The organism is Ruegeria sp. BH8, from assembly GCF_056538065.1.
In genome coordinates, this window is the sequence record NZ_JBQFSP010000001.1 from 112,056 (window position 1) to 227,398 (window position 115,343).

Annotated in this window: 105 protein-coding genes, 3 tRNA genes and 1 pseudogene (2 of these 109 cut by a window edge); 64 read left to right on the forward strand and 45 right to left on the reverse strand. The window is 59.6% G+C overall.

Going from position 1 to position 115,343, the window contains the following annotated elements; all coding sequences use genetic code 11:
• Positions 1-574: the 5' portion of an FAD-dependent oxidoreductase gene (locus ACR0AD_RS00555; protein ID WP_480486350.1), read on the reverse strand. 791 nt of this gene lie to the left of the window's left edge; only the first 574 of its 1,365 coding nucleotides appear in the window; the start codon lies at positions 572-574; the stop codon falls past the left edge of the window.
• A gap of 169 nt (positions 575-743) precedes the next feature.
• On the opposite strand from ACR0AD_RS00555, the gene proS reads away from it, so the two are divergent.
• Positions 744-2,084, forward strand: coding sequence for a proline--tRNA ligase (gene proS, locus ACR0AD_RS00560; protein ID WP_480481934.1), 1,341 nt, complete (start codon positions 744-746; stop codon positions 2,082-2,084).
• 126 nt (positions 2,085-2,210) lie between these two features.
• Here proS and ACR0AD_RS00565 read toward each other — a convergent pair whose 3' ends face one another.
• Positions 2,211-2,570 (reverse strand): hypothetical protein, encoded by a 360-nt coding sequence (locus ACR0AD_RS00565; protein ID WP_267366022.1) that lies wholly within the window; start codon positions 2,568-2,570, stop codon positions 2,211-2,213.
• A 355-nt stretch (positions 2,571-2,925) separates the two neighbouring features.
• Between ACR0AD_RS00565 and ACR0AD_RS00570 the strand changes: the two genes are divergently transcribed.
• The gene (locus tag ACR0AD_RS00570; protein WP_480486348.1) at positions 2,926-4,221 is read left to right on the forward strand and encodes a lipoprotein-releasing ABC transporter permease subunit; all 1,296 of its coding nucleotides are present in this window, start codon (positions 2,926-2,928) and stop codon (positions 4,219-4,221) included.
• Entirely contained in the window at positions 4,214-4,900 is a 687-nt protein-coding gene (locus ACR0AD_RS00575; RefSeq protein ID WP_480486346.1) for an ABC transporter ATP-binding protein, read from the forward strand. Before ACR0AD_RS00570 ends, ACR0AD_RS00575 begins: the two co-directional genes overlap by 8 nt.
• On the opposite strand, the gene ACR0AD_RS00580 is transcribed toward ACR0AD_RS00575, so the two are convergent.
• Complete coding sequence (locus ACR0AD_RS00580) at positions 4,884-5,321, reverse strand: DMT family transporter (protein WP_480486344.1); 438 nt, start codon at positions 5,319-5,321, stop codon at positions 4,884-4,886. The genes ACR0AD_RS00575 and ACR0AD_RS00580 overlap by 17 nt on opposite strands.
• Before the next feature lie 97 nt (positions 5,322-5,418).
• Between ACR0AD_RS00580 and ACR0AD_RS00585 the strand changes: the two genes are divergently transcribed.
• Positions 5,419-5,832, forward strand: a complete 414-nt coding sequence (locus ACR0AD_RS00585) for a c-type cytochrome (RefSeq protein ID WP_480486343.1) — start codon at positions 5,419-5,421, stop codon at positions 5,830-5,832.
• Here the strand turns inward: ACR0AD_RS00585 and ACR0AD_RS00590 are convergent.
• The gene (locus ACR0AD_RS00590; protein WP_480486341.1) at positions 5,829-6,515 is read right to left on the reverse strand and encodes a hypothetical protein; all 687 of its coding nucleotides are present in this window, start codon (positions 6,513-6,515) and stop codon (positions 5,829-5,831) included. The two genes, ACR0AD_RS00585 and ACR0AD_RS00590, sit on opposite strands and share 4 nt — an antisense overlap.
• 42 nt (positions 6,516-6,557) lie before the next feature.
• The gene (locus tag ACR0AD_RS00595) at positions 6,558-7,220 is read right to left on the reverse strand and encodes a DNA-3-methyladenine glycosylase I (protein ID WP_209597830.1); all 663 of its coding nucleotides are present in this window, start codon (positions 7,218-7,220) and stop codon (positions 6,558-6,560) included.
• Positions 7,221-7,638: 418 nt separating this feature from the next.
• On the opposite strand from ACR0AD_RS00595, the gene ACR0AD_RS00600 reads away from it, so the two are divergent.
• The 5 genes from ACR0AD_RS00600 (at position 7,639) to ACR0AD_RS00620 (ending at position 13,075) form a co-directional block, all read left to right on the forward strand.
• The gene (locus tag ACR0AD_RS00600) at positions 7,639-8,589 is read left to right on the forward strand and encodes an ABC transporter substrate-binding protein (protein WP_209504562.1); all 951 of its coding nucleotides are present in this window, start codon (positions 7,639-7,641) and stop codon (positions 8,587-8,589) included.
• 10 nt (positions 8,590-8,599) lie between these two features.
• Positions 8,600-9,649, forward strand: a complete 1,050-nt coding sequence (locus ACR0AD_RS00605) for a quaternary amine ABC transporter ATP-binding protein (RefSeq protein ID WP_480486339.1) — start codon at positions 8,600-8,602, stop codon at positions 9,647-9,649.
• Complete coding sequence (locus ACR0AD_RS00610) at positions 9,646-11,712, forward strand: ABC transporter permease (protein WP_480486337.1); 2,067 nt, start codon at positions 9,646-9,648, stop codon at positions 11,710-11,712. The genes ACR0AD_RS00605 and ACR0AD_RS00610 overlap by 4 nt, the downstream gene beginning before the upstream one ends.
• 105 nt (positions 11,713-11,817) lie before the next feature.
• Complete coding sequence (locus ACR0AD_RS00615; protein ID WP_480486335.1) at positions 11,818-12,483, forward strand: NnrU family protein; 666 nt, start codon at positions 11,818-11,820, stop codon at positions 12,481-12,483.
• A 70-nt stretch (positions 12,484-12,553) separates the two neighbouring features.
• A complete protein-coding gene (locus ACR0AD_RS00620) occupies positions 12,554-13,075 on the forward strand; it encodes a DUF2478 domain-containing protein (protein ID WP_480486333.1) in 522 nt (173 codons plus the stop codon).
• A gap of 80 nt (positions 13,076-13,155) precedes the next feature.
• On the opposite strand, the gene ACR0AD_RS00625 is transcribed toward ACR0AD_RS00620, so the two are convergent.
• Both ACR0AD_RS00625 and ACR0AD_RS00630 read right to left on the reverse strand, forming a co-directional pair.
• Positions 13,156-13,830 (reverse strand): hypothetical protein, encoded by a 675-nt coding sequence (locus ACR0AD_RS00625; protein ID WP_480486331.1) that lies wholly within the window; start codon positions 13,828-13,830, stop codon positions 13,156-13,158.
• Positions 13,831-13,981: 151 nt separating this feature from the next.
• Positions 13,982-14,065, reverse strand: a tRNA-Tyr gene (locus tag ACR0AD_RS00630).
• Positions 14,066-14,181: 116 nt separating this feature from the next.
• Here ACR0AD_RS00630 and rlmB point away from each other — a divergent pair.
• The 4 genes from rlmB (at position 14,182) to ACR0AD_RS00650 (ending at position 16,473) form a co-directional block, all read left to right on the forward strand.
• Complete coding sequence (rlmB, locus tag ACR0AD_RS00635; protein WP_480486329.1) at positions 14,182-14,952, forward strand: 23S rRNA (guanosine(2251)-2'-O)-methyltransferase RlmB; 771 nt, start codon at positions 14,182-14,184, stop codon at positions 14,950-14,952.
• A gap of 15 nt (positions 14,953-14,967) precedes the next feature.
• Positions 14,968-15,249 carry a hypothetical protein gene (locus ACR0AD_RS00640; protein ID WP_267363344.1) on the forward strand — a complete coding sequence of 94 codons (282 nt, stop codon included), beginning with the start codon at positions 14,968-14,970 and terminating at the stop codon, positions 15,247-15,249.
• A gap of 98 nt (positions 15,250-15,347) precedes the next feature.
• Positions 15,348-15,806 (forward strand): YHS domain-containing (seleno)protein, encoded by a 459-nt coding sequence (locus ACR0AD_RS00645; RefSeq protein WP_480486327.1) that lies wholly within the window; start codon positions 15,348-15,350, stop codon positions 15,804-15,806.
• A gap of 196 nt (positions 15,807-16,002) precedes the next feature.
• Entirely contained in the window at positions 16,003-16,473 is a 471-nt protein-coding gene (locus ACR0AD_RS00650) for a CoA-binding protein (protein WP_480486326.1), read from the forward strand.
• Here ACR0AD_RS00650 and ACR0AD_RS00655 read toward each other — a convergent pair.
• The 3 genes from ACR0AD_RS00655 to hisF all read right to left on the reverse strand — a co-directional run bounded on the left by ACR0AD_RS00655 (position 16,470) and on the right by hisF (position 18,187).
• Positions 16,470-17,042 (reverse strand): hypothetical protein, encoded by a 573-nt coding sequence (locus ACR0AD_RS00655; protein WP_480481908.1) that lies wholly within the window; start codon positions 17,040-17,042, stop codon positions 16,470-16,472. The genes ACR0AD_RS00650 and ACR0AD_RS00655 overlap by 4 nt on opposite strands.
• Before the next feature lie 69 nt (positions 17,043-17,111).
• A complete protein-coding gene (locus ACR0AD_RS00660; protein ID WP_480481906.1) occupies positions 17,112-17,429 on the reverse strand; it encodes a phosphoribosyl-ATP diphosphatase in 318 nt (105 codons plus the stop codon).
• Positions 17,426-18,187 (reverse strand): imidazole glycerol phosphate synthase subunit HisF, encoded by a 762-nt coding sequence (hisF, locus tag ACR0AD_RS00665; protein ID WP_480486324.1) that lies wholly within the window; start codon positions 18,185-18,187, stop codon positions 17,426-17,428. Before hisF ends, ACR0AD_RS00660 begins: the two co-directional genes overlap by 4 nt.
• Before the next feature lie 117 nt (positions 18,188-18,304).
• Between hisF and ACR0AD_RS00670 the strand changes: the two genes are divergently transcribed.
• Entirely contained in the window at positions 18,305-18,751 is a 447-nt protein-coding gene (locus tag ACR0AD_RS00670) for a DUF302 domain-containing protein (RefSeq protein ID WP_480486322.1), read from the forward strand.
• A gap of 4 nt (positions 18,752-18,755) precedes the next feature.
• Here the strand turns inward: ACR0AD_RS00670 and hisA are convergent, their stop codons facing one another.
• Complete coding sequence (hisA, locus tag ACR0AD_RS00675) at positions 18,756-19,475, reverse strand: 1-(5-phosphoribosyl)-5-[(5-phosphoribosylamino)methylideneamino]imidazole-4-carboxamide isomerase (RefSeq protein WP_480486320.1); 720 nt, start codon at positions 19,473-19,475, stop codon at positions 18,756-18,758.
• Between the two features lie 134 nt (positions 19,476-19,609).
• On the opposite strand from hisA, the gene ACR0AD_RS00680 reads away from it, so the two are divergent.
• Positions 19,610-20,011, forward strand: a complete 402-nt coding sequence (locus ACR0AD_RS00680; protein ID WP_480486318.1) for a DUF2147 domain-containing protein — start codon at positions 19,610-19,612, stop codon at positions 20,009-20,011.
• A gap of 3 nt (positions 20,012-20,014) precedes the next feature.
• On the opposite strand, the gene hisH is transcribed toward ACR0AD_RS00680, so the two are convergent.
• Both hisH and hisB read right to left on the reverse strand, forming a co-directional pair.
• Positions 20,015-20,653, reverse strand: coding sequence for an imidazole glycerol phosphate synthase subunit HisH (gene hisH / locus ACR0AD_RS00685; RefSeq protein WP_480486316.1), 639 nt, complete (start codon positions 20,651-20,653; stop codon positions 20,015-20,017).
• Positions 20,654-21,241 carry an imidazoleglycerol-phosphate dehydratase HisB gene (hisB, locus tag ACR0AD_RS00690; protein ID WP_480486314.1) on the reverse strand — a complete coding sequence of 196 codons (588 nt, stop codon included), beginning with the start codon at positions 21,239-21,241 and terminating at the stop codon, positions 20,654-20,656.
• 154 nt (positions 21,242-21,395) lie between these two features.
• Between hisB and ACR0AD_RS00695 the strand changes: the two genes are divergently transcribed.
• Positions 21,396-21,635, forward strand: a complete 240-nt coding sequence (locus ACR0AD_RS00695) for an Lrp/AsnC family transcriptional regulator (RefSeq protein ID WP_209504547.1) — start codon at positions 21,396-21,398, stop codon at positions 21,633-21,635.
• Here the strand turns inward: ACR0AD_RS00695 and ACR0AD_RS00700 are convergent.
• The 3 genes from ACR0AD_RS00700 to ACR0AD_RS00710 form a co-directional block, all read right to left on the reverse strand.
• Positions 21,632-22,498, reverse strand: coding sequence for a GNAT family N-acetyltransferase (locus ACR0AD_RS00700; RefSeq protein WP_480486312.1), 867 nt, complete (start codon positions 22,496-22,498; stop codon positions 21,632-21,634). The two genes, ACR0AD_RS00695 and ACR0AD_RS00700, sit on opposite strands and share 4 nt — an antisense overlap.
• An 85-nt stretch (positions 22,499-22,583) precedes the next feature.
• Positions 22,584-22,658, reverse strand: a tRNA-Gly gene (locus ACR0AD_RS00705).
• Between the two features lie 33 nt (positions 22,659-22,691).
• Positions 22,692-22,766: transfer RNA gene (locus ACR0AD_RS00710), tRNA-Gly, on the reverse strand.
• A gap of 150 nt (positions 22,767-22,916) precedes the next feature.
• Between ACR0AD_RS00710 and ACR0AD_RS00715 the strand changes: the two genes are divergently transcribed.
• Positions 22,917-23,069, forward strand: a complete 153-nt coding sequence (locus ACR0AD_RS00715) for a hypothetical protein (RefSeq protein WP_267363306.1) — start codon at positions 22,917-22,919, stop codon at positions 23,067-23,069.
• Between the two features lie 15 nt (positions 23,070-23,084).
• On the opposite strand, the gene ACR0AD_RS00720 is transcribed toward ACR0AD_RS00715, so the two are convergent.
• The 4 genes from ACR0AD_RS00720 to ACR0AD_RS00735 form a co-directional block, all read right to left on the reverse strand.
• Positions 23,085-23,468, reverse strand: a complete 384-nt coding sequence (locus tag ACR0AD_RS00720; protein WP_480481893.1) for an MAPEG family protein — start codon at positions 23,466-23,468, stop codon at positions 23,085-23,087.
• 77 nt (positions 23,469-23,545) lie between these two features.
• On the reverse strand, positions 23,546-26,983 hold the full coding sequence (locus tag ACR0AD_RS00725; RefSeq protein WP_480486311.1) for a pyruvate carboxylase: 3,438 nt from the start codon (positions 26,981-26,983) through the stop codon (positions 23,546-23,548).
• 154 nt (positions 26,984-27,137) lie between these two features.
• Entirely contained in the window at positions 27,138-28,265 is a 1,128-nt protein-coding gene (locus tag ACR0AD_RS00730) for an alpha-hydroxy acid oxidase (protein WP_480486309.1), read from the reverse strand.
• 39 nt (positions 28,266-28,304) lie between these two features.
• Positions 28,305-30,080, reverse strand: coding sequence for a sensor domain-containing diguanylate cyclase (locus ACR0AD_RS00735; protein ID WP_480486307.1), 1,776 nt, complete (start codon positions 30,078-30,080; stop codon positions 28,305-28,307).
• Between the two features lie 180 nt (positions 30,081-30,260).
• On the opposite strand from ACR0AD_RS00735, the gene ACR0AD_RS00740 reads away from it, so the two are divergent.
• A complete protein-coding gene (locus ACR0AD_RS00740; protein WP_480486305.1) occupies positions 30,261-32,906 on the forward strand; it encodes an ATP-dependent helicase in 2,646 nt (881 codons plus the stop codon).
• Between the two features lie 4 nt (positions 32,907-32,910).
• Here ACR0AD_RS00740 and ACR0AD_RS00745 read toward each other — a convergent pair whose 3' ends face one another.
• Together ACR0AD_RS00745 and ACR0AD_RS00750 are read right to left on the reverse strand one after the other, a co-directional pair.
• The gene (locus tag ACR0AD_RS00745; protein ID WP_480486304.1) at positions 32,911-33,201 is read right to left on the reverse strand and encodes a DUF1330 domain-containing protein; all 291 of its coding nucleotides are present in this window, start codon (positions 33,199-33,201) and stop codon (positions 32,911-32,913) included.
• Between the two features lie 370 nt (positions 33,202-33,571).
• The gene (locus ACR0AD_RS00750) at positions 33,572-33,796 is read right to left on the reverse strand and encodes a DUF1127 domain-containing protein (protein WP_480486302.1); all 225 of its coding nucleotides are present in this window, start codon (positions 33,794-33,796) and stop codon (positions 33,572-33,574) included.
• An 889-nt stretch (positions 33,797-34,685) separates the two neighbouring features.
• Here ACR0AD_RS00750 and mraZ point away from each other — a divergent pair.
• The 10 genes from mraZ to ACR0AD_RS00800 all read left to right on the forward strand — a co-directional run bounded on the left by mraZ (position 34,686) and on the right by ACR0AD_RS00800 (position 44,787).
• The gene (gene mraZ / locus ACR0AD_RS00755) at positions 34,686-35,189 is read left to right on the forward strand and encodes a division/cell wall cluster transcriptional repressor MraZ (RefSeq protein ID WP_209504537.1); all 504 of its coding nucleotides are present in this window, start codon (positions 34,686-34,688) and stop codon (positions 35,187-35,189) included.
• A 4-nt stretch (positions 35,190-35,193) separates the two neighbouring features.
• Positions 35,194-36,186: a 16S rRNA (cytosine(1402)-N(4))-methyltransferase RsmH gene (rsmH, locus tag ACR0AD_RS00760; protein ID WP_480486300.1), complete on the forward strand. Its 993-nt coding sequence runs from the start codon at positions 35,194-35,196 to the stop codon at positions 36,184-36,186.
• Positions 36,183-36,551: a cell division protein FtsL gene (gene ftsL / locus ACR0AD_RS00765; RefSeq protein WP_209504535.1), complete on the forward strand. Its 369-nt coding sequence runs from the start codon at positions 36,183-36,185 to the stop codon at positions 36,549-36,551. The genes rsmH and ftsL overlap by 4 nt, the downstream gene beginning before the upstream one ends.
• Positions 36,548-38,335, forward strand: coding sequence for a peptidoglycan D,D-transpeptidase FtsI family protein (locus ACR0AD_RS00770; RefSeq protein WP_480486299.1), 1,788 nt, complete (start codon positions 36,548-36,550; stop codon positions 38,333-38,335). The genes ftsL and ACR0AD_RS00770 overlap by 4 nt, the downstream gene beginning before the upstream one ends.
• A 22-nt stretch (positions 38,336-38,357) precedes the next feature.
• The gene (locus tag ACR0AD_RS00775; RefSeq protein WP_480481877.1) at positions 38,358-39,857 is read left to right on the forward strand and encodes a UDP-N-acetylmuramoyl-L-alanyl-D-glutamate--2,6-diaminopimelate ligase; all 1,500 of its coding nucleotides are present in this window, start codon (positions 38,358-38,360) and stop codon (positions 39,855-39,857) included.
• Positions 39,854-41,248, forward strand: coding sequence for a UDP-N-acetylmuramoyl-tripeptide--D-alanyl-D-alanine ligase (locus ACR0AD_RS00780; protein ID WP_480486297.1), 1,395 nt, complete (start codon positions 39,854-39,856; stop codon positions 41,246-41,248). The genes ACR0AD_RS00775 and ACR0AD_RS00780 overlap by 4 nt, the downstream gene beginning before the upstream one ends.
• 36 nt (positions 41,249-41,284) lie before the next feature.
• Positions 41,285-42,367, forward strand: coding sequence for a phospho-N-acetylmuramoyl-pentapeptide-transferase (gene mraY, locus ACR0AD_RS00785; protein WP_267363338.1), 1,083 nt, complete (start codon positions 41,285-41,287; stop codon positions 42,365-42,367).
• Complete coding sequence (locus tag ACR0AD_RS00790) at positions 42,364-42,909, forward strand: AAA family ATPase (protein ID WP_480481873.1); 546 nt, start codon at positions 42,364-42,366, stop codon at positions 42,907-42,909. The genes mraY and ACR0AD_RS00790 overlap by 4 nt, the downstream gene beginning before the upstream one ends.
• Positions 42,906-44,303, forward strand: coding sequence for a UDP-N-acetylmuramoyl-L-alanine--D-glutamate ligase (gene murD, locus ACR0AD_RS00795; RefSeq protein WP_480481871.1), 1,398 nt, complete (start codon positions 42,906-42,908; stop codon positions 44,301-44,303). The genes ACR0AD_RS00790 and murD overlap by 4 nt, the downstream gene beginning before the upstream one ends.
• Before the next feature lie 109 nt (positions 44,304-44,412).
• A complete protein-coding gene (locus tag ACR0AD_RS00800) occupies positions 44,413-44,787 on the forward strand; it encodes a glycine zipper family protein (protein ID WP_480475937.1) in 375 nt (124 codons plus the stop codon).
• Positions 44,788-44,811: 24 nt separating this feature from the next.
• Here the strand turns inward: ACR0AD_RS00800 and ACR0AD_RS00805 are convergent, their stop codons facing one another.
• A complete protein-coding gene (locus ACR0AD_RS00805; RefSeq protein ID WP_480486295.1) occupies positions 44,812-45,993 on the reverse strand; it encodes a BaiN/RdsA family NAD(P)/FAD-dependent oxidoreductase in 1,182 nt (393 codons plus the stop codon).
• Between the two features lie 839 nt (positions 45,994-46,832).
• On the opposite strand from ACR0AD_RS00805, the gene ACR0AD_RS00810 reads away from it, so the two are divergent.
• The 19 genes from ACR0AD_RS00810 to ACR0AD_RS00900 all read left to right on the forward strand — a co-directional run bounded on the left by ACR0AD_RS00810 (position 46,833) and on the right by ACR0AD_RS00900 (position 68,478).
• Positions 46,833-48,656 (forward strand): adenylate/guanylate cyclase domain-containing protein, encoded by a 1,824-nt coding sequence (locus ACR0AD_RS00810; RefSeq protein ID WP_480486293.1) that lies wholly within the window; start codon positions 46,833-46,835, stop codon positions 48,654-48,656.
• Positions 48,657-48,684: 28 nt separating this feature from the next.
• The gene (locus ACR0AD_RS00815) at positions 48,685-49,842 is read left to right on the forward strand and encodes a phosphatase PAP2 family protein (protein WP_480486291.1); all 1,158 of its coding nucleotides are present in this window, start codon (positions 48,685-48,687) and stop codon (positions 49,840-49,842) included.
• 21 nt (positions 49,843-49,863) lie between these two features.
• Positions 49,864-51,465: a S8 family serine peptidase gene (locus tag ACR0AD_RS00820; protein WP_480486289.1), complete on the forward strand. Its 1,602-nt coding sequence runs from the start codon at positions 49,864-49,866 to the stop codon at positions 51,463-51,465.
• A gap of 188 nt (positions 51,466-51,653) precedes the next feature.
• Positions 51,654-52,817 (forward strand): putative lipid II flippase FtsW, encoded by a 1,164-nt coding sequence (gene ftsW / locus ACR0AD_RS00825; protein WP_209504524.1) that lies wholly within the window; start codon positions 51,654-51,656, stop codon positions 52,815-52,817.
• Positions 52,817-53,914: a UDP-N-acetylglucosamine--N-acetylmuramyl-(pentapeptide) pyrophosphoryl-undecaprenol N-acetylglucosamine transferase gene (locus ACR0AD_RS00830; protein WP_480486288.1), complete on the forward strand. Its 1,098-nt coding sequence runs from the start codon at positions 52,817-52,819 to the stop codon at positions 53,912-53,914. Before ftsW ends, ACR0AD_RS00830 begins: the two co-directional genes overlap by 1 nt.
• Positions 53,911-55,320: a UDP-N-acetylmuramate--L-alanine ligase gene (gene murC, locus ACR0AD_RS00835; protein ID WP_209504522.1), complete on the forward strand. Its 1,410-nt coding sequence runs from the start codon at positions 53,911-53,913 to the stop codon at positions 55,318-55,320. The genes ACR0AD_RS00830 and murC overlap by 4 nt, the downstream gene beginning before the upstream one ends.
• Before the next feature lie 75 nt (positions 55,321-55,395).
• A complete protein-coding gene (locus tag ACR0AD_RS00840; protein WP_480475953.1) occupies positions 55,396-55,644 on the forward strand; it encodes a DUF2484 family protein in 249 nt (82 codons plus the stop codon).
• Positions 55,641-55,907, forward strand: coding sequence for a DUF2484 family protein (locus ACR0AD_RS00845; protein ID WP_480486286.1), 267 nt, complete (start codon positions 55,641-55,643; stop codon positions 55,905-55,907). Before ACR0AD_RS00840 ends, ACR0AD_RS00845 begins: the two co-directional genes overlap by 4 nt.
• A 24-nt stretch (positions 55,908-55,931) precedes the next feature.
• A complete protein-coding gene (locus tag ACR0AD_RS00850) occupies positions 55,932-56,225 on the forward strand; it encodes a hypothetical protein (RefSeq protein ID WP_209504519.1) in 294 nt (97 codons plus the stop codon).
• On the forward strand, positions 56,222-57,160 hold the full coding sequence (gene murB, locus ACR0AD_RS00855; RefSeq protein ID WP_480486284.1) for a UDP-N-acetylmuramate dehydrogenase: 939 nt from the start codon (positions 56,222-56,224) through the stop codon (positions 57,158-57,160). Before ACR0AD_RS00850 ends, murB begins: the two co-directional genes overlap by 4 nt.
• A 102-nt stretch (positions 57,161-57,262) precedes the next feature.
• Entirely contained in the window at positions 57,263-58,186 is a 924-nt protein-coding gene (locus ACR0AD_RS00860) for a D-alanine--D-alanine ligase (RefSeq protein ID WP_480486483.1), read from the forward strand.
• Positions 58,174-59,181 carry a cell division protein FtsQ/DivIB gene (locus ACR0AD_RS00865; protein ID WP_267363880.1) on the forward strand — a complete coding sequence of 336 codons (1,008 nt, stop codon included), beginning with the start codon at positions 58,174-58,176 and terminating at the stop codon, positions 59,179-59,181. The genes ACR0AD_RS00860 and ACR0AD_RS00865 overlap by 13 nt, the downstream gene beginning before the upstream one ends.
• An 8-nt stretch (positions 59,182-59,189) precedes the next feature.
• Positions 59,190-60,524 (forward strand): cell division protein FtsA, encoded by a 1,335-nt coding sequence (gene ftsA / locus ACR0AD_RS00870; RefSeq protein ID WP_209504922.1) that lies wholly within the window; start codon positions 59,190-59,192, stop codon positions 60,522-60,524.
• Entirely contained in the window at positions 60,511-60,930 is a 420-nt protein-coding gene (locus ACR0AD_RS00875) for a hypothetical protein (RefSeq protein ID WP_480486282.1), read from the forward strand. Before ftsA ends, ACR0AD_RS00875 begins: the two co-directional genes overlap by 14 nt.
• A 348-nt stretch (positions 60,931-61,278) precedes the next feature.
• Positions 61,279-62,883: a cell division protein FtsZ gene (gene ftsZ, locus ACR0AD_RS00880; RefSeq protein WP_480486280.1), complete on the forward strand. Its 1,605-nt coding sequence runs from the start codon at positions 61,279-61,281 to the stop codon at positions 62,881-62,883.
• A 213-nt stretch (positions 62,884-63,096) separates the two neighbouring features.
• Positions 63,097-64,017 (forward strand): UDP-3-O-acyl-N-acetylglucosamine deacetylase, encoded by a 921-nt coding sequence (gene lpxC / locus ACR0AD_RS00885; protein WP_267363883.1) that lies wholly within the window; start codon positions 63,097-63,099, stop codon positions 64,015-64,017.
• Between the two features lie 126 nt (positions 64,018-64,143).
• Complete coding sequence (locus ACR0AD_RS00890; RefSeq protein WP_267363885.1) at positions 64,144-65,007, forward strand: outer membrane protein assembly factor BamD; 864 nt, start codon at positions 64,144-64,146, stop codon at positions 65,005-65,007.
• 36 nt (positions 65,008-65,043) lie between these two features.
• Positions 65,044-66,693, forward strand: a complete 1,650-nt coding sequence (recN, locus tag ACR0AD_RS00895; RefSeq protein WP_480486279.1) for a DNA repair protein RecN — start codon at positions 65,044-65,046, stop codon at positions 66,691-66,693.
• Positions 66,694-66,792: 99 nt separating this feature from the next.
• Positions 66,793-68,478: a chloride channel protein gene (locus tag ACR0AD_RS00900; RefSeq protein WP_480486278.1), complete on the forward strand. Its 1,686-nt coding sequence runs from the start codon at positions 66,793-66,795 to the stop codon at positions 68,476-68,478.
• Positions 68,479-68,537: 59 nt separating this feature from the next.
• Here ACR0AD_RS00900 and ACR0AD_RS00905 read toward each other — a convergent pair whose 3' ends face one another.
• From ACR0AD_RS00905 to cobS, 4 genes are all read right to left on the reverse strand, one after another.
• Entirely contained in the window at positions 68,538-68,879 is a 342-nt protein-coding gene (locus ACR0AD_RS00905) for a DUF427 domain-containing protein (protein ID WP_480486277.1), read from the reverse strand.
• 63 nt (positions 68,880-68,942) lie between these two features.
• On the reverse strand, positions 68,943-70,733 hold the full coding sequence (locus ACR0AD_RS00910) for an aminopeptidase P family protein (RefSeq protein WP_480486274.1): 1,791 nt from the start codon (positions 70,731-70,733) through the stop codon (positions 68,943-68,945).
• 81 nt (positions 70,734-70,814) lie between these two features.
• Entirely contained in the window at positions 70,815-72,692 is a 1,878-nt protein-coding gene (gene cobT / locus ACR0AD_RS00915) for a cobaltochelatase subunit CobT (RefSeq protein ID WP_480481834.1), read from the reverse strand.
• Positions 72,693-73,125: 433 nt separating this feature from the next.
• Positions 73,126-74,112 carry a cobaltochelatase subunit CobS gene (cobS, locus tag ACR0AD_RS00920; RefSeq protein ID WP_209504507.1) on the reverse strand — a complete coding sequence of 329 codons (987 nt, stop codon included), beginning with the start codon at positions 74,110-74,112 and terminating at the stop codon, positions 73,126-73,128.
• A 447-nt stretch (positions 74,113-74,559) separates the two neighbouring features.
• Between cobS and ACR0AD_RS00925 the strand changes: the two genes are divergently transcribed.
• On the forward strand, positions 74,560-75,450 hold the full coding sequence (locus tag ACR0AD_RS00925) for a Hint domain-containing protein (protein WP_480486272.1): 891 nt from the start codon (positions 74,560-74,562) through the stop codon (positions 75,448-75,450).
• A gap of 166 nt (positions 75,451-75,616) precedes the next feature.
• Here the strand turns inward: ACR0AD_RS00925 and ACR0AD_RS00930 are convergent, their stop codons facing one another.
• The 3 genes from ACR0AD_RS00930 to ACR0AD_RS00940 form a co-directional block, all read right to left on the reverse strand.
• The gene (locus ACR0AD_RS00930; protein WP_480486271.1) at positions 75,617-76,402 is read right to left on the reverse strand and encodes a hypothetical protein; all 786 of its coding nucleotides are present in this window, start codon (positions 76,400-76,402) and stop codon (positions 75,617-75,619) included.
• A gap of 101 nt (positions 76,403-76,503) precedes the next feature.
• Positions 76,504-77,052, reverse strand: coding sequence for an NYN domain-containing protein (locus tag ACR0AD_RS00935; RefSeq protein ID WP_480486270.1), 549 nt, complete (start codon positions 77,050-77,052; stop codon positions 76,504-76,506).
• Positions 77,053-77,183: 131 nt separating this feature from the next.
• Entirely contained in the window at positions 77,184-77,810 is a 627-nt protein-coding gene (locus tag ACR0AD_RS00940; protein ID WP_480475989.1) for a J domain-containing protein, read from the reverse strand.
• A 106-nt stretch (positions 77,811-77,916) separates the two neighbouring features.
• On the opposite strand from ACR0AD_RS00940, the gene ACR0AD_RS00945 reads away from it, so the two are divergent.
• Positions 77,917-78,171 carry a BolA family protein gene (locus ACR0AD_RS00945; protein WP_267365906.1) on the forward strand — a complete coding sequence of 85 codons (255 nt, stop codon included), beginning with the start codon at positions 77,917-77,919 and terminating at the stop codon, positions 78,169-78,171.
• Between the two features lie 9 nt (positions 78,172-78,180).
• On the opposite strand, the gene ACR0AD_RS00950 is transcribed toward ACR0AD_RS00945, so the two are convergent.
• The 7 genes from ACR0AD_RS00950 to pepN form a co-directional block, all read right to left on the reverse strand.
• Entirely contained in the window at positions 78,181-79,257 is a 1,077-nt protein-coding gene (locus ACR0AD_RS00950; RefSeq protein WP_480486268.1) for a PLP-dependent cysteine synthase family protein, read from the reverse strand.
• A 161-nt stretch (positions 79,258-79,418) separates the two neighbouring features.
• On the reverse strand, positions 79,419-79,850 hold the full coding sequence (locus tag ACR0AD_RS00955; protein ID WP_480486266.1) for a DUF4177 domain-containing protein: 432 nt from the start codon (positions 79,848-79,850) through the stop codon (positions 79,419-79,421).
• A gap of 80 nt (positions 79,851-79,930) precedes the next feature.
• Positions 79,931-81,187: a peptidase T gene (gene pepT, locus ACR0AD_RS00960; RefSeq protein WP_480486264.1), complete on the reverse strand. Its 1,257-nt coding sequence runs from the start codon at positions 81,185-81,187 to the stop codon at positions 79,931-79,933.
• 147 nt (positions 81,188-81,334) lie between these two features.
• Positions 81,335-82,846, reverse strand: a complete 1,512-nt coding sequence (gene gatB, locus ACR0AD_RS00965; protein WP_480486263.1) for an Asp-tRNA(Asn)/Glu-tRNA(Gln) amidotransferase subunit GatB — start codon at positions 82,844-82,846, stop codon at positions 81,335-81,337.
• An 81-nt stretch (positions 82,847-82,927) separates the two neighbouring features.
• Positions 82,928-84,187, reverse strand: coding sequence for a hypothetical protein (locus ACR0AD_RS00970; RefSeq protein ID WP_480486261.1), 1,260 nt, complete (start codon positions 84,185-84,187; stop codon positions 82,928-82,930).
• Positions 84,188-84,316: 129 nt separating this feature from the next.
• On the reverse strand, positions 84,317-84,745 hold the full coding sequence (locus tag ACR0AD_RS00975) for a hypothetical protein (RefSeq protein WP_480486259.1): 429 nt from the start codon (positions 84,743-84,745) through the stop codon (positions 84,317-84,319).
• On the reverse strand, positions 84,742-87,294 hold the full coding sequence (gene pepN, locus ACR0AD_RS00980) for an aminopeptidase N (protein ID WP_480486257.1): 2,553 nt from the start codon (positions 87,292-87,294) through the stop codon (positions 84,742-84,744). The genes ACR0AD_RS00975 and pepN overlap by 4 nt, the downstream gene beginning before the upstream one ends.
• 207 nt (positions 87,295-87,501) lie before the next feature.
• On the opposite strand from pepN, the gene ACR0AD_RS00985 reads away from it, so the two are divergent.
• From ACR0AD_RS00985 to ACR0AD_RS00995, 3 genes and pseudogenes are all read left to right on the forward strand, one after another.
• Positions 87,502-89,637 (forward strand): malate synthase G, encoded by a 2,136-nt coding sequence (locus tag ACR0AD_RS00985; RefSeq protein ID WP_480486255.1) that lies wholly within the window; start codon positions 87,502-87,504, stop codon positions 89,635-89,637.
• Positions 89,638-89,694: 57 nt separating this feature from the next.
• Positions 89,695-90,121, forward strand: a pseudogene (locus tag ACR0AD_RS00990) (GlcG/HbpS family heme-binding protein).
• A gap of 221 nt (positions 90,122-90,342) precedes the next feature.
• Complete coding sequence (locus ACR0AD_RS00995) at positions 90,343-91,122, forward strand: gamma-glutamyl-gamma-aminobutyrate hydrolase family protein (RefSeq protein ID WP_480486253.1); 780 nt, start codon at positions 90,343-90,345, stop codon at positions 91,120-91,122.
• Positions 91,123-91,181: 59 nt separating this feature from the next.
• Here ACR0AD_RS00995 and ACR0AD_RS01000 read toward each other — a convergent pair whose 3' ends face one another.
• Positions 91,182-93,422: a xanthine dehydrogenase family protein molybdopterin-binding subunit gene (locus tag ACR0AD_RS01000; protein WP_480486252.1), complete on the reverse strand. Its 2,241-nt coding sequence runs from the start codon at positions 93,420-93,422 to the stop codon at positions 91,182-91,184.
• Positions 93,423-93,425: 3 nt separating this feature from the next.
• Positions 93,426-93,890 (reverse strand): (2Fe-2S)-binding protein, encoded by a 465-nt coding sequence (locus ACR0AD_RS01005; protein WP_480486250.1) that lies wholly within the window; start codon positions 93,888-93,890, stop codon positions 93,426-93,428.
• A 99-nt stretch (positions 93,891-93,989) separates the two neighbouring features.
• On the opposite strand from ACR0AD_RS01005, the gene ACR0AD_RS01010 reads away from it, so the two are divergent.
• Complete coding sequence (locus ACR0AD_RS01010) at positions 93,990-94,568, forward strand: TetR/AcrR family transcriptional regulator (protein ID WP_480486248.1); 579 nt, start codon at positions 93,990-93,992, stop codon at positions 94,566-94,568.
• On the opposite strand, the gene kynU is transcribed toward ACR0AD_RS01010, so the two are convergent.
• Positions 94,561-95,754, reverse strand: a complete 1,194-nt coding sequence (kynU, locus tag ACR0AD_RS01015; RefSeq protein ID WP_480481811.1) for a kynureninase — start codon at positions 95,752-95,754, stop codon at positions 94,561-94,563. The genes ACR0AD_RS01010 and kynU overlap by 8 nt on opposite strands.
• A 172-nt stretch (positions 95,755-95,926) precedes the next feature.
• Between kynU and ACR0AD_RS01020 the strand changes: the two genes are divergently transcribed.
• From ACR0AD_RS01020 to ACR0AD_RS01045, 6 genes are all read left to right on the forward strand, one after another.
• Positions 95,927-96,376 (forward strand): methyltransferase family protein, encoded by a 450-nt coding sequence (locus tag ACR0AD_RS01020; protein ID WP_267364290.1) that lies wholly within the window; start codon positions 95,927-95,929, stop codon positions 96,374-96,376.
• Between the two features lie 129 nt (positions 96,377-96,505).
• On the forward strand, positions 96,506-98,077 hold the full coding sequence (locus tag ACR0AD_RS01025) for a Re/Si-specific NAD(P)(+) transhydrogenase subunit alpha (protein ID WP_480486246.1): 1,572 nt from the start codon (positions 96,506-96,508) through the stop codon (positions 98,075-98,077).
• 13 nt (positions 98,078-98,090) lie between these two features.
• On the forward strand, positions 98,091-99,545 hold the full coding sequence (locus ACR0AD_RS01030) for an NAD(P)(+) transhydrogenase (Re/Si-specific) subunit beta (RefSeq protein WP_209504484.1): 1,455 nt from the start codon (positions 98,091-98,093) through the stop codon (positions 99,543-99,545).
• A gap of 155 nt (positions 99,546-99,700) precedes the next feature.
• Positions 99,701-100,057: a VOC family protein gene (locus tag ACR0AD_RS01035; RefSeq protein WP_209504483.1), complete on the forward strand. Its 357-nt coding sequence runs from the start codon at positions 99,701-99,703 to the stop codon at positions 100,055-100,057.
• Positions 100,058-100,166: 109 nt separating this feature from the next.
• Positions 100,167-101,444 carry a DUF3422 family protein gene (locus ACR0AD_RS01040; protein WP_209504482.1) on the forward strand — a complete coding sequence of 426 codons (1,278 nt, stop codon included), beginning with the start codon at positions 100,167-100,169 and terminating at the stop codon, positions 101,442-101,444.
• Between the two features lie 68 nt (positions 101,445-101,512).
• Entirely contained in the window at positions 101,513-102,649 is a 1,137-nt protein-coding gene (locus ACR0AD_RS01045; protein WP_480481808.1) for an MFS transporter, read from the forward strand.
• Positions 102,650-102,655: 6 nt separating this feature from the next.
• Here ACR0AD_RS01045 and ACR0AD_RS01050 read toward each other — a convergent pair whose 3' ends face one another.
• From ACR0AD_RS01050 to ACR0AD_RS01060, 3 genes are all read right to left on the reverse strand, one after another.
• Positions 102,656-103,636, reverse strand: coding sequence for an ABC transporter permease (locus tag ACR0AD_RS01050; protein WP_267366742.1), 981 nt, complete (start codon positions 103,634-103,636; stop codon positions 102,656-102,658).
• On the reverse strand, positions 103,629-104,636 hold the full coding sequence (locus tag ACR0AD_RS01055) for an ABC transporter permease (protein WP_209504480.1): 1,008 nt from the start codon (positions 104,634-104,636) through the stop codon (positions 103,629-103,631). Before ACR0AD_RS01055 ends, ACR0AD_RS01050 begins: the two co-directional genes overlap by 8 nt.
• Positions 104,637-104,729: 93 nt before the next feature.
• Entirely contained in the window at positions 104,730-106,436 is a 1,707-nt protein-coding gene (locus ACR0AD_RS01060; protein ID WP_480486243.1) for a peptide ABC transporter substrate-binding protein, read from the reverse strand.
• Positions 106,437-106,721: 285 nt separating this feature from the next.
• On the opposite strand from ACR0AD_RS01060, the gene ACR0AD_RS01065 reads away from it, so the two are divergent.
• The 5 genes from ACR0AD_RS01065 to ACR0AD_RS01085 are packed head-to-tail and all read left to right on the forward strand — an operon-like array spanning position 106,722 to position 113,290.
• Positions 106,722-108,542 carry an ABC transporter ATP-binding protein gene (locus tag ACR0AD_RS01065; protein ID WP_480486241.1) on the forward strand — a complete coding sequence of 607 codons (1,821 nt, stop codon included), beginning with the start codon at positions 106,722-106,724 and terminating at the stop codon, positions 108,540-108,542.
• 4 nt (positions 108,543-108,546) lie between these two features.
• The gene (gene argE, locus ACR0AD_RS01070) at positions 108,547-109,713 is read left to right on the forward strand and encodes an acetylornithine deacetylase (RefSeq protein ID WP_480486239.1); all 1,167 of its coding nucleotides are present in this window, start codon (positions 108,547-108,549) and stop codon (positions 109,711-109,713) included.
• Positions 109,714-109,756: 43 nt separating this feature from the next.
• Complete coding sequence (locus ACR0AD_RS01075; RefSeq protein WP_267362903.1) at positions 109,757-110,923, forward strand: M20 aminoacylase family protein; 1,167 nt, start codon at positions 109,757-109,759, stop codon at positions 110,921-110,923.
• Between the two features lie 15 nt (positions 110,924-110,938).
• Positions 110,939-112,102, forward strand: a complete 1,164-nt coding sequence (locus ACR0AD_RS01080; protein ID WP_480481803.1) for a M20 aminoacylase family protein — start codon at positions 110,939-110,941, stop codon at positions 112,100-112,102.
• Between the two features lie 24 nt (positions 112,103-112,126).
• Entirely contained in the window at positions 112,127-113,290 is a 1,164-nt protein-coding gene (locus ACR0AD_RS01085) for a M20 aminoacylase family protein (RefSeq protein ID WP_267362899.1), read from the forward strand.
• 42 nt (positions 113,291-113,332) lie between these two features.
• Here ACR0AD_RS01085 and ACR0AD_RS01090 read toward each other — a convergent pair whose 3' ends face one another.
• Together ACR0AD_RS01090 and moaA are read right to left on the reverse strand one after the other, a co-directional pair.
• Positions 113,333-114,655 (reverse strand): 3-deoxy-D-manno-octulosonic acid transferase, encoded by a 1,323-nt coding sequence (locus tag ACR0AD_RS01090; RefSeq protein ID WP_480486238.1) that lies wholly within the window; start codon positions 114,653-114,655, stop codon positions 113,333-113,335.
• A 3-nt stretch (positions 114,656-114,658) separates the two neighbouring features.
• A protein-coding gene (moaA, locus tag ACR0AD_RS01095) for a GTP 3',8-cyclase MoaA (protein WP_480486236.1) crosses the window boundary here: on the reverse strand, positions 114,659-115,343 show its 3' portion. It continues 323 nt past the right edge of the window; only the last 685 of its 1,008 coding nucleotides appear in the window; its start codon lies beyond the right edge, outside the window; its stop codon occupies positions 114,659-114,661.

The window sequence follows — 115,343 nt, forward strand, 5'->3', positions numbered from 1 at the left end:
CCAGATGGAACATGACCGAAGCCGCCATCATGTCCTCGCGCGGAGTTTTGTGGGTCGGCGCGCCCGAACGATGGGCCACATCCGCGTCGCCGGTGGCATCGATGACGACCTTGGCCAAAATCGCTTCGCGCCCGGCTTTGGATTCTGTGATGACGCCGGTGATCCGGTCGCCTTCCAGGATCGGGGCCACGAAATGCCGATGCAACATCGGATGCACACCCGCTTCTTCGACCAGCTTGTCGGCGACCAGTTTGAAGCCTTCGCTGTCCAGCTCATAGCTCAGCGACTGGCTTTCCGGAACGGCGGCCCCCATCTCCTTGGCGCGGGTCTCGAATTCCATCCCGATGCCACCTGCCTCGACGGTTTGCTCGTGCCGGTACCAGGCAAATCCTTCGACGCCGACGGCAGTGATGTTGCCACCCATGCAGCCAAACCGATCAATCAAAGATACCTCGGCCCCCGCACGTGCCGCTGCAAGCGCCGCTGCCAACCCGGCAGGGCCAGAGCCCACGACCAGGACATCGGTTTGATGAATGACGGGGATTTGGCGTGCGGGTTCCTGAATGGTTTGCATCAGCGCCTCATGGAATTTGCGTTTCCGCTACCATTGGGTTTCCCGATTGGCGGGTCAATCAAAAAACCGACTGCCGCAAGGTCGGAAAAACACCAATGCGCGATTGCCCCCGGCGGGGCTTTGGCATAATCACCTGTCCAGTCGAATTCTTACCTTTGAAGGTCCGTCCATGCGCCTGAGCCGTTACTTTCTGCCCGTTCTCAAGGAAACCCCGTCCGAGGCTCAGATCGTCAGCCACCGGCTGATGCTGCGTGCAGGGATGATCAAGCAGGCCTCTGCCGGGATTTATTCCTGGTTGCCGCTGGGCTTCAAAGTGCTGCGCAAGCTGGAAAACATCGTCCACGAGGAACAGGCGCGGGCCGGTCACATCGCGATCCAGATGCCCATCATCCAGTCGGCGGATCTGTGGCGTGAATCCGGGCGCTATGACGATTACGGTCAGGAGATGCTGCGGATGAAGGACCGGCATGACCGGGACATGCTGTTCACGCCGACGGCCGAGGAATTGGTTACAGATATCTTCCGCGGCCACGTCAGCAGCTACAAGGATCTGCCGCTGACGCTCTACCAGATCCAGTGGAAGTTTCGCGATGAAATCCGCCCGCGTTTCGGCGTGATGCGGGGCCGTGAATTCTACATGAAGGACGGATACAATTTCGACCTGACCAAGGAAGATGCGCTGCACGCCTATAACCGCCATCTGGTCAGCTATCTGCGCACTTATGAACGGATGGGACTTCAGGCGATTCCGATGCGCGCCGATTCCGGCCCCATCGGTGGCGATGACACGCATGAGTTCCTGGTTCTGGCCGATACCGGCGAATCCGAAGTTTTCTATGACAGTGCTGTCACTGACCTGACCTTTGGCGACCGTGACATCGATTATGACAACCGCGAACAGTGTCAGGCCATTCTGGAAGAGTTCACTTCGAAATACGCCCGCACTGATGAAACCCATGACGAGGCGCTGTTCAATCAGATCCCCGAAGAACGTCGCCGCGTGGCGCGTGGCATCGAGGTGGGTCAAATCTTTTACTTTGGCACCAAATACTCCGATCCCTTGGGCGCGACTGTCCAAGGCCCGGATGGCAAACCGGTTCCGGTTCACATGGGCAGCCATGGTATCGGTGTCAGCCGCCTTGTAGGAGCAATCATCGAGGCCAGCCATGACGACAAGGGCATCATCTGGCCCGAGGGCGTGACCCCATTCCATTGCGGTATCGTCAACCTCAAGCAGGGCGATGAAGAAGCCGATGCAGCCTGTGACAAGATCTACACGGCGCTGACGGCTTTGGGTCTGGAGCCGCTCTATGACGACCGCAACGAACGCGCGGGCGGCAAATTCGCCACGATGGACCTGATCGGTCTGCCCTGGCGCATCACGGTTGGCCCGCGCGGTCTGAAGAATGGTGTAGTTGAACTGACCTGCCGCCGCACTGGCGAAAGCGAGGAACTAAGCCCCGAAGCGGCCGTCACCAAAGTTGCTGAGATTTACCAGCAGATCGCCTGAGCGACCATCAGTTGCTGCATTAAGCGGGCGTTGAAACACGCCCCGTGATCCGGAAGGGGTGCCGAAGGCTCAGACCTGGCGGCCCTTCCCAAGCTACCTGAATTGACCGCGTCAGTCGGCAGGTTCTCAGTTTTGATCCGACGTCGGACGCTCGGCCAGGACGTCTCCGTTGGCTCCATCACCAGTTGCCACGACAATCGGACGGCCAAGGCGGCTGATCAGTTCGCGAAACTCGATATCCAGAAAGCGCAATCCGCAAATCCGCGCATCGGTTGCCCGATCCGTGATACACAAACGGCCTTGCCGGAAAACCAGACGATATCCTTTGTCTTTCAGGATGTCTGCCAGATTGCCCCAGCTTGCCGCGGTGACAAAGATCGGCCGGATGGCCGCGCGCAGCAAGGCTGCGGTCTCACAATCCAATTCTGTTGAAGCCTGACGGGTCGAAATTGCACCCGCGCCATTGGTTGAAATTCGTAAATTCATTGAGCGACCCCCGCTCTTTTAATGTGTTCCCCCATGGTTAGGGTGGCAAAGTTTCTGAAAATAATCAAAAAGAGTAATAAAATTTCACACTTATTGTTGCCTTTACGATTCAGTGGCTCACGATGTGCGATGATTAACGTCATACCTGAAACAATCACCTTCTGTCTGTGATGCGCTTCACAACTCATGGTGTAGCGCCCGAATTAGAAGACACCTGTTTTGCACGTGTATTTTGGTCATGTCCTGCAACGATTCGGCTCATTCAGGCTGAGGAGCCAGTTCAGAGTGACAACCGGCTTGACCATTGGGCGAAATGCCGAAAGGGTCGCCGCAAACAAGAAAACCCGGAGCAGGCATGGCCAAGACACCCCCGCCCTTTGCCCCTTTTGAATGGAAAATCGCCTGGCGATATCTGCGCGCGCGCAGGGCCGAAGGCGGTGTCAGCGTGATGACATGGATCTCTTTGATCGGGATCACGCTTGCCGTGTTTGCGCTGATTGCAACGCTGGCTGTCCGTTCAGGTTTTCGCTCTGAATTCGTCGGCACCATTCTGGGTGCCAATGCGCATGTGACGGTCTATTCCTCGGGTGAATTTGACGCGCAGGGCCGGGTGGATCGAACAATTGCCGACTACAAGGAACGCACCGACCGCATAGCGCAGGTGCCCGGAGTTGAGCGTGCCGCACCGCTGGTGAAGGGGCAGGTGCTGATCACCAACCGCGACAGCAGCAGCGGGGTCGAGGTGTTTGGCATCCGACCCGACGATCTGCTCGACTTGCCGGGTATCGCGCAGGCGGAACAGGCGGCGGGGGACCTGTCGGACTTCCAGACGGGTGAGGATGTCATCGCCATTGGATCGGGTGTGGCCCGCAGCATCGGGGTCACTGTCGGGGATTTGGTCAAACTGACCTCGCCCAACGGGGTCAAAACCGCCTTTGGCACGTCGCCGCGCGTGAATGCCTATCGCGTTGTCTATGTGTTTTCGGCCGGTCGCTATGACATCGACCGCACCCGCGTCTACATGCCGTTTTCGCAGGCGCAGGGCTTTTTCAACCGTGAAGGTGTGGCGGATGAGATAGAAGTGATGGTGGACAAGCCCGAAGATCTTGGCCCGATCCTGATTCCCATTCTTGAGGCGTCGGGCGAGCGCAGCCAGATCTGGACATGGCAGGACGCATCCGGCGGCTTTCTGCGCGCGCTCGAGGTTGAGGATAATGTGATGTTCATCATCCTGTCGATCCTCGTTCTGATTGCTGCGATGAACATCGTTTCGGGCCTGATCATGCTGGTCAAGAACAAAGGGCGCGATATCGGTATCCTGCGCACGATTGGCCTGAGCGAAGGATCGGTTCTGCGTGTCTTTTTCATCTGCGGTGCGTTCACCGGCCTGATCGGCACTGCAATGGGGGTTATCCTGGGATGCCTCTTTGCAATCTACATTGATCCGATTTTCTCATTCGTAAACTACGTGATGGGCGGTGGCGTGTGGGATCCGTCGATCCGTGGCATCTACGCCCTGCCGGCCGAACTGCATCTGAGCGATGTGCTCAAGGCGACGGGCCTGTCGCTTGGCCTGTCTTTCATCGTCACCTATTTCCCCGCCCGCCGCGCGGCGCGGCTGAACCCGGTCGAGGCGCTGCGCTATGAATGATGTCACCTTGCGACTGAACGGTCTGACCAAGACCTACCTCAAAGGCACACCGGGCGAGGTGCAGGTTCTGCGCGGGGTCGACCTCGAACTGCGCGCGGGTGAGGCTGTGGCCATGGTTGCGCCGTCAGGGGCGGGTAAATCGACGCTTCTGCACATCGCCGGTCTGCTGGATAGGCCTGACAACGGAACCGTGGAAATCGGGGGGCAGAATGTGAACGGCAAGGGCGACCGAACCAGAACGGCGTTGCGTCGGCAGGATATCGGGTTCGTATATCAGTTCCATCACCTGCTGCCCGAGTTTACGGCGCTGGAAAACATCACATTGCCGCAACTGGCCAATGGCGCGTCCGAAAAAGCTGCTCAGGCACGGGCATTGGACTTGCTGGACCGTGTGGGCGTCGCCCCGCGCGCCAGCCACCGCCCTGCGGCGCTGTCGGGCGGTGAACAACAACGCGTGGCTTTTTGCCGGGCGCTTGCCAACGCGCCGCGTGTTTTGCTGGCTGACGAACCGACAGGCAATCTGGACCCTGAAACTTCGGATCAGGTGTTCGATGCGCTGATGACACTGGTGCGGGACGAGGGATTGTCGGCGTTGATCGCGACCCACAACCTCGAACTGGCGGCGCGCATGGACCGAATGGTCCGGCTTGAGGGCGGCGTGCTCAGGCCAGTTGAGTGATTGCAACACCGATGGCCATGACCGCGATACCACTCGCCCGCATCAGGGTGAGTGGCGCCACCTGTGCGCCGAACAGGCCGAAGTGATCGATTGCCGCGGCACTGATCAATTGCCCCAACAGGACAAAGAACACGGCGTTTCCCACACCGAAATGCGGGGCGACATGGGTGATCGACAACACATAGAATGCAATCAGGATGCCAGCGAACAACAGGTGTTTCGGGGCCTGCGCAACCTTGGACAAGGCTGCAAAACCGGGAAACAACAGCATGGTCAGCACCGAGGCGGCCAGGGCAATTGCAAACAGCACCACAGCTGCCGTTGTCGGTGATCCGATGACCTTGCCAAGGGCCGCGTTAAGAGCGGCCAGTATCGGAATTCCAAATCCGGCGGCCAGCATGATGGCTGCGTATTGTGTCATTGCCCGAACCCTCTGCACCTGTTTCGTTGATCTGGATCATTGCGCCCATATGCCTGTCGGGCAACCCTGCAAATGTCAATTGTGACAGGAGGATACGATGTTCAAGGCAACGATCGGTATGCTGGTTCTCGGGGTTTCGGCTGCTGCCGCACAGGCTGCTTGGGCGCAGGATGCCGTGACCGGAGAGGAACTCTATTTGCATTACTGCGCGACCTGTCACGGGATTGACGCAACCGGGCAGGGGCCGATGGCCAGCGTGCTGGTTGTTCAGCCGTCCGATCTGACCGCATTGTCCGGCGAAAGCGGGGTGTTCCCGACCGCCCGCGTTGTCGCCCGCATCGACGGCAGGGATCCGCTGGTCAGCCATGGCAGCCCGATGCCGGTCTATGGCCCTTATTTTGACGGGCAGGACACATCCATGAAAACACCGGAAGGTCAGCCGATCCTGACCAGCCAGCCGATCGTTGATCTGGTGGCGTATCTGGAAACCCTGCAGCGCGCCCGGAACTAACTGCAAATCCCTTCGATCCTGGCTTCGCTCCACGGGATCAGGACCGGGCGCTCGCGCCCCTGTTCCGGCAGGGGCGACAGATCAAAATGGGCACCCAGCATGTCGTGTAGTCTTTTGGTGCGCTTGGCCTGAGGGGCCAGCGCGCGACAGCACACGTATTCCTCGACGATCGCGCCCTGCTGTTCGAACCCGTAGGTCAGAAAATCCGGAGAAGTTTCGAGGTCGAACAGATACGGATCCCTTCGGCCCCCATGTTCCGCCGCAGCGCGCAGGGGGTGGTAACCCGTGGTCCGGCGATTCTGCCATTGCCAGACATGCGTCAACTCATGGGCCAAAAGCATCGCGGCCAGCAGGTTCATCTGATCCGGAAAGTCGGACATATAGTCCTCCAGATACCAGTCGCGGGCAAAGTAGACTTTGTTGAACAGGGCGACTGCGGCGGGTTTGCCCGTCACCGGCCCGGGGTCCACCGGGGGCAGAATGCGCTCGCGGCAGGCCAGTCGCGGGCGTTCTTCGCGGAAATACGTCACGTTGGTAACCGGGGCACCTTCGACCAGACGGATGTGATCCAGATTCAGGGTTCCCCCCTGAATGGTCTCCGCAAAATCGCGCTCCTGCTCGGTCAACTCACGACCGCAGGCGGCCAGCAACAAAAGAGAAGCAAAGAATACACGCAGAACCATAAGTTGAATCTTATTCCGCTGCGGGTATTCCGCAAACCGTTTTCACAGACTCATGGCCAGAACCCGGCTGATTTCCGTAAGTGATCGCCCGGACTGACCCATCCATGTATTAAAGGCGTTCTGAACCGCCTCCATCGCTTTCTTCGAGGTGGCAGGCTTGTCGATCACACCTTCGGCAATCAGGCGGGCGGTGACATCCTGGGACAGAATGAAGCTGTCCCTCCCGGCAAACCGCATCGCGTACTGTGCCGAAGCGCCGCCCAGTCGGGCCCCGCGTTTGGCCAACATGGCCAGAAGATTGACGTAGTCATCAGATGGCCAGCCGCCCAGCACTTTACCCACGCCGCCTTCCTCGCGCAGCTCAAGCAGGAACGCAGCGTTATCCCGTACAGCCGCGATCTTGGTTCCATTCCTGACGATGCGCGTATCCTGCAACAGGGTGTCAAACTTCTCATCATCCATGAACGCGCATCGCCCCACGTCGAACCTGTCAAAGGCTGTTTCGAACCCGTCCCATTTGTTTTCGATGACTTTCCAGTTGAAACCGGCCTGAAAGATGCATTTCGTGATGACCGACAGCCAGCGGTCCTCAGGCATCGCTGCCAGTTCCGCGGGGGTTTTCGGTTTGCTCAGTTTTGCGTCCAGTGCTTCTGGACCGCCGTGGCGCACGGCTGCGATTTCAAAGATTTCGTCAAACGTTCGCATCTGTCTAACCTTGATGTTGCCCGACTATAAATGTTTATCTTTTGTTCTTGTTTGGCAATGAAAAATCTGACCGTGTCCAGATTTGAGGCAGCCCAACGAATAACTGGATTCGCAGAAAAATGCGGATTTTCGAAAGAAGTTCTCGACAAAAGGTGGCAAAATGTTTTCTGATTGACTCGTCAGTCAATGTCCCGTCTTAGCGAAATGAAACAAGGGCTAGCCGGGTTGGATGCGTAAAGGGAGCCGGGAGGGGGGAACAATCTGGCAGAAAGATCTTTTCCACAATTTGGAAACGGATCACTGTTCTTTTCCAGCCAAATTTGTGCATGCTGCGGCATGGCATTGTCATCAGACAGAAAGACCGGCGGGAAAATCCTTGCCGGGATGGGCAAAACAAATATGACAGGGAGTTAAGTCCATGAAAAAACTAAGTGTAAGCCTAATGGCTCTGAGCGTTGCAGGCGCAGCGCAGGCGGCGGATATGGGTGCCGTGGATGAACCGATCAAATTGGCGATCAACGAATGGACCGGCCAGCATGTCACCACGCATGTGGCGGGTGAGATGCTCAAGGCTGCCGGGTACAACGTCGAATATGTGACCGCGGGCATGATGAACCAGTTCCAGGCGCTGGCCGATGGCGACATCGACGCGACACTGGAAATCTGGTCTTCCAACGTTTCCGATGAATACGCCAAGAAAATCGGTGAAGGCACTGTGGTTGAAATCGGTGATCTGGGTCTGGATGCCAAGGAAGGCATCGCGTACCCGGCGCATGTGGCCGATCTGTGCCCGGGCCTGCCCGCATGGGAAGCGCTGAAAGATTGCGCTCAGGTCTTTGCGACGGCGGAAACTCTGCCCGGTGGTCGTCTTGTCGATTACCCGGCCGACTGGGGAACTCCGGGCGCGGATCGCATGACCGGTTTGGAATTGCCGTTCAAAGCCGTACCAGCAGGGTCCGAAGGGGCGCTGATCGCGGAATTGCGCGCTTCGACCGAACGCAAATCGCCACTGCTGATCACCTTCTGGCAGCCGCATTGGGCGATGTCGGCCTATGACGTTCAGTTCGTCGAACTGCCCGCCGGTGAAGAGGCGTGCTTCAGTGATCCGGCCTGGGGCCCGAACCCGAATGCTGTCAATGACTGCGACTTCTCGCCCTCGCGCATCTTCAAGGCCGGCTGGAGCGGTATGGAGGAGAAATGGCCAGCAGCCTTTGAAATCCTGACCAACTATCAGCTGGCGGTTGAAGACCAGCAGCCGATGATGGGCGCGATCGACGTTGACGGTGGAAAGGTCGAAGAAGTTGTCGCCGCATGGATGGCCGAAAACGAAGGCAAGTGGCGTCCGGTTGTTGACGCGGCAACCCAGTGAGCCCGCGTAAGTGACGGACACGACCATGCCAGCCATCGCCTGCCGGAGTCTCTGGCAGGTGTTTGGCCCCGGCGCTGACAAAGCCCTGACCGACGCGCTGTCTCGGTCAGGGAATGACGCAGACACGGCTGCCGCCGCCCTTCGGGAACAGGGGCTGATTCCCGCAGTTCAGGATGCCAATTTCGAAGTTCAGGAGGGCGAGCTTTTCGTCATCATGGGCCTGTCGGGCTCGGGCAAATCCACGCTGATCCGCTGCATCTCGCAGCTGCTGCCCGGCACGGGCGGCGAGATTCGGGTGGACGGCGAAAATGTCATCGGAGCCTCGAAGAAGGCGCTGACAGAGTTGCGCCGCAAAAAACTGGGCATGGTGTTCCAGCATTTCGGCCTGTTCCCGCATATGACCGTTTCCGAAAACGTGGCCTATCCGCTGCGCGTGCAGGGTGTGGGCAAGAAGGAACGGCTGGCGCGCGCACAGGAGGTGATCTCACTGGTCGGTCTGGAAGGGCGCGAAGACAGCTTTCCGCGCCAGCTTTCAGGTGGCCAGCGGCAGCGGGTGGGTATCGCCCGCAGTCTTGCCGTAAACCCTGACATCTGGTTTCTGGATGAACCGTTCTCGGCCCTCGACCCATTGATCCGCCGCCAGTTGCAGGATGAATTCCTGCGCATTCAGGCGACACTGAAGAAATCCATCGTCTTTATCACTCATGACATTCAAGAGGCGCTGAAGCTGGCCGACCGCATCGCCATCATGCGCGACGGCAAGATTGTTCAGATCGGAACGCCCACAGATATCGTGTTGCGTCCGGTGGATGATTACGTGCGCGAATTCTCGAAAGATGTCGCCAAAGGTCAGCACGCCAAGGTCGCCTCGGTGATGCGGAGCGAGGCAGAATGTGGCCCGGATGATCCCGGCCTCACCACCTCGATGACGCTGGACGCAGCCCTTGCGCATTGCATGGAGCTGTATGAACCCGTGCCCGTACGGGATGAGGCAGGTAATGTCGTCGGCACGGTGCATCCGTCCGATCTGGCCGCAGCTCTTCAGGTAGACGAGACATGACCGCCATAACCGACCTTCCGGCACGGCGTGGTGCGCAGTTGACGGCAGGTGCGAAGGCCGCCCTAATAACGGTTGTCGTCGGTGCAGTTTGCCTTGCGCTCGAGGGTGTCGCCCCGTGGCTGGTCAAGTGGCCCGTCGCGTGGGAATTGCCTGCAACCCAATGGGTTGGCGCGTTTCTGGACTGGTTTCTGAACCTGATCAAACCGGCAATGCGGCTGTTTTCGGACCTGATGACCCACCCAATGAACTGGGCGAATTTCGTGCTGGGCAAAACGCCATGGCCCATCCTGATCGGGATCGTGACCGCACTGGGCTGGTATCTGGGCGGCTTGTCCATGGCCGCACTTGGCTTTCTGGGCCTCAGCTTTGTTTTGGCCTCGGGCTATTGGGCCGAAAGCATGAATACGCTGGCGCTTGTTGCCGTCTCTGTCCCTGTGGCGTTGGTCATTGGGGGCGGCATCGGCATCCTCGCCAACGAAGTGCCAAAGGTGAAAACCTTTGTACAGGCCGTGCTGGACATCATGCAGACGGTGCCGACCTTTGCCTATCTGACACCGCTGCTGCTGCTGTTTGGATTTGGTCCTGTTGTTGGTCTGATTGCTTCGGCCATCTATGCCGCACCGCCCATGGCGCGCAATGTGATGCTGGGATTGGAACGGGTGGAGCCCGAGATCAAAGAGGCGGCCATCATGTCCGGCGGCACTCGGTTCCAGCAACTGTTCCAGGTCGAAATCCCTGCCGCCACCACTCAGATCATGGTCGGTGTGAACCAATGCCTGATGGCTGCTCTGTCGATGGTTATCATCGCCGCCGTCATCGGCGGGTTCAACGATATCGGCTGGGAGGTTCTGCTGACCATGCGCAAGGCGCAGTTCGGCGAATCGCTGATGGCGGGTCTGGTTATCGTGGTCTTTGCGGTGGTGATCGACCGGATGAGCGGTACTTTGGCGACCGAGCGTAAACGCTATGACAGCCGCGTTGTCTGGGCGATGCTGGGCTTTGCTGTTGTCTTCACTGCGGCCTTCCGGGCGTGGTTGCCAAACCCTGCGGAATTGACCCTGCTGGACCCGATGGCCGAGATCGTGGACAGCGGCCTGACCGCGTTCACGCAGGCCAACGGCCAGTGGCTGGACGCCCTCAAGAACAACTCATTGTTCTATGTACTGCTACCGCTTCGGATCGGGCTGGATCAGGCGGTGCTGCCCTTCACATGGGGTTTCCAGTGGACGTCGAGCATGAGCTATGGCCTGTTCGCGGCCGGTGCCGGGATTGCACTTTTGATGGCGTGGCGCGGACGGCTGACTGGTGGGCTGGTCGTTCTGATTCTGATTGGAATGCTGGAAACCGGTATCGCGAACCTGCCGTGGCCCTTTGTCCTGACTGGCGCTGCCGCGCTGGGCTGGGTTGCCGGGGGCTGGCGTCTGGCCGCGCTCTGCGTGGGGCTGCTCTGCACCATCCTCGTCTCGGGCCTGTGGGAAAGGGCGCTGCTGTCGCTTTATCTCAGCGGTGCAGCGGTGTTTACCTGCGCTTTGGCGGGTGGGCTGATCGGCCTTGCCAGCGCGGTATGGCAGCCTGTGTGGAACGTGGTTCGCCCGATCTGTGACATGTTGCAGACGATCCCCCTTTTCGTGTTCCTGATCCCGGTGCTGATGGTGTTCCAGATTGGCGAGTTCTCGGCCTTTCTGGCCATCTGTGCCTATGCGATTGTCCCGATGATCCGCTACACGCGGCACGGGCTGGTCAATACACCGGATGAGATGATGGAGGCCGCAATTTCAAGCGGCGCGACTGAGTGGCAGATCATGCGCGATGTGAGGGCGCCTTATGCGGCCCCGACCATCCTGCTTGGGCTGAACCAGACCATCCTTTATGCCTTTGCCATGCTGGTCATCGCGGCACTGATCGGGACCACCGGTCTGGGCCAGTCGATATATCTGGCGCTGGGTCAGGCGGATGTAGGATTGGGCATATCTGCCGGTGCCGCGATGGCGATTCTGGCACTGATCGCCGACCGCATCGTGCAGGGCTTTGCCGAAGAACGCCGCGCGGCGCTTGGGCTGTAATACAGGGCAGGGGCGGTGTATTCGCCCCTGTGACCCAACTTGATTTCGGGCAAGGAAGTCGCTGCCCTCTCACTCTAGACCGACCCCAACACGTTGGAGAATATCATGACCGGTTGGGGCCTATTTCTTGCAGCACTCATCGCTTTCCTACTCAGCCATGCAATTCCTATTCGGCCCACCGTGCGGGGCTGGCTGATCGGCGCGCTCGGGCGCCGGGGGTATTTCGCTGCCTATTCACTTCTGTCTTTGGTCGTGCTGGCCTGGCTGATTGTCGCCGCGGCAAACGCCCCCTATGTCGAGGTCATTCCACCGTTCGCAGTCTTGCGCTGGGTGCCGATACTGATCATGCCAGTGGTGTGCTGGCTGGCTGTGGCCGGGCTTGCGATCCAGAATCCGTTTTCTTTCGGAGGGATGGGCAAAAGGCCCTTTGACCCCGAACACCCCGGTATTCTGCGCACCACCCGCCACCCGATCCTTGCCGCGCTGCTGTTGTGGTCTTTGGCGCATCTTCTGGCCAATGGAAGCCTGTCACATGTGATCCTGTTCGGCCTGTTTGCCGGATTTTCCGTTATGGGCATGGCCCTGATCGACAGGCGTAAATCGCGTGAGATTGGCTTTGAATGGGTCCGGTTGTCGCGAAATACGGCGCGGTTCTCACTGCGTTTACCGCGTCCATGGCCACGCCCTTGGATCTGGCTAACCGCACTGGCCGCTTATGCGGTTCTTCTTCACCTGCACGCACCTGTGATTGGTCTGCCGCCGCTTCCTTGACTGGGGGAGTAGTCGGGCAGCGCCTTGCGTGCTATTTGAAACGTCACAATCGATTTACAAGAGGTCCAAGATGCATCTGGCCTATGTCACCACCACCGACCGCGGCGCGACGGATCGCCTGCTCAGCGCTGTTGCTGAACGTCTGCTGGCGTCTGGCGCGAAACTGGCCGGTGTCGTGCAAACGAACACGGAATGCGCCGACAGCAGCAAATGCGACATGGATGTCCGCGTGTTGCCGGATGGTGAAACCATCCGAATCTCGCAATCACTGGGCACGCAGTCGCGCGGCTGCCGCTTGGACCCCGCAGCACTGGAACAGGCGGTTGGGTATGTGACCGCCTCGCTTGCGAACGCACCGGACCTGCTGATTATCAACAAATTCGGCAAACATGAATCCGATGGGCGCGGTTTTCGCCCCGTAATCGGCGAAGCACTGGCGCTGGATATTCCGGTGCTGGTCGGCGTGAACGGGCTGAACGAGGAGAAATTCCAGACCTTCGCGGATGGGTCTGCTCAAGCCCTCCCTGCGGATCTGGATGCAATCGAGGCGTGGTTCAACAAGGTCTCGGAACTGTGTCCGGCGGCGGAATAGAACCTTCCAAACGATTGGTTAAGAGATAAAAAAAGGCGCTGACCACCAATCAGCGCCGCTATTATTAGTGTTGGGTGCAATTAGGTTGTCTTAAGCCTGCGGTACCCGAACAGGCCCAGAACGGCCCCGATCAAAAGCAGTCCGCTTGCCGGCAGGGGGACCGGCGCGACGACTAGATTGTCTACGTGAAACTCGCCGCAATATTGCTGACACCAAGCCGTGTCTGGCGTGGTCACGAACTGGTGTTTAAGTGATGTCGGAACGTTGTAGGTCACCAGTAGCGAGTCAATTGCCGTAAAGGCGCCGGAAAAACTCAGCGTTGTCCATGCCATTGGCCCGAAGGTCTGATTGGCCACAACCGTGCCATTCAATAAGCCGGAAAAGGTTAGCGTTGGGAAGATTGTGGCCCCACCAGTCAGCCATTGATAGTATTCAGGCGTTCCGTGAACCGGTGCTGGTCCAGCCCCAGTTGTGTAAGCTCGCGACCAGCCTTGCAAATCAACAGTCTGTACGGTGAATTTGCCGCCATTGACAGGCTTAATAGTGGTTGAGAGTACCCCGCTATCATCGTGGAAATTAATGAAATTACCGAAGTTGTAAACGGATGCGTAATCAAACGTAAATCCTTGGCTGGTTGCTTGGTGTGTTGTCGGCCCAGATACCGGATCGTTCGGGAAGTCGATATCAAATGTAATAGTCAGCGCATTCGCTGCGCCCGCGACACAAACGGCAAGCGCCACCAAAAACAGTCTCATAACAAATCCCTCGCAAATACGTGAACAGACTAGCAGGCGATGCCCGGTTACGCAACTTTTACGAGTCTTTGCAGCCGTTATTGTGCGAATACGTGCAAATGAGAAAGCGCGGGCAATGCGTTCTGGCCATCTTTGAATTCTAAGGGAAAGATGGTGGGCGACCCTGGAATCGAACCAGGCGTGCGTCTCCGCGAGGGAGTTACAGTCCCCTGCCACACCTTGCGGCCTGTCGCCCACTGTCAGGCGTTGCACCTGACGTGGAGGCGTGATTACTAGCGCACCAAAGGAGCGTCAACAGGAAAATTTCCCTTTGGCGCAGGAAACCGAATTCCCGGCCCGGAGGCCCGTAAAATGAAGAAACCCAAATGGGTCGTCGAAAAGGAACAGGCGCGCAAAGCTGCTGCTGCGGAAACCGTCTGGCTGTTTGGGCTGCACGCGGTTCGCGATGCGCTGATGAACCCAAAACGGCAAAAATTACGCCTGATGGTGACGCGGAATGCATGTGACAAACTGGCGGAAGCTATTGAATTTGCGGGGATCGAGGCCGAGATGGTCGACCCGCGCAAGTTCTCTGCCCCCATCGATGCCGGATCAGTACATCAGGGCGCAGCGCTGGAGGTCAAGCCGTTGGAATGGGGTAGTCTGGCCGATAACTGCATCGGTCGCGAAAACCCTCGCGTCATTCTGCTGGACCGGGTCACCGACCCGCACAATGTCGGGGCGATTCTGCGCTCGGCCGAAGTTCTGGGGGCCAGTGCTGTGATCGGCACACGCCACCATTCCGCGCCCGAGACCGGGGCACTGGCAAAAACCGCCAGCGGTGCGCTTGAGCGGCAGCCTTATCTGCGGGTGCGCAACCTTGCAGACGCGATTGTCGAGCTTCAGGGCATGGGCTTTCTGGTCCTTGGGCTGGACGGAGAAGCCGACATGACAATCGAAGGTGCGCTAAGCGATGGCCGTGACCGCCCTGTCGCGCTTGTGCTGGGCGCGGAGGGTCCGGGCTTGCGGCAGAAGACAAAGGAAACCGTGGATCAGTTGGTTAAAATTGACGCAGCCGGGGGATTTGGTTCGCTGAACGTCTCAAATGCTGCGGCAATCGCCTTATATGCATCGCGACCCTGAGCAAAGGAGAGCGTCATTCCCGGTCCTGCCAAAATCGCGACCTGCTGCTATTGCGGCACCCGGGCTGCCTTGATCCTGAAAGGCAAGGAACGGCACGAGCTGAGCTGCTCCAGCTGCGGAGCGCCGCTGCACAACCTGAAGATGCTGCCCGCGCGGAAAGTACACAAACCCGAACCGCTGCGCGTAGCTGTGTCTCATGCTGCCCCTCGGAAAGCAAAGCGCAAAAAGAGGAAGAAGACCATGCTTGCGCGCGTGTTCGACGAAGCATGGGACGTGATCGAAGACATCTTTGACTAAGTTTCAACTGGCGAACACTCGTTCACATCCGCGTCAACAGGGGTTCCGAAAAACGCGAAAAGTTGCATCTTGATGGTCTTGAATGTGCAGATTCCCATATGACGATGCTGAACCGACGTACTCTTCTTTGCTCGCTGAGCACTGTGTTGCTTGCCCCTGCCGTATTAGCGCAGGACAACCCCGTGTATTACGCCACTGACGGTGTGGCGTTGGCGGGGTATGATCCCGTGTCCTATTTTGACAGCGACGCGCCTTCAAAAGGGGCACCCGAAAACGCGGTCATGTGGAAGGGCGCCCGGTGGCATTTCAAATCGCAGGCAAATCGCGAGCTCTTTGAAGGCAACCCGCGCGCCTTTGCGCCGCAGTTCGGTGGCTATTGCTCGTACGGGATGGCGATGGGCGTGCTGAAAAGCACGGATCCCAAGGCGTGGCAGGTGGTCGACGGGCGCCTTTACCTGACGCATTCGCCCGAGGTCGAGGACATCTGGCAGCAGGATCGGGCAGGTTACATTGCGATGGCAGAGGAAAACTGGCCCGCAATTCTCTACGGAAAATAGACAACCTTCAGAAAATTGTGAAAAGTCATCACAAAAATACGCCGGCCCTCTTTTTTTTAACCAAGTCATGCTTAAATGTCACAGTGACCGCGGAACGGAACTGCCGCGGGTCATTTCACTGTCCCTCGTTCCAACAACTGGCGCCCAAGCATTCTTGGGCGCTTTTTTCTTTTTGGAACCCTGTTAAGGATAGGGCATGCCAGACTATTCCGATCAGTTCCTCAGGGCTATTTTGCAACGCACCAAGACGGTGGCCGTTGTCGGCGTTTCCATGAACCCGGTGCGACCCAGCTATTACGTGGCGCGCTATTTGTCGCTGAAAGGGTTCAAGGTGATTCCCGTCAATCCGGGCCACGCGGGCAAAGACCTGTTTGGTGAGACGGTTCGCGGCAGCCTGTCAGAGATCTCCGAGCCTGTGGACATGGTGGACATTTTCCGGCGGTCCGAGGCCGTGCCACCCATTGTAGATGAGGCGCTGGAAGCTTTCCCGTCGCTCGGTACGATCTGGATGCAGATTGGCGTGGAACACCCTGAAGCGGCGGCAAAGGCCCAGGCCCGTGGCGTGGATGTGGTGATGAACCGTTGCCCAAAGATCGAATATCAGCGCCTGTTTGGCGAATTGCGCATGGGCGGATTTTCGACGGGGATCATCTCGTCCAAGCTTTAGGGTTTGGCGGGGACGTAAGGTTTCAGACGGGCGACCTGTTCCTTCCGCCGCTTTTCCAGCACCACGTCGCGCGGAACCCAGTCATACCGGGTATCCTCGACCAGCGGAGACCAGAACAACACGCCGCCATAACGCCACGGGTCCAATACGACACCGTCATACAGCGTCGCACCTTTACCGCTGATGATTGCGGTGCTGTGGTCGATCCGCGTCGGGTTGTCCGCGTTTGCAATGGCACGGTGCAGCTCCAGTGTCCGGAAGTTTTCCTGTTTCAGCCGCCGCTCGATATCCTCGGCCCAATGCCAGCACAGCCCACGCGGGCGCAGCCCCTTGTTGACCTTCATGTTATGGATCAGGGGCGGGTCTGTGATCTGGTATTCCTCGACCAGCTGAGCGGTATAGGCGTAAGCAATTCCCGCTGCGCGTCGGGCCTCCTCAGGGTCGATATCCGGGCCAAGGCCCTGAATCTCCGTGGCGAGCCGCTGCACCTCATCCCCGGTCGAGCGCGGCGGCGCGGCGCAGCCAGCGACGATGGCAAGGGTTGCCACAAGCATCAAAATTCGGATCATAACGCGCCTTCGCCCTGACAGTCTGGCATCCGAGTATAACGGCCCAGGAGCCAGTGCGGAACCCGGACGTTACCCTTTGGGGCGGGCAGCTTTTTCGGCGATACCGCTGGTGCCCTGACGGCGGTCCAGCTCGGCCAGAACATCATCCAGCGCCACGTCCCGCGCGGCCAGCATGACCAGAAGGTGATACAACACGTCCGCCGCTTCCGAGGTCAGCTTAACCTGATCCCCTTTTACGGCTTCGATGATGGCCTCTATGGCCTCTTCACCGAATTTCTCGGCGCATTTCTCAGGGCCTTTCGCAAGCAGCTTGGCCGTCCAGCTGCTTTCGGGATCAGCCCCCTTGCGTGCCTCGATCGTGGCGGCCAGATCGTGCAAGATGCTCATGTTAGCCTCATGGGGATGCCAGCTGCGGCCATATGTTCCTTGGCCTCGCGGATGGTGTATTCGCCGAAATGGAAAATCGATGCCGCCAACACGGCGCTTGCACCGCCCTTGGTGACGCCCTCGACCAGATGGTCCAAAGTACCAACACCGCCCGAGGCGATCACGGGCACATCCACCGCGTCGGAAATGGCGCGGGTCAGCGGCAGGTTGAACCCGGATTTGGTGCCGTCGCGGTCCATCGAGGTCAGCAGGATTTCACCGGCCCCCTTGGAGACCACGGTTCTTGCAAAGGCAACCGCGTCAATGCCGGTGGGTTTGCGCCCACCATGGGTAAAGATCTCCCACTTGCCGGGGCTGACGGTCTTGGCGTCGATGGCGCAGACAATGCACTGACTGCCGAACTGATCTGCCGCTTCGGCAATCACATCCGGATTGGCAACCGCGGCCGAGTTGAAGCTGACCTTGTCCGCCCCCGCCAGCAGCAAGGCGCGCACATCGTCTTTTGTTCGCACCCCACCGCCCACGGTCAACGGCACGAAACACTGTTCCGCCGTACGCTGCACCACATCGAACATGGTTCCGCGATTCTCGTGGGTCGCGTGAATGTCGAGAAAGCAGATCTCGTCCGCACCGGCTGCATCATAGGCCTTGGCCGATTCCACCGGGTTGCCCGCATCGCGCAGTCCCACGAAATTCACACCTTTGACCACTCGGCCATCGGCAACATCAAGGCAGGGAATGATCCGGGTTTTCAGCATAGGGTATCCTTTACGGGCGCACCTCTAGCGGCAAAGCCCTGCCGATGCCAGACTTGTGATTGTGAGAGGTCTCAATTCTGTGAAAACTGGGGTGAATTTCACAGAAGGAATATCGATATGCGTAGACTGATACTGGCTTGTGTTTTTTCAATCGGAGGCGCGCTGACCGCAATGGCAGATGATCTGATCAAGGTTCAAACCGACAAATCCGTGGCCGAGGCGCTGGACGCGCTGGAAGCCGCCGTCGGAAATGCAGGTGCAACCGTGTTTGCCCGCATCGACCACGCGGCCGGGGCGGAAAAGATCGGCACGCCCATTCCGGCCAATCAGGTGTTGATTTTCGGCAACCCTGCGCTGGGTACGCCAGCCATGCAGATCGACCCGCGCGCCGGGCTGTTTCTGCCTCTCAAGGTGCAGGCGTACGAAGATGCCAATGGTCAGGTCTGGCTGATCTATGAAGACCCGAAAGAGACATTGGACGACCTGAACGATGTCGACAAATCACCGGTCATCGAAAAGATGCGCGGTGCACTGGCCAAGCTGACCGCCGCAGCCGCGCAATAACCGATCACGACAGGGCGCGGATGGCCTCGGCCAGGTCAATTGCGCCATCATAAAGCGCCCGGCCTGAAATCGCGCCGTTCAGCGCAACGCCGCAATCGCGAAGGGCGATCAGGTCGTCCAGCGAACTGACACCGCCCGAGGCGATCACAGGGATGGAAACGGCCTGTGCCAGGGCTGCGGTCGCTTCGATGTTCGGGCCCTGCATGGCACCGTCTCGGTTGATGTCAGTGTAGATGATTGCGGCCACGCCCGCGTCTTCGAAACTACGGGCCAGATCGGTGACCTGAACATTGGTCTCTTCGGCCCAGCCCTTGGTGGCCACCATGCCATTGCGTGCGTCGATGCCGACAGCGACCTTGCCGGGAAAAGCTTTGGCTGCTTCGCGCACCAGACCGGGGTTTTCGACAGCGACAGTGCCCAAGATGACCCGCGCAAGCCCCTTTTCGATCCATGTTTCGATCGTGGCCATGTCGCGGATGCCACCACCCAGTTGCGCAGGCACCTTGCACGCTTTCAGAATTGCCTCAACCGGTGCTGCGTTGACCGGCTCGCCTGCGAATGCGCCGTTCAGGTCGACCAGATGCAACCATTCGCACCCCGCCTCGACAAAGGCACGGGCCTGAGCGGCCGGGTCTTCGTTGAACACGGTGGCCTTGTCCATTTCACCACGCAGCAGGCGTACGGCCTGGCCGTCTTTAAGGTCGATGGCGGGGTAGAGGATCATGTCAGGCGGCCCTATATCACTGTTACACGCGCGGGATATCGCACAAGCAGGGCAGGGGATGCAACGCGACGCTGGGTCATTCTTGCCCGCCGCCCATTAGCGGGTCAGACTGCCCACAAAACAGGGAGAAAATCATGAAGACTATTACTCTTTCAGCGGGCCTGATGCTGCTTGCTACAGCTGCATTTGCGGACGATCCGGTTGACGGCCTGTGGAAAACCGCGCCGGGCGACACGGGTGGCTATCTGCATGTGACGATTTCCGAATGCGGCAGTGCGATCTGCGGCACCATCGACAGCGCGTTCGACGCGGATGGCAACCAGCAGCTGGAATATGAGAACCTTGGCAAAAAGATCATCTGGGACATGGTCCCCGAAGGGGGCGGCAGCTATGACAGCGGTAAGATCTGGGCCCCCGACCGGGACAAAACCTACAACTCGAAAATGTCTCTGGACGGCCAGAATGCGCTGACCGTCAAGGGCTGTGTGGCGGGCGGCCTGATCTGCCGCGGTCAAACCTGGACGCGGGTTCAGTAAGCCTCAGGGATTCCAGGTCAGGAAGTTGCCCAGCATGCGCAGGCCAACATCCTGGCTTTTCTCGGGGTGAAACTGCATCCCAACCATCGTGTCGCGGCCAATCACGGCCGTGACGTCCTGCCCGTATTCCACATAAGCCAATCGCTGTGCCGGGTTGTTTACACGAAAGTGGTAGGAATGGACGAAATAGGTGTGATCGCCTGATTTCACCCCGGCAAAGATCGGGTGATCGCTTTCCAGAACCAGATCGTTCCAGCCCATATGCGGCACTTTCAAAGCGGCATCTGACGGTTCGATTCGAACGACGTCGCCTGCCACCCAGCCCAGACCATCGGTCTCGGTGTATTCATGGCCTTTGGTTGCCATCAGTTGCATGCCAACGCAGATGCCCAGAAACGGACGGCCCTTCTGTTCGACCGCCTCGACCATCGCGTCATAAATACCCTTATGGCCGCGCAGCTCGGCAGCACAGGCCGGGAAGGCACCATCACCGGGCAGAACCAGTCGGTCCGCGCGCGCAACGACATCCGCGTCCGAGGTGACAACAACGTCACCAGCGCCGACCTCTTGCGCCATGCGTTGAAACGCCTTTTCCGCTGAATGCAGATTGCCGCTTTCGTAATCAATTATGGCTGTCAGCATCTACAGCGCGCCCTTGGTCGACGGAATCGCATCCGCTTTGCGCGGATCGGTCTCTACCGCATCCCGCAACGCGCGCGCAACGGCCTTGAACGCGGCCTCGGCGATGTGATGGCTGTTGAACCCGTGCAACTGGTCAATATGCAGGGTGATGCCGCCATGGGTGCTGAGCGCCTGAAAAAACTCGCGCACCAGTTCGGTGTCGAACGCTCCGATCTTTTGCGTCGGCAGATCGACATTCCAGATCAGGAACGGGCGGCCCGACAGGTCCAGCGCACAGCGTACCTGCGCGTCATCCATCGGAAGATGGCATTCGCCATAGCGCCGGATACCCTTCTTGTCGCCCAATGCCTGTGCCAAAGCCTGACCCAGCGCGATGCCGGTATCCTCGACCGTGTGGTGATCGTCGATGTGATAGTCGCCCTTGGCGCGGATTGTCATATCGATCAACGAGTGGCGCGCCAGCTGGTCCAGCATATGGTCAAAGAACCCGACGCCGGTCTGATTGTCATATGTACCGGTGCCATCCAGATTGACCGAGACCGAAATTTCGGTTTCGGCAGTCTTGCGGCTGATCGAAGCGGTGCGCATGGGCGAAATCCTTTTGCTACAGGCGCGCTTATAGACGGGGTGGGGTGGGTTGATCCAGACCATGCGTTGCAATCGCTGCAAACTGTTGCAAGGGATTGCACCCGGCCCGGCACCATGTCAGCTTGCAGACAACATGAACCAACAGGGCCAAGCCATGTCCACCTGCGTATTCATCCAGATCCGCTGCAAACCCGGCACCACCTACAAGGTCGCCGAGGAAATCGCCCTGCGCGAAATACACTCAGAGCTTTATTCTACCAGCGGTGAGTTTGATCTGATGCTCAAGCTCTACATCCCCGAAACCGAGGATGTGGGCCATTTCATCAACGAGCACCTGCTGGTGATTCCCGATATCGAACGCTCGCTGACGACGATGACGTTCAAGGCGTTTTAACCCAGTTCAAAGGTGGTCACGCCATAGATGCGGGACAGGTCGATATCCGGCTGATCGCCGGAATACATCCGGGCGGTTTCGAACACTTTCGTAAGACCCAGCGCATCCGCCAAAGCAAAAGCAGCCGCGTTGGGCTGTGGCATGTCGATGAAAACCGCTTGGTCGCTGGCTGTTGCTGATACGGCAGTCAAAAGACTGGCAAGCAGGCCCCGTGCGACACCGGCGTCATCTGCGAAAAGCGGCCCGATCTTGTACCCTGTCTTACACGGTCTCAAGGTGGCATATCCCCTGATCTGCTCCTCCACTGTACACACCCGTGAGATATGATTCGGCGCACTCAGCCAACCTGTTAGAAACGCGTCGCGCTGCGCAGGGAAGAGTTGCCGGTCATAGGCGAACAGCTCCGGCGATGGCTGACTGAGCGGGCTGATTGATGCGTCATCGCTCTGCCCTAGAGTGTCGAGAATGCCTCTGACAGTGCCGGTGAAGCGGTAATTGTTATAGGCAAAGGTGAAACCAGACTTGCGGTAATTGTGTTGCTGATCAACGACCCCGTCGAGCCCGATATTGCGCCCGGTTCGTTGCGCCAAAGCCTGATGCCAGATTTTCAGCCCGTAACCCGACCCCCGAAATTCCGGACGTACAATATAAAATCCCAGAAACGAAAACGCATCACCATAGTCCACCACAGACACTGATGCGATCATCTCATCGTCCAGAAACCCGCCCAGAAACCCGTTGGGGTCGGTGCCGTAGAAACAGGCGGCGTCGTGGTGGCCGGGGTTCCAGCCCTCTTGGCCTGCCCAGTCGACAGCGGTCTGCATTTCATCCGCAGTCAGGGGGCGAATGACATAGTCGGACATAAGCATTTCCCGTGCGTGATTGAAACCATAGCCACAATGGCGCAATGCCAACGAAAGAACCATATGTTTGGGAAAACTTGGTATCTGGAGCGGGCGAGGCGATTCGAACGCCCGACCCTAACCTTGGCAAGGTTATGCTCTACCCCTGAGCTACGCCCGCATCAGATACATATATGGTCCGAAGACCTCTCAATGGAGCGGGCGAGGCGATTCGAACGCCCGACCCTAACCTTGGCAAGGTTATGCTCTACCCCTGAGCTACGCCCGCGCCGTTGAGTGAGGAGGGATGTATAAATTCCCACGCGGGGCTGCAAGCGGAAAAACACAAAAAGCGGGAAAAATCTTTTCGACGGAATCCGGCCCGTGACCCGTTCAACCCGTAACTCAAATCAACAAAACACAGGCAGGAGGTGCCGTCATGATATCCGTTGCAGACCTGAAGATCGTGATGCTTGCCGCGATGATTCTGATCGGCGCTACCATCCTGAAACCGGACCGGCACGAACATGACCGGTTCATACCGGTTCTGCTGGGTGCACCGCAGATCGAAACAACCGTTCTGGCAGGGTAACACCCGCCAGACGGCCTAAAGCGCCAGAATCAGGTTTGCCAAGGCCGCGCCCAGAATGGCGAGGAAGGTCAGGCTCATGCCGGCCTGCCGCAGGATGACGATCTGTGGCGTCCGTCCAAATCCGTACGCATGCAAAAGACGCCCCGCCAGCAACATCAGCCCCAGCAGATGGACCAAAACCCCGGCCGCGCCCTGCAACTCGACCATAGCAATCAGCAGCAGGGAAATCGGGGCGTATTCGGCGCAGTTCGAGTGTGTCCGTATCGCCTTGATCATCAGCTTGCTGCCACCATCCCCGACCGAGATTCTGTCGCTGCGTCGTTGCAGGATCACTTTGACGCTGAGTGCGACGTAGAGAATTGCGACCAGGGCCGCATAGATCGGGGTGATTGCAAGCATAATGGGTCTCCGCTCAATCATAGAAAAGGCCGTGCGGTCTCCCACACGGCCTGATGAACATTAGGTTGTTTTCCGTCTTATTCCAGTTCGATCAGAAGGTCCTTTGCGTCAATCTGGCCGCCGGGCTGGATATGCACGGCTTTGACGGTCGCATCACGCTCGGCATGGATGCCGGTTTCCATCTTCATCGCCTCGATGGTCAGCAGCATGTCACCTTCCTTGACCTGCTGGCCTGCGGTCACGGCAACCGTGGCCACAACACCCGGCATCGGCGCCCCGACATGATCGGGGTTGCCGACCTCGGCCTTGGGGCGCGCCTGAGTGGTTGATGTGACCATCCGGTTCGGCACCCGGATCACACGCGGCTGGCCGTTGAGTTCGAAGAACACTTTGACCTCGCCCTTTTCATCCGTTTCGCCAATGGCCTGACACCGGATTTCCAGCGTCTTGCCGGGGTCGATTTCGGCCGTGATCTCTTCGCCGGGCTCCATGCCGTAGAAGAAGGTGCGCGTGGGAAGAGTGCGGACCGGGCCATAAATCCGGTGACGGCCCATGTAATCCAGAAACACCTTGGGATACATCAGGTACCCGTTCAGATCCTCGTCATCGACCTCTTTGCCTTCCAACTGCTTGGACAGCTCGGCGCGGGTGGCCTCAAGATCGACGGCAGGCACGTCCTTGCCGGGGCGCTGGGTATTGGGGGCCTCGTCTTTCAGCACCTTCTTGATGATGGTGTTCGGGAAGCCGCCCGGAGGCTGACCCAGATTGCCGCGCATCATGTCGACGACCGAGTCGGGGAAGGCCACATCTGTCGCCGGATCCTCGACCTGCTCGCGGGTCAGGCCCTGACTGACCATCATCAGCGCCATGTCGCCAACAACCTTCGACGAGGGCGTTACCTTTACGATATCACCGAACATCTGGTTCACATCGGCGTACATCTGCGCGACCTCGTGCCAGCGCTCTTCCAGACCCAGACTGCGCGCCTGCGCCTTGAGGTTGGTGAACTGACCACCTGGCATCTCGTGCAGATACACCTCGGACGCCGGGGCCTGAAGGCTTGATTCGAAGGCCGCATACTGTCCGCGCACGGCCTCGAAGTAATCGCTGATCTCGCGGATCGCCTTGATGTCCAGCCCGGTGTCACGGTCGGTGTGGCGCAGCGCCTCGACCACGGTGCCCAGCGTTGCTTGGGACGTATTGCCGCTGAAGCTGTCCATCGCGCAATCCACCGCGTCCACGCCCGCCTCAGAGGCGGCAAGGATGGTCGCGCTGGCGATACCGGCCGTGTCATGGGTGTGGAAGTGGATCGGCAACCCAACCTCTTCCTTCAGCGCCCGGATCAGAATCTTGGCCGAGGCAGGTTTCAGCAGGCCCGCCATATCCTTCAGACCCAGAACATGCGCACCTGCGTCGCGCAACTCTTTGGCCATTCCGACATAGTATTTCAGGTTATATTTGGCGCGGTCAGGGTCCAGAATATCGCCAGTGTAACAAACGGTACCCTCGCAGATCTTGCCGCTGTCGATTACAGCATCCATCGCAACGCGCATGTTCTCGACCCAGTTCAGCGAGTCGAAGACGCGGAAGACGTCGATGTTCTTCGATGCCTGGCGCACGAACTCCTGCACCACGTTGTCGGGATAATTGGTGTACCCAACCCCGTTTGCGCCCCGCAGCAGCATCTGTGTCATCAGGTTCGGCATTGCCTCGCGCAGGTCGCGCAGACGTTGCCATGGGCATTCCTGCAGGAACCGGTAGGCCACGTCGAACGTCGCACCGCCCCAGCACTCGACCGAGAACAGCTGCGGCAGGTTAGCGGCATAGGTTGGCGCCACCTTGATCATGTCGATCGACCGCATCCGGGTCGCCAACAGCGACTGGTGCCCGTCGCGCATGGTGGTGTCGGTGATCAGCAGCTGCCGCTGCGCTTTCATCCAGTCCGCCACGGCCTGCGGGCCTTTCTGCTCCAGCAGGTTGCGCGTGCCCATCCGCGGCTCGGCCTTCTGCGCGGGGGGCTTGGCGACTTTCAGGTCGGCGCGCGGCTCGGGGCGGTCCTTGGTTTCGGGATGACCATTCACCGTGATATCGGCGATATAGGTCAGAACCTTGGTGCCCCGGTCGCGGCGGCGCTTAAAGGCAAACAGATCCGGCGTCGTGTCGATGAATTTGGTGGTGTATTCATTCGACAGGAAGGTCGGGTGCTTCAGCAGGTTGATAACGAAATCGATATTGGTGCTGACGCCGCGAATACGGAACTCGCGCAGGGCGCGGTCCATCCGGCTGATCGCCTTCTCGGGCGTCGGCGCCCAGGCGGTGACCTTTGTCAGCAGCGAGTCGTAATACCGCGTAATGACACCGCCCGCATAGGCCGTGCCGCCATCCAGACGAATGCCCATGCCCGTGGCCGAGCGATAAGCGGTGATCCGGCCATAATCGGGGATGAAGTTGTTCTGCGGGTCTTCTGTGGTGATCCGTGTTTGCAGCGCGTGACCGTTCAGATGCACCTCGGCCTGGCTGGCGGCGCCGGTGGCTTCGGCCAACGTTTTGCCCTCGGCGATCAGGATCTGCGCCTGAACGATGTCGATGCCGGTGACCTCTTCGGTGACCGTGTGTTCGACCTGTACGCGGGGGTTTACCTCGATGAAGTAGAACTTGCCCGTCTCCATATCCATCAGGAACTCGACAGTGCCCGCGCATTCGTAATTCACATGGGCGCAGATCTTGCGGCCCAGTTCGCAAATCTCGGCGCGCTGTTCTTCGCTCAGGTAAGGGGCAGGGGCGCGTTCGACGACCTTCTGGTTCCGGCGCTGGACCGAACAGTCGCGTTCATAAAGGTGATAAATCTCACCATGCTTGTCGCCCAGAATCTGCACCTCGACATGGCGGGCACGGGTGATCATCTTTTCCAGATAGCCTTCGCCATTGCCAAAAGCGGCCTCAGCCTCGCGGCGGCCTTCCAGAACCTTTTCTTCCAGTTCATCCTCCGATTGGATCGGGCGCATCCCGCGCCCGCCGCCACCCCAGGACGCCTTGAGCATCAGCGGGTATCCGATCTCGGCGGCCTCCCTGCGGATCGCGTCCATGTCATCACCCAGGACCTCGGTGGCTGGAATGACAGGCACACCGGCCGCGATGGCCACGCGCCGCGCGCTGGCCTTGTCACCCAATGCGCGCATGGTCTCGGCCCGGGGGCCGATGAAGGTGATGCCGTTCTTGACACAGGCATCCACGAAATCGGGGTTTTCAGACAGCAGGCCATAGCCCGGATGGATCGCGTCCGCGCCGCAATGCTTGGCCACGCGGATGATCTCGTCAATCGACAGATACGCCGCGACCGGACCCATGCCCTCGCCAATCTGATAGGCCTCATCCGCCTTGAACCGGTGCAGGCCCAGTTTGTCTTCTTCAGCGTAAACAGCGACGGTGCGTTTGCCCATCTCGTTTGCTGCGCGCATGACGCGGATGGCAATCTCGCCGCGATTGGCGATCAGGATCTTGTTGAAGTCTGTCATATCAGGTCCCGGTCTTTGGTGTTTGGGCGTCTTATTGGGCGGAGAATACGCACAGGTACATCCGTTCTTCTGGGTAGAACCGGCATGTTATCGCTCGCAAACGCCCTTTGGCCTCGGCACACTTATAGGGATGCCGCGTTGCAGCATCAATAATTTAGCGTTTCGTCTCAAACTGACATAGATCGGCCAGTCCCATCTGACCCATATTCGCGTGCAGATCCTGCCTCAGGATATCGATCACATGCGCAGGGCCTTTAGCGCCAAGTGCCGCAAGACCGTACAAAAAAGCACGCCCCAGCATGACAAAATCCGCGCCCAGCGACAGCGCACGCAGGATATCCAGCCCGCCTTCGACACCGCTGTCGAAAATCAGCGGCAGGCGGGTCGCGCTCCGGATTGCGGGAAGAACCTCGACGCTGGCCGGGGCTGCATCGAACTGTCGGCCCCCGTGATTCGACACCCACAGCGCGTCCACACCCACCTGTTCCAGCCTGTCCGCATCCTCGGGGCGCAGGATGCCTTTCACGACAAACGACCCATCCCAATGATCGCGCAGCCATTTGACGTAATCCAGATCCGGCGAAGTCCGCAGCAGGTATCCGACATGGGCCGTCGGCGGCAGATCGCCAGGGTCATCGATATATTTGTCCAGAGTGCGCATGTGCGGAACACCGCTGCGCAGCATACCCAAAGCCCAGGCGGGTCTTTGAGCGATCTGTACCAGCAGGCGCGGTGTCAGTTTCGGTGGCTGCCGCAGGCCCGAGCGCGTCTGCCGCTCCCTGCGCGATGCCACCGGGACGTCAGCGGTCAGAACCAGAGTTCGAAATCCCGCCCCGCGCGCCCGGTTCAGCATGTCCATGCGAATTTCTGGGTCCCTTGGCGGATACAGCTGGAACCACGCGGTCTCGCCCAGATAGGGGGCCAGGTCTTCGGGGCTCTGACTGGCCACCGTCGATAGCGAATAGGGAATGCCTGCCTTGGCGGCGGCCTGTGTCAGTAGCCGCTCTGCATCAGGCCAGACAAGCCCGGACATCCCGATCGGCGCAATACCGAAGGGCAAAGGACAGGTGCCGTCCAGGATTTTCACCGACGTATCGAATTCAAGGTCCCCATGCAGGATCGAGGGGCTCAGACGGACATCATCCAGTGCCTTGCGATTGCGATGCCGCGTCGTTTCAATCCCGGTGCCACTGTCGATATATTCCCACACGAAGTGCGGCAGCCGACGGCGTGCGCGGCGTTTCAGATCGGGAATACCGGGATAGGTACTGTGCAGGTCCATAAGGATTGATCCGGCCTGCGGGGCGATTCGGCAAGGTTTTCAAGCGGCTTCCGGCGATGGGCGTTTACCCGTTGCGGGAACGCGCCTGGCCTGCTCCAGCGCCCCGGCGGCGACGTGAACCTGATTGCGCCCCTTGTCCTTGGCGACATACAGCGCATCATCCGCGGCTCGCATCAGATCCTGCGGCATGGTGCCGTGGGCGGGGTAATGCGCGACCCCGACCGAGATTGTGATACGGGGCAGGGCCTTTTCGCCATAGCGGACAATGACCGCCTCGACCGACTGGCGCAACTGCTCGGCCCGGGTCATGGCATCTTCGGGGCTGTTGTCGGGCAGGATCAGCATGAATTCCTCGCCGCCGATGCGGCAGGCGATCTCGTCCCGGTCGCAGCCCTGTTCCAGCGCCGCGCCGACCGCGCGCAACACCATGTCTCCGGCGTCATGACCATGCGTGTCGTTGAATTTCTTGAAGTGATCGACGTCCACGGCAATCAGGCTCAGCGCGGCGCCGGTCTGCTGGCTGCGGCTGATGGCCTTGCGCAATGTCTCGGTCATGTGGCGGCGGTTGAACAGCCCGGTCAGCGGGTCGCGCACCGATTGGTCATGCAGCTGATCGCGCATACGGACATTGGCGATTGCCATGCTGATCTGTTCGGCGCACAGCTGCGCCAGCTTGCGGCTTTTATGGAAACAGGCCTCTCGCCCCTCAGCCGCGCGGAGATGCAACAGACCAACGGTTTCCCCGTGGGCCAGAATGGGAAAACAGAAATAGGGCCGCCCGTCATGCGGTTCGGCATGTTCGCAGACAAAATCGATCTCTGAGGCACCGAACTCATAAGTCCGGCCGCGCCTCAAGCCCCAGCATCCTTCCGGATGGATATGAGATTTATGCGTTCCCCCGTTCCAGCTGGCACACCCGTCCAGCACATCGCGCGAGTTGGAATAGACGTACACGCTGCCCTCAGCCTCGGGCAGGATATGGGTCATAAAGCGGGCCACCATGTCGAAAAGCTCATCCAGTGAGCGGCTCGATTGCAGCCACTCGTTCAACTCGCCCAGCAGGCGTACCTCACGCGCCAGGCGAAGCTGCTCTCCCATCAGTTCGCGTTCTTTCACGGCGCGCTTGTGTAGATCACGCATCTGACGGCGGTTGGTGCGGTGGACAATCAGGATGACCGTGGCCAGCGCCAGCAACGCGACGCTGCTCAGCAACGCCAGCGACAGACGCACGCGCGTGATGAACAGGGTTCTGAGATTGGTGATGTCCGAATAAAACTCGATAGCGCCAAGGAAAACGCCGTCTTTGATGATCGGTGTATAAACCTCGGCCACATGTCGGGTGAATGGGCCCGCATGTCCGGCGGGGTCATTGTCAATCGACTCAACCTCTGCCGCGGGTTTTTCCTCGTGGTTGTAAAAAACCCTTCCGGCGGCGACGACCGAATGGAAGTAATGTTTTGTGTTCACGGCCCCGACATCACTGGCCCGGGTCGACCAGAACACCTGACCGGACGCATCAAACAGCTTGAACCGGTAGATGTCCGAGGTTTCGGGCAGCAGCATCAGGAATTCCGCGTCATGCTCGTGCAGTTCATGGTACCGAAACGTTGCATCCAGATCGTTCAGATGGCTTTCGACCTGACGGCTTAGCTGCATGGCGTCTTTTCGCAAATCCGATTCCAACATGCGGTCCACAACCGGGGCAGGAGCCGCGTAGATGCCCCATCCCGCTGCCGCTGTCAGCGCGATCAGAATCAGGGTAACGCCCACAAGTTTCAGCCGTGACGACCCGCCCGTCAGTTCCTTCGCTTCCATCTGTTCCACTCCCACAGCAATGGAACCAGCATCCGGGCCAGGACTTGACAGAGGGTTAACAGCCCCACAGGGCAGCGGCATCTTTGTTTAGAATTGAATGCAAAAAGACGTGAAAAATCCTTGCGAACAAGCCGTGAACAAACTCTTTCCCTCGGCCTCCATCCGGCGTAGTTTGGGGTCATGAGCAGTTTTGACGAAATGGACGCCTTCGAAGGCGCATCCCTGTCGGCGCGGGCTATGGCCGTGCGCCCTTCGCCCTATCTGGATGAGCTGAACCCGGCGCAACGTGACGCGGTCGAACGCCTGGACGGCCCGGTTCTGATGCTGGCCGGGGCGGGGACGGGCAAGACCAAGGCGCTGACGGCCCGGATTGCGCATCTGCTCAACACAGCGCGCGCGCGCCCGAACGAGATACTGTCGGTGACCTTCACCAACAAAGCCGCGCGCGAGATGAAGGAACGAGTAGGCCGCCTGCTTGGCCAACCCGCCGAAGGAATGCCATGGCTGGGCACCTTCCATTCCATTTGCGTCAAACTGCTGCGCCGCCACGCGGAACTGGTCGATCTGAAATCGAACTTCACCATTCTGGACAGCGACGACCAGCTGCGCCTGCTCAAGCAATTGGTTCGCGCCGCCAATATCGATGACAAACGCTGGCCGGCACGAATGCTGGCGGGGATCATCGATGACTGGAAAAACCGTGCGCTGACGCCCGACAAGGTGCCTGCGGCGGATGCCGGGGCCTATAACAACAAGGGCATTGAACTTTATGCCCAGTACCAGACCCGTCTGCGCGAGCTGAATGCAGTGGATTTTGGTGACCTGCTGCTGCACATGGTCACGATTTTCCAGACCCACCCGGATGTTCTGGAACAATACCAGCGCTGGTTCCGCTACATCCTTGTGGACGAGTATCAGGACACCAACGTCGCCCAGTACCTGTGGCTGCGCCTGCTGGCCGGGGGGCACAAGAACATCTGCTGCGTGGGTGATGACGACCAATCAATCTATGGCTGGCGCGGGGCCGAGGTCGGCAACATCCTGCGGTTCGAAAAGGACTTTCCCGGTGCCTATGTGGTGCGGCTGGAGCAGAACTACCGCTCGACCCCGCATATTCTGGCGGCAGCTTCCAACGTCATTCGGGGGAACGAAAGCCGTTTAGGTAAAGAGCTATGGACGGCTGCAAAAAATGGAGAGAAGGTCAGCCTGATCGGTCATTGGGACGGTGAAGAGGAAGCTCGCTGGATTGGCGAGAAGATCGAGGACCTTGCTAACGGAAGTTCACCTTTTGCTAAACGAAGGCAAAACTCTCGATCAGAACAAATGATGAGAGAAGTGGAGCGTCTCGACGAATTGGGCGCACTACGAGAGCTTAATAGCAGAGAGCAAGTTCTTGATCAGTTGAAGGAGCATAAGAGCTTCTTTGCGGAAGATGGCTTTTGGGCGGAAGAAAGTAACCAAGACCTCGTTTGGGAATTGACAATGAGGCAACAAGAAGGGCTTTCGTTGGAAGCTACTTTCCAAAAGTTTGATCTCAACGAAATTGCCATCCTCGTCCGCGCCTCGCACCAGATGCGCGCGTTCGAGGACCGGTTCCTGACCATCGGTCTGCCCTACAAGGTGATCGGCGGCCCGCGTTTCTACGAGCGGATGGAGATCCGCGATGCCATGGCCTATTTCCGGCTGGTGACCAGCCCCGAGGATGATCTGGCGTTCGAGCGGATCGTGAATACGCCGAAACGCGGATTGGGCGACAAGGCGCAGCAGACCATTCAGATTGTGGCGCGTGAGAACGGCGTGTCTCTGGTCGAAGGTGCGCGGATCGCGGTTGAGAATGGCATGATCAAGGGCAAGGGCGGCAAGGCTCTTAAACAATTGATTGATGATATAGCTCGATGGCGGCGCGAGATGCTCGGCCCAGCCAAGATTGTCCAAGAGCCACATGATGAGTTGATAGAAGGGGAAATGCCCATTTTCGTTGGGCGCACCGTGTACGGTAAGCCAGAGCTGTCTCACATTGAACTGGCCCAGATCATCCTCGACGAATCCGGCTACACGGCCCATTGGCAGAACGACAAGACCCCCGAAGCGCCGGGGCGTCTGGAAAACCTCAAGGAACTGGTCAACCAACTGGACAATTTCGAAAACCTGCAAGGGTTTCTGGAACATGTCAGCCTTGTCATGGACAATGAACAGGACGGTGACGGGGCCAAAGTCTCCATCATGACCCTGCACGCGGCCAAGGGGCTGGAGTTTCCCGTCGTCTTCCTGCCGGGCTGGGAAGACGGGCTGTTCCCCTCGCAGCGGTCGATGGACGAAACCGGCCTCAAAGGGCTCGAGGAAGAACGCCGTCTGGCCTATGTCGGCATCACCCGTGCCGAAGAGGTTTGCACGATTTCCTTCGCCGCCAACAGGCGGGTATTTGGGCAATGGCAGAACTCGATGCCCTCGCGCTTCATTGACGAGTTGCCCGAGGACCATGTCGATGTGCTGACACCTCCGGGCCTTTATGGCGGTGGGCATCAGACGGCGGGCATAGAAACCCGCGCGGCCGAAGCCAATGTCTATAACTCACCGGGTTGGAGACGGTTGCAGGCGCGGCAGGGCCAATATGGCATGTCGCAACCCCGCGAAAGCCGCAACACGGTGATCGACGCCACCGCACTGGCCAGTTTCACGCTGGGCGAACGGGTGTTTCACCAGAAATTCGGCTACGGCGCGGTGATCGGGATAGAAGGTGACAAGGTCGAGGTCGATTTCGACAAGGCGGGCATCAAGAAAGTGGTCTCGCGTTTTCTGACCAACAAGGATGACGTCCCGTTCTGAACCGTCATATCCCGTCGACCAGAACCAGATTGGTGGTTGCGGTGGCCTGTCGGATCTTCGCCAGCTCAATGTAATCCGGGTCGTCCTTCCAGGCTTTCGCTGCTGCAAGATCCGGAAACTCCATCAACACAATCCCGCCTTCGGGCCAATCGCCTTCAATCCGTTCGACCGGTTTGGATGAGACCGTCAGCAGGCGACCGCCGTGGCGGTCGAAGATCGGCATGAAACCTGCCAGATAGCCCTGGTATCCGTCCGGGTCGTGAATGTTGATCTGCGCAATAAAATAGGCGGCCATGGCATCCTCCGCATCAGAAATCAGGACGCCACCCTACACCAGTGTCCGAAAAACAGAAAACGGCGGTTCCCAGGGAGGAGGAGAGGGAACCGCCGTCTTGTCAACATCAGAGCAGGGAGGAGGAGAGCCCTGATGTATGCGAACCCGGGTTTGAACCCGGTATGAGGAAGACGCGGCGATGTCAGGGAGGAGGAAGACATCGCCGCGCGCTTTCAACATCAAGGCAGGGAGGAGGACGCCCCGATGTATCCGTGTCCGGCGGGTTGAGGCCGGTATTAGGTGCGGCAACGTCAGGGAGGAGGAAGACGTTGCCGCTGATTACAGACCCTAAGGGAGGAGGAAGGGCCTGATCTCAGTATGCGTGTCGTGCTTATCGCGCGGTTTGTTCGTTTGCCGCCTGCAGGGCAACGCGGCGGATCATCGAGCGGTGCAGGCCAAGATCGGCCAACTCGTGGTTCGACAGGGCGGACAGTTCATTGACCGTCTGGCGATACATGCGATAGCGCACGAACCGGGTCTTTGCGTTTTCCAGAACTGCGCCAAAACCGAACGCCGGTGCGTTCTTTACTGCTGTATGCGTGCTTGCGACTGCCATGCTCATCATCCGTATCTTTTTGTCTTGCCGGTATCGTCCGGCCCTTGCTTGAGACTGAAGATAGGCAAATGCTGCAATTGCACAATAGGTCGCGACATCAATGCTGCTATGCAGCAAATGCATAGATTGGCTCAGTTTTTTCATTTCGCAGCGATGCGCCTTGAAAATATGGGGTCGACCCTAGGTCAGCTTTGACAGGGGCATTTGGCCCTTCCCGGTGGCCTGCCTTTGAATTGAGCGCACTCGGCGGGAAAATGGGCAAAACATATCCGTTCTGATGTTGACAAGGCTTGGGTAAATCGCTCGTGGGAAATCATGGGGCGATGTGGTCGCGTGGGGGAGATTGCTGGAAAACGACCCGAAATTCTGAACGATTCGAAGGGCGGATTGTGCATTTGAGGCCAATATTTCCAGTCCAAAAGAAAAGTGGGCAAAATTCTTGGGAAATCGCGGGAAAAATTTCGACCGATGAATTTTCCAATATATAGGGGTGTGTTATTCGCCACCCGCTAAAACTGGTGTCACGAAGCTCGAATCCTTCAGTGACAATCCAGTCTGGCCGTGTTCCTCATGACACGTTGCGCAAAATTCCTATTGATTTCCATGAATTCCCATGTCATCCCTTATACATCCGATGAGGACGAGGCAGCAGGGGCACCAAACGACCCCGACCAAAAATATTCAGGTTTCATACAGGCATCTCGCTTTCATCAACCAAGAGATCCGGCGCGCGGGCGAGCAGACATCCCCCCAGGTGGCGCGCGCAGCTGGACATCCCGCAAAGCGGGTCAATGCGGCGGGTTGATCAGTGGCAGCAGATCAACCCGCCGTTTTTCATCCGGGGGGAACGTGAATTCAAGGTGGGGCGCAAGCGAAAGGGACAGTCGTCTTGGCGCGCAGGTTTAGAGGTGAAAGCCACCACAAGGTGGATACGAAGGGCAGGGTGTCGATCCCGGCCTCGTTTCGCCGTGTGCTTGAATCGTCCGATCCCAACTGGCAGCCCGGTGACAACCCCGAACTGGTGATTGTCTATGGTGACCACCGCCGCAAGTTCCTTGAATGTTATACCATGCAGGCGATTGACGAGGTTGATGCCAAGATCGATGCCCTGCCGCGCGGCTCGATGCAGCGGCGGATGTTGCAGCGCATGTTCCATGGTCAGTCCTTCCCGACCAACGTGGACGAAACCGGGCGCCTTGTGCTGCCCGCCAAGCTGCGCAGCAAGATCGGTCTGGAAGGCGAGGCGTTCTTTATTGCCGCAGGTGACACCTTTCAGATCTGGAAACCCGAGACCTACGAAGTCGAGGAACTGGCCAAGACCGAAGAATGGATGGATGATCTGCCGGACGATTTTGATCCGATGCAGTTCCTAGACGGCACCGGGGATGCGTAACGGCATGGCCGGCGCTGCGTCCTCATCTGAAAAACCCCATATTCCTGTTCTGTTGCGCCCCTTGCTGGCCGCAGTTGCGCCGGTCACGGGCATCTGGCTGGACGGCACGTTTGGCGCGGGCGGCTATACGCGCGGTCTGCTGGAGGCCGGGGCCGACAAGGTCATCGGGGTAGACCGTGACCCGCTGGCCTTTGAAATGGCAGCAGACTGGGCGCAGGATTACGGCGACCGGCTGGTGATGCAGCCCGGCGTATTCTCGCGCATGGACGAATATGCGCAGGATCTGGATGGCGTTGTGCTGGATCTTGGCGTGTCCTCGATGCAGCTGGATCAGGCCGAGCGCGGGTTTTCCTTCATGAAGGACGGTCCGCTGGATATGCGGATGAGCCAGCAAGGCGAAAGCGCCGCCGATCTGGTAAACACAGCGACCGAGGCGCAACTGGCCGATATCCTGTTCCACTATGGCGAAGAACGCGCCAGCCGCCGGATTGCCAAGGCGATTGTCCGGGCGCGAACCGAGGCGCCGATCACAACCACCCTGCGTCTGGCCGAGATTGTCGAATCCTGTCTGCCGCGCCCGAAACCGGGGCAATCGCATCCCGCAACGCGCAGTTTTCAGGGTCTGCGGATCGCGGTGAATGCCGAATATGAAGAGCTGTTTCAGGGCCTTATGGCCGCCGAACGTACGCTGAAACCCGGTGGGCAGCTGGCCGTTGTCACCTTCCATTCCATCGAAGACCGGATGGTCAAACGGTTCTTTCAGTCGCGCGCGGGCAAAACAGGGCGTGCGAACCGCTATGCGCCCGAGATGGAACAGGACCAGCCGCAATTCACGCTGAAGACCCGCAAGGCCGTAGGACCCGACGAACAGGAATTGCAGGAAAACCCGCGCGCGCGCTCGGCCAAGCTGCGTGTCGTGATCCGCACCGATGCTCCGGCGGGGGAAATTGAGGCCCGCGCCATTGGAATGCCTCAACTTGGGGGAAGGGCAAGATGAAGAGTGTTTTGTATGTGTTGACTGCTCTGTCCGTGTTCGGATTGGCGCTTTGGGCCTATCAGGAGAATTATCGCACCCAACAGGTGGTGAAGGAAACGCAATCCCTGCAACGCGAGATCGGCATGGCGCAGGTGCGGCTGGCGGTCCTGAACGCCGAATGGGCTTATTTGAACCGCCCCGACCGGCTGCGAGAGCTGGCGGACCTGAATTTTGAACGCCTTGGTCTGCTGCCTCTGCGGGCCGAACAGTTCGGGCGCGCCGATCAGATTGCCTTTGCCGAAGACCCGGACCTGCCCATCGTTGACCCGATTGAATTGCAGGCCATCACCGACATTCAGGCATTGGGCGAGGTGCAGATCCCATGACACGCACGCCCCTTCGTCCACTGGCCCGTATCCTTGACGCCCGCGCCCGTGGCGAAAACCCAAAGGCGATCGAGCGTGAAAACATCCGCAAGCGCCACGAAGACATGAAAGACCGCGCCCGCGCCCGCGCCGAAGGGCGTCTGCTGGTGCTGGGGCTGTTCTTCTTCTGCGCATTCTCGGTGGTTGGCGTCCGCATGGGCATGTTGGCAACGTCCGAGGTGCAGGAGCCACTGGCCAATGCGCCGGGGGCCGCGATTGCTATGCAGCGCGCCAATATCGTCGACCGCGAAGGGCGCATTCTGGCCACCAATCTGGATACCTATTCCGTCTACGCGCAGCCGCCACTGATGATCGATCCGATTGCGGCAGCAGATCAGCTGGTCGCGATCTTCCCCGATCTGGATAAAGAGCGTCTGGTCAAGGATTTCACTGGCAAGCGCAAGTTCCTGTGGATCAAGAAACGCATTTCGCCCGAACAGAAACAGGCCGTGCACGACATCGGTGATCCCGGCATCCTGTTTGGCCCGCGCGAGATGCGCCTCTATCCCAACGGCAAGTTGGCCGCGCACATCCTGGGCGGCTCCGGTTTTGGCCGCGAGGGCGTCAGCGCCGCCGAGGTGATCGGTGTGGCCGGGGTGGAAAAGCAGTTTGACGACTATCTGCGCGACCCGGCCAATGGCAACAAGCCGCTGCAACTGTCGCTGGACCTGACCATTCAGGCCGCGGTCGAACAGGTGCTCTATGGCGGTATGAAGATCATGAACGCCAAGGGCGCATCCGCGGTTCTGATGAATGCGCATACGGGCGAGGTTTTATCCGCCGCCTCGCTGCCCTCATTCGATCCCAATGATCGTCCGCGCCCGCCGACCTCGGGGTTTGATCCCTCGGACAGCCCGCTGTTCAACCGCTATGTGCAGGGTGTGTACGAGCTGGGATCGGTCTTCAAGATTTTCACCGCCGCGCAGGCGGTTGAACTTGGGCTGGTAAACTCGAACACCATCATCGATACATCCGGCCCGATGAAGATCGGGCGCTTCCCGATCGGAGAGTTCAACGGCAAGAATTACGGCAAGATCAGCGTGGCGGATGTGATCGTCCACAGTTCGAACCGTGGCACCGGGCGTCTGGCGTTGCAGATCGGCGCGCAGCGGCAGCAGGATTTTCTGAATGCGCTTGGCATGTTCGACCCGACCCCGTTCGAGATTGTCGAGGCCACGGGCGGTGTGCCGCTGAAGCCAAAGAAATGGGGCGAGCTGAGCACTGTGACCATTTCCTACGGCCACGGCCTGTCAACCAGCCCGATGCACCTTGCAGCGGGATATGCGGCGATCGCCAATGGTGGGCACTATGTCAGCCCGACCATCCTGCGCCAGAACGGTCCACAATATGGCCCCCGCGTGATGTCGCAGGGAACCGCGCGTCAGGCGCAGAAAATGCTGCGCAAGGTGGTGACGGATGGCACCGCCAGCTTTGGCGAGGTGAAAGGGTATGACGTGGCTGGCAAGACCGGCACGGCAGACAAGCCCAAGCCACGCGGCGGGTATTACGAAGACAAGGTCATCGCCACTTTCGCAACGATCTTCCCGGCCTACGATCCGAAATATGTGCTGATCGTCACGCTGGATGAACCCTCAATCGTGGCATACGGCGAAAAACGCCGCACCGCAGGCTGGACCGCGGTGCCAGTAGCTGCCGAACTTATCGGTCGCGTGGCACCTCTGCTGGGCTTGCGTCCCCGGCTTGAGCCTGAGGCGGGCGCTGCTATAACGCTGACCTCAAACTAGGCTGTCCGGCAAGAGGTGGGTCATGGGCACAAGGACAAAGAAACTCAGCCAGCTGGCCCTGACCGCGCGAGGCGGGGTTAACCCCGAGATCACCGGTCTGGCCGTTGACAGCCGCGAGGTGAAAGACGGTTTCCTGTTTGCAGCCCTTCCCGGCACGCGGGTTCATGGCGGCACGTTCATTCAATACGCCCTGCGCATGGGGGCCGCCGCCATCCTGACAGATGCCGAAGGGGCGAAAATCGCAGCAGCTGATCTTGCGGCGTCGGACGCGGCGCTGGTGGTTGTCGAAGACCCGCGTCAGGCACTGGCCGGGGCCGCCGCCCTATGGTTCGGTGCGATGCCGCAGACGATTGTCGCGGTCACGGGAACCAACGGAAAAACCTCAGTTGCCACCTTTGTGCGCCAGATCTGGACCGAACTGGGCCATGCCGCCGTCAACCTTGGGACAACCGGTGTCGAAGGGGCATGGACCGCACCGCTGGCCCATACCACGCCCGAGCCAATCACCCTGCATCGCTGTCTGGCGGAAGCCGCCGAAAACGGTGTGACCCACGCCGCGATGGAGGCCTCGTCCCACGGCCTCGAACAGCGCCGCTTGGATGGCGTGCACCTGACCGCTGCCGGGTTTTCGAACTTCACGCAGGACCATCTGGATTACCACGAGACTTTTGAAGCGTATTTCGCAGCCAAGGCTGGGTTGTTCGACCGGGTTCTGCCGCAGGATGGCACCGCGGTCATCAATCTGAGCGATCCCAAGGGGTCTCGGGTCCGCCGGATCGCCCAGGCGCGCGGTCAATCGGTGCTGACCGTCGGGTTGGGCGACGCCGATCTGTGCCTGATCAACCAGCGGTTCGATGCCACCGGGCAGGATCTGCGATTTGCGTGGCAGGGCCGGACCTTCCAGACACGCCTGAACCTGATCGGAGGGTTCCAGGCCGAAAACATCCTGCTGGCTTGCGGGCTGGTGATTGCCGCGGGCGACAGCCCCGAACGGGTTTTTGAAACGCTGCCGCATCTGACCACCGTGCGCGGGCGTATGCAGCTGGCCGCAACCCGCGAAAACGGCGCGACGGTTTTTGTGGATTACGCGCACACCCCCGACGCCGTGGCCACCGCTCTCAAGGCGCTGCGTCCGCATGTGATGGGTCGTTTGATCGCCATTGTCGGCGCGGGCGGCGACCGCGATGCCACGAAACGCCCGCTGATGGGAAAGGCAGCTGCCAACCACGCAGATATGGTTTTCGTCACCGACGACAACCCACGCAGCGAAGACCCCGCCGCCATACGCGCCGCTGTCATGGCAGGTGCGCTCGAGGCAGCGGGCGACGTCAGCGTGACCGAGGTCGGCGACCGCGCCGAAGCCATTCTGCGCGGCATCGATGCCCTGCAACCCGGCGACGCACTGCTGATTGCGGGCAAGGGCCACGAAACCGGGCAGGTCGTCGGCGATCAGGTGCTGCCCTTCGATGATGCCGAACAGGCCAGCATTTCCGTCGCCGCGCTGGACGGGAGGGTCGCATGACGCTCTGGACAGCATCCGAGGCTGCTCAGGCAACGGGTGGACGGGTCACAACGGACTGGACCGCTGATGGTGTCTCCATCGACACGCGCACCCTTCAACCCGGTGATCTGTTTGTTGCGCTGAAAGCGGCGCGGGACGGGCATGAATTCGTGGCTCAGGCGCTTGAGAAAGGCGCAGGCGCGGCTTTGGTCTCGCATATTCCCGACAACGTATCGCCAGACGCACCACTGCTGATCGTTGATGATGTGCAGGCGGCGCTCGAGGCTTTGGGGCAGGCGGCTCGCGCCAGAACGAATGCGCGTGTGGTGGGGGTGACTGGCAGTGTCGGCAAGACGTCGACCAAGGAGATGCTGGCCGTGATCCTTGAAACACAAGGCAAAACCCATGCCAGCGTGGCCAGCTATAACAACCACTGGGGCGTTCCGCTGACCCTTGCACGGATGCCGCGCGACACTGAATTCGCGGTAATCGAGATTGGCATGAACCATCCGGGCGAGATTGCCCCGCTGGCCCGGCAGGCCCGCCCGCATGTGGCGCTGGTCACGACCGTGGCGGCGGTGCATCTGGAAGCCTTCGAGAATGTGGCTGGCATCGCCCATGAAAAAGCTGCGATCTTTGAAGGGCTCGAACCCGGAGGCGCGGCAATCGTCAACGCGGATATCGAGCACGCGGACATCCTGCGCCAAACGGCGCTTGGGCAGGGGGCCGGGATCGTGGATTTCGGCCAAGGCGCAACGGATTACCGGCTGACCGACGTTCAGCAGGGGGCGAACACCGTGACTGCCGAAGCTGCCGTTGGTGATCAGGTACTCCGCTTTGCGGTGAACTCTGCCGGTACGCATTTCGCCATGAACGCGCTGGGGGCCTTGGCTGCCTGCGTGGAACTGGGTGTCGATCTGGATGACGCTATCGCGGGGCTGCGTGCATGGTCCCCGGTCAAGGGGCGCGGTGTACGGGAAAGCATTCTTCTGCCCGGCGGCGGGCAGATCGAACTGCTGGATGACAGCTATAACGCCAACCCGACCTCGATGGAGGCCGCGCTGGACGTGCTCGCCGCCTCACAAGGCAAACGCCGCATCGCCTTTCTGGGCGATATGAAAGAGCTCGGCACGCAGGAAGAGGCGATGCACGCCGCCATGGCCGATGCCAATGCGATGGCGCATGTCGATCAGGTGCATTGTATCGGCCCGTTGATGCGGGCACTGCACCACGCGCTGCCTCCGGCGAAACGCGGCCTCTGGTCTGAAACCAGCACCGAGATGGCCGAACGGTTGCCTTCGCTGGTCAGGGACGGCGATACTGTGCTGGCCAAGGGCTCTCTCAGCATGGGATTGGCCTCGATTGTTGACGGTCTGCGCAAAATGGGGCAAGGGGGCGCGCTTGATGGGTGATCACGCCCATGCGCCTCGTGTGAGAAAGGTATTGTCATGCTGTACTGGTTGACCGCCCTGTCGGATGGCGGGGATTTCTGGAACCTCTTCCGGTATATCACCTTCCGCGCAGGCGGTGCCTTCATGACGGCACTGATCTTTGGGTTCATCTTCGGAAAACCGCTGATCAACGTACTGCGCAGAAAGCAGGGCAAGGGCCAGCCGATCCGCAATGATGGCCCCGAGGGGCATTTTTCCAAGGCAGGCACGCCAACAATGGGCGGTTTGCTGATTGTCGGGGCTCTTGTGACCTCGACCCTTGTCTGGGCGCGTCTGGATAACCCTTATGTCTGGATGGTGCTTTTCGTGACCCTGTCTTATGCGGCCATCGGATTCGCGGATGACTATGCCAAGGTGTCGAAACAGAACACCAAGGGCGTACCGGGGCGGATGCGCCTCGCATTGGGCGTGATTATTGCCGTGCTGGCTTCGCTTTGGGCGACGTTGCACCACCCCGAAGCGTTGCAGAACCAGCTGGCCGTGCCGGTGTTCAAGGACACGCTGGTCAATCTGGGCATCTTCTATATTCCGTTTGCGATTGTCGTGATCGTAGGGGCCGCCAACGCAGTAAACCTGACCGACGGTCTGGACGGGCTGGCCATCATGCCAGCGATGATCGCCGCCTCGACGCTGGGCGTGATTGCCTATGCGGTGGGCCGCGTCGACTTTACCGAATATCTCGACGTGCATTACGTGCCGGGCACCGGTGAGATCTTTATCTTTACCTCAGCGCTCTTTGGTGCGGGTCTGGGGTTCCTTTGGTACAACGCCCCCCCGGCGGCGGTCTTCATGGGCGACACCGGATCGCTGGCGCTGGGCGGCGCGCTGGGCGCCATTGCCGTTGCCACCAAGCACGAGCTGGTTCTGGCCGTCGTCGGCGGGCTGTTCGTGGTCGAGGCGCTGAGCGTGATCATTCAGGTCCTCTACTTCAAACGCACCGGCAAACGGGTCTTCCTGATGGCCCCGATCCATCACCATTATGAGAAAAAAGGCTGGGCCGAGCCGACCATCGTCATCCGCTTCTGGATCATCTCGCTGATCCTGGCGATGATCGGTCTTGCAACGCTGAAGGTGCGGTGACCAACCGCCGAATTGTTTTGTCAGGATGTTCCAGCGGAGGTAAGTCAACCCTGCTGCAGGAAATGGCGAAACGTGGCTACGCAACGGTTCCTGAACCTGGTCGACGTGTGGTCAGGGCCGAGCAGGATAGCGGTGGGAACGCGTTACCGTGGAATGACCCCGAGGCGTTTTGCAGAAAGGTGATCGGCACGGCTTTTGACGACATGGCCCATGCTCCAGCTGGTCTGGTTCTGTTTGACAGGTCGGCGCTGGATGCTCTGATCTGGTTCGAGCGCACGGGCACAAATCTTGAAAATGCACTGCGTGATAAGATTCTGCGGCTTGACTATGATTGCCGGGTGTTCCTGTTTCCACCATGGCCTGAAATCTATGTTCAGGACAGCGAGCGACAGCATGATCTGTCTGACGCTCTTGCGGAATATGAAGCTTTGTGCGACCGCTTACCGAAACTTGGTTTCCAGACAGTCCTTGTCCCGAAACGGCCCGTGGTCGAGCGGGCAGACTGGCTTGAAGCGCAGCTAGGCAAAGGACACATGAAATGATCCCGGTCAAAGGCTTTTCAGGGCAGAAAGTTGCGGTTCTGGGATTGGGCCGGTCCGGTCTTGCAACCGCACGCGCCTTGCGCGCAGGCGGGGCGGAACCGGTCTGCTGGGATGACAACCCCACAGCCCGCGCCAACGCCGAGGGCGAAGGGTTCTCCTGTGCCGACCTGCGCAAACAGGGGGCGTTTGACACCATTGCCACGCTCATCGTTTCACCGGGCATTCCGCATCTTTATCCCGAACCCAACCCCGTGGTTGCCGCAGCTTTGGATGCAGGCGTGCCGGTCGACAATGATATCGGCCTGTTCTTCCGCTCTTTTGCGGGGCCGGAATGGAGCAACTATGACACTCCGCCACGGGTCATCGCGGTCACCGGCTCGAACGGGAAATCCACCACCGCGGCGCTGATCCATCACATCCTGACCGAGGCCGGGCGCGAGGCGCAGTTGGCCGGAAATATAGGGCGCGGTGTTTTGGATATCGATCCGGGTGGCGATGGCTCGGTCGTGGTGCTGGAACTTTCCAGCTATCAGACGGAACTGGCCCGTGCGCTGACCCCGGATGTGGCGGTGTTCACCAACCTTTCGCCAGATCACCTGGATCGCCACGGTGGCATGGGCGGATACTTCGCGGCCAAACGAAGGTTGTTTGCCGAAGGCGGCCCGGACCGCGCGATCGTTGGCATCGATGAAACCGAAGGCGCCTTTCTGGCTGGCCAGCTGGCCGAAGGGCCGGCGGATGATCGGGTGATCCGTATCTCGGTAACGCGAAAGCTGACGGGGCCGGGATGGCAGGTCTTTGCGCGCAAGGGGTTTTTGTCGGAATACCGCAAGGGGCGGCAGGCCGGGTCCATCGACCTGCGCGCGATCAAGGGCCTTCCCGGTGCCCATAACCACCAGAACGCCTGTGCGGCTTATGCGGCCTGCCGGTCGCTGGGCCTTGCGCCACGCGTGATCGAAGACGCGCTGCACTCGTTCCCGGGCCTGCCGCACCGCAGCCAGATCATCGCCGAGGCCGACGGGGTTACCTATGTCAACGACTCCAAGGCGACCAATGTCGACAGCGCCCTGAAAGCGCTTATGGCGTTCAAAAAGATCCGATGGATCTGTGGCGGCCTTGAAAAGGAAGGCGGTGTCGCAGCCCTGAACGCAGCAGCGGATCAGGTGATCAAAGCCTATGTTATCGGTCGTGAGGCGGCGGGCTTTGCGATGCAACTGACGTCCGACGCACAGGTTTGTACCACGATGGAGGCGGCAGTGGCGCAGGCCATGGCGGATGCACAGGCGGGCGAGACCGTTCTGCTGGCCCCGGCAGCAGCAAGTTTCGATCAATATGACAATTTCGAACAGCGTGGCGACGATTTCACAGCGCAGGTGCAAAAACGGCTGGGCTAACACCGCACCTGCAACAGCCTGCCGGTAGATGTGGACATTTTTCAGTCAGATTGACACTTTGTTGGAATTGAGGTTGCGTCACCTTAAGTTCAATAAAGAGGAAGCGGAAATGTCTGCACGCAAAATTCTCTCCATCCTTCCCGTCGTTGCGCTGGCCGGGGCCTGTGCCAATAGCGGGGCGAATTATGTTCCTATCATCGACGGGCCTGTGGGTCCGAACTACCAGTCCGATCTGGCCAATTGTCAGGCGCTGGCCCGGTCTCGCCCGACGCTGGACAGCAACACCGCGGGCGCTGCCGCCATCGGCGCGGCTGGTGCGGCGGCGACCACAGCGATTATCGACAACAGCGCCAGCGATCTGGGCCGTGCGGCGGCCGCCGGTGCTCTGGTCGGTGTGGGTGCCAGCGCGATCAGCAACACCCAGAACCAGGAAGTGATCGTGCGCAACTGCATGCGCGGTCGCGGGTATAACGTCGTCGGCTAATGCCGCGCAAAACGGAAGTGTAGGTTAAATCTTGGCGGCAATGGCAACACCTGCGGCATGGCCTGATGACCACGCCCATTGAAAGTTGTAGCCGCCCAGCCACCCGGTGACATCCACCGCTTCGCCAATCGCATAGAGGCCAGGGACATCCTTGGCCTCCATCGTTTTCGACGACAGATCATCGGTATCTATTCCGCCCAACGTCACCTCGGCGGTGCGGTACCCTTCGGTTCCCGACGGTACCAGCCGCCAGTCAGACAGGGCCGCGACCAGATCAGACAGTTTCGCGTCCGATTGATCGGCCAGATTGCCGGACATCGGGATGATTTGGCTTAAATACTCGACCAGCCGGGACGGCAGATGTCGCGCCAGTTCCGTTGTCAGCGCCTTGCGCCCGGCGTTTTTCCGTTGCGCACGCAACAGATCGAACAGGGGCAGTTCGGGGATCAGGTTCACGCCGATCTCCTCGCCTTCGCGCCAATAGGAGGACAGCTGCAAAACGGACGGCCCGCTGAGGCCGCGATGGGTGAACAGCAGCGCTTCGTCAAAACTTGTGCGTTTGTTGGAAAGCCGCACGGGCAGGGAAACACCGGACAGGTCCTTGAACCGGCCATCCGAAAAGGTGAATGGCACCAGCGCCGCGCGGGTGTCGGTCACCAGCAGGCCAAACTGCCGGGCAATGTCATAGGCCAGCCCGGTCGCGCCCATCTTGGGGATGGATTTGCCCCCCGTGGCCAGCACCAGATTGGCACAGGTCAGATGCAGGCGCTGCCCCTCACGCTCGACCTCCAGCGCGAATCCGGCGTCCTCCTTGCGCAGATCACGCAGCGCGGTCTGCACCCAAAGCTCGGCGCCGGCGCGGCTCATCTCGTCCAGCAACATCTGGATGATCTGCTTTGAAGAGCCATCACAGAACAACTGCCCCAGCGTTTTCTCATGCCATTTGATGCCGTGCCGGTTCACCAGATCGACAAAATCCCACTGCGTAAACCGCGCCAGCGCGGATTTGCAAAAATGCGGGTTTTGCGACAGGAAATTGTCCGGCCCCGCATACATATTGGTGAAATTGCACCGCCCTCCGCCCGAGATGCGGATTTTCTCGCCCGGCGCCTTGGCGTGGTCGATCACCAGCACCCGCCCACCGCAACGGGCCGCGCACATCATTCCTGCCGCTCCGGCACCCAATATGATCGTATCGAACCTCATGCACCGCCCTTGGCGTGGATTTTCGGCGATGACAAGGGTGAAACCCGGCGCACCGGGCCTGAGGCAAAGGATTTAGTTGTCAGGTGAATGATTCCCGGAAAATCGGGGCCTGCGGGCGGTGACACCCTTGCACGGGGGCCGGTTTGGGCTGGTTGTCGGGATTTTGCGCGCGCGTCGCGGGGCGGGATTGGAAGGGTGCAGATCACAGAAAACTACGCTCGGGTCCGGTCAAATTGCGGCACCGTTCAGGTTGTGCAGGGCACCTGGTCCCGCCACATGTTAGGCCACCGAACAGGGTGGTGACTGGCTTGACCGGCTGAAACGGCGAGGGCCGGGCAACGTTCAGATACTTTTTGGAGAATCGATTTCCGGTACCAGTCAGCCGCTGTCGTGTCATGCCGTCCGCCCGGTTTAGCGGCAACAGGAAGCTCCAATGCCAAGGGCTTGACCGGGGTCAGCCCTCGCGCACTCCTAACGGGAAGTCTTGCCGCGTCAGCCCGTCTTTCCCGCCAAGCACAAAGCGCCACAGATGCCGGGTAAATTCGCCAAATTGCACCGAAAAATATGTGCAAAAATAAAAATATGTCGACGGAAGTTCACTAAAACAATACAATAACCCTTATTATTTTGAACTTAACGCATTTTAGAAACCAAATCTCATCAGCGGGCCGATTAATGCCTCGTGATTTCCATTCAGGCCCGTGGCCCGTCCCGCGCAATGCAGCGCCATTCACACCCGTCGGCTGCATTTGCAATCGCAACACGCCTCTGATGCGTGCCAGCCTGCCTGTTTTCGGGGTGGCACATTTCAACAAGTTAAAGAGTTCCGAGACACGATCATGGGTATTAATCTGAATTTGAACAATCCAGGCGACCTTCCCAAGGCGCGGCTCAGGGCGATCCTGTTCCTTGATGCATGTGATTACTCTGCCGCCGTCCGCGAGGACGAGCTGGAAACGCTGGCCAGAATCCGCCGCGATCTGAACTGCGTCAGCGATCTGGTTAACAGCTTTCGGGGCCGGGTGACCGGCCTGACCGGTGACGGGCTGTGCGCCGTCTTTCCAAGTGCGCGTGCCGCCGTCGAAACTGCGCTGGGGATGCAGGATGTCCTGACCCATGCCCCCGACCGGTACGCCAAGGGGTATCGAATTGGGATACATCTTGGCGACACGTTCGAGGTTGACCAACAGATCATCGGTGACGCCGTGAATACGGCAGCCCGGATCGAAAGCGTCGGCTCATCCGGCGAGGTTCTGGTCTCAAGTGTTGTGCGCAATGCGCTGCGCGGACGACAGGATTTCCTGTTCAACTCGATCGGGCGGCCCAATCTCAAGAATATCGGTGCCACGCTCGAACTGTTCAAAGTGGCCCGCGCAACCATCGACGTCCCCTATGAGAAGGACGGAAAAGCACAGCCGGTTCCCGTTCCCACCAATCCAACAGCCTTCCGGTCCGAGCAGATGTCGTTCTCCGTACCGCGCCCGAATTTCGTGATAGGTCTGTTGTCTCCGGATGTCGGTGGCAGTTCCGAAACCGCGACATTCGTGTCCAACATCGTTGCGGAACAGCTGTCCAAATCCCTTACCGAAACCGAAGCGCTCGAGGTTCAGGATTACCGGGTGCCGCAGGTCGCGCTTCCAAAGGAACCACTGTCGGCTGGGCCTGATCTTTTCCTTCAGTGTCGCGCTTCGACCTGTGGCAGCATGTTGCAAGTGTCCGCCACCGCAATGAGGTCGGAAGACAGAAAAGTGATCTGGAGCCAGAATGTGGTGGCCGATCAGGGTGACTTTCTGGGGCAAAACTGCTCGGGACTGACATCGTTCATCAGCTATGCCACCGACGCTTTGCTGACGGCCTTGCTGAACGGGCGTCACATGCGCGACTCGGCCTCTCATCATGCGGCGAAAACCGCCGTTGCCGCCGTGCATCACCTGTTGACCATGACCGGGCCGGGGCTGGACCAGCTCGAGGCGGATATTCTGGCGGCTTACGAGCTTGATCCCAAGCCGGTCTACCTTGCGTGGCTGGCCTATGTCACGACCTTCAAGGTCGGCGAACGGTACGGAACCTGGGATGCCACACTGGAAGCGCAGGCGCGCGATCTGGCCCGCCGCGCTGTCGAGGCTGACCCGGATAACGGCACTGTTCTGGGCCTTGTCGCCCACGTGCATTCCTACGTGTTCCGAGAGTTTTCGGTGGCGCAGGATCTGGTCGACCGCGCGCTCGAGCTCAGCCCTTATCGGGCGATGAGTTGGGATTCAGCAGCCATGCTCTATTGCTACACGGATCGCCCCGCGTTGGCGGTGGAAGCCGCGCAGAAGGCACGGCTTATCGGACGGCACAGCCCGTACCGGCATCTGTTTGACGGGGCAGGATGTGTCGCCGCGCTGGTCAATGGCGAGTTCGAGAAATCCATCAGGTTCGGCGAATCCGTGATGGAGGTTCAACCGCAGTTCAAAACCGTCATGCGCTATCTGGCTGCGGCTTACGGGCACGCAGGTGACCGGCAGCGAGGCGAGTTCGCCTTGCAGCGGCTGACCAATCTGGAACCGGACATGTCGCTGGCCTGCATCCAGCAGGACCGGTTCCCGGTGCCAACACGGTTCAGCGCGCAACTGATGGAAAGCGGCCTGTCCCGGATCGGATTGCCGCAACACGCTTGAAGTAGGGGAAAAAGTAGGGGGTTTACTTATGTCTTACGTGTCCACGCTCAATGATTTTGGCATGATGGCCCGACGTGGAGAGCTGATTTCTTGCAAGGTGGTGAAATTGATGAACCTTGCCGGAACCGGTGGTCTCGGTGCCTCACCGGGGGACAATCGAAAGGCGTTGGACAATCTCATTTACGACGCGCAGAGGGAAAGCTTCATCGATTACCTCAATGCCATTCATGATCTGGATCCCGAGTTGCTGGATATTGAAAAACTGCGCGAGCTTACCGAGTTCATGCAGAACGAAGAATTCATCGACCCCTTCAGGTCTGACAGCCGTGTAAAAGGTGCGAAAGACGAAGAGATCGGGAAACGCTCTGCCCTCGGCGCGGCGTCTGTCACGATGAGCGCATCTTCGGCATTCGCACTGAACCGAAACCGCAACAAAAACCGCAATCGCAACAGAAACCGCAACCGAAACAGAAATCGCAATCGCAACCGGAACCGCAGCGATTTTAACTTTGGCGGTAGTGATGCTTCCTTCGGCTGGCGCGAGATGCGCGATCTGTGCCGGATCGGTATGCTGCCCGCATCCGGACTGCTGGGCAAAATCTGGGAAAACATCGATCTTCTGCCGCCGCCGGGCCCTGACGAAAGCATGAAGGAAACCGAATACCTGCTGATCCTGCAAGGGCGGCTCAAGTGGTCAAATCAGGCGACGCGGCGCGAGGAAATCGTGACGCAGGCAGGCTTTGGCATTGATGACTATCTCAGCCCGCTGGGCATTGACGAGAAGGGCGGCTTTGATGCGACCCGCGCGCTGATGACGATCCTGCTGGAACTGACGAATGAAATCGGCCTGACCTACAAGAACCGCTTCAGCCGACCCAGACCCAATATCATCCAGCCGCTGATCCGGCCCTTTATCCCGGTGCCTTTTCATGCGGCTTACCCCTCGAACCACTCCTACCAATCCTTCGCGATTGCCGAACTGTTCTCGCGGCTGATCCCTGAACATCCGGGCACTGTCGCTTTGTTCCACCGCGCCCAGCGGATTGCTGAAAACCGCGAATGGGCTGGTCTGCACTACCCAAGCGACACAGCCGCCGGACGAAGTCTGGCCAGAAAAACCGTGGCTTACCTGACCGAGGTTCTGGACGAACTGATGGACGAAGCACAAGACGAATGGCTGGGTTAAGGATCAACGCGAGGTGACGAAATGACCGCAGGAAACGAAGACTACGCACGATATTACTATCTCTGGCATCTGGTCGCGATCAAAGCCTTGACCGTCAAGGCGCCCCCGCCCGCTGACGGAGAGACCTGCCCGGAAATCGACAGCGCGATCTGGGATTTCACAGGCCCTGCTCTGGCCGAGGCGAAGATCGCCCTGATCGACATGGGCGTGGCCCCGCATCACCCAAACCTGAAAGCGCCGGACACCGGACCGGTTCCGGCGGACAGGGTCATTCGGGACGAAGCCCTTGATCTGGCCAGCCACCCGTTCGGTGTCAAATACATCGACCGGTCGGCCGTTGGGGCAGGGGCAGAACATATCGAAGAACATGTGCAACATCTGTCGGGCATTCAGAACCCCTTGGGCATTCCGGGCCTGACGTCGCAGGAACAGCGGGTGATTGCCGGGCTGAGATCGGGGTTTGGTGTTAAGCGTTACATCGATGCTTATGATGATCGCTATGCCGGGCACGGCACCAGCTGTGCCGGGCTGGCTTGCGGAACCAGCTTTGCGGCGGACCAATTCGGCAATACCGGCAATATCGCGGCGTATTACGGGGTTGATCCCAAAAGCAGGATTATTCCGATCACGACGTCGATCTCACCCAGCCCGGAAGAGTTGATTGCGGCGTTTCTTTATGCTCATGAAAAGGATGTTCATGTCATCCTGTTTCCGCGCGACATAGCGAACCCGGACCATTGGCCCGGGTATGATGACCGTCCTGCCACTGTTACCGAACCGTTCTATCCGGGTCTGGACAGGCACGAAAAGACGCGCCTGCACGAGACGATGCGCGATGAACCCGACGGTGACGCGCGCGATATTTCAGTGGCGTGGTCGACGCTCCACAAGGTCGTCGAATGGGTCAGCACGAAAATTCCGGTGGTCTGCGCGGCTGGCAATGACGGTCGAAGTGAATTGATTTACCCCGCCAGCCTGTCCGGTGATCCAGCCAACGGGATCATTTCCGTGGGGGCCGTCAACTATAATGGCTACCGGTCCGGGTATTCGAACTATTCTGCTGATCTGACCGTGTCCGCCCCCTCGGATGACGGTGAGATCTACAACCGCTATCAAATTCGTCTGGACCGTGATGCAGCCTCGGCCACTGACTTCCATCTGGAAAACCCGAAACATCACCTGAAACGCGACGGCAGTGGTGACGCGATCCCGATTGTCGAATTCGCGCCTCAACGGTTGGTGACCTTGGATGTGCCGGGCCCGCGGGGCTATGTCGAAGGCAGCCTTGCCGCGGCGGTCAAAACCCGAAAAAAGGCGGTGGACGATCCTGCCGGGCTGTATACTGAATTCGGCGGCACTTCGGGGGCTTCGGCCCTTGTTGCCGGGGCAATAGCGATGATGCAGCGAAAGTCGCCCAATGTTCTCAATGGGGTGCAGATCAAAGCCATCTTCAAGAACCTCGAAACATCTGCAACGCGTTTCGACAACACCCACTGGTATTGGTCCTCTGCCGCAGGAACCCTGCAAGCTGACGCGATCAACGGTTACACGCCGCCCCCCAGGGCCGAACTGTTCGGTGTGGCGGGGTTGCTGGATGTGCCGCTGCTGCTAAGCAAGGTCTGATGCCCACCTCCTCCCGTCCGGTGGTCGTTGTAAAACGGCTGACCGGCGATCCGGGCGTGCGGCGCGGGTCTTGGGCGGGAAATCCCGATTTGCTCCTGAACAGGCTGGCCTGATCGCCAAATTGCATGTAGACTCTCAGCCAGATCCCGAAAACGGGGCGTTAACGAGGCAGAGAGTGGCGGTATCTCATGACTGAGATGGTGTATGGCGCGGTCCAGGACCAGCGCGGAGAACCGATTCTACCGAAATGGTGGCGTACTATCGATCGCTGGACGATGTCCTGCGTTCTGATCCTGTTTACCATCGGGTTGTTGCTGGGGCTGGCCTCTTCACCGCCACTGGCCGGCCGCAACGGGTTCGACCCTTTCCATTATGTCGAGCGTCAGGCCTTGTTCGGCGGATTGGCGCTGATCGCGATGCTGCTGACTTCGATGATGTCTCCAACCTTGGTGCGGCGTCTGGCCGTTCTGGGTTTTCTGGGGGCCTTCGTCGCTCTGGTCTTCCTGCCGGTGTTTGGAACGGATTTCGGCAAGGGTGCGGTGCGTTGGTATTCGCTGGGCTTTGCCTCGCTGCAACCGTCCGAGTTTCTGAAACCCGGCTTTGTCGTCGTGGCCGCTTGGCTGCTGGCGGCCTCACAGGAAATCAATGGCCCTCCGGGGCGGTTGTGGTCCTTTGCGCTCTGCATGGCCATCGTGGCCATGCTGGTGATGCAACCCGATTTCGGTCAGGCCTGCCTGATCCTGTTCGGCTGGGGCGTCATGTATTTCGTAGCCGGGGCCCCGATGCTGCTGTTGCTGGGCATGGCCGGTGTTGTCGTTCTGGGCGGGATGCTGGCCTATTCGAATTCTGAACACTTTGCCCGCCGCATCGACGGCTTTCTGAATCAAGAGGTCGATCCGACCACCCAGCTGGGCTATGCCACCAACGCCATCCGCGAAGGTGGCTTGTTCGGCGTCGGCGTGGGGGAAGGGCAGGTGAAATGGTCGCTGCCCGATGCCCATACCGATTTCATCATCGCCGTCGCGGCCGAGGAATACGGCCTGATCCTCGTCATGATCATCATTGCGCTTTATGCGCTGATCGTCGTGCGCTCGCTGCTGCGGCTGATGCGCGAACGCGACATGTTCATTCGTCTGGCCGGTACCGGTCTGGCCTGCATGTTTGGCGTTCAGGCGATGATCAACATGGGTGTTGCGGTGCGTCTGCTGCCCGCCAAGGGCATGACTTTGCCGTTCGTCAGCTATGGCGGCTCGTCCCTGATTGCTGGCGGTATTGCCGTTGGCATGCTGCTGGCCTTCACCCGAAACCGCCCACAGGGCGAACTAGGCGATATTCTGCGCGGACGAGGATAATGGGGAACCCTTACCTGTTGATTGCGGCTGGCGGCACCGGGGGCCATATGTTCCCCGCTCAGGCGCTGGCCGAGGCGATGCTGCACAAGGGCTGGCGTGTGCGCCTGTCCACCGACCCGCGCGGTGCGCGCTATACCGGTGGCTTTCCCCATTCGACCGAAATTGTCGAGGCGTCCTCGGCCACCTTCGCCCGTGGCGGTCTGGCGGCAAAGGCGATGGTTGGCCCGATTATCGCTGGTGGTGTCACCAGCATGGTCTTCCAGATGATGCGCGACAAACCCGATGTTGTCGTGGGCTTTGGCGGTTATCCGTCGATCCCGGCGCTGGGCGCCGCGACCCTGCTGAAAATACCGCGGATGATCCATGAACAGAACGGGGTACTGGGCCGCGTGAACCAGCTGTTTGCAACCCGCGTTGCGCAGGTGGCCTGCGGCGTCTGGCCGACGGATCTGCCCGAAGGCGCGCATGGCATTCACACCGGCAACCCGGTGCGTGCCGCGGTTCTGGACCGCGCCGCCGCCGGGTATATCCCGCCGGGTGACTATCCGATGTCGGTTCTGGTGATGGGTGGTTCGCAGGGCGCGCGCATCCTCAGCGATATGGTGCCCGGTGCGATTGCCGCGCTGCCCGAAGACCTTCGCGCGCATATCCGTGTCTCGCATCAGGCGCGGGATGAAGATGGCGAACGGGTCAGCGCATTCTACCAAGACCATGGTATCCGCGCCGACGTTCAGCCCTTCTTCGATGACATTCCCCGCCGCATGTCGGACGCGCAGCTGGTGATCTCGCGCTCGGGCGCGTCCAGCGTGGCCGATATCTCGGTCATCGGTCGCCCTTCGATCCTGATCCCGTTTGCTGCTGCCGCCGGGGATCATCAGACCGCCAACGCGCGCGGGCTGGTGCAGGCCGGCGGGGCCATCATGATCCCGGAAAATGCGCTTGACGTTCCCACGCTGACACAGCAAATCACCACGGTTCTCACGAACCCCGAAGCCGCACAGAAAATGGCCCATGGTGCCCTGTCGGTCGGGGCGCCCGATGCCACCCAGCGTCTGGTCGCTCTGGTCGAGCAGCTGGCGCAGAAGGAGACCACATGAACCCAGCAACCAAACTGCCGCAGGACGTAGGGCCGATCCACTTCGTGGGCATCGGCGGGATTGGTATGTCGGGCATCGCCGAGGTGCTGCTGAACCTGGGGTATCAGGTGCAGGGCTCCGATCTGAAAGCTTCGAAGATCACTGACCGTCTGGCCAGTTTGGGGGCCGAGATTTTCGTCGGCCAGCGCGCCGAAAACCTAGAAAACGCCGCCGTCGTGGTTGTCTCGACCGCGATCAAACCGGGCAACCCGGAGCTGGACCAAGCCCGCGCCCGAGGGCTGCCCGTTGTCCGCCGCGCCGACATGCTGGCCGAACTGATGCGCCTGCGCTCGAACATTGCCATTGCCGGAACGCACGGCAAGACCACCACGACGACCATGATGGCCGAACTGATGGTTGCAGGCGATTTCGATCCGACCGTGATCAATGGCGGCATCATCCACGCCTATGGATCGAACGCGCGGATGGGGCAGGGCGAATGGATGGTGGTCGAAGCCGACGAGAGCGATGGCTCGTTCAACCGCCTGCCCGCAACCATCGCCATTGTCACCAATATCGACCCCGAGCATATGGAACATTGGGGTGATTTCGACAGGCTGCGCGACGGTTTCTACGAATTCGTCTCGAACCTGCCATTCTACGGTCTGGCCGTCTGCTGCACCGATCATGCCGAGGTTCAGGCCCTTGTCGGGCGCATCACCGACCGCCGTGTGCGAACCTATGGGTTCAACGCGCAGGCGGATGTGCGGGCGGTGAACTTGACCTACAAGGGCGGCGTGGCGCATTTCGACATCCATCTGCAATACGAAGACAAGATGATCGAAGGCTGCACCCTGCCGATGCCCGGCGATCACAACGTCTCAAACGCGCTGTCCGCCGCTGCCGTCGCCCGTCATCTGGGCATGAAAGCTGCGGAAATCCGCGACGCGCTGGCCAATTTCGGCGGCGTCAACCGTCGCTTTACAAAGGTCGGGGAAATCGACGGTGTCACCATCATCGACGATTACGGCCACCACCCGGTCGAAATAGCCGCCGTTCTCAAGGCCGCCCGTCAGGCGACCGAAGGCCGCGTGATCGCCGTGCATCAGCCGCACCGCTATTCGCGCCTGTCCAACCTGTTTGATGATTTCTGCACCTGCTTCAACGACGCCGATGTTGTGGCGATTGCCGAGGTTTTTGCCGCTGGCGAAGACCCGATCGAAGGTGCCTCGCGCGACGATCTGGTGCAGGGCCTGATCCGTCACGGCCACCGCCACGCCCGTGCGCTGCTGGATGAAGACGATCTCGAACGCCTCGTGCGCGAACAGGCCCGTCCGGGCGATATGGTCGTCTGCCTCGGGGCCGGTACGATCAGCGCCTGGGCCAACGGCTTGCCCGAGAGATTGCAAAGAAAACAAGCTGTTTGACGCGTCATTTGTTTGTCGCACAACTTAAAAGTGTGATACTCTGACTGCAGCAGTCGCGTGTCCTCGGAGGGGCGAATGGACTATTCGATGATCTTTGCAGCGCTTTGGGTGATCTGCGCCACCATCGTGGCAATGTTGCCGATGCGGCTGCAATTCCCGCTGGGGTTTGTCCTGCTGATCTGCGCACCAGTGCTGGTCGTGTGGCTTGGGTATGTCCATGGCTGGTTCTGGTCGGTCGCGGCATTTGCCGGGTTCGTGTCGATGTTTCGCAACCCCATCCGGTATTACTGGCGCAAATGGACAGGGCACGAGGTCGCGGAATGACATGGTCTATCGCTCTGGCGGCCCTGTGGGGCTTTGCCGCCAACATCCTTGCGCTGATCCCCAGTACCGACAACCACTGGACGCGCGCCTATATCCTGATCATCGTGGGCATTCCCATCGTCGGCTATGTCACCTATGAAAACGGCCCCTGGATCGGGCTGCTGGTGCTGGCAATGGGCATGTCCGTGCTGCGCTGGCCGGTGATTTATCTGACCCGTTGGACAAAGTCGAAAATGCAGGGCATGAAGGCGGCCAAAGAATAACCGGCCAACTTCAGGAGGTCTGTCATGGCGACAATCGCCACATTTGCCTATCTGCCGCTCGTTTCCTTCGTTCTGGGTGCCGCTGCCGGGTTTACGGCGGGCCGCTGGCTTGGCCTGCGCAGCCTTCTGTGGCTGATCGGGCTGACATCCGCGGTAGGTCTGGGGCTGATCGTCGTGCTGGCTGGTGTCGGAACGGGTGAAGAAGACAAGGCGTTCGGCCCGCTGGTCTGGTTGACTGCCGGTGTTCTTCCCTTCCTTTTCGCCGCAATAATGGGCGGGGTCGGTGGGCGCAGCCTGGCGGTGCGCGCGACTACATGACTCTGCTTCCCCCTGTTCTTCCCGATGTCCGGGGCCGCCTGTCCAAAGCGCGCAACCTGTCTGACCTCACATGGCTCCGCGTTGGTGGGCCGGCGGATTATCTGTTCCAACCTGCCGATGTCGAAGACTTGCAGGCCTTCCTGCGCGATCTGCCGGATGATGTGCCGGTCTTTCCGATGGGGGTCGGCTCGAACCTCATCGTGCGCGATGGTGGCTTGCGGGCTGTTGTGATCCGGTTGGGGCGCGGGTTCAACGCCATCTCGGTTGAGGGCAACACCGTCACTGCGGGCGCGGCGGCGCTGGATGCACATGTTGCGCGCAAGGCGGCGGATGCGGGCGTGGACCTGACCTTTCTGCGCACCATCCCCGGCTCGATCGGGGGCGCGGTGCGGATGAATGCGGGCTGTTATGGCAGCTACACAGCGGATGTGCTGCGCAAGGCCACCTTTGTCACCCGACAGGGCGACCTGCGGGACCTGACGCCCGAGGATCTGAACTTTCGCTATCGCCAGTCCGACCTGCCCGAAGGTGCCGTTCTGATTTCGGCCACGTTCGAAGGCCCGTCCGGCGATCCCGATGACCTTCATGCCCGAATGGAAGCGCAACTGAAAAAGCGTGACGAAACCCAACCCACCAAAGACCGCAGTGCCGGATCGACCTTCCGCAACCCGGCCGGGTTTTCCTCGACCGGGCAGGCTGATGACGTGCATGACCTCAAGGCGTGGAAAGTGATCGACGATGCGGGAATGCGCGGCGCGACACGCGGCGGGGCGCAGATGAGCCCGAAACACTCGAACTTCCTGATCAATACCGGCACCGCCACCGCTGACGACCTCGAAGGTCTGGGCGAAGAGGTGCGAAAAAAGGTTTACGAAACAAGCGGCATCACGCTAGAGTGGGAAATCATGCGGGTCGGTGATCCGCTAAAAGAATAAAGCCCCGACCGTCAGACCAAAACAGGCAAATTCAGGCGACGGATCAAAGGCATAAACGCAGTACGGACCACCACATAAGGTCCGGGGACATTGAGGCGCACATTGGGTATGTCGAGCAGGACAAACCCCAAAGTGGCGGTATTGATGGGCGGCCCCTCGGCGGAACGCGAGGTGTCTCTCAGCTCTGGGCGCGAATGCGCGGCCGCCCTTGTGGGAGAAGGTATTGAAGTGGTCGAACTGGACGCAGGTCCCGACCTCTATGCGCGCCTGTTGGATATTCAGCCGGATGTGGTTTTCAACGCCTTGCATGGCCGCTGGGGCGAGGATGGCTGCGTGCAGGGGATGCTGGAATGGATGCGGATTCCCTATACCCATTCGGGTGTTCTGGCCTCGGCCCTTGCCATGGACAAGCAACGCAGCAAGGACGTCTATCAGGCCGAGGGTCTGCCCGTTGTCCCCAGCGTGATCGTTCCACGGGCCGCGGTGACCCGCGCCCACGTGATGGAACCGCCCTATGTGGCCAAACCCAATAACGAAGGGTCCAGCGTCGGCATCTACATCGTCCACGAAAACGCCAATGGCCCGCCGCAGCTGTCCGAAGACATGCCCGACCAGATCATGGTCGAGAAATACGTGGCCGGGCGCGAACTGACCGTGACCGTGATGGGCGACCGCGCCCTGACCGTGACCGAGATCATGACCGATGGCGGCTGGTACGACTACGACGCCAAGTACAAACCCGGCGGATCATGGCACGTGGTCCCCGCCGATATCCCGCAGGACATCTTTGATCGCTGCATGGATTATGCCCTGCGCGCGCATGATGCTTTGGGCTGCAGGGGCGTCAGCCGCACCGATTTTCGCTGGGATGACAGCGCGGGTGCTGATGGGCTGTTTCTGTTGGAAACCAATACCCAGCCGGGCATGACGCCCACTTCACTGGCCCCGGAACAGGCCGCGCATCTGGGCATGACATTTGGCCAGCTCTGCGCCTGGATGGTTGAGGACGCCTCATGCAACCGTTAATCGCCAGCCGCTCTCTGGAAATCCATCGCACCAAACCCCTTGCCGGGCCGGATGCCGATTTTGCCTCGGCCGATACGGAACCGCATGACACCCAGCCTATTCTGCGTCTGCGCGGGGCGCGGGTGTTTTCTCGCACCGCACGCCGCAGTGATCCGGCCCCGTCGCGCCTCAGCTATCGTCTTCAGCGCTGGATGCTGACACCGGGCATCCGCCTGGGCGTCAAGCTTGGCCTGCCGATCTGCGCCATTGCCGCGGCAGTTGGTGTCTATTTTGCCTCTCAGGACCGGCGCGAGGCGCTTGGTACCTATATCGCCGATATTCGCACCTCGATTCAGGAACGCCCCGAGTTCATGGTCAACCTGATGGCCATCGACGGGGCAGGCACCAGCCTGTCCGATGATATTCGCGAGGTCGTGCCTCTGGATTTCCCGATCAGTTCATGGGATCTGGACGTCGAACAGATGCGCGACACGATCACAGGGCTTGATCCGGTGAAATCGGCAACCGTCCGCATCCGTCCGGGCGGCATCCTTCAGGTCAACGTGGTCGAGCGTCAGCCCGTGATTGTCTGGCGGACGCATGACGGGCTCGAACTGCTCGACGAGACCGGCGCGCATGTCAAGGAAACCACCTCTCGCAAGGACCATGCCGACCTGCCGCTGATCGCGGGCGCGGGTGCGGATGCCCATGTGGCGCAGGCGCTCGAGATCTTTCAGACCGCCCGCAGCCTGGGCAACCGTGTGCGCGGGCTGGTGCGCGTGGGTGAACGGCGCTGGGATCTGGTCCTGGACCGTGGCCAGCGCATCATGCTGCCGACCGAACGCCCGGTGCGCGCGCTGGAACGCGTGCTTGCGGTGAACGAAGTGCAGGACCTTCTGGAACGCGACGTGGCCGTGGTCGACATGCGCCTAGGCCAGCGTCCCACCATCCGAATGACCAAAGCCGCCAGCGAAGACTGGTGGAATACTAAAGTGACAATGAGTAACGGGCAGTAACGAGCATGATGACCGATCTTTATCAGTCCCAACGTGCCATGCGTCAGATGCGGCGCCAGGCATTGCAACGCGGTGTGATCGCGATTCTGGATGTGGGCAGTTCCAAGATTGCCTGCCTCGTTCTGCGTTTTGACGGATCGGGTCGGCTGAGTGAAGATAACACCATCGGCTCGATGGCGGGGCAGACGGGGTTTCGGGTGATCGGGGCCGCAACGACACGTTCGCGCGGCGTACAGTTTGGCGAAGTCACCGCCATGCAGGAAACCGAACGCGCCATCCGCACCGCGCTTCAGGCGGCGCAGAAGATGGCCGATATCCGTGTCGATCACGTCATCGCCTGTTTCTCGGGGGCCAACCCGCGCTCTTACGGGCTGGACGCGCAGGTCGATCTGGATGGCCAACTGGTGTCCGAGGCCGAAGTGGGCCGTGTTCTGAACGCCTGCGACGTGCCGGATTACGGCGACGGGCGCGAGGTGCTGCACGCACAGCCGGTCAACTTTGCGCTCGACAACCGCTCGGGCCTGATCGACCCGCGCGGGCAGATGGGTCAAAGCCTTGCGGTCGATATGCACATGTTGACCGTCGATGCGATGGCGATTCAGAACATCGTGCGCTGTATCAAACGCTGCGATCTGGAACTCGCCGGGATTGCAAACTCGGCTTATGTCTCGGGAATTTCCGCGCTGGTCGAGGATGAGCAGGAACTGGGCGCGGCCTGTATCGACATGGGCGGCGGCACCACCAGCGTTTCGATCTTCATGAAGAAACACATGATCTATGCCGATTGCGTGCGCATGGGCGGCGATCACGTGACCGCCGATATCTCGATGGGGCTGGGCGTGCCCGCGGCAGTGGCGGAACGGATCAAGACGTTCAATGGCGGCGTTCATGCGACCGGCGCTGATGACCGTGACATGATCGATATCGGCGGCGATACCGGTGACTGGGAACACGACCGCCGCACCGTCAGCCGCGCCGAACTGATCGGCATCATGCGTCCGCGCGTCGAGGAAATTCTTGAAGAGGTCCGCGTGCGTCTGGATGCGGCCGGGTTTGAACATATGCCAAGCCAGCAGATCGTTCTGACCGGTGGCGGCAGTCAGATCATGGGGCTGGACGGTCTGGCGACCCGCATCCTTGGTCAACGCGTGCGTCTGGGTCGCCCGCTGCGGGTGCATGGCCTGCCGCAATCGGCGACAGGTCCGGCGTTCTCGTCCTCTGTGGGGCTCAGCCTATTTGCGGCGCACCCGCAGGACGAATGGTGGGATTTCGAAATCCCGGTCGACACCTACGCCGCGCGCCCGTTCAAGCGGGCCGTTCGGTGGTTCCGTGACAACTGGTAGCCCCCTGTGCCGGGCCGCTTTGTGTGCGGCCCTGTTGCCGGGATGGGTTTCGGCCCAGACCATCATCACACCCGAGGCATTTCTGGATGCCGCCGTCGGCAAAACGCTCACCTTCCATGAGATTCGCAGCGGCTATTTCGTCGGGACCGAGCAATTTCTGAACCGTCACATCTCGGTCTGGCGGCAAGAAGGGCAGGGCTGTGTCTATGGGCAGATCACCACGCCAAACGGTCAGATCTGCTTTCTCTATGACAACGACCCGGATGGTATTCCCGTCTGCTGGTGGCCCTTCCTGCACGAAGGCCGTTTGATGGTGCGTCTGGCCTCGTTTGCAGAAAGCGAAATCCAGGAGGTGCGCAGCATCACCGAAACCAGCCTCAACTGTCCAAGTGCACCGCTCAGTTGAAAAATCCGGTTGCAGCGCGTCGATTTATCCCTCAAGATATCCACAAGGCCCGGCAGAGGCCTCGCGGCAGGACCTGAGCAGTTTTCCGCAGTGTAAATGATGGTCGACGAAAGCGTGACGAACGGCTGAGTCCTCGCGCCGGGGTCGTCTGGCTTGTGATGGTCGCCGCTGTTTCCGCTATATCTGGCAGTACCTGCGAAATGCCGCCGGTTTCTGCCTTATTTCCTCCATATTTTGTGGTGAATCGCGATTTTTGACGTGACCTTTTCGCATCAGCCCGCTAGAATCGAGCAAGGATAGGTAAGAAAAACACCGCTTTGGCGGAACATAAATACAGGCGGACAGAGCATGACATTGAATCTTTCGATGCCCGGGCAAGACGAACTGAAGCCTCGGATTACAGTATTTGGCGTTGGCGGTGCGGGCGGTAACGCTGTCAACAACATGATTGAAAAACAGCTGGACGGCGTCGATTTTGTCGTCGCCAACACCGACGCGCAGGCGCTGCAGCAAAGCCAGTCCTCGGCGCGGGTGCAACTGGGTGTGAAGGTCACCGAAGGTCTGGGGGCGGGGGCCCGTCCGGCCGTGGGTGCCGCAGCTGCCGAAGAAAGCATCGAACAGATCGTCGATCATCTGGCAGGCGCGCATATGTGCTTTATCACCGCGGGCATGGGCGGCGGCACAGGCACCGGCGCTGCTCCGATCATCGCGCAGGCCGCGCGTGAACTGGGTGTGCTGACCGTGGGTGTCGTGACCAAGCCCTTCCAGTTTGAAGGTGCCAAGCGGATGCGTCAGGCCGAAGACGGCGTTGAGGCGCTGCAAAGGGTCGTCGACACGCTGATCATCATTCCGAACCAGAACCTGTTCCGCCTCGCCAATGAAAAGACCACCTTTACCGAGGCGTTCTCGATGGCCGACGATGTCCTGTATCAGGGTGTCAAAGGCGTAACCGACCTGATGGTGCGTCCGGGCCTGATCAACCTCGACTTTGCGGATGTGCGCGCCGTAATGGACGAGATGGGCAAAGCCATGATGGGCACCGGCGAGGCAACAGGCGAAGACCGTGCCATCCAGGCGGCGGAAAAAGCCATTGCAAACCCGCTGCTGGACGAAATCAGCCTCAAGGGCGCCAAAGGCGTTCTGATCAACATCACCGGTTCGCACGACCTGACCCTGTTCGAGCTGGACGAAGCCGCCAACCGCATCCGCGAGGAAGTGGACCCCGAGGCGAACATCATCGTCGGCTCGACGCTGGATACTGCCATGGAAGGCGGTATGCGCGTGTCGGTTGTTGCAACCGGCATCGACGCCACCGAAAAAACGGCTGATGTCCCGGTCGCGCGCCGCTCGATGTCCGAGCCGCTGACCCGCACCGTTTCGGCCGAAGAATATGGTCGCGAAGAAGCACCCGCAGCCGCCGAAATGGCAGAGCCCGCGCCGCAGATGGAAGAAAACCGCGAACCTTCGCTGTTTGAAGCCGCGGAAGAGCCCGCCCAGCCGCAGTTCCAGCCGCTTGACGAGCGGGATGAGGATGATCTGCCGCCCCCGGCCTATCAACCGCGCGTCGCCGAATTCGAGCCGCAGCCCGAGCAGGTCGAACCGGCGCCCGAGGCATTTGTTGCTCCACGCGCGCCTGTCGCAGGCACCCCGTCGCCCGAAGCGCTCCAGCGTTTGCAGGCTGCGGTTCAGAAGGTTCCCTCGGCAGCTCAGCGCGCCGCAGCACCCCGCCCGCAAGCGGCGGTTTCGCATCACGAACCCGAAGAACGCTCGCGGTTTGGCTTCAATCGGCTGATCGACCGGATGACCGGGCACGCCTCTGACACACCGGCTCAACCGCCGCGTCAGCAGCCCGTTCTGCGCCAGTCCGAGGCCACGGCACCGATTCACGATGAGGCCGACCCGGATCAGGATCGTATCGAAATTCCGGCCTTCCTGCGCCGTCAGGCCAACTGATCGCGGTAACAAAATCCACTCATGGGGTCGCCATCTGGCGGCCCTAATTCTTTTTAAAACAGTGGCTTACGAACGTGTAAGCAGGGTTTTGCCGATCTGTTACATACATGTTTCATTCGGTTACAAAGAGTGAGTTGAGCCTTGACGCGGGCTTCCTTAACTGAGTGTCCAACACAGCCCCAGAAGGCTGGACACCACTCGCCGAGGCCCATTTTGCAACATACGCTCAAATCTCCGGTCACGTTTAAAGGCGTCGGGCTGCACAGCGGCAAGCCTGCGACCATGATCCTGAAACCGGCTGCAGCTGGTCATGGCATCTGGTTCAAACGGACGGATATCCATCTGGGCGATGCGATGATCCCGGCAATCTATCACGTGGTCGAACGGACCCCGCTTTGCACCCGTCTGGTCAATGACGCCGGGGTGTCGGTATCCACAATCGAACATATCATGGCTGCTTTGGCCGGGTGCGGCGTTCACAACGCACTGATTGAAATCGACGGCCCCGAAGTGCCGATCATGGACGGGTCTTCGATCGATTTCGTGCGCGGTATCATGGCCCGGGGCGTGCGCCGTCAGGCCAGCCCGGTGCTGGCCTATGAGGTGCTGAAGACCGTCACCGCATCGCGTGAAGGGGCCAGCGCAAGCATCGCGCCCGCGGATGGGCTGATCATCGACTTTCACATCGATTTCGAAGACAGCGCAATCGGCAGCCAGACCAAGACACTGGATATGCGCAACGGGTCGTTCGCGCGCGAACTCAGCGATTGCCGCACGTTCTGCCGCCGCATTGATGTCGAAGCCATGCGCGAAAACGGTTTAGCCCTTGGCGGTACCCTGGATAACGCCGTGGTGGTGCAGGGCAGTGAGGTGCTGACACCCGGCGGGTTCCGCCGCGCCGACGAAGCCGTGCGCCACAAGATGCTGGATGCTCTGGGTGATCTCTACCTGGCAGGCGGGCCGATTCTGGGCCATTTCACGGGCGACAAGTCGGGTCATTCGCTGACCAACACATTGCTGCGCAATCTGTTTGAAACACCCGGTGCTGTGCGTCCGGTTCTGTGCACACCGGAACAGGCCGCGCGTCTGCCGGGGCAGGGCCTGATCGTAAACGAAATTCCCGAAGTCGCCTGATCAGATCAACTCTGACGACATTTGCGCCAGATGTTGCATAAGGCGTTTTGCACCGGAATTTTCTGTGCTAGACCATGGCTCAATTCGGGGCGAACCCCCTTAAGTAAGACGACAAGGATGGGCGGTATGGTTGGCAGCAAGGCGGCAGTCAGATTCGCAGGTGCGGTTCTTCTGGCAGCAGTTTTGACGGCATGTGGAAACGCAGGCGGCCTTTTTGGCAACAAGGGCGCGGACCGGGATCAGAATCTGGAAGGGTTCACACCGGAACAGATCTACACCCGTGGCGAATACGAACTGTCGCAGAATCGCTCGGATGACGCGGCCTGGTATTTCTCCGAGGTCGAGCGTCTGTATCCCTATTCCGACTGGGCCAAGCGTGCGCTGATCATGCAGGCGTTCTCGTTCCATTCCGACAAGAACTACGAAGAAAGCCGGGCCGCGGCCCAGCGGTATATCGACTTCTATCCAACGGACGAAGATGCGGCCTATGCCCAGTATTTGCTGGCGCTCAGCTATTATGACCAGATTGACGAGGTCGGGCGCGATCAGGGGCTGACCTTTCAGGCGCTGCAATCGCTGCGCACCGTGATCGAGGTTTATCCCGACAGCGAATATGCCACCTCGGCAGTGTTGAAATTCGATCTGGCCTTTGACCATCTGGCAGGCAAAGAGATGGAGATCGGGCGCTACTACCTGCGTCAGGATCACTTTGTTGCCGCCATCAACCGCTTCCGCGTCGTGGTCGAGGATTTCCAGACCACATCCCACACCGCCGAAGCGCTCTATCGTCTGGTCGAGGCTTATCTGTCCCTCGGCCTTCTGGATGAGGCGCAAACCGCAGGTGCCATCCTTGGCTACAACTACCAATCCTCGGAATGGTATGACGATGCCTACAAGCTGCTGACCTCACGCGGGCTCCAGCTCAAGAGCCGTGGCAACAACTGGCTCAGCACGATCTATCGTCAGACCATCAAGGGTGAGTGGTTGTAATCGCCATGGCATTAGGCTTGGGACGCTGAAGACCCGATGCTGCGCGCCCTTGATATCCGCGACATGCTGATCATCGACCGGCTGGAACTCAGTTTTCAGCCGGGCCTGAATGCGTTGACCGGCGAAACCGGCGCGGGCAAATCGATCCTTCTGGATTCTCTGGGGTTTGTTCTGGGCTGGCGCGGGCGGGCCGAACTGGTGCGGCAGGGTGCGGCGCAGGGCGAGGTTGTGGCCGAGTTCGAACTTTCCCCCGATCATCCCGCACATGCGATACTGGCCGAAGCGGGCTTGCCGGGCGGGGATGAGCTGATCCTGCGCCGGATCAACACCGCCGAGGGGCGCAAGACCGCCTGGGTCAATGACCGCCGCTGCTCGGGCGATGTGCTGCGGGCGCTGTCGGAAACCCTGATCGAACTGCATGGCCAGCATGATGACCGCGGGTTGCTGAACCCGCGTGGCCACCGGGCCATGCTGGACGATTTTGCCGGGGTCTCGGACCGGCTGACATCCGTTCGTGCGGCCTGGACCGACATGTCACGCGCCCGCAAGGCTCTGGCCGAGACCGAGGCCGCTCTGGCTGCCGTCCGAAGTGAGGAAGATTTCCTGCGCCACGCGGTTGCCGAACTGGATCAGCTTGATCCTCAGCCTGGTGAGGATGCCGAACTTGATGCCCGCCGCCGCATGATGCAGGGGGCCGAGCGTATTCGCGATGATGTCGCCCGCGCCTACGCCCTGCTGTCCGGGGACGGTGCCGAAGGGGCGATGTCCGACGCTATCCGCTGGCTGGAAGGTGTGTCCGGCAACGCAGGCGGTCAGCTGGACGAGCCGATTGCCGCGCTGGGCCGCGCGATGATTGAACTGGGCGAGGCGCAGGATGGCGTGAACGCCTGCCTTCAGGCGCTGGACTTCAACCCCTCGGAACTGGAACAGGCCGAGGAACGCCTGTTTGCCATCCGCGCACTGGCTCGCAAACACGACGTGGCCCCGGATGATCTGGGCGCGTTTGCCGACACTCTGCGCACCCGCCTCAACCAGTTGGAAGCAGGCGATGCCGACCTAGCAGACAGACGTGCCGCCGTGGACGCGGCACAAAAGGCTTATGACACTGCCGCCACCGACCTCAGCGCGGCCCGCGCAGCTGCTGCAGGGCGGCTGGACGCTGCCGTCATGGCGGAACTGGCCCCGCTCAAGATGGAACGCGCTGTGTTCCGGACCGAACTCACCCCGGCTGAACCCGGCCCCGAAGGGACCGACGCGGTGGCCTTTACCGTGGCCACCAACCCCGGCGCGCCTGCCGGGCCGCTGAACAAGATCGCGTCAGGGGGTGAACTCAGCCGCTTCCTGCTGGCGCTCAAAGTGTGCCTGTCGGGCGATGACAGCGCCCGCACGATGATCTTTGACGAGATTGACCGCGGCGTCGGCGGGGCCACTGCCGACGCGGTCGGGCGCAGGCTCGCGTCATTGGCGCAAGGCGGGCAGGTGCTGGTTGTCACCCATTCCCCGCAGGTCGCCGCCCGTGCGGCGCATCACTGGCGGGTGCAGAAACAGGTCACGGACGGGCAAACCCTGTCCACCGTCATCCCTCTGGCCCAACCCGACCGGGTGGACGAGATTGCGCGCATGGTGGCGGGCGACACCATCACGGACGAGGCCCGCGCCGCCGCCCGGGCCCTGCTGCAGGCCTGATGCGCCCGTGGCACGAAATGGCCTCACACTGTCGCTATCTCACTTTTATTAGGGTGCTCCGTGGCTTACTAAGGGTTACGTGATGATCCCCGAGGGCCAATGACCCAGTCGACCCGCACCGTTCTGCGCAACCAGCTCAATCAGGCTCTGGCCGCGATCAGGGATGCGTGGCGGGTGATGCTGCGCCGGGGACCAAGCCAGATCCAGTTCTGGTTCATCGCGCTGGTCATCGGTATCGCTGCCGGTTTCATGGCGCTTGGATTCCGCAAGGCCATCCGCGCGTTGCAGGCCTATCTCTATGACACCGACGACGTTCTGCTGCTGCACAGCCATGCCGAGAAACTGCCGTGGTTCATGATCCTGATCATCCCGATCATCGGTGGGCTGGTCGTGGGCCTGATCCTGAACCGGTTCACCAATGACGGGCGCGTCAGGTCCGTCGCTGATGTGATCGAAGGGTCCGCCATCACCGACGGGCGGGTCGAGGTCAAGGCCGGCATCGCCTCGTTCTTTGCCTCGCTGATCACGCTCAGTTCCGGGGGGTCAACGGGCCGCGAAGGCCCCGTGGTGCATATGGCCGGGGTCATCTCCACCTGGGTCAGCAACCGCATCCATGCCGACGGTATCACGGGCCGTGATCTGCTGGGCTGTGCTGTCGCCGCCGCCGTGTCAGCCAGCTTCAACGCCCCCATCGCCGGGGCCCTGTTCGCGCTCGAAGTTGTGCTGCGCCACTTCGCCGTGCATGCCTTTGCCCCGATCGTCATCGCGTCGGTCGCCGGAACGGTGATCAACCGGTTGGAATATGGCGACGTTACCGAGTTCACGCTGGAAACGCCCGGATCGCTGCAATTCTATGTTGAACTTCCCGCCTTCCTGATCCTTGGCCTGATCTGCGGCTTTGTTGCGCTGCTGCTGATGCGGTCGATCTTCTTTGCTGATGATATCGGCAGCCATATCCAGAACCGCCTGTCCATTCCGGGCTGGCTGCGCCCGGCCGTGTCCGGCGCGATGCTGGGGCTGATGGCGATCTGGTTCCCGCATATCATCGGTGTCGGCTACCAAACCACGATCCGCGCCCTGACCGGTGATCTGGTTTTGACAACCGCGATCCTGTTTGCGGTGACCAAGACAGTGGCTGTGGCGATCACCATGGGCGGGCGCATGGGGGGCGGGGTGTTTTCACCGTCTCTGATGATCGGCGCGCTGACCGGGCTGGCGTTCGGACTGATCGCCACTGGGCTGCTGCCGGATGTGTCCGGCACACATACGCTTTATGCCTTTGCCGGAATGGGCGCGGTGGCTGCTGCGGTTCTGGGCGCGCCCATCTCGACCACTCTGATCGTGTTTGAACTGACCGGAGACTGGCAGATCGGCCTTGCCGTGATGGTGACTGTATCCATATCCACCGCATTGGCGTCGCGCCTTGTGGACCGGTCGTTCTTCCTGACCCAGCTGGAACGCCGCGATGTCCACCTGGCCGCCGGGCCGCAGGCTTATCTGCTGGCGATGCTGCGCGCCGGGGCGGTGATGCGCCCTATCGGGGATGACCGCTCAATCACTGCGGACGAGGCACACGCCCTGATCAAACAGGGCCTGTGCGTTCAGGCCAGCGCCACGCTCGAGGCCGCGATGCCCTATTTCGACCGTGACGACATACCCTGCATTCCGGTTATCGTTCTGGAACAGGACGGGTCCGAGACACCCGTCGGCGCGCTCTACCATGTCGACGCGCTCAAGGCGTACAACCGGGCCCTTGCAGCCACCGCGGCCGAGGAACATTCATAAGGCTCCCGCCACCGGGACAAGCGTTCCCGAAGCCTCCGCTGAAACCCTGTCCGGCGCCTCTAGATCTGCTCCACCTTCACCGAGTCTACCGGATAAAACGCCAGATACCCCTTGATCTCGGCCAAGGCGGAAATCGGGTCCTCATAGCTCCAGACCGCGTTTTCGGTCACCGAGGATTTGTTGACGATGGAAAAGTGCGTCGCGTCACCCTTGCCGGCGCAATGCGTCACCTTGTCGGTCTGGTCCAGAAACGCCATCGCAACATCGCCGCGCGGAAAGTAAATCACCGGAGCTTTGTCGCCTTCGTGCAGTTCCAGCGCGTTGCTCGTTTCGCCCAGAATCGCACCGCCCGAACGGACAGTCCATTTGCCCGGTGCTTTTTGGATCGTGATCTCAGTCATTTCTGGTCCTTCCGTCGACGTATTGGGGCCTCTCCTCTGCCCGTTCTATGTAACAGGCGGGTGTCAGATCGGCGCAGTTGCGGCATCCAACCACAGTTGCGCGTCATGTCCCAGCCTTGGGCGGATTTTTTCCGCGACGTCGCGATGATAGGCGTTCAGCCAGCTGCGCTCGTCAGGCGTCAACATATCAACCATGATCAGCCTGCGGTCAATTGGCACAAATGTCAGGGTGCGCCAGCACAGCATCGCGCGTTCCGCATCGCCACCGGGCAGGGCCGGGGCTTCTTCCACAACCACAAGGTTTTCGATGCGGATGCCAAAGGCCCCTTCGCGGTAATATCCCGGCTCATTCGACAGGATCATGCCGGGTAGCAAGGGGACATGGCTGACCTTCGACAGGCGCTGAGGCCCCTCATGCACGCTCAGATAGGCCCCGACGCCGTGTCCGACACCATGGTTGAAATCCTGCCCCGCCGCCCATAGCGGCGTGCGGGCCACGCATTCGATATCGCGCCCGGCCAGCCCTGCGGGCCAGCGCAGCATCGACATGGCAATCATGCCCTTCAGCACGCGGGTGAAGCAGGTCTTTTCCTCCGCCCCGACAGAGCCGATGGCAAGCGTCCGCGTGATATCGGTGGTGCCATCCAGATATTGTCCGCCACTGTCCAGCACCAGCAGATGACCGTCCTGCAACCGGCTGTCGGTCTCGTCCGTCACGCGGTAATGCATGATCGCGCCGTTCGGACCCGTCCCGGCAATGGTATCGAACGAGATATCCTGCAACACATTGTCCCTGCGGCGGTTTTCTTCCAGCCGCGTGACCACCTGCGTCTCGGACAGGCTGCCGGGGGGCTGTGCGTCCAGCCAGCACAGGGTTTCGACCACCGCCACCGCATCGCGCAAATGCGCCTCGGCGCTGCCCGCGATTTCGGCCGGGTTTTTGCAGGCCTTGGGCAGGGCACAGGGGTCGCCGCCATCCACCATGGCATCACCCAACGCGTCCGCCACGATCTGCGGCACCGTGCTCAGGTCCACCTGTACCGCACCGTCCAGCGCTGCCACCGCGCCCAGAAACTCCGCAGGGTGGCGCACCGTCACCTTCGGGTCCAGATGATCCTGCACCTCCAACAGTTTTGCCGCAGCCATGAACAGATCGACCCGGCCATCGTCATGCAGAATCGCAAACCCGTGGGCCACCGGATTATAGGCGATATCCGACCCCCGAATGTTCAGCAGCCACATGATCGAATCCGGCAATGTAATCACAGCGGCCTTTCGTCCGGCCTGCCGCAGGTCTGCGGCCAGTCGCGTAATCTTGCTGTCAGCGGTTTCGCCCGCAAACTCGATCGGATGCGCCTTGACCGCCTGCATCGGCGGTTCAGGCTGGTCCGCCCAAATGCGGTCCACCAGATTGCCGCAGCGCACCAGTTCGATACCTGTGCCCTCAAGCTCGCCAAGCGTGGACGAGATTTGCCCTGCCGCGTGCAACCACGGATCAAAGCCCACCTTACCACCACCGGGCAACTGCGCTTTCAACCATGTACTCAGGCTGATGTCAGGCCACGGCACCGGCGTGAACACATCCGCAACCTGCGCCTTGACCTGCGTGCGATACCGCCCGTCGATGAACACACCGGCCATGCCGGTCAGCGCAGCACAGAACCCGGCCGATCCCGTAAACCCGGTCAACCAGGCCAGACGCTCATCCCGCGGGGCCACATACTCGCCCTGATGCGCATCCGCACGCGGGATCAGAAACCCGTCCAACCCTTCGCGCACCAGCTCAGCGCGCAACGCAGCCAGACGCGGCGGCCCCTGCTCGGGCCGCGCGGTCACCTCAAAGGACTGGAACATGCTACACCTCCCTCAGCCGGGCGGTCGATATCGCCGCCTTTTCATCTTTTGGGAAATACTCCCGCCGGAGGCAAGGCCAGCCTAGCTGACCTTCTTCATCCCCATCACCCGTGCCCGCGCGCGCGGATCACTGTCGAACAGGGCCGCCAGTTGTTCCGTCATCGCACCGGCCAGCTGTTCCACATCGGTGATCGTCACCGCACGGTCGTAATACCGGGTCACATCATGACCGATGCCAATCGCCAGCAGCTCGACCATCTTGCGCTTCTCCACCATGGCAATCACATCGCGCAGGTGCTTTTCCAGATAGTTGGCGGGGTTCACGCTCAGGGTTGAATCATCAACCGGAGCCCCATCCGAAATCACCATCAGAATCTTGCGCTGCTCGCGCCGCGCGATCATCCGGCGATGCGCCCATTCCAGCGCCTCACCGTCGATGTTTTCCTTCAGCAGGCCCTCTTTCATCATCAGGCCCAGATTGGGCCGCGCCCGCCGCCACGGCGCATCGGCGCCCTTGTAGATGATGTGGCGCAGGTCGTTCAGACGGCCAGGCTGCTGCGGGCGGCCATCGTTCAGCCATGCCTCGCGCGCCTGTCCGCCTTTCCACGCCCGCGTGGTAAAGCCCAATATCTCGACCTTCACATTGCAGCGTTCCAGCGTCCGCGCCAGAACATCGGCGCAGATGGCGGCGATCGAAATCGGACGCCCCCGCATCGACCCCGAATTGTCCAGCAGCAGCGTGACAACCGTATCGCGGAACTCGGTATCCTTCTCGACCTTGAAACTCAGCGGAGTGGTGGGGTTCGCGACCACTCGTGCCAATCGGCCCGCGTCCAGAATGCCTTCCTCGCGGTCGAACTCCCAGCTGCGGTTCTGCTGCGCCTGCAGCCGACGTTGCAGCTTGTTGGCCAAACGGCTCACCGCGCCTTTCAGCGGTTCAAGCTGCTGATCCAAATAGGCCCGCAGCCGTTCCAGTTCCGCAGGCTCGGCCAGATCTTCGGCCGCAATCTCTTCATCATGCGTGCTCAGATAGACCTTGTAATCCGGGTCCGCTTCGGATGCGGGCGGCGGGGCAGGCGGCTCCAGCGGCGCTTCGCCATCAGGCATCTCGGCCTCGTCACCCAGCTCATCCTCGGCCATCTCGTCCATCGAGACCTGCGCCTGAGATTGATCCTGCTGCTCTTCCTGCGTCTGCTCAGGCGTCGCATCCGCGTCCTGATCGTCCTGATCATCCTGACCGGTGCTGTCGGGATCGGGCTGTTCCTCGGCGTCGTCCTCGGCCTGGTCTTCCTGCTCGTCGTCCAACTCGTCGGGGTCATCACCCAGCTGGTCGCCATAGCCCAGATCCTTGATCATCTGGCGCGCGAACTTGGCGAACTCCGCCTGATCCGACAGCACGTCATCAAGGTTCTCCAACACGCCACCGGCCTGTTCCTCGATGAACCCGCGCCACAGGTTCATGATGTTCTCGGCCGCAGGCGGCAGATCGCGCCCGGTGGCCAGATGCCGGATCAGATATCCCGCCGCCACCGACAAGGGCGCATCGGCAGGCTGCTTGCACTGGTCATATCCGCGCCGGATCGCCTCATGCCCGATCTTGACGTCGATATTGCTGGCAGTGCCGGGCATGTCCCGCGCGCCCATCGCCTCGCAACGCGCCGTTTCCATCGCCTCGTACAAGTCCCGCGCCATATCCCCCGGAGGCGCATAGCGCGCATGGGTTGCGTCATCATGATACCGGCGCTGCAACGCCAAAGCGTCCGCCGTGCCGCGCGCAAGCAGAACCTCTTCCCGCGTCATACGCCGAGACACCTGCGGCAGCCGCATCGACTCGCCCGACAGGCCCGACGGATCGACGGTATAAGTTACCGACAGCTCAGGATCATCAGCCATGACCTTGGTGGCCTCGGCTAGCGCTTTCTTGAACGGATCAGCGGGGTTGTCGTTGGGTTTGCTCATTCAAAAAACTGCTAGGTTTTGCGTTTCTGGGTATCTTGAAGCCAGTCTCTTGCACTTGTCAAAAAGTGAGTGCGAGATCCGACCGGTTACAGGATCCTCACGGGGGCCAAACTGCTCAAGCTCCTCGCTGGATACAGGTCGTTTCCACAGGCTTTGTAGGTCTTTCCATCCAGAACGATAGTTCATTTTTGCGAGTAACGTGTGAAACGCATTTGACGCTTTGGTTTCGTTTGCGGATTGGAGACCGTTCTTGCTATTGTACGCTGCCCAATAGTGAAAAACTGACCCACAACTGAGAGCGCCGAACGCGTCTCCACCGTCATGAGAAGATATGAAGTCCTCTTCCAAATAGGCATTTGGGTAACGGTTTTCAAATCTGACCGGTGTACAGCCAGCGCATACGGTCGCAATGAGCGCAGAGGTGATGCTTGCCTTAACCAAGGCTCGCGCTCGCGGCGCTCTCCGGCAGTTCCTCGTCGAAACAACGCTGATAGAACTCGGCCACGGTCTGACGTTCCAACTCGTCGCATTTGTTCAGGAACGACAGGCGGAACGCATAGCCCACATTGCGGAAGATCTCGGCATTCTGCGCCCAGTTGATCACGGTTCGCGGGCTCATGACGGTGGACAGATCGCCATTCATGAAGGCGGTCCGGGTCAGGTCGGCCACGGTGACCATTTGGCTGACGGTCTTGCGCCCCTCGGCAGTGTTGTAATGCGGCGCCTTCGACAGCACGATCATCGTCTCGGCGTCATGGCTCAGATAGTTCAGGGTCGAGACCAGCGACCAGCGGTCCATCTGTGCCTGGTTGATCTGCTGCGTGCCGTGATACAGACCCGTGGTATCGCCCAGACCCACGGTGTTTGCGGTGGCAAACAGGCGGAAACACGGGTTCGGCGTGATGATCTCATTCTGGTCCAGCAGGGTCAGCTTGCCATCATGTTCCAGCACCCGCTGGATCACGAACATCACGTCGGCACGGCCCGCGTCATATTCGTCGAACACGATGGCGACGGGGTTGCGCAGGGCCCAGGGCAGGATGCCCTCGTGGAATTCGGTCACCTGCTTGCCGTCGCGCAGTTTGATCGCGTCCTTGCCGATCAGGTCGATCCGGCTGATGTGGCTGTCCAGGTTCACGCGCACAGCGGGCCAGTTCAGGCGGGCGGCGACCTGCTCGATATGGGTCGATTTGCCGGTGCCGTGATAGCCCTGAATCATCACCCGGCGATTATGGGCAAAGCCCGCCAGGATCGCCAATGTTGTCTCGGGGTCAAACTTGTAGGTCGGGTCGATGACGGGCACACGGTCGGTGGCTTCGGCAAACCCTTTGACCTTCATATCCGTCTCAATGCCAAATACGTCACGGACCGAGATATCTTCGGTGGGTTTTGCGTTTACATCGATCGATCCGTCAGCCATTCGCCTTGTCCTTATCCTTTGGCCCGTATTGCCGGGTTTGAACCCGTGTGTGGTGCAACATATTGCGGGCAAGGGCAAGGGAAAGCCGCCCGCTCGGAAAGGTGAGCAGGTTTTTCTTTCAAACTGGCCCTATTGACGCGCGGGTGATCCTCAACTGCGACGGGTACAAGGCACAGATCACGCCGCGTTTCTCAATGACAGCGCGGCCTGATCGGATGCAGATGCCGAACCATGTGTCCGAAATGCTGCATGCAGGTGGGCATTCGGCAAACTATATGTTGTGGAAAGTGACCTTATCAGACATATAAAATGGTCTTATGGGGCGTTTTATAAGTGATCGGGTGTTGGTGAAACGGGAATGCCGGGTGCGGCTCCGTCTGCAATGTTGCTCTGGGTCGAGTGATCAGCAGGCGTCGATATCTGCCAACATGGCCTTGGTGACGCCAGGTGGCATTTAGCGTTCTTCTCCATACGGCCAAGACAACGGGCCAGAACGATCTCATCGTCCAGAACACGACACAATCCGCGATCATCAGCGGATCGATGGTGTCGTTTGACGGGGGCGCGACTTTCCAGCCTTACACCTATCTGGGGCAAGGAAACTACCGCGGAACCGGGGAAACCGGAGAATTCATTCAGGTCGGCGGGCAAATCTACGCCTGGGATGCCAATAACCCAACCGGTCCGATGACCACTGGCAACTGGAAAATCACCCCGAGTGATCTGAACCCGACCGATCCGCCCTGTTTTGTTTCGGGCACCCTGATCGAAACGGATTGCGGCCCGCGCCCGGTCGAGGATTTGGCTGTGGGCGACCGGGTTTGCGTGGCCGGTGGGACCACGCTGCCCATCGAATGGATCGGCAAACGAACACTCAGCGCGCAAACCCTGCGCATCCGGCCCCAATTCAACCCGGTCTGCATCCGGCGCGATGCGTTGGGCAAGGGCCTGCCGGACAGGGATCTTTACCTCTCTCCGCAACACCGGGTTGTGCTGGGGGGCTGGCGGGCCGAGCTTTATTTTGGCGCACCAAGCGTGTTCTGCGCGGCCATTCATCTGGTCAACGATGATACCATCCGGCAAGTGACCACGGGCGAGGCGGTGACATATTATCACATCGCCTGCGCCGAACATGTGATCCTCACATCGCACGGTCTGCAAAGCGAAAGCCTGTTTCCGGGTGACATGGCGCTGAAATCACTGCATCGCGACGATGTCGAGGAACTGCGCGCGCTCTTTCCGGTGTTGCGTTCAGACGCAGGACCACACCCCCAAACGCGCCTAAGCTGCCTGACCGGGCGCGAGGCACGCGCGTTGCGAGGCATGTTCGCAGGTTAGGCCCACGTTGCGGAAATCGTGGCGCCATTGTTGGTGCGCACCCGGATCACGCCGCGCTGTTAACAGCATTAGTGCAGTAGTTGCCAATCGGGGATCAACCGAACAAGGTTTGACGCCTTCATCCTCCGGGACATCAACCCAACATCATTCGCGCATGGCTCAGACCTTAGGTCGACAACCCACCCATTGCCCAATCGGCATGGGTCTCGATAACACTGGCCACGGACAGTGCCTTTGCCGCGATATCCTCCGGAGTGTCCTCGGCGAACGCGATGCGGGTCATCCTGTCGTGCATCGCTTCCGAGGTGTAAAACTCAAAGGCCCGCGTATTGCCGGGGCTGTTCCAGAATGCGGTAATCCAGATCGAGTCCCGCCCCGGAATACAATATGCACACCAATCGCGCCACAGACGCAGCACCAATTCGGTATCCGGGCTTGCGGCGACCTGTTCGAACAGCGACTCCAGCGGCCATCCTGCCAGGGCAAACATGCAAAGCGTATCGTCCAGGCAGCCGCGTTCCCGTGCCATCTCGCGTTTCAGATATGCGCGCTGGAACCGATCCAGAACCTGCCATTCCTCGGGCGACCAGTTCTTCGGGTTGCCGGTTTCATACCGGTTCAGGCTCACCTCCAGCCCAACGCTGGCGGGGTCTTCGTCCACGGCCAGAATCTCAAGGATCCGGGGCAGCAGGTATCCCCATGTGTTGCGGGCTATCCCCGCAGGATCACAAGCGGCAAAGAACCAGTCCTGAACGTAATGCAGGGGCAGCTCGGCAATGGGCGGCGTGAAGAAATCCGCCTCAATGTCGGCGTCCATGCAGCAGCCTTCGCAAACTTCGATGCTGCTCGGCTTCGGATAGGCAAAAACCCTGTACGCATCGCTGATGATGTCTGAAAACGGATGATCCGGCGGGATCTTGGCTTTTGGCGGGTTCTGCTCTTTGCGTGCCACGGTCCTTGCATCCAAAACTGTTCTGCCGGGGCAGGGCCCCGTCAGTGCCATCCCTGAACGCTACGAAACCCGGATCGTTGCGTAAAGCTGTGGTCGCGTGGTCAAAGCGAAAACCAAAGCTCATCCTTGCGAAAACCACCTTTCACAAGACGATCCGTTTTCAACACATCCGGGAACTCGTCTTCCCAGTCCCGGAACCTGTCATTTGTCACGATACGCGCCTTGCTGTCCCGCGCCGCCTGCAAGATCAGGGGATCTGCCGGCGTGCCTTTGGGCGCCACCATGACTCGCTTGGCCCGCAAGCCCAGGGCGCGGCTCAGCGCCCGGTCGTTCATGTATTCCCCTTCGACCTTGTACCCGACATTCGCATCGAACACGACGCCCGGTTTAAACCCGGCTTGCTTCAGGCTGGCCAGAACCTGCCGCAACGTTGCCAGATCCGGTGCGCCGTCTTTCCAGTGCATCACGTTCGACCCGTCCACGATGATCCATGTGTTGGCCCTGCGCCAGCCGAACCAGGCCCGGATCAGAAGGATCGTACTGGCGAACACACAAAGCAGGGCCAAAAGGAACAGCCAGTCCATCTCGGTTGGATAGAACTGCGCCACGACCAGCCCGCAAAGTGAGGCAAGCAGCAAAAAGAAAGGCATACGCACAGCGGTTGCTCCGGGAAAAGCACTGTTTCAATTCCCACTACTATTGCGGGAATTGAAACAGGTTTCCAGACAGCATCCTCACAATCCGTTCAAACTGTGTAAACAGCTGGCGACTGACGGCGGCCCTACTTGAAATTCCGGCTGTCCTTGATCTGGTCCCAGGCCCAGACGACCTCTTGCAACTGCTCTTCCTGCGACCGGTCGCCGCCGTTCATGTCCGGATGCAGCACCTTGATCAGCTTCTTGTACGCCTTGCGCACTTCGGTTTTGGACCAGCTGTCATGGGCTTCCAGAATCTCGATTGCACGGCGTTCAGTGGGGGGCAGGCGACGTCCGCCACCACCCGAGGTGCGCCCCTTGTTCTGCGTGCTGTTGGCGCCCAGAACCTGATGCGGGTCCTCAATGCCCAGACGGGCCCAGGCGCGCGCCTCCGGGTCTCCCATCGGCTTGGTCTCACGTTCCCAAACCTTGTCCTTCGAGCGTTGCGCGTTCAGCTCGGCCTCGGTGGTGCCGTCGAAGAAATTCCACTTCTGGTTATACTCGCGCACGTGCTGCTGGCAGAACCAGAAATAGTCATCCAGCACATCCGGTGCCTTGGGGGCGCGGAACTTGCCCGGCTCGTCACACCCGTCGTGATCGCAGATCCGGACCGAGGTCTCGGACGCGCCCGACATGCCCCGGCGCCCACGCGGGTTCTTTTTCTTGGCGCTGGAAACGGACATATCGAATCCGAAGGGGTCTGATTTCGCCATGCTCTATCCTCACGAACGCATCTTTTCGACTCGGAGGCAGCAGTTTAGTCTAAGCAGCCGAAAGTAGAAGAGGGGGGCGGCAAAAATTTTGCCGCTGAGCAAATAAATGAGCGTGACCGACGAAATCCGAACCTGCCTGCAAGCCGCCTTTGACCCGCATGAACTTGACGTGATCGACGACAGCGAAAGCCATCGCGGCCATGCAGGCCACAGGGAAGGCGGCGAAAGCCATTTCAACGTCCGCATCCGCGCCGCCGCATTCGCCGGTCAATCCCGCGTCGCCCGCCACCGGGCCGTGCACAAGGCGCTGGGCGATATCGTGCCCCGCATCCACGCGCTGGCGCTGGATATCGGAACCTGACGCTGCGCCCTATTCTGCGCTCATCTGCGCGGATGGGGTCGAGGCCGAGATCGCATATTCCTCATCCGTCATGACGTCTTCGACCCCTTCGAACAGAGGCGTCGACAGGTAACGCTCGCCCGTATCCGGCAGCATCACCAGCATGACCGATCCCGGCGCTGCGGTTTCGGCCAGCTTCATCGCCACCGCAAAGGTCGACCCGCCCGAGATGCCGGTGAATATCCCCTCTTCCGAGGCAAGGCGGCGTGACCATTCAATCCCTTGCGGCCCCGGAACAGGGATCAGCTGGTCGTTATAGGCGTTGTCGATGGCTTCCTGAAGGACCCATGGAATGAAATCCGGCGTCCAGCCCTGAATCGGGTGCGGCTCAAAATTGGGGTGGCTTTCGGTGGGCTGGTGATCGTCGTTGCGCGTGTTTACATAGCCTGATGACACGATGGCGGCATTTGCCGGTTCGGTCAGGATGATTTTCGTATCGGGCCGCTCTTTGCGCAACACCCGTGATACTCCGGCGACCGTGCCACCGGTGCCATAGCCCGTCACCCAGTAATCCAGCTGCTTGCCTTCGAAATCCGCAAGGATTTCCCGCGCGGTCGTATTCTCGTGAATATCGGCATTGGCGGCAGTCTCGAACTGGCTGGCCAGAAACCACCCGTTTTCCTCGGCCAGTTCCTTGGCCTTGGTATACATGCCGAACCCCTTTTGTGCCTTGGGGGTCAGAACAACCTTCGCGCCCAGAAAGCGCATCAGCTTGCGCCGCTCGACCGAAAAGCTTTCGGCCATCGTCACAACCAGCGGATATCCCTTGGCCGCACAGACCATGGCAAGCCCGATCCCGGTATTGCCCGATGTCGCCTCGACAACCGTCTGACCGGGTTTCAGCCGCCCATCCCGTTCTGCCGCCTCGATGATATTCAGCGCCAGCCTGTCCTTGACGGACCCTGCCGGGTTGAACGCTTCGAACTTCACATAAACGGTCACATGCTCCGGCGCGATCCGGTTGATCCGGATACAGGGCGTGTCGCCGACTGTATCAAGGATGCTGTCATACAGGCGTGCCCGCCCCTGTGTCTGCCGAATACCCATTTCAAAGTCCCTCCCGGTTGTCCGGTTAACATGCCACAGATTTCGCTGGGTTGATAAGCACATATCGCGCCCGCAGCGCCAAACCTGCCCGCGGGCGGGCTGCTCAAACTGCGATGCACACCGTGTTGCAGGTGTAACCGCACGTCAAACCCTGATCCGTCTCAGGCGTCTTTCTTGTCGCCCGCGGTATCCGTGTCCTGGTCAACCTGTTCCCGGCTTTTCAACGACAAGGGCGGCTCATTCGCGTCTTCCGAAATTGGTTTCGGCGCGGCCACCACACCGGGGCCGGGGATCGGTTGGGCCAATGGGGTGTCGTCAAACTCGGGTACGTCTCCGATCACCGACGCATCGACTTCCTCGGCCACGACCCGCCGGAACACCAGCACATTGCGCCAGTTTGTGGTCGATCCGGTCAGGCCCGAGCGTTCCTCGCTGGGCAGCAGCTCGGCGCGCTGGTATTCCCAGCCGTCCTGCGCCATCTGGTTCAGAACCTGTTCGACCGAGACCGCAAAGCGGCCCTCGGCCGTTTTCACGCCCTTGGCTTTCACGCCCTTTTGCGGCGCGGGGACGACCTTGTATTCAAAAAGCTGCATCAAGTGTTCCTAAATACCTGTTCACGCCAACTTACCACGCTGACCCCCGGGTGAAAGAGCCGTCGCCCGACCGTCGGTTTTCAGCCCTGATTATTGCCGCCAGCCTGTGCCGCCTTGGTCACAACCGACAGGCACAGCTCGGTCGCCACTGCCATGTCCTGTACCGATATCCACTCCAGCGGCCCGTGAATGCACTGCATTCCGGTGAACAGGTTGGGGCAGGGGGTGCCGAACTCGGTCAGGCGCGACCCGTCGGTGCCGCCGCGGATCGGGACCGACAGCGGCTCGATCCCCAGCTCGCGGCAGGCGTCGCGCGCCAGATCAACCGGTGTCATGTAGTTTTCCAGCCAATAGCGCATGTTCCTGTACTGGTGGCTGATATCGCAGGTGATGGTCGCGCGCGGTTCCGTGGCCTGCACGGCCGCACAGACCTGCCGCACGATGTCACGTTGCGCCTCAAGGCCCTCCATCTCGAAATCGCGCAGGATCAGCTTGATTTCCATCTCGGACGACCCGCCGCTCATGTCGGTGACATGGATGAACCCGTCGCGGCCATCGGTTGTTTCGGGTGTCATGGTGGCCTGCGGCAAGGTCTGCACGATCTTTGCCGCCAGATGGGTCGCGTTCACCATCTTGTCCTTGGCCAGTCCGGGGTGGATTGATACCCCCTCGATCCGGATCACGGCACGGTCGGCCGAAAAGCTTTCATATTCGATCTCGCCCACTTCGGCACCGTCCAGAGTATATGCGAAATCCGCCCCCAGATCCTTGGGCAGCTGTTCGGTAACGCCGCGCCCGATTTCTTCATCCGGGGTAAAGGCAATGCGGATAGGCCCGTGCAGGATATCCGGGTTTTCGATCAGGTGCCGGGCCATGGTCATCAGGATCGACACCCCGGCCTTGTCATCCGCGCCCAGCAGGGTGGTACCCGACGCCGTGATCAGATCATGTCCGATCTTTTCGGCCAGATAGGGGTTCTCGTCCGGGGACAGCACCAGATCCGGGTCGTCCGGAAAGGAAATGTCGCCACCGTTATATCCCTTGATCACCCGCGGCTTGACGCCTGTTGCATTGAACTGGGGGGCCGTATCCACATGCGCCAGAAAGCCCACCGTCGGGCCGGGTGCGGTGCCGGGGATGGTCGCGACGACCACGCTGTCACCCGTCAGTGTCACATCCTGTGCGCCGATCTCGGTCAGTTCCTGCTTCAGCAGGTTCAGCATGTCGAACTGTATCTGTGTGCTCGGCGTGGTCGCCGAGGTCTCGTCGCTCTGACTGTCGATCGCCGCGTAACGCACCAGCCGATCTTCGAGTTCCTGATCAAATCTGTTCTGCATGATACCTCACCTCTCTGGGTCGGAAGAAAGGGTGCAATCACAGGCGAAGTCAAGCCGATGAGCTGACCCCATTTCTTAAGAAATCGTGGAAATCTGATTGTACAAACCTGACAATTGCCACTGGCAGGCTTGTACAAATTGTAAGGTTCAGGAGCTCAGCTTCCTGCTGACCAAATCGTTAACGGCCTTCGGGTTGGCCTTGCCGCCGGTCGCTTTCATCACCTGACCCACGAACCAACCCGCCAGTTTCGGGTTCACCTTGGCCTTCTCGACCTGCGCCGGATTGGCCGCGATGATCTCGTCCAGTGCGGCCTCGATCGCACCGGTGTCGGTGACTTGTTTCATCCCGCGATCCTCGACGATCTGCGCCGGGTCACCGCCTTCGGTATAGACGATTTCAAACAAGTCCTTGGCGATCTTGCCCGAGATGGCATCCGAGGAAATCAGGTCGATGATCCCACCCAGCTGCGTCGGAGAAACAGGCGAGTCGGTGATATCGTGGTCTTCTTTTTTCAAGCGGCCAAACAGTTCGTTGATGACCCAGTTCGCGGCCAGCTTACCGTTGCGGCCTTTGGCGACCTCTTCGAAATAGGCGGCGCTTTCCACTTCGGCGGTCAGGACTGAGGCGTCGTAGTCGGTCAGGCCGAACGCTTCGATGAACCGCGCTTTTTTCTCGTCGGGCAGTTCCGGCAGTTTGGCCGCGATGTCATCGACCCACGCCTGTTCAATCTCCAACGGCAGCAGGTCGGGGTCTGGGAAATAGCGGTAGTCGTGCGCTTCTTCCTTGGATCGTTGGGACCGGGTCTCGTTCCTATCAGGATCGTAACCACGAGTTTCCTGTTCGACCTCGCCACCAGCCTCAACGATGCCGATCTGACGGCGGGCTTCGACCTCGATTGCCTGTTGGATAAAGCGCATCGAGTTCATGTTCTTGATCTCGCAGCGCGTGCCAAGATGCGAGAAGTCCTGCGTTTCCTGGTATTTCTCGTACGCGCCCGGCAAGCAGATCGAGACATTCACGTCCGCCCGCAGATTGCCGTTCTGCATGTTGCCATCAGAGGTGCCCAAATAGCGCAGAATCTGGCGCAGTTTGGCGATATAGGCGGCGGCCTCTTCGGGGCCACGGATGTCAGGACGGCTGACAATCTCCATCAGCGCGACACCAGTGCGATTGAAATCGATGAACGACATGTTCGGATCCATGTCGTGGATGGACTTGCCTGCGTCCTGCTCCAGATGGATGCGTTCGATCCGAACGCGGCGCGCGGTGCCGTCGCCCATTTCCACCAACACTTCGCCTTCGCCTACAATGGGGTGGTAGAGTTGCGAAATCTGATAACCCTGCGGATTGTCAGGGTAGAAATAGTTTTTGCGGTCGAAGGCTGATTTCAGGTTGATATCCGCCTTCAGACCCAAACCCGTGCGTACCGCCTGCTCAACGCAGTATTCGTTGATCACCGGCAGCATGCCTGGCATTGCGCTGTCCACAAAGGCCACGTTCGAGTTCGGCTCGGCCCCGAATTGGGTGGACGCGCCGGAAAACAGCTTGGCATTGGATGAGACCTGAGCGTGCACCTCCATCCCGATCACCAGTTCCCAATCGTGCTTGGCCCCGGCAATGGTTTTGGGTGTGGGCATTTCGTATGTCAGGTCGAGCATGGCGCGCCTCATTTCCGCAGAAGTCTAAACCTGCGTATTAGGCCCGGCAGGGCCTAGGGGCAAGGGGGAATCCTGACGCGTTCAGTTCTTGGAAAACTGCAGACCGGACGATGTAAAGGTTACATCCTTGCCGCTGCGCAATTCATCCCGGAACAAATCCGAGATAGCGCGCAGCGCGTCGCGCTGACCGCGCGCAGCAAACCGCTCGGGCGAGTTGATGCGGACCGAGTTGTTGAACCCGTTGGCGGCATGGGCCCAGATCAGGGGGTGAAGCTCGGTCAGGTGATCGCGGATCAGCCAGTTTGCGGTGTCGCGCATCTGAGCGCGGACATTGTCTGCCTTTTCGTTCAGCCCGTGACCATTCTGAATGGTGATTGCACAATAGGCCGACAACATATTGATCATCTGCTGGTCAGGGCGCAGACCGACGATATCGCGCAATCCTTCAAGGAAATACTCGACATCGACCTGTGCGCAGGCCTCTTCGTCCAAAGCGATGGCATCGAATTGCACCCACGTATATCCACCAGCGCCCCAGATATCCTGTGTCCGGACGGCATTGCGCAATGCCTGCAATTCCAGTTCCGCGTAGCTGCCGAACCACCGGGGCAAAAGATGGCTGCCCATCGCGCGCATGTGACGCTGATTGCGCGGATCCAGCGTGATCAGACGCTCGTACTCATCGGCAACGCGGGCGTTTGATTTGCGCTGCCCGGCCAACAGGGCACAACCAGCGGCCGCAATCAGAGGGCTGTTCGGTGCATCCGCCTTGCACTTGGGCAGGATCGCAGCGGCCCGGTCGAAATGAGCGGCACAGCGCGAACGGTGCAAGGGTGGAAGGGCCGTGTCCGTGGCGTTCCCGCGCCAGGCCCAGGCCAGGTCGATATGGGCCAGCGCCACAACGGCAGCGATCATCGGATCACCAGGATTGTCTGACAACTCGCCTTCCAGTTCCGAAATACCACCCAGCAAATCGTAATCGGATATGGCCTTGCCGTCCGACAGTGCATGTTCCGCAGCCAGAACCACGTCAGATCTGGCCCCGAACGCCAAAAGATCGGCAATCGGCATACCATCTGATACGGCGGCACGATCCTGATCCGCTGCACGCATTTCATCGGACAACTCGGTCCAGCGATCCTGTCTGGCCAGATAGCGCCCATGTTCGATTGTAGAATGTCCAATCAGATTGTCGCAATTCGACGTTGCAACAGGAATGTTGAGCTGCCCATGTTCAGGCAGGGCAGCGGCCAGCGCAGATTTCGTTGCGCACAGATCTTCTGAGGCGTCCGTGGGATTGGATATGGGCTGGGCAAACAGCGCCCTTAACGACCGAAACATGGTAAAACTCAAAACTGTAAAAACACTTAACTGAGTCTGAAGTCTGGCGAGGTATCAGGCTCAATTCAAGTAATTTGCTTAATAAACTTTGTTTTTTGTGTCCAATGCGCCCTTAGATCACGCAGTGTTTCAGAAAACAGTGAAATGATGACGGTTTACGCGAAAACCTGCCTGTTTCAGAATGGTTTCCAGATCCCGATGCGGCGGCAGAGACTCATCTGGCAGCCGGATTCGTTTCCCGGATTTCAGGACGATGGATACGCGAACGGAAAAGTCCCACCGGGTGTCAAATCGGAAATGGTCGATATCCCGCATCGGGATATCTCCCTTACGATTGCCCGTGAACCAGCGCACCGCATCCCGGTCCAGATGCACGCCAGCGCTGGTATTCTGGATCACGTCCCAGATTGCGGGGAGAGTGGCAAGAGACAGCAGGCCGACAACCCACCAAGCGGCGTCGAGCAGGATGACCAGCGCCAGCAGTGCCACGTAGACAATAGCCAGAATGATCAGTGTTCGTGTGTTCCGGTTGCGGCGGGTAAAGCTGTAGGGTGTCATGCGCCGAGGATGCGGGATACCATTTCCGTCGTGTCGCGCGACAGGTTCGGCGTTTCCGCAATGCGAGAAAGCTGCGCGCGCATCTGGCCCTGACGCCCGGTGTCGTACCGTTTCCAGGTCTGAAAAGCTGAACACATCCGTGCCGTGGTTTGCGGGTTCACAGGATCAAGGCGGATCAGCCAATCGGCCAGCAGGCTGTACCCGGCACCATCCGGCTGGTGGAACCCTGCGTGGTTCATCGCCAAGGCCCCCATGACAGCGCGGAACCGGTTCGGGTTCTTCCAGTTGAAATCGGGATGCCCGGTCAATGCCTTTGCCGTTTCCGGTGTCGCCTCGGGGGCGGCCATGGTCACCTGCAAGCCAAACCATTTGTCCATGACCAGCCGGTCATGATGCCATTGGTCATAGAAGGCGGTCAGTTGGGCCTCGCCCTTGCGGGCACGCAACAGGCAGGACAGGGCTGTCAGTTGCAGGGTCATGTTATCCGCTTTGGTATACACAGCGGCCGCCATTGCCCCTCCGTCCAGACGAGAGGTCAGCGCCAATGCCGCACTGCCAAGGGCGCGTTTTCCGGATTGCTGGGCATCCGGGCTGTAGGGGCCATCAACCAACGCCTCGCTGTGCAGGCGGGGCAGCAGATCCTGCACATGCTGTGCCGTGGCCTGCCGCAGCGTTTCGACCGCCGACCAGATTGCCATCGGATCGGGCGTTTGACCGTGTTCATGCAATGCCGCAGCCAGTTCGGATTGCGTCGGCAGCCCAAGCATCAAGGCGCGATAGGCCGGGTCCAGCGTGTCGTCGCGCAGCACGGCCAGCAGCCCGTCAAGGTAATCGGCGTCCGGGGTTGCCTCGTCCAAGATCATCCGCAGCAAGGTGTTTTGCGCCAGCGATCTGCCAGCCTGCCAGCGGTTGAACGGATCTGTGTCATGCGCCAGCAGAAACGCGCGTTCGGCGTTTGAATGATCGTGTTCCAGGATGACCGGTGCCGAAAAATCGCGCAGGATCGAAGCTGTGGGCCTTGTCGCAAGCCCCGTGAACTGAAAACTTTGCTCGGCCTCTGTCAGTTCCAGCACTTCAGTCGTGCGGACCTCATCCCCGTTTGGTCCCAGCAGGCCAACGGCGACCGGGATCACCTGCGGCAGTTTCTCTGCCTGACCCGGTGTGGGATCGGTGCGCTGTTTCAGTGTCAGGGTAAAGGTCCCGTCGGCCCAATCTTCAAATACGGTCAAACGCGGCGTGCCCGACTGGCTGTACCAGCGTTTAAACTGGGTCAGGTCGCGGCCTGTAGTGTCTTCGAACACTTTCAGCCAATCCTCGATCGTGCAGGCCTGCCCGTCATGGCGGTCAAAATAGAGGTCCAGCGCCTTTGCATAGGCCTCATCCCCGACCAGCCGCTTTAACATGCCGATGACTTCGGCACCTTTTTCGTAAACCGTGGCCGTGTAGAAATTGTTGATTTCCTGAAAGCTTTCGGGTCGTACCGGGTGCGAGAGCGGGCCGTTATCCTCGGGGAATTGCCGCGCGCGCAGGTCTATGGCGTCGTGTATGCGTTTCACAGGGCCCGAGCGCATGTCGGATGTGAACTGTGCATCGCGGAAGACGGTCAGGCCTTCTTTCAGACACAGCTGGAACCAGTCGCGGCAGGTGATGCGGTTGCCTGTCCAGTTGTGGAAATACTCATGCGCGATGATCGCCTCGATCCGTTCGAAATTGGCATCGGTCGAGGTTTCAGGACTGGCCAGAACAGCCGAAGAGTTAAAGATGTTCAGCCCCTTGTTTTCCATCGCGCCCATGTTGAAGTCATCGACGGCGACGATGTTGAAGACGTCCAGATCGTATTCCCGGCCATAGACATCTTCGTCCCATTTCATGGACTTCTTCAGCGCCTCCATGCCGAAGGCGCACTTGCCTTCATCCCCCGGACGCACCCACAGGTTTAACTCAACATCCCGGCCTGATCTGGTGGTGAACCGATCAGGATGGGCCACAAGATCCCCAGCGACAAGCGCAAACAGATAGGCAGGCTTGGGCCACGGGTCAGTCCATTCGGCCCATCCTTCGCCCTTGCCCGAGGGGTTGCCGTTCGACAGAAGAACCGGCAGGTCGCCATTGATGCGCACGGTAAAGGTGGACATGACATCGGGGCGATCCGGATAATATGTGATCTTGCGGAAACCTTCCGCCTCGCACTGGGTGCAATACATGCCGTTCGACATATAAAGCCCCTCCAACGCCGTGTTGTTGCCCGGATCGATCTCAACCTCGGCTTCCCAGAGGAACGGGGCGTCGGGAACACCGGCGGTCAGGCCCTTGTCCGTGACGTCAGGCGAAACTTCGGATCCGTTGATGGACGCGCGGATCAGGTTCAGATCTTCGCCGTGCAGGAAAAAGGTGCGATCGGTCGCGTCGGGATTTGGACGAAACGCGATACGCGACGTGACCCGTGTTGCATGTGCGGACAGATCGAAGGTCAGGTGTACGCTGTCCAGCAGATAACCAAACGGAGTGTAGTCTTTCAGGAAGATCGTGGTGGGGGCAGCGTCGCGCATGGGGGCCTCGCATCGGTTCGTGTCTGGCGCGACGTTAGGGGCATCGTTCCAGAGCTGCAACTGGCCCCCGCCATTCCCTTGTTGTTTTTGAAACAGCTTCCCTTCGATCCGAATAACCCTAACGCAAAGTCGAAAGTTGCCTATCGGAAACTTTCGGCCTAAGTCACTTACGCATACAATGGCACACAATCGCGGGAGAGCAGGAAGATGAGTGGCAGACAAACCCTGAGCGGGCTGCAGATCGATCCAATACTGGCAGAGTTTATCGAGACGCGGGCATTGCCGGGTACGGGTGTGTCGGCGCAGGATTTCTGGGCGGGTCTGGCGCGACTGGTGTCTGAACTGGGGCCGAAGAACCGCGCGCTTCTGGCCAAGCGCGCCGAGATTCAAGGGCGCATCGACAGCTGGCATATTGCGCGCGAGGGTCAGAGCATTGATCCCACTGACTATCGGGCTTTTCTGAAGGAAATCGGTTATTTGGTCGAGGAAGGCGACGGGTTTCAAATCGACACGACGCATGTCGACCCCGAGATCGCGCTGACACCGGGGCCGCAGCTTGTTGTGCCGATCACCAACGCACGCTTTGCGCTGAACGCGGCGAATGCGAGATGGGGCAGCTTGTATGATGCGCTTTATGGCACCGATGCGATAGGCGATCTGCCAACAGGCGGTGGGTATGATGCGGCGCGCGGTGCACGGGTGATTGCATGGGCGAAAGCCTTTCTGGATGACGCTGTACCTCTGGCTGGTGGGTCTTGGGCCGACGTGTCGGGACTGCATGTCGAAGAAGGTGCTCTTTCCCCGGCACTGGCAAACCCCGATCAATTTGTTGGTTTCGGTGGCGCGGCAGACAAGCCGGCTTTTGTGCTTCTGAAAAACAATGGCCTGCATATTCAGATCATGATCGATCCGACTGGAGCCATCGGCGCCTCTGATCCCGCAGGTATAGCAGACGTCCGGCTGGAATCCGCTCTTTCAACGATTATGGACTGTGAAGACTCGGTCGCTTGTGTTGATGCGGCGGATAAGGTCGTTGCCTATGGCAACTGGCTGGGTCTGATGAAGGGTGATCTGACCGAAGACGTCACCAAGGGCGACACCACGTTTACCCGCAAGCTGGCAGAGGATCTGACTTTCACCACACCGACAGGTGAGCAGGCGACCCTGAAAGGCCGGTCGCTGATGCTGGTGCGGAATGTCGGCCACCTGATGACGAACCCGGCCGTTCTGGACGCCGAAGGGCGCGAGATTGGCGAAGGGTTGATGGACGCACTCTGCACCACTCTGATCGCAATGCATGACCTGCAACGGGATGGGGGGAACTCGGTCGAAGGGTCGGTTTATGTTGTGAAGCCCAAGATGCACGGGCCGGAAGAGGTTGCCTTTGCGGTCGAGATTTTCGACATGGTCGAAGACATTCTGGGTCTGCCGCGCAACACCGTAAAGCTGGGGATCATGGATGAGGAGCGCCGCACGTCGGTAAACCTGAAAGAGTGCATTCGCGCCGCGAAATCGCGCGTCGCCTTTATCAACACCGGTTTCCTGGACCGGACGGGGGATGAGATTCATACCTCGATGGAGGCCGGGCCGATGCTGCCCAAGGGCGACATCAAGAACACGCCCTGGATTGCGTCTTATGAAGACCGCAATGTCGATATCGGTTTGGCCTGTGGCCTGAAAGGCAAGGCGCAGATTGGCAAAGGCATGTGGGCGATGCCGGACCGGATGGGCGACATGCTTGAGGCCAAGATCGGTCACCCGCTGGCTGGTGCGACCTGCGCCTGGGTGCCGTCGCCCACAGCTGCGACGCTGCACGCCACACATTACCATAAGGTCAACGTACTGGCCCGTCAGGACGAGATCGCAGCGGCGGGTGCCCGAGGAACACTTGACGATTTGCTGACCATTCCCTTGCTGGGGGGCCGCAACCTTGGTGACGCAGAAATCTCGCGCGAGGTCGAGAATAATGCACAAGGCATTCTGGGCTATGTCGTGCGTTGGGTCGATCAGGGCGTGGGATGCTCCAAAGTCCCCGACATCAATGACATCGGGTTGATGGAAGACCGTGCGACCTGCCGAATTTCGTCTCAGGCACTGGCCAACTGGTTGCATCATGGCATTGTCGACGAAGCACAGGTGATGGCTGCGATGCAGAAAATGGCGGCTGTTGTGGACCGCCAGAATGCAAGTGATCCGGGTTATGTCCCGATGGCGCCGGGCTTTAACGGAATCGCTTTTCAGGCGGCTTGTGACCTTGTGTTCAAAGGTCGTGTGCAGCCCTCGGGCTACACCGAGCCGGTCCTGCACGCGCGCCGTCTGGAATTGAAGGCGGCCACAGCGTAAAACGAAGGGGGCGATCCGCCCCCTTTCTTCTTTCGACATGCAGACACAGGAATGCACATGGAAGTTTCCCTTCGCAAAGCCCGCACCATTATCCGCAAAGCGCTTGAGAAAGGCCGCGAGATGGAGCTTAAGCCACTTTCGGTGGTTGTTCTGGACGCAGGCGGCCACGTCATCGCGTTCGAGCGTGAGGATGATGCAGCACCGGGCCGCTTTGCGATTGCGCATGGCAAGGCATATGGCTCTGTCATGCTGGGAATGGCGGGCACGGCACAGATGCAACGGGCCGAGGCGCAAGCCTACTTTATGGCGGCGGTAAACGGAGTGTATGGCGGGCAGGTCGTACCAGTTCCGGGCGGGGTCTTGCTGCGGGGTCGTAAAAGGGGACGTGATCGGTGCCGTTGGGGTAACCGGCGACACGTCAGAAAACGATGCTGCCGTTGCGATGGCGGGAATTGAGGCCGCCGGGTTGGACGGCGAGATTTAAGTCCGACCATTGAGAGCAGCTCCGTCAAAGCAATGACTTGGCGCATGTTTCCGACTTGAAGTTTTAGGCGGGGAAAACGAGCCGTGACTTGACTGATCGCGGGGGGTATTTGTGCACCCCTGAACACGTCCCTGCGCTGTCACGCAGGAGGTGTATTCTTGCACGACTGTGAAGCTGCGGTTAGCTTCCTTTTCAAGGGGATGTATAACAAGGAAAGCGGAATGTCTCGACCCGTTGTTGGTATTATCGGCAACTCATACCTCATGAACGATCAATACCCGACCCATGCAGGGGGGACGATGAATTCGGACGCTGTGGCGAACGTATCGGGATGTTTGCCGCTGCTGATCCCCGCCGATCCCCGTTATGTGTCGGTTGAGGAGTTGCTGGAGGTTTGCGACGGCTTTCTTCTGACCGGCGGTCGCCCCAATGTGCATCCCGAAGAATATGGTGAACCGGCTACCGAGGCGCATGGAGAGTTTGACCGCGCGCGTGACGCGATCACCCTGCCGCTGGTTCGGGCCTGTGTGGAACGGGGTCAGCCGTTTCTGGGCATTTGCCGCGGATTTCAAGAGGTCAACGTGGCCATGGGCGGAACACTCTATCCGGAAATTCGTGATCTGCCGGGGCGGATGAACCACCGGATGCCGCCCGATGGTACACTTGAGGAAAAATTTGCGCTGCGCCACGTGGTGAAACTGACGGAAAACGGTGTGTTCCACGACTTGTTTGGTGCGCAGGAGGTCATGACAAACACGCTGCACGGGCAGGGGATCAAGTGCATCGGACAGCGTGTGGTGATCGATGGGCATGCGCCGGACGGAACGCCCGAGGCGATCTACATCAAGGACGCGCCCGGATTTACGCTGTCCGTACAATGGCATCCCGAATGGGATGCGATCAACGACCCGGTTTCACGCCCTTTGTTCGAAGCCTTCGGCATGGCTGTGCGGGGATGGGCGACGGGGATTGCCTGTCAGGCAGTTCAGAAATCAGCCTGACTTGAGCACCGGACCGTGCGGGCGCGCGACGGACTGGTGCAGGGGAAGGTGAATGGCAATCAGACCAGTAGGTTGAACTGATTGACCAGCGGCAGGCTGCGCGCACGTTTTCCGGTTAAGTCAAACAGAGCGTTGCCCAGTGCGGGCATCGAGGGGGGCGTGCCGGGCTCACCAGCGCCGCCCATATGGCGATTGGTCTCCAGAACGCGCACCTCGACTTGTGGCGCAGTATGCATACGAAGGGCGTCATAGTCGGGGAAATTGAACTGCTCGACTTCCCCGTCGGCGAAGGTAATCTCGCCGAAACACGCGGCCGACAGGCCATACATCATGCCGCCAAACATCTGCGCCTTGACGTTTTCCGGGTCCAGCGCCAGCCCCATGTCACAGGCGATCCAGGCCTTGCTGATGCGGATGGCACCGTTTTCGTCGACCACTTCGATAACCTGAGCCACCGGAGTGCCGAAGCTGTAGGTGAAGGCCACGCCACGGCCCACACCGTCAGGTGTTTTTCCGGTCCAGTTGGACATTTCCCTGACCGCCTCCAGACATCCGGCAGACGGGGCGTGTTCGGTTCTCATCAGTTCTAGCCGGAAGTCCAGCGGGTCGCGCCCTGCGGCATGAGCCAATTCGTCCATGAAGGTCTCGTGGAAAAAGCCGTTGTGGCTGTTGCCGACCGAACGCCAAAAGCCCACCGGGACGGCCAGATCAGCGACGTGGCCGCTCATCCGGTAGTTTGGCACGGCGTAAGGCTGGTTGAAGAACCCTTCGACCAGCACTTTGTCGGGTCCGCCTCCGGGGAAGCCGGTGTAACGCTCGACCGCCTGTTGCGTGCAGGACTGCGCTGCAACCTTGCCGTCAATAAGAACGGCCTTGCCGTCCTGAACAGCGCCGCGCATCCGGGCGATGGCGCCGGGGCGGAAGTAGTCGTGACGCATGTCTTCTTCGCGGCTCCAAGTTGTCTGGACCGGTGTGCCAGGCATGGCCATGGCGACCTTGGTGGCGATTTCTCCGAAATCCAGTTCGCCCCGGCGGCCAAACCCACCCCCCAGATAGGTGGTGTGAATCTGAACAGCCTCAGTGTCTAGATTTGCAGTGTTTGCTGCGCGAAACCGGATCAGCGTCGGGGCCTGATTGCCGCACCACAGCTCCAGAGCATCTCCGTTATAGAGCGCGGTGGCATTCATCGGCTCCATCGTGGCGTGCGCCAGATAGGGCACTTGGTATTCGGCAGTGATCTCGGTCGCGCCATCCGGCGTCACGCTGACATCGCCATCATCGCGCATGGTCGAGTTCGGCGCGCCGTCTAACGCCTCGGCAATCTTTGAGAAAATGCCTTCGGTATCAGGTGGATATGGCGCATCACCCCAGTCGATCTCAACAGCCTCAACCGCCTGATTGGCCAGCCATGTGTTGTTCGCGATCACGGCAACACCTGTGCCCAGATCTACAACCGTCTCGACCCCCGGCATGGATTTTGCAGCGCTGTCGTCAAAGCTGTTCATCGCACCACCCAGTTTGGGATTCGTGCGCACGGCAGCAAATTTCATACCGGGCAGGCGAACATCGATACTGAACTCGGCAGTACCTGTCACTTTGCCCACCATGTCCAGTCGCGGTTGTGTCCGTCCCAGATAACGCCATTCGGACGGGTCTCGCAAAGGTACCTCGACGGGTTCCAGTCCGGCCGCTTCCACTGCAAGATCGGTATAAGTGATCTTGTCACCGGTCGGCGCGATGACATGGCCTGAAGCTGTTTTCAGTTCCGAGGGGTCGATACCCAACCGATCAGCGGCGGCGCGTTTCAGCGTTTCACGGGCCGAAGCACCGGCTTGCCGCATCCTCTCGAACCCGTCCTTCATCGAGGTGGAGCCGCCTGTGACTTGCAGGCTAAGGGCCTTGCCAAGAACCCCCAGTGCTTCACCTAAGTTGTGCTGGAAGTCCGAGATGTCGTAGCCCTTGTTTGGCAGTCCCTCGCCCATCATGGCTGAGTTGTAATAGGCGGCGGCTGCCGGACCGTGCAGAACGGTGATCTGATCCAGATCGACATCCAGTTCTTCGGCGATCAGCGCGGCCCACGTGGTTTTCACGCCCTGTCCCATCTCGGCACGGGGCGCGAACAGGGTGATGCCATTCTGATCGATCAGTACGAAGGGGTTCAGGGCCGCTTCACCCTCTTTCGGTTTCAGCGGGTTGGGGGCAGGGCGGGTGACATAATACGCGCCAAAGGCGACGCCGCCGACAATTGCGGCCGAGCCGATCAGGAACGTGCGGCGGATAATTTTGCCAACAGAAGCCATCTCTTACGCCTCCTTCAACTTGGAGGCTGCGTCGTGGATCGCGGCCCGGATGCGGGGGTAGGTGCCACAGCGGCACAGGTTTCCCTGCATCGCCTCATCGATCTCTGCGTCCGTGGGCGCAGGGATTTCCGCAAGCAGGGCAGCGGCCTGCATGATCTGGCCCGACTGGCAATAGCCACATTGCGCCACCTGATGATCAGCCCAGGATTGCTGGATCGTAGCCAGTGCTTCTGGCGTGCCGACGCCTTCGATTGTGGTCACGTCACCCCAGACATCCGACAGCGCCACTTGGCACGAGCGTACCGCCTCGCCATCGATATGAACTGTACAGGCGCCGCAAGCGGCGACGCCACAGCCAAACTTGGTGCCGGTCAGGCCAACCTCATCCCTCAGAACCCAAAGCAGGGGAACATCATCCGGCAGGTCGATCTGGTGAGGAATTCCGTTAATCTTTAGGGCTGTCGCCATGGCGCACCTCTTGTTGCTGTGGCTGGTTTCTGACATAATGGGTGTAAAGTGTCAGTCTGTCAATTGACAAATTAAACAAAAAATGTCAGAGATTTGCGTATGAAAGATACGAGTGACGAATCCCGGCAGAAAGCGATCCTTGCATCTGCTTTTCAGGCTTTTTCCGCATACGGGTTCCGCAAGACCTCGATGGATGACATTGCGCGCGGTGCGGGGATGTCGCGGCCAGCGGTCTACCTGTATTACAGGAACAAGGAAGCGATCGTTCGCAAGTTGACCGAACGGCACTACGAGGAAAAGACCGCAGCGGTGGCCGAGGCGCTGAACAGCGAAGGCTCGGTTTCGGACATTGCCAAAAAGGCGATCCACGCCCAGACCGAGGGCATGGCTGCGATTTTGGCGTCGCCGCATGGGCTTGAGATGCTGGACACGACCAAATCCATGGCCATCGACATTGTCGAACGGGGCGAAGGGGAACTTGCCGCGCTTTATGCCGAATGGCTGAGGCGAGAGCAGGGTGCTGGCCGCGTTCGTCTGTTCGACACGCCTGAAGAAACGGCGAAAACACTTACGGTCACGCTGAAGGGGATCAAGCTGACTGCGTCAGACGCCGAGGAATTTGAAAGGCGCACCAACCAGTTGGCGGCCCTGATCGGGGCCGGGCTGGAAATCAGGTAACGCGCTGCCGGGTTTTGTACTCGGGCGTGTCCCAAAGCTTGTTCTGCATGACATCCGCCAGAATCCCGACTGCACGCTCGACATCGCTTTCATCGATATACAGCGGCGTGAAACCAAACCGCATTGTGTCAGGTGCGCGGAAATCTCCGACGACACCACGCGCGATCAGCGCTTGCATCGCGGCGTAGCCTTCCTTGAAGCGGAATGAAACCTGACTGCCACGCTGCTCGGGCGCGCGCGGACTGTCCAATTGCAAGTCTGGGCAGGTCGCCTCGACCTGACGAATGAAAAGCTCGGTCAATTCAATGGACTTGGCGCGCACATCCGCCATGTCGGCCATATCCCAGATGTCCATGGCCGCCGAAAGTGCGGTCATTTGGATGATCGGAGGTGTTCCCACGCGCATACGCTCAATCCCGCTTCCGGGGCGATAGTCCAGGTCAAAGGCAAAGGGCGCTTCGTGCCCCAGCCAACCAGACAGGGCCGGGCGCACACTATCTGCAAGTCGGGGCGCAACATAAATGAACGCGGGCGCACCGGGGCCGCCATTGAGGTATTTATAAGTACACCCGACTGCGAAATCTGCATTGCACCCTGCAAGGTCAACGGGGATGGCCCCTGCGGAATGCGCCAGATCCCAAACCGTCACGACACCGTTGGCGTGGGCCAGTTCCGTCAGTGCCTTCATGTCGTGCATCCGGCCCGTGCGGTAATCCACTTCGGTCAGCATCAGGACTGCGACCTCTTCGGTGATTGCATCTGCGACGTCCTGCGGGTCGACGACGCGCAGTTCGTATGGGCTCCCAAGGGATCGCAGCAGGCCATCGACCATGTACAGGTCTGACGGAAAGTTCCCATTGTCAGAAAGCACAACCTTGCGGGCCGGGTTCAGTTCAAGGGCAGAGGACACGGCCTGATAAACCTTGATCGACAGGGTATCGCCGGTCACGACGCTGCCTGGCTCGGCTCCGATCAGGCGGCCAATTCGATCTCCAAGCCCTGTGGGAAGGCCCATCCAACCGGCTTTGTTCCAGCCGGTGATCAGCATTTGCCCCCATTCCTCGGTCAGCATGTTCTGCACACGAGACGCAGCCGTTTTAGGCAGCGGGCCCAAAGAGTTGCCGTCCAGATAAATCACGCCCTCGGGCAGGTCGAACATGGCTTTGGTTGCTGCAAAATCGGTCATGAAGGCTCACTCACTTGTGTGGTCGTCTTTTGTTGCATTTGGGGTAGCCGATCCTGACATGTCTGTCTATCGATGCGACATACTGGTCTTTTGCTAATCTGGCCGAAAAACGGTAGGACGTCGGTCAGAAGCGACATATACCCGACACTGTCGTCGTTCATGAGGGCTTAGAATGCGCTGGATAGATGTACCGCCAGTTTGGTTGATCGCTTTTGCGGTGCTGGCATGGGCACAAGCCAGATACATGGCGCTGGGCCTGTCACTTGAGAGCGGCCTGACCGACCTTCTCAGTGGAGTTCTGATCGGCGGTGGCGTTCTGATGGCCGTTCTGGCCATTGTCGAGTTTCGCCGCCATAAAACAACCGTCATTCCCCATGAGACACCGACCGCGATGGTGCAAACGGGCATCTACAAACGCAGTCGAAACCCGATCTACGTCGGGGACGTACTGATTCTTGCGGGTTTGATTCTGCGGTTTGACGCCGTGTTGTCACTGGTTTTGGTTCCGGTCTTCGTCTGGGTGCTGGAGCGCCGGTTTATCCTGCCGGAAGAAGACCGCCTGCGCCGGCAGTTCCGCACGGATTTCGCACGCTATGAACGCAAGACGCGGCGTTGGATCTAAAGTGGCTGATCTTGTGATGTCACGTAAAAAATGCTGCGCTTGCGAAATAATGTTGCGCAGGATACATCTTTGCTTAACAAAGAATACCGACCACCCGCTCGGACAGAGTAAAAATTAGGGGGACTGCCAGTGAAGATAGGCACGCCAAAGGAAATACTGGACGGTGAGAACCGGGTTGCAATGACGCCCGACTCGGCCGTGCAATTGCAGAAACTGGGCTATGAGTGCCTGATCGAGAAAGGCGCGGGCGCGGCTGCCGGTTTTTCGGATGCCGCATACGAGGCCGTAGGCGTTGAGGTGGTCAAGACCGCAGCGTCGCTGTGGAAGACTGCGGATATCATTGCCAAGGTTCGTATCCCGACTGAGGCCGAACTGAAACGGTTGACCAAGGGCAAGACCCTGATTTCGTTCTTCAATCCTGCGGGCAACGAAGAAGGAATGGAGCTGGCCAAATCCAAGGGCGCCAACGTGATCGCCATGGAGATGGTGCCACGCATCTCGCGCGCGCAGAAGATGGACGCGCTGTCGTCGATGGCAAATATCGCAGGCTATCGCGCCGTGATCGAAGCAGGCAACAACTTTGGCCGTTTCTTCACCGGCCAGGTGACCGCCGCCGGTAAAGTTCCTCCTGCCAAGGTGCTGATCGTTGGGGCCGGTGTGGCCGGTCTGGCCGCAATCGGGACGTCCACGTCGCTGGGCGCGATCACCTACGCGTTCGACGTGCGCCCTGAAGTGGCCGAACAGGTCGAATCGATGGGGGCTGAGTTCGTCTATCTGGACTTCGAGGAAGAGCAGCAGGACGGCGCGGCCACAGGCGGGTATGCCTCGGTCCAGTCGGAAGAATTCCGCAACGCCCAGCTGGCCAAGTTCCGCGAACTTGCGCCCGAGATGGACATCGTTATCACCACCGCACTGATCCCCAACCGTCCGGCGCCCAAGCTGTGGCTAGAGGATATGGTCAAGGCGATGAAGCCGGGTTCGGTCATCATCGACCTTGCAGCCGAGCGTGGCGGTAACGTCGAAGGCACCGTGCCGGATGAGAAAGTTGTCACCAACAACGGCGTGACCATCATCGGTTATACCGACTTCCCCAGCCGGATGGCGGCGCAGTCGTCGTCTCTGTACGCGACCAACATCCGTCACATGATGACTGATCTGACGCCTGAAAAGGACGGCCGGATCAATCACAACATGGATGACGATGTGATCCGCGGTGCGACTGTAACGCATGAAGGTGAAATCACTTTCCCGCCACCACCGCCCAAGATTCAGGCGATTGCGGCGCAGAAGAAGCCCGAGGTCAAGGAACTGACCCCGGAAGAGAAAAAGGCGCAGGAGATTGCGGCCTTCAAGGCGCAGACCAAGCAGCAGTTTACATTGTTGGGTGTTGGTGGCGCGCTGATGTTGCTGGTGGGGCTGGTTGCCCCGGCCAGCTTCATGCAGCATTTCATCGTCTTCGTGCTGGCCATTTTCGTAGGCTTCCAGGTGATCTGGAATGTCTCGCACAGCCTGCACACACCGCTGATGGCGATCACCAACGCGATCTCGTCGATCATCATCGTCGGGGCTTTGATGCAGATCGGATCGGGGTCGTTCCTGGTCATTCTGCTGGCGGCACTGTCCGTTTTCATGGCCGGGATCAACATCTTCGGCGGCTTCCTCGTAACCCGGCGCATGCTCGCCATGTTCCAGAAATCTTAAGGAGGCCGGGCACATGGAATTTGGCTTCACCACTGCCGCCTACGTTGTTGCGGCTGTTTTATTCATCCTTTCCCTTGGCGGGTTGTCGAACCAGGAAAGCGCCAAGCGCGCGGTCTGGTACGGCATCGTCGGTATGGCGTTGGCGGTCTTTGCCACGCTGGTTGGCCCCGGTTCTGGCCTGTGGCTTTTGTCGATCCTGCTGATCATTGGCGGCGGTCTGATCGGTCAATACGTGGCGCAGCGCGTCCAGATGACCGAGATGCCGCAACTTGTGGCCGCGATGCATTCGCTGGTAGGTCTGGCCGCGGTGTTTGTGGGTTTCAATGCGCATTTTGAGATCGGCAACGTGGCGCAGGTCCTGGCGATTGCGGATACGGCGAAAGAGGCGGATCTGCATGATCTGGGCACCTTTGCCAAACTGATTGCCAAGAAGACGCCGGCCGAGCTGGCAATCCTTCATGTAGAACTGTTCCTGGGCATCTTTATCGGTGCGATCACCTTTACCGGTTCGGTCGTGGCCTATGGCAAGTTGGCGGGCAAAGTGACCTCGGCGGCGACAAAGTTGCCCGGTGGTCATGCGCTGAACGCAGCGGCGGCGGGTCTCTCGCTGATCTGCTTGATCTGGTATACCTCGTCCGGTGGGCTGCTGCCGCTGATCCTAATGACCCTGGCCGCGCTGTTCATCGGTTATCACCTGATCATGGGCATCGGTGGCGCGGACATGCCGGTGGTTGTGTCGATGCTGAACAGCTATTCGGGCTGGGCCGCGGCGGCGATTGGTTTCTCGCTGGGCAATGACTTGCTGATCGTGGTCGGTGCGCTGGTGGGCTCAAGCGGTGCAATCCTGTCCTACATCATGTGCAAGGCGATGAACCGTCACTTTGTCAGCGTGATCCTGGGCGGCTTTGGTGGCCCGCAGGGTGAACAGATGGCCGTTGAGGGCGAGCAGGTGGCCATCGAGGCGGATGGCGTTGCTGCAGCCCTGAACGATGCCGACAGCGTTATCATCATTCCCGGTTATGGTATGGCGGTGGCGCAGGCACAGCAATCGGTCAGTGAACTGGTCCGTAAGCTGCGCGCCAAGGGTAAAGAGGTGCGTTTTGCGATCCACCCGGTCGCGGGCCGTTTGCCGGGCCATATGAACGTGCTGCTGGCCGAGGCGAAGGTGCCCTATGATATCGTTCTGGAAATGGACGAGATCAATGACGACTTCCCGGATACGGATGTGGCCATCGTCATCGGCTCGAATGACATCGTGAACCCTGCGGCGCAGGAAGATCCCAACAGCCCGATTGCCGGTATGCCGGTTCTGGAATGCTGGAAGGCCAAGCAGGTCTTCGTGTCCAAACGCGGTCAGGGTACAGGGTATTCGGGTATCGAAAACCCGCTGTTCTTCAAGGAAAATACCCGCATGTTCTATGGCGACGCCAAAGCATCGCTGGACAAGCTGCTGCCGATGATCGATTGATCCACCGGTCTGATCCAATTGCAAAGGGCGCCTTTGGGCGCCCTTTTCTTTACTTGTACCATTGGGGGCTTTGCCCCCAAACCCCCAGGATATTTATGGCCAGATGAAGCGGGCGGGTTGTGGTATGATAGACATGCGTATTGTTGGAGCGAAGCATGGAGAAAGTGAACGGTATAGGGGGCGTATTTTTTCGGGCCAGTGATCCTGAGGCATTGAGCCGCTGGTACGAAGAACATCTGGGTGTAAACCACTATGATCCGGTACCCTGGAAGCAGCGCGAAGGGTATACGGTGTTTGCACCTTTCGCGAAAGACACTGAGTATTTCGGAAACCCGGATCAGCAATGGATGATCAATTTTCGGGTCGACGATCTGGGCGCGATGATACAGCAGCTTGAAGCTGCCGGAATCGCTGTTGAGACTCGCCCCGACTGGGACAGTGAGATCGGAAAGTTCGCGCGGCTTCACGATCCGGAAGGTAATCCGATCGAGCTGTGGCAGCCAAATCAATGAGATAGTCGGTTTGTATACCTTTGTATTCGTGTAAGTGTATGAAATAAAATAAGAATTGATGTATCCGAGTTGTGACGTATAGTGCGGACACCGCTATCGGAGCCTCGGAATGACGCCAATCGATGATCACCCGCTGCGCTATGCGCTGGCCAATGAACTTCACGCCCGCCCGTTTCCGGCTGCCGATACGCCGTGCACGGTCGCCTTTCTTGCGATCAAGAAGCCGGAAGCAGCCGTCGCTCGGGACCGCAGTCAGGATATCGCCCACCTGATTGATCTGCTTGACCGACATGGGGCGCAACATCCGCAGCCGGGGGCCACGCATTATGCCGGGCAGATCGGACGCCATTGGTTGAAATGGGAGCAGCACACAGAGTTTGTCACGTATACGGCGATTGTGCCCAACGTTAGCGGCCGCCCTTTCAACCCCGCCGATTTCGAGGTTTTTCCCCCGGATTGGCTGATGGCCAGCCCGGGCCAGAGGATCACTTCGTTGCTGATGCGGGTGGTACCGCGCCCGGAAGATGCGGCTGTAAAGGTCGCTCTGGCTGATTGGTTCGAACCTGAAAGTCTTGCCGTGTCTCGGGTGTTGGATGCTTCGGCAATTTGCGCTAGCGATTTCCGTATCGACCCGGCTGGTCACATGCGTTTTGCGCTGTTCGTGACCGAAGGCACGGGCACGCGCCGCACAGGGCGTATTATCCAGCGGCTGTGCGAGATCGAGACATACAAGGCGATGTCGATGCTTGGCTTTGCCCGCGTCAAACAATTGGCCCCCCGGATCGAGGAACTGGACGCCCAGCTGGCGAAGCTGATGGTTGAAATGACAGATGACACCACACCACCAGATGCACTGTTGCCTCAATTGCTGGCCACATCGACCGAGCTCGAGACCATTTCGGCCCGCAGTTCGTTCCGGTTTGGGGCAACCGGCGCTTACGAGGCGCTGGTGAATCAACGGATCGACGTCCTGCGCGAGGAAAGGTTCGAAGGTGGTCAAAGCTTTGCCGATTTCATGATGCGCCGTTATGATCCTGCGATCCGTACCGTGAAATCAACAGAACGCCGCCTGCAGGCGCTGTCTGACCGGGCCATCCGTGCGGGTGAGTTGTTGCGCACTAGGGTGGACGTCGAGCGGAGTGCACAAAATCAGGCCCTGCTGGAAAGCATGGATCGTCGGGCCGATCTTGCCTTGCGCTTGCAACACACGGTCGAGGGGCTTTCTGTGGTGGCCATCAGTTATTATGCGGTCTCACTGGTTGGCTATCTTCTGTATCCGTTGACGGCCACCGGTATAAGCAAGGGAACGCTGACGGCGGCGGCGACGATCCCGGTAGTGGCGGGCGTATGGTTCGCCGTTCGGCGCATCCGCAAACGCCTGGGGTAAGCTGCAATTGCCAATTTGCGCCCAACCTGTAGAACGGGTGGGGCGGGCAGACAGCACGAGGTTCTCTGTTGATTGGTGTTTTCTCGGCATGGCGGGCAGTTGCGGCCATGTTCATCCTGAACGGGGCCTTGTTTGGCATCTGGGCCTCGCGCATTCCGGCCGTGCGCGACCGGTTGGACTTGTCTCATGACGCGTTGGGGTACGGGTTGTTGTTCATGGCGGCCGGGGCCGTCTGTTCCTTTCCGGTCACAGGGCGGTTGACGGATCGGAATGGCGCTGTTGCGATTACCCGGATTGTGGCCGTTCTGTACACGCTGTCGCTGGTTCTGCTTGCTGTGGCTGGCGGGTTTTGGGCGCTGGCGTTTTGTTTGTTTGTTTTCGGCGCGTTCCACGGATCGATGGATGTGGCAATGAATGCCTGGGCCGCCGAAGTCGAGCAGGCTTATGACAAACCCGTAATGTCATCATTCCACGCCATGTGGAGCCTTGGGGCCGGTCTTGGCGCGCTCAGCGGATATGTGGCTGTTCAGATGGGGCTGACGGTTCTGGTGCACTTCCTAGTGGCGGGTGGCGCGGTTGTCGCCTTCGCGCTGGCCTTGTCGTGGGTGCGCTGGACGTCGAAACGGTCCGATCGGCCGCAAAGCTCGGTTTTTGCTTTGCCCTCGGGCGCGCTGATACTGGTCGGATTCGCCGCCATGTGTGGTGCATTGGGTGAAGGCGCCGTCGCGGACTGGAGCGCGATTTTCCTGCGAGACGTGTCCGGTGCGCCCGAAAGTGTTGCCGCATTGGGCTATGCCGTGTTTTCCGTGGCGATGGTTGCGTTTCGACTTGCAGGTGCTGTTGTCATCACTTGGTTTGGTCCTGCCGCCACGGCTCGGTTTGGCGGGATCTGCGCGGCACTGGGCGTTTTCGTTGTGGTTTCTTCGGTCGTGCCCTTGCCCGCATTGGCGGGGTTTGCGCTGATGGGTATAGGGTATGCGGTGATCATGCCGCTGGCGTTCAGCCGTGCAGCCAGCGATCCGCATGTGCCGCCGGGGCAAGCCATCGCGAGTGTAGCTACGCTGGGATATGGCGGGCTGTTGATTGGGCCGCCGCTGATCGGATTTTTGGCGGAACTGTTCGGCCTGCGTCTGGCGTTCGCCGTGCTGTTGCCATTGGCCGTTCTGATCGTGCTGTTGGCCGGCGCGCTGAAGCGCGCCGACTAACTTGTTTCAGCGTCCGCGAATGCGGGGATCCAGCGCGTCGCGCAGACCATCACCCAGATAGTTGACGCTCAGAACAGTCAGCGAGATTGCCAGACCGGGCCAGAATACACGCTCGGGGTATTGCTGAAGATAGTCGACACCATCAAACAACAGGCGGCCCCATGTCGGGAAGTCGGGCGGGAAGCCCAGCCCAAGGAAGGACAGCGCGCTTTCGGTGATGATCGCTGTGGCAATCCCCAGTGTTGCCGACACCATGATCGGCGAAAGAACGTTCGGCAGGATATGCCGCGTGATGATCTGGCTGTTGCTGGTGCCGATGGAGCGTGCGGCCAAAACGAATTCACGTTCCTTGATGGCCAGGACGTCACCGCGCACGATCCGTGCAGTCGGCATCCATGAGGTGATGCCGATGGCGCAGACGATCAGGATGAAGATCCCGCGCTCCAGCCCGAAAGCCGCTGACAGGGGCTCGCGGAACAGAAGCATCATGACCAGCAGCAAAGGCAGCAGGGGCAGGGCCAGAAACAGGTCGGTCAGGCGCATCAGCGGCCCATCGAGCCGCCTGAAGAATCCCGCCAGAACGCCGATGAACGAACCCAGAAACAGCGCCAGCAACATTGCGGTTATGCCAACCGAGACTGAGGTTTGACCACCCGACATCATGCGCGCAAGAATGTCGCGACCCAATTGGTCGGTGCCAAAGGGATGCGCCCAACTGGGCCCCTGATTGCGCGACCGGATATCGATCTGGGTTGGATCAATGCTCCACAGATACGGGCCCAGATAGACACCGGCAACGATGATGATAAACAGGATCGCCCCGACCATTGCGCCTTTGTGGGTCTTGAACTGATCCCAAACATCGCGCCATTGGCTGCGGGGAGGGGTGGCCAGTTCTTCCATCACGTCGGCTGTCGGCAAGGCGGTTGAAGCTGGTGCAAGTCCTTCGTCCGGGACCAGCGTATCGGTACGATCATGATCAGTCATATCGAATCCTCGGGTCCAGAATGCCATAAAGTACGTCAGCGATCAGGTTGAACAACACGATCAGTACGGCGAAAATAAAGGTCAGGGTTTGCACCATCGGCAGATCATTGGCCTGAATCGCGCCGATCAGCAACTGCCCGATTCCGTTCACCTTGAACACCTGCTCGGTGATGATGGCGCCACCAAAGATGGACGGAATACCCAGCGCGATCACGGTGACCACCGGAATCATCGAGTTTCGCAGGACGTGAACCATGACCACGGTATATTCGCTGAGACCCTTGGCGCGGGCGGTGCGAACGTAATCCTGATTGAGGTTATCCAGCATGGACGCGCGCATGAACCGGCTGAGCTGCGCGGTGATCTGCAAGGCCAGAACCATGACCGGCATGATCATCTGTTTGAGCTGCACAACAAAACTGTCCCAGCTGTTGACCACCAGCGTGGTGTCATAGATCGACGGGAACCAGCCCAACTGAACCGAAAAGATCACGATTACCAGCACGCCCGAGAAAAACGGCGGGACCGAGAAGCCGACCATTGACACGAAGGTACCCATCTGGTCGAACCAGGAATATTGGCGGTAAGCCGAGTAGATGCCGATGGGCAGCGCGATCAGGATGGCGACCACATAGGCGGTGCCGACAACCCACAAGGTCTGCGGGATACGCTGAACAACTATGTCCATGACCGGCGAGCGGGTCTGCCATGAAATCACGCGCAGGTCGCCTTCGGAGAAGGTTGTACCGAATACAGAGTCGACCAATACCTGTGGTTCTATCCAGAAGAACTGCACGATCCATTTCCAGAACCGGATATGCATCGGCTGGCCGAGGCCAAGCGCCTCGCGCATCTTCTCTTTGACTTCCGGGGGAACGGTGAGTGGAACCTGTGCCATCGGGTCGCCAGGGGCAAGCTCGAGCAGCAGGAAGATGACGAGGCTGATGAACAGCAGTGTGGGCACGGCCAACACCAGTCGTCTGATTGTAAAGTTGAGCATTCAAAGGCGCCTTTGTTGATGCGTCTTCTTGTTGGAGCGGCCTGCAAATGACTGCGCCCCGAAGATCGGGGCGCGGCTTGGCAGGTTTAACGCTTAGGACCCGGTCTTGCGGTACCAGTCCGCAACGTTCCAAAGCTCGCTGTCCCAAGTGTTCAGGATCACGCCACCCAATGTGTTGGAATGTGCAGAGACCCGTCCACGATCAACCAGCGGAACCACGACATAGCTGTCCTTGGTCAGCATATCGTTGAGTTTACGGGCAATTTCGCCACGCTTTTCAAGCTCGCCAGTGCGGCCCAGTTCGGCCACCAACTTGTCGTACTCGGCATCACAATAGCGGTTGATGTTCTCGCCCTGCCACTGGCTTTCCGGTTTGGGTGCTTTGTCGCAGGTGTGCTGCGCAAGATAGCTTTCCGGATCGGTGCCATCGAAGTTGTTGGCGTACATTTCAACGTCTGCATAGAAACGCTGGAACGTGTCCGGGCTGCCCGGGTCACCACCAAAGAAGACCGACGCGTTGATGTTGCGCAGCTCGGTTTCGACACCGATCTGGCTCCACCATTCCTTGATCAGCGCCTGGAAGTCCTGACGAACGGCGTTGGTCGAGGTTTGATAGACCAGCGACAGTCTTACACCATCCTTGGCGCGGACACCGTCAGCACCTTTCACCCAACCGGCTTCTTCCAGCATCTGGTTCGCGCCGTCGATGTCCTGTGTCAGACATTCGGTGTTGTCGCTTGCGTACAATGCCGGGGCCGGTACCAGGTTGCAGGTCGGGCGACCGGCTTGGCCGTAGCCAATCTCAACCAGCAGATCACGGTCGATTGCCATCGACAGTGCCTTGCGAACCGCCAGTTCCGACAAGGCCGGGTGCGGATGTTTTGCGGTTGAACGTTCACCTTCAGGCAGGCTGGGGGACGGATCCGTCATGTTCATTTCGATCCGTTCAACCAAGGTCCCGAACGCCGCGATCGGAGTACCCTTGCCGCCTTCTTTCATTTGCTCGATGACTTCGGGCGCCAGTTGCAGGTTCCACGCATAGTCGAATTCGCCGGTTTCCATCACAGCACGGCCAGCCGCTGTCGCATCACCGCCACCTTTGAAGGTCAGCGTGGCAAAAGCGGGCTTGTTCGGGTCACGATAGTTCGGGTTGGCCGACATGGTGATCACGTCGTTTGGCTTGAATTCGTCCACCACAAACGGGCCGGTTCCGATCGGGCCAAAGTTCTGATCTGTACATTCGGGCGCCTTGGAGCCCATGCAGTTCTGAAACTGGGCCATCTGGATAATTGGCGACTGGCCACCCATGAATGGGCCATAGGGGTTCGGCTTTGGTTCGGCAAAGTTGACCTTAATGGTCAGATCGTCGATTGCCTCGACGCTTTCGACGCCTTCAAACTTGGCAAGCTGGGCGCAACCACCTTCCGGATGCATGCAATAGTCGGCGGTGAATTTCACGTCGGCCGACGTCACGGGCGATCCATCGGACCAGACCAAACCGGATTTCAGTTTCCACGTGATCGATTTCAGATCCGACGAAACACCACCGTTTTCCACGGTCGGGATATCCTCGGCGAGATAGGCTACAAGGTTCCCGTCTTGGTCATAGCGACCGAGCGGCTCAATCACCAACGAAGCCGATTCGATATCTTTGGTGCCCGAGGACAGGTACGGGTTCAGGATCGACGGAGCCTGCCAGTAAATGATGCTGACATTGCCGTCCGATCCACGCTCGGCCATAGCCACAGGGGCCATCGCCGTGCTTGCAATCGCACCAAGCAAAAGGGTTTTGATTTTCATAAGTTACTCCCAAGTTGGACACGTTCGTGTCTCGATTATCTCCGCAAGGCCTGCGGGTTTGGCGTTGCCGCCCCAAGGTAAGGTTCTGATCAACAAAGATAATAGCGCTAACGATTTCGGTCTGCGCCGCCTCCCCAGGTCGGTTACATGGCGTATCGAAACAGAACCTGAGAAAAATGCAAGTAGTGCCGTCGCGAAAATGTGTAATGGGTTTGACTTTTCCCGGCGGCCCGCCTTAGCGTTCGGAATTCAGAAAAAGAATACCGTCGTCAAGGGAGCGCGCGCGTGCTGGATCAGCCTATTGCACAGATTAAAAAACTGCGGGTGGAGTTTCAGACGAAGGATGGCCCCGTTGTCGGTGTTGAGGATGTCTCGTTCGAGGTCAAACCGGGTGAAACCGTTTGTATCGTTGGCGAATCGGGCTCGGGGAAATCGGTGTCGTCGCTGTCGCTGATGCGGCTGGTCGAGTTCGGAGGTGGCGAAATCGCGGGTGGTGAACTTCTGTTTGACCGCCGCAACGGGAGCGAGATGGACCTGTCCAAAGCCGATCCGGATCTGATGAAACAGATTCGCGGCAACGAGATCGGGATGATTTTTCAGGAGCCGATGACGGCGCTTAATCCGGTTTTTACCGTTGGCCGCCAGTTGACCGAAGGTCTGCGCATCCACAAGCAGATGTCAAAGGCACAGGCCGAGGACCGGGCGCTTGAGTTGCTGCGCCAGGTTCGCATTCCCGAGCCCGAGCGTCGTCTGAAACAGTACCCGCACGAGCTGTCGGGCGGGATGCGCCAGCGTGTCGTCATCGCGATGGCCATGGCCTGCGAACCCCGCCTGCTGATCGCCGATGAACCCACCACAGCGTTGGACGTGACCATTCAGGCCGAGATCCTGGCCCTGATGGATCGCCTCAAGCGCGAAACCGGAACTGCGGTGATGTTCATCACCCACGACATGGCCGTGGTTGCCCAGATGGCTGACCGTGTTGTTGTCATGTATCGCGGCAACAAGGTCGAAGAGGGGACCGTCAAGGAAATCTTTGAAAACCCGCAGCATGATTACACCAAGGCCCTTTTGGCCGCAGTACCGAAGCTGGGTGAAATGCAGGGCAAGTCGGCACCTGAACCGATGAAGTTGCTGGGTGTCGAGGGGCAGAAAATTGCGCCCATTCCCGGAACCGAAGAAGTTTTGTTGACCGTAAAGAACCTGACCACGCGGTTCCCGGTCAAAGGTGGTCTTCTGCGGCGCACGATCTCGAACGTTCATGCGGTCGAGGATGTGTCATTCACACTGAACAAAGGTCAGACACTCAGCCTTGTGGGCGAATCCGGGTGCGGAAAGTCCTCGGCCGGGCGTTCGATCCTGCGGCTGGTCGAGCCGATGGCGGGCGAGGTCAATCTGGACGGTGTCGATATCATGAAGCTGGACCCGTCCGGCCTGCGCAAGGCGCGGCTGGACATGCAGATGATCTTTCAGGACCCGTTCGCCTCGCTGAACCCACAGATGCAATTGGTCGATCAGGTTGCCGAGCCGATGCGCAACTATGGCGTGGCGTCGGGATCCGAGTTGCAGGACCGCGTCGCGCAGTTGTTTGACAAGGTGCAGCTGCCGCGCAGCTTCATGCGTCGTTTCCCGCATGAAATGTCCGGAGGACAGCGCCAGCGGATCGCGATTGCCCGCGCACTGGCCCTGAACCCCAAGCTGATCATCGCGGACGAGGCGGTCTCGGCCCTCGACGTGTCGGTTCAGGCGCAGGTTCTGAACCTGATGATGGAGCTGCAGTCCGATTTGGGGCTGTCCTATCTGTTCATCAGCCATGACATGGCCGTGGTTGAACGTGTCAGCCATTATGTTGGTGTTATGTATCTGGGCCGCATTGTGGAACTGGGCCCGCGTGCGCGTGTGTTCGAAAACCCGCAACACCCCTATACGCAGGCATTGATGAAGGCAGTTCCGATTGCTGACCCGAACAAGCGAAAGACAGAAAAAGACCTGAACTTCAAACCGATCCCGTCACCGATTCACCCTGTCGACTACAAACCGGAACCCTCGCAATATCAAGAGGTTGAGCCGGGTCACTTTATCCTGACCACCGACAGTGGGTATTGACACGATGGCCAGGCGCCTGACGCCGCTTGAGATCATGACCAAGCTGATCTCATTCCCAACCGTGAGTCGTGACACCAACCTGCCATTGGTCGACTGGGTGGAAGAATACCTGCGAAGCCATGGGATCACGTCACACCGCTGGCCTGATCCGGATCAGCCGCATAAGGCGGCGATCTTTGCGCATGTCGGCCCTTTTGAAGAAGGCGCAGTTGTGCTGTCCGGGCACACGGATGTCGTACCGGTTGACGGGCAACCCTGGGACACCGACCCCTTCACCGTGACCGAGGAGGACGGCAAATATTTCGGGCGCGGCACCTGTGACATGAAGGGATTTGATGCGCTTGCCATCTGGGCGCTGGTCGAGGCGCATTACGCACGTGTGAAACGACCGCTCCAACTTGCGCTGAGTTTTGATGAGGAAGTCGGGTGCACCGGAGCGCCGCCAATGATCGAGGCGATGCAGGGCGTTCTCCCCAAAGGCTCGGCGGTGGTTGTGGGCGAGCCATCGATGATGCAGGCGGTGACGGGTCACAAGGGTGGGTTCGGCTTTGACACCCATATGGTCGGGTTCGAAGTTCACAGCTCGATCATGCACACAGGCGTCAACGCCATCATGGCGGCGGCCCCGTTGATCGACTGGGCCAACCAACAGAACGCGCGAAACATGGCGACGCAACCCAGTACCGTTGCTGCCGTGTTCGATCCACCCTGGACAACCTGCCACGTCGGTATGATTGAAGGCGGAACAGCCCATAACATTACCGCCAAAGACTGCCGGTTCATGATGGATTTCCGGACTGTGCCCGATGAAACACAGGCCCAATGGCGCGATGCCTATTTCGAACAGGTTCGGCAAGTTGAGGCTCAGATGCAGGCCGTTCACCCGGATACCCGCATCGAACTGACTGAAAACTTCGCGATTCCGGGGTTGATCCCGGAAGAGGATGGTGAAGCCGAAGCTCTGGTACGCGCCCTGACCGGAGACAACGCAAGCCATGTGGTCAGTTATGGGACCGAGGCAGGCCAATTTCAGGAGGCCGGGTATTCTGCCGTGATATGCGGACCCGGAGACATAGCGCAGGCCCATCAGCCGAATGAGTTCATTACGATTGAACAATTCGAAGCCGGTCATAAATTCATGCAGCGATTGGTTGAAAAACTATGCGTCTAGCCCGGTGTAATACGGTGCCAGCGGTTGAGAGAAAGGTCTTGAGATGCCCGTAAAAAACAGACTTGCGGAAATGCATGGCGAGATCACCGAATGGCGTCGCCACCTGCACGCCCATCCGGAGCTGATGTATGACGTCCATGAAACTGCGGCGTTTGTCGCTGCCCGTCTGAAAGAATTTGGAGTGGACGAGATCACTCCGGGCGTTGGCAAAACGGGCGTTGTCGGGGTGATCAAAGGGCGCACGGATACGCAGGGGCGCGTCATCGGCCTGCGTGCAGACATGGACGCGCTTCCGATTGAAGAGGCGACAGGGCTGGACTATGCCTCGACCGTGTCGGGCAAGATGCACGCCTGTGGACATGACGGGCATACTTCGATGCTGCTTGGGGCCGCGCAGTACCTTTCCGAGACGCGCAATTTCGATGGCACCGTAGTTCTGATCTTTCAGCCTGCCGAGGAAGGCGGGGCCGGCGGTCTGGCCATGTGTCAGGACGGGTTGATGGACCGCTGGGGCATTCACGAGGTCTATGGCATGCACAATATGCCCGGTCTTCCGGTGGGAGAGTTCGCAATTCGACCCGGTGCGTTGCTGGCCTCGTCCGATGAGTTTGAAATCACCGTCACTGGCAAGGGCGGACACGCCGCTGCACCGCATGAGGCGGTGGATACAACGCTGGTGGCCTCGCACATCGTTGTTGCCTTGCAATCGGTGGTGTCCCGGACCGTTGACCCGATCAAGCGAGTTGTCCTCACCGTTGGGACGTTTGTGACGGACAGCGTAGCGTCGAACGTGATCGCTCATACGGTTCGTTTGCAGGGAACCGTGCGGACACTTGACCCCGAATATCGCACAATCGCCGAAGAACGCGTGCGCCGGATCGCCGAGGATACGGCCTCGGCCTTTGGCGCGAAGGCGGAAGTTATCTGGACACCGGGATACCCGGTGACAGTGAATTCCGAGGCTGAGACGGGCTATGCGGCCGAGGCGGCAGCAGCGGTTGCGGGCAAGGTCAATGACAGCACGGACCCGATCATGCCGTCCGAAGATTTTGCCTATATGCTTGAAGAACGCCCCGGCGCGTACATCTTTATCGGGAACGGGGATACGGCCATGTGCCACCACCCGCAATACAACTTTGACGACGACGCGATCCCCGCCGGTTGCAGCTGGTTTGCCGAGCTTGTGGAACGACGATTGCCTGTCGCATGAAACAGGGAGAATGACATGCCGATCAAGAACCGTCTCGCAGAGATGCATGATGAGATCACCGGTTGGCGGCGTGACATTCACCAACACCCGGAAATTCTGTACGACACCCACCGCACCAGTGCGCTGGTTGCGGAAAAGCTGAACGAGTTTGGTTGCGACGAGGTCGTGACCGGCATCGGTCGCACCGGAGTCGTCGGGGTCATTCGCGGCAAAAGCGACACGCGGGGCCGTGTGATTGGCTTGCGCGCCGATATGGATGCCCTGCCGATGCAGGAACAGACCGGGTTGGACTATGCCTCAGAAATACCGAATGCGATGCATGCCTGCGGTCATGACGGGCATACTGCGATGGTTTTGGGGGCCGCCAAGTATCTGGCGGAAACCCGCAACTTTGATGGCACGGCAATTGTGATCTTTCAGCCTGCCGAAGAGGGTGGGAATGGCGCCGAGGCCATGTGCAAGGACGGTCTGATGGATCGGTTCGGCATTCAGGAAATCTATGCGATGCACAATGTGCCGGGTGTTCCCACCGGGCAGTTTGCCATTCGCTCAGGCCCGTTGCTGGCAGCGGCGGACGAGTTTGACATCCAACTTGAAGGGCGCGGCGGCCACGCGGCAAAACCTCATCAGACGATTGATACAACGGTGATGCTGTCGCAGCTGATCGTGGCGTTGCAGACGATCGTGTCGCGCAACGCGGATCCGATTTTGCAGGCCGTGCTGTCTGTGACCTCGGTCGAGACATCTTCGAAAGCGTTCAACGTGATCCCGCAATCGGCGCGGATACGCGGCACCGTTCGGACCCATTCCAACGAGTTGCGCGACCTGATCGAACAACGGCTGAAGGAAGTCTCGGAAGGGACCGCTGCAACATTTGGCGGGTCCGTGAACCTCACCTATACGCGCGGTGTTCCGGTGACGATCAATGCCGAAGCCCAGACGGGATATGCAGCAGAGGCTGCGGTGTCGGTTGGGGGCAGTTGCATTGAAGCGCCGATGGTGATGGGGGGCGAGGATTTCTCGTTCATGCTGGAAGAGAGGCCCGGGGCATTCATCGTTTTGGGCAACGGTGACAGTGCCGGGCTGCATCACCCCGAATACAATTTCAATGACGAGATCATCCCCATTGGGTGCTCGTGGTTTGCGGAAATGGTCGAGCGCCGGATGCCGGCGGCTTGACCTGAATCAGGAGAGAGAAAAGACATGCCAGTTAAGAATCGCTTTGCCGAATTGCAGAATGAAATCACAGAATGGCGAAGGGATTTGCACGAGAATCCAGAGATCCTGTTTGAGACCCACCGCACCAGCGCGAAGGTGGCCGAGAAGCTGAAGGAGTTCGGATGCGATGAGGTTGTGACCGGTATCGGACGTACCGGCGTTGTGGGGGTGATCAAAGGCAAGTCGGACAGCAAGGGAAAGGTGATCGGCCTGCGCGCAGATATGGATGCGTTGCCGATACATGAGGCAACGGGGCTGGACTATGCCTCGAAAACGCCGGGTGCGATGCATGCCTGTGGCCATGATGGGCACACCGCGATGCTGCTGGGGGCGGCAAAGTACCTGTCGGAAACCCGCAACTTTGACGGCACCGTTGTCGTGATCTTCCAACCTGCTGAGGAAGGGGGCGGCGGGGGCCGCGAAATGTGCGAAGACGGCATGATGGACCGCTGGAACATTCAGGAAGTCTACGGCATGCATAACTGGCCGGGACAGCCTGTCGGCAAGTTCGCAATCCGACCGGGGTCGTTCTTTGCGGCAACCGATCAGTTCGACATCACCTTTGAGGGTCGCGGCGGACATGCGGCCAAACCGCATGAGACCGTGGATACCACAGTTCTGGCAGCGCAGGCTGTCCTTACGTTGCAAACGATTTCTTCGCGCAATGCCGACCCGATTGATCAGGTTGTGGTGTCAGTGACATCGTTCGAGACGTCATCCAAGGCATTCAATGTGATCCCTCAGACCGTGCAGATCAAAGGCACGGTGCGCACCATGAGCAAGGGCATGCGGGATCTGGCTGAAAAGCGGATCAACGAGATTTGCAACGGTGTTGCGGCCACGTTTGGCGGCACCGCTGACGTGACCTACATTCGTGGATATCCGGTGATGGTGAACAGCGACGAGCAAACAGAGTTTGCGGCGGACGTGGCCCGGTCGGTGTCCGGTGATTGCGACGAGGCACCTTTGGTCATGGGGGGCGAAGATTTTGCCTTCATGCTGGAGGAACGCCCAGGCGCTTATATTCTTGTGGGCAACGGTGACACCGCAATGGTTCATCACCCGGAATACAATTTCAACGACGAAGCCATTCCGGCCGGATGCAGCTGGTGGGCGGAGATTGTCGAACAGCGGATGCCAGCTGCCTGATGGAGAGGGTGGGGGCTCTGCCCCCACACCCCCGGGATATTTCTAGCCAGATGAAGCGGGATCCTCTGCTTGCAGATCAAGCACCGTGCAGAGGGTTTCGACGACGGCATCCAAGGCGGTCGATTGCGTATTGACGCAGGATTGTGCAGCCCTTCGGGCCGCTTGAAGGGCATTCTGGTCCGACAACCAATGTGAAACGGCCTCAGAGAGGTCAGCGGATGTCTGGACCTCGACAGCGCCCTTGGCGTCGATCAGCGGGGCAAAGGTTTCTGCAAAGTTGAAATACCCCGGGCCGGTGATCACGGCGGCCCCGACCTGTGCCGGTTCAAATGGGTTGTGTCCGCCAATTTCTTTCAGTGACCCCCCAAGGAAAACGATCGGGCAAAGCGCGTACCAGGTTCCGGTTTCGCCCAGTGTGTCGGCAACATACACCTGCGTCGTATCTGTGATCGGTGCGTTTTTTGACCGGAAGGACGCCTTGAGCCCCGCGTTGTTCAGAAGTTCTGCAACCTCACCGCGTCGTTCGGGGTGGCGTGGGATCAGAAGCAGCAGAAGGTCGGGCCAATGCTGCAACAATGCTTTGTGGGCTGCCAGAACGCTGTCTTCTTCTCCGGCATGGGTGGAACTGGCGATCCAGACCGGTCTGGCGGCTAATTGCGCGCGAATGTCATCCAGCGTGTTCTGGTCCACAGGCAGAGGATCGGACATGGCCTTGAGGTTGGTGCCGGGCTGCACGCGTTGGGCAGGGGCACCCATGGCAATCAGGTCGGCAGCTGTTTTGTCGTTTTGCGTCAGGAACAGGCGAAACTTATTCAGAATAAACCTTGCCGTTTTAGGGCGCTTCTTCCATCCGGCGACAGATTTGTCCGACAATCGAGCATTCAGCAGAGCCAGTGGAATGTCGCGCCCTGCGCTTTCGACAATCAGCCGCGGCCAGATCTCGCTTTCGACGAAGATCCCGGCATCGGGTTGCCAATGGTCCAGAAAGCGTTGGACCGAGTTGGCTGTGTCAAGCGGCGGGTACTGGTGCCGGGTGCGGGGCGGCAAGCGCTTTTCGATCAGGGCCGCTGAGGTTGGCGTGCCTGAGGTGATCAGAAACTCGGTTTTGGGAAGGCGGTCGGCCAGCCGATTGATCAGAGTGAGGACCGACAGGCTTTCGCCGACACTGGCGGCGTGGAACCAGATCAACTGCCCTGCGGGGCGGGGCATACTGGCATGGCCAAGACGCTCCTGTTGGCGATTGGCTGGTACACCGGCAGCCTCAAGTTTCTTTCGGACGGTTCTCCAGACCAGAGGTGCGGCCAGAGAGATCAGGGCGCAGTACAGATGGTACAGCGCTGTGGGGCGGTCTTTGTGATCCGGCATGTATCAGCCGCCTGTATGGCTCATGTGGCGGCTCATTCGGCCATCGACTGACTGGCGGGAATAGTCGAAGTCGTGACCTTTTGGTTTCAGGTTGATCGCCGCGCGGATGGCATCTTCAAGCGGCTGTTCGGTGTCGGGGTAATCCCGCAATGCGCCGCGCAGATCCGCCATGTCCTCCTGCCCCAGACACATATAGAGTTCACCGGTGCAGGTCAGGCGCACGCGGTTGCAGCTTTCGCAGAAATTGTGAGACAGGGGCGTGATGAAGCCGATCTTCTGACCGGTTTCTTCCAGCCTGATATAGCGGGCCGGACCGCCAGTGCGTTCAGCCAGATCCGTGATCGAGTAATGGTTTTCGTACTCTTTGCGCACATCCTTGAGCGACCAGTACTGATCCAGTCGATCCTCGTTGCCGATATCGCCCATCGGCATGACCTCGATCCAGGTCAGGTCCATATCACGCTCGGCGCACCATTCGGTGATCTTGGGCAGTTCGGGTTCGTTGAATCCCTTGAGTGCAACAGCGTTGATCTTGATCCGCAGCCCTGCCTTTTGCGCCGCGTCGATGCCGTTCAGTACCTGTTTGAGGCGGCCCCAACGCGTGACTTTTGCAAATTTGTCGTCATCCAGCGTATCCAGGGAAACATTCACGCGGCGCACACCGGCGGCATAAAGATCTTCGGAAAAG

Coding starts and splice junctions, on each gene's coding strand:
- proS (WP_480481934.1), top strand. CDS start 744: ATGCGCCTGAGCCGTTACTTTCTGCCCGTTCTCAAGGAAACCCCGTCC.
- ACR0AD_RS00565 (WP_267366022.1), bottom strand. CDS start 2,570: ATGAATTTACGAATTTCAACCAATGGCGCGGGTGCAATTTCGACCCGT.
- ACR0AD_RS00570 (WP_480486348.1), top strand. CDS start 2,926: ATGGCCAAGACACCCCCGCCCTTTGCCCCTTTTGAATGGAAAATCGCC.
- ACR0AD_RS00575 (WP_480486346.1), top strand. CDS start 4,214: ATGAATGATGTCACCTTGCGACTGAACGGTCTGACCAAGACCTACCTC.
- ACR0AD_RS00580 (WP_480486344.1), bottom strand. CDS start 5,321: ATGACACAATACGCAGCCATCATGCTGGCCGCCGGATTTGGAATTCCG.
- ACR0AD_RS00585 (WP_480486343.1), top strand. CDS start 5,419: ATGTTCAAGGCAACGATCGGTATGCTGGTTCTCGGGGTTTCGGCTGCT.
- ACR0AD_RS00590 (WP_480486341.1), bottom strand. CDS start 6,515: ATGGTTCTGCGTGTATTCTTTGCTTCTCTTTTGTTGCTGGCCGCCTGC.
- ACR0AD_RS00595 (WP_209597830.1), bottom strand. CDS start 7,220: ATGCGAACGTTTGACGAAATCTTTGAAATCGCAGCCGTGCGCCACGGC.
- ACR0AD_RS00600 (WP_209504562.1), top strand. CDS start 7,639: ATGAAAAAACTAAGTGTAAGCCTAATGGCTCTGAGCGTTGCAGGCGCA.
- ACR0AD_RS00610 (WP_480486337.1), top strand. CDS start 9,646: ATGACCGCCATAACCGACCTTCCGGCACGGCGTGGTGCGCAGTTGACG.
- ACR0AD_RS00615 (WP_480486335.1), top strand. CDS start 11,818: ATGACCGGTTGGGGCCTATTTCTTGCAGCACTCATCGCTTTCCTACTC.
- ACR0AD_RS00620 (WP_480486333.1), top strand. CDS start 12,554: ATGCATCTGGCCTATGTCACCACCACCGACCGCGGCGCGACGGATCGC.
- ACR0AD_RS00625 (WP_480486331.1), bottom strand. CDS start 13,830: ATGAGACTGTTTTTGGTGGCGCTTGCCGTTTGTGTCGCGGGCGCAGCG.
- rlmB (WP_480486329.1), top strand. CDS start 14,182: ATGAAGAAACCCAAATGGGTCGTCGAAAAGGAACAGGCGCGCAAAGCT.
- ACR0AD_RS00645 (WP_480486327.1), top strand. CDS start 15,348: ATGACGATGCTGAACCGACGTACTCTTCTTTGCTCGCTGAGCACTGTG.
- ACR0AD_RS00650 (WP_480486326.1), top strand. CDS start 16,003: ATGCCAGACTATTCCGATCAGTTCCTCAGGGCTATTTTGCAACGCACC.
- ACR0AD_RS00655 (WP_480481908.1), bottom strand. CDS start 17,042: ATGATCCGAATTTTGATGCTTGTGGCAACCCTTGCCATCGTCGCTGGC.
- ACR0AD_RS00660 (WP_480481906.1), bottom strand. CDS start 17,429: ATGAGCATCTTGCACGATCTGGCCGCCACGATCGAGGCACGCAAGGGG.
- hisF (WP_480486324.1), bottom strand. CDS start 18,187: ATGCTGAAAACCCGGATCATTCCCTGCCTTGATGTTGCCGATGGCCGA.
- ACR0AD_RS00670 (WP_480486322.1), top strand. CDS start 18,305: ATGCGTAGACTGATACTGGCTTGTGTTTTTTCAATCGGAGGCGCGCTG.
- hisA (WP_480486320.1), bottom strand. CDS start 19,475: ATGATCCTCTACCCCGCCATCGACCTTAAAGACGGCCAGGCCGTACGC.
- ACR0AD_RS00680 (WP_480486318.1), top strand. CDS start 19,610: ATGAAGACTATTACTCTTTCAGCGGGCCTGATGCTGCTTGCTACAGCT.
- hisH (WP_480486316.1), bottom strand. CDS start 20,653: ATGCTGACAGCCATAATTGATTACGAAAGCGGCAATCTGCATTCAGCG.
- hisB (WP_480486314.1), bottom strand. CDS start 21,241: ATGCGCACCGCTTCGATCAGCCGCAAGACTGCCGAAACCGAAATTTCG.
- ACR0AD_RS00695 (WP_209504547.1), top strand. CDS start 21,396: ATGTCCACCTGCGTATTCATCCAGATCCGCTGCAAACCCGGCACCACC.
- ACR0AD_RS00700 (WP_480486312.1), bottom strand. CDS start 22,498: ATGTCCGACTATGTCATTCGCCCCCTGACTGCGGATGAAATGCAGACC.
- ACR0AD_RS00715 (WP_267363306.1), top strand. CDS start 22,917: ATGATATCCGTTGCAGACCTGAAGATCGTGATGCTTGCCGCGATGATT.
- ACR0AD_RS00720 (WP_480481893.1), bottom strand. CDS start 23,468: ATGCTTGCAATCACCCCGATCTATGCGGCCCTGGTCGCAATTCTCTAC.
- ACR0AD_RS00725 (WP_480486311.1), bottom strand. CDS start 26,983: ATGACAGACTTCAACAAGATCCTGATCGCCAATCGCGGCGAGATTGCC.
- ACR0AD_RS00730 (WP_480486309.1), bottom strand. CDS start 28,265: ATGGACCTGCACAGTACCTATCCCGGTATTCCCGATCTGAAACGCCGC.
- ACR0AD_RS00735 (WP_480486307.1), bottom strand. CDS start 30,080: ATGGAAGCGAAGGAACTGACGGGCGGGTCGTCACGGCTGAAACTTGTG.
- ACR0AD_RS00740 (WP_480486305.1), top strand. CDS start 30,261: ATGAGCAGTTTTGACGAAATGGACGCCTTCGAAGGCGCATCCCTGTCG.
- ACR0AD_RS00745 (WP_480486304.1), bottom strand. CDS start 33,201: ATGGCCGCCTATTTTATTGCGCAGATCAACATTCACGACCCGGACGGA.
- ACR0AD_RS00750 (WP_480486302.1), bottom strand. CDS start 33,796: ATGGCAGTCGCAAGCACGCATACAGCAGTAAAGAACGCACCGGCGTTC.
- rsmH (WP_480486300.1), top strand. CDS start 35,194: ATGGCCGGCGCTGCGTCCTCATCTGAAAAACCCCATATTCCTGTTCTG.
- ftsL (WP_209504535.1), top strand. CDS start 36,183: ATGAAGAGTGTTTTGTATGTGTTGACTGCTCTGTCCGTGTTCGGATTG.
- ACR0AD_RS00770 (WP_480486299.1), top strand. CDS start 36,548: ATGACACGCACGCCCCTTCGTCCACTGGCCCGTATCCTTGACGCCCGC.
- ACR0AD_RS00775 (WP_480481877.1), top strand. CDS start 38,358: ATGGGCACAAGGACAAAGAAACTCAGCCAGCTGGCCCTGACCGCGCGA.
- ACR0AD_RS00780 (WP_480486297.1), top strand. CDS start 39,854: ATGACGCTCTGGACAGCATCCGAGGCTGCTCAGGCAACGGGTGGACGG.
- mraY (WP_267363338.1), top strand. CDS start 41,285: ATGCTGTACTGGTTGACCGCCCTGTCGGATGGCGGGGATTTCTGGAAC.
- murD (WP_480481871.1), top strand. CDS start 42,906: ATGATCCCGGTCAAAGGCTTTTCAGGGCAGAAAGTTGCGGTTCTGGGA.
- ACR0AD_RS00800 (WP_480475937.1), top strand. CDS start 44,413: ATGTCTGCACGCAAAATTCTCTCCATCCTTCCCGTCGTTGCGCTGGCC.
- ACR0AD_RS00805 (WP_480486295.1), bottom strand. CDS start 45,993: ATGAGGTTCGATACGATCATATTGGGTGCCGGAGCGGCAGGAATGATG.
- ACR0AD_RS00810 (WP_480486293.1), top strand. CDS start 46,833: ATGGGTATTAATCTGAATTTGAACAATCCAGGCGACCTTCCCAAGGCG.
- ACR0AD_RS00815 (WP_480486291.1), top strand. CDS start 48,685: ATGTCTTACGTGTCCACGCTCAATGATTTTGGCATGATGGCCCGACGT.
- ACR0AD_RS00820 (WP_480486289.1), top strand. CDS start 49,864: ATGACCGCAGGAAACGAAGACTACGCACGATATTACTATCTCTGGCAT.
- ftsW (WP_209504524.1), top strand. CDS start 51,654: ATGACTGAGATGGTGTATGGCGCGGTCCAGGACCAGCGCGGAGAACCG.
- ACR0AD_RS00830 (WP_480486288.1), top strand. CDS start 52,817: ATGGGGAACCCTTACCTGTTGATTGCGGCTGGCGGCACCGGGGGCCAT.
- murC (WP_209504522.1), top strand. CDS start 53,911: ATGAACCCAGCAACCAAACTGCCGCAGGACGTAGGGCCGATCCACTTC.
- ACR0AD_RS00840 (WP_480475953.1), top strand. CDS start 55,396: ATGGACTATTCGATGATCTTTGCAGCGCTTTGGGTGATCTGCGCCACC.
- ACR0AD_RS00845 (WP_480486286.1), top strand. CDS start 55,641: ATGACATGGTCTATCGCTCTGGCGGCCCTGTGGGGCTTTGCCGCCAAC.
- ACR0AD_RS00850 (WP_209504519.1), top strand. CDS start 55,932: ATGGCGACAATCGCCACATTTGCCTATCTGCCGCTCGTTTCCTTCGTT.
- murB (WP_480486284.1), top strand. CDS start 56,222: ATGACTCTGCTTCCCCCTGTTCTTCCCGATGTCCGGGGCCGCCTGTCC.
- ACR0AD_RS00865 (WP_267363880.1), top strand. CDS start 58,174: ATGCAACCGTTAATCGCCAGCCGCTCTCTGGAAATCCATCGCACCAAA.
- ftsA (WP_209504922.1), top strand. CDS start 59,190: ATGACCGATCTTTATCAGTCCCAACGTGCCATGCGTCAGATGCGGCGC.
- ftsZ (WP_480486280.1), top strand. CDS start 61,279: ATGACATTGAATCTTTCGATGCCCGGGCAAGACGAACTGAAGCCTCGG.
- ACR0AD_RS00890 (WP_267363885.1), top strand. CDS start 64,144: ATGGTTGGCAGCAAGGCGGCAGTCAGATTCGCAGGTGCGGTTCTTCTG.
- recN (WP_480486279.1), top strand. CDS start 65,044: ATGCTGCGCGCCCTTGATATCCGCGACATGCTGATCATCGACCGGCTG.
- ACR0AD_RS00900 (WP_480486278.1), top strand. CDS start 66,793: ATGACCCAGTCGACCCGCACCGTTCTGCGCAACCAGCTCAATCAGGCT.
- ACR0AD_RS00905 (WP_480486277.1), bottom strand. CDS start 68,879: ATGACTGAGATCACGATCCAAAAAGCACCGGGCAAATGGACTGTCCGT.
- ACR0AD_RS00910 (WP_480486274.1), bottom strand. CDS start 70,733: ATGTTCCAGTCCTTTGAGGTGACCGCGCGGCCCGAGCAGGGGCCGCCG.
- cobT (WP_480481834.1), bottom strand. CDS start 72,692: ATGAGCAAACCCAACGACAACCCCGCTGATCCGTTCAAGAAAGCGCTA.
- cobS (WP_209504507.1), bottom strand. CDS start 74,112: ATGGCTGACGGATCGATCGATGTAAACGCAAAACCCACCGAAGATATC.
- ACR0AD_RS00935 (WP_480486270.1), bottom strand. CDS start 77,052: ATGCCTTTCTTTTTGCTGCTTGCCTCACTTTGCGGGCTGGTCGTGGCG.
- ACR0AD_RS00940 (WP_480475989.1), bottom strand. CDS start 77,810: ATGGCGAAATCAGACCCCTTCGGATTCGATATGTCCGTTTCCAGCGCC.
- ACR0AD_RS00945 (WP_267365906.1), top strand. CDS start 77,917: ATGAGCGTGACCGACGAAATCCGAACCTGCCTGCAAGCCGCCTTTGAC.
- ACR0AD_RS00950 (WP_480486268.1), bottom strand. CDS start 79,257: ATGGGTATTCGGCAGACACAGGGGCGGGCACGCCTGTATGACAGCATC.
- ACR0AD_RS00955 (WP_480486266.1), bottom strand. CDS start 79,850: ATGCAGCTTTTTGAATACAAGGTCGTCCCCGCGCCGCAAAAGGGCGTG.
- pepT (WP_480486264.1), bottom strand. CDS start 81,187: ATGCAGAACAGATTTGATCAGGAACTCGAAGATCGGCTGGTGCGTTAC.
- gatB (WP_480486263.1), bottom strand. CDS start 82,846: ATGCTCGACCTGACATACGAAATGCCCACACCCAAAACCATTGCCGGG.
- ACR0AD_RS00970 (WP_480486261.1), bottom strand. CDS start 84,187: ATGTTTCGGTCGTTAAGGGCGCTGTTTGCCCAGCCCATATCCAATCCC.
- ACR0AD_RS00975 (WP_480486259.1), bottom strand. CDS start 84,745: ATGACACCCTACAGCTTTACCCGCCGCAACCGGAACACACGAACACTG.
- pepN (WP_480486257.1), bottom strand. CDS start 87,294: ATGCGCGACGCTGCCCCCACCACGATCTTCCTGAAAGACTACACTCCG.
- ACR0AD_RS00985 (WP_480486255.1), top strand. CDS start 87,502: ATGAGTGGCAGACAAACCCTGAGCGGGCTGCAGATCGATCCAATACTG.
- ACR0AD_RS00995 (WP_480486253.1), top strand. CDS start 90,343: ATGTCTCGACCCGTTGTTGGTATTATCGGCAACTCATACCTCATGAAC.
- ACR0AD_RS01000 (WP_480486252.1), bottom strand. CDS start 93,422: ATGGCTTCTGTTGGCAAAATTATCCGCCGCACGTTCCTGATCGGCTCG.
- ACR0AD_RS01005 (WP_480486250.1), bottom strand. CDS start 93,890: ATGGCGACAGCCCTAAAGATTAACGGAATTCCTCACCAGATCGACCTG.
- ACR0AD_RS01010 (WP_480486248.1), top strand. CDS start 93,990: ATGAAAGATACGAGTGACGAATCCCGGCAGAAAGCGATCCTTGCATCT.
- kynU (WP_480481811.1), bottom strand. CDS start 95,754: ATGACCGATTTTGCAGCAACCAAAGCCATGTTCGACCTGCCCGAGGGC.
- ACR0AD_RS01020 (WP_267364290.1), top strand. CDS start 95,927: ATGCGCTGGATAGATGTACCGCCAGTTTGGTTGATCGCTTTTGCGGTG.
- ACR0AD_RS01030 (WP_209504484.1), top strand. CDS start 98,091: ATGGAATTTGGCTTCACCACTGCCGCCTACGTTGTTGCGGCTGTTTTA.
- ACR0AD_RS01035 (WP_209504483.1), top strand. CDS start 99,701: ATGGAGAAAGTGAACGGTATAGGGGGCGTATTTTTTCGGGCCAGTGAT.
- ACR0AD_RS01040 (WP_209504482.1), top strand. CDS start 100,167: ATGACGCCAATCGATGATCACCCGCTGCGCTATGCGCTGGCCAATGAA.
- ACR0AD_RS01050 (WP_267366742.1), bottom strand. CDS start 103,636: ATGACTGATCATGATCGTACCGATACGCTGGTCCCGGACGAAGGACTT.
- ACR0AD_RS01055 (WP_209504480.1), bottom strand. CDS start 104,636: ATGCTCAACTTTACAATCAGACGACTGGTGTTGGCCGTGCCCACACTG.
- ACR0AD_RS01060 (WP_480486243.1), bottom strand. CDS start 106,436: ATGAAAATCAAAACCCTTTTGCTTGGTGCGATTGCAAGCACGGCGATG.
- argE (WP_480486239.1), top strand. CDS start 108,547: ATGGCCAGGCGCCTGACGCCGCTTGAGATCATGACCAAGCTGATCTCA.
- ACR0AD_RS01075 (WP_267362903.1), top strand. CDS start 109,757: ATGCCCGTAAAAAACAGACTTGCGGAAATGCATGGCGAGATCACCGAA.
- ACR0AD_RS01080 (WP_480481803.1), top strand. CDS start 110,939: ATGCCGATCAAGAACCGTCTCGCAGAGATGCATGATGAGATCACCGGT.
- ACR0AD_RS01085 (WP_267362899.1), top strand. CDS start 112,127: ATGCCAGTTAAGAATCGCTTTGCCGAATTGCAGAATGAAATCACAGAA.
- ACR0AD_RS01090 (WP_480486238.1), bottom strand. CDS start 114,655: ATGCCGGATCACAAAGACCGCCCCACAGCGCTGTACCATCTGTACTGC.